The sequence below is a fragment of the Pseudalkalibacillus salsuginis genome (assembly GCF_021646685.1).
Classification (GTDB): domain Bacteria; phylum Bacillota; class Bacilli; order Bacillales; family Fictibacillaceae; genus Pseudalkalibacillus; species Pseudalkalibacillus salsuginis.
In genome coordinates this window covers 692059-807401 of the sequence record NZ_JAKJHW010000001.1, presented here as the reverse complement: position 1 = coordinate 807401, position 115343 = coordinate 692059, and the positions used below count along the sequence as shown (strand labels likewise).

General features: G+C 41.4%; 119 protein-coding genes, 4 pseudogenes, 3 riboswitches and 1 other annotated feature (2 of these 127 only partly in view). Of the genes and pseudogenes, 86 read left to right on the top strand and 37 right to left on the bottom strand.

Annotation, left to right across the window (positions count from 1 at the left end):
* Both L1611_RS04070 and L1611_RS04065 read left to right on the top strand, forming a co-directional pair.
* Positions 1–216, top strand: a pseudogene (locus L1611_RS04070) (GNAT family N-acetyltransferase); it begins 222 nt to the left of the window's first position.
* A 129-nt stretch (positions 217–345) separates the two neighbouring features.
* A complete protein-coding gene (locus tag L1611_RS04065) occupies positions 346–834 on the top strand; it encodes an HIT family protein (RefSeq protein WP_236311811.1) in 489 nt (162 codons plus the stop codon).
* A 97-nt stretch (positions 835–931) separates the two neighbouring features.
* Here the strand turns inward: L1611_RS04065 and L1611_RS04060 are convergent.
* The 7 genes and pseudogenes from L1611_RS04060 to L1611_RS04040 all read right to left on the bottom strand — a co-directional run.
* Positions 932–1045 (bottom strand): annotated as a pseudogene (locus tag L1611_RS04060) (CNNM domain-containing protein); the annotation flags it as partial.
* Between the two features lie 358 nt (positions 1046–1403).
* A complete protein-coding gene (locus tag L1611_RS04055; protein WP_236311810.1) occupies positions 1404–2180 on the bottom strand; it encodes a TerC family protein in 777 nt (258 codons plus the stop codon).
* 376 nt (positions 2181–2556) lie between these two features.
* Complete coding sequence (locus L1611_RS04050; RefSeq protein ID WP_236311809.1) at positions 2557–2943, bottom strand: sporulation protein; 387 nt, start codon at positions 2941–2943, stop codon at positions 2557–2559.
* A gap of 22 nt (positions 2944–2965) precedes the next feature.
* Positions 2966–3037: pseudogene (locus tag L1611_RS04045) on the bottom strand (FbpB family small basic protein); the annotation flags it as partial.
* 16 nt (positions 3038–3053) lie between these two features.
* Positions 3054–3116, bottom strand: coding sequence for a hypothetical protein (locus L1611_RS20895; protein ID WP_407681704.1), 63 nt, complete (start codon positions 3114–3116; stop codon positions 3054–3056).
* A complete protein-coding gene (locus L1611_RS20615) occupies positions 3088–3213 on the bottom strand; it encodes a hypothetical protein (protein WP_265738339.1) in 126 nt (41 codons plus the stop codon). The genes L1611_RS20895 and L1611_RS20615 overlap by 29 nt, the downstream gene beginning before the upstream one ends.
* A gap of 1040 nt (positions 3214–4253) precedes the next feature.
* On the bottom strand, positions 4254–4433 hold the full coding sequence (locus L1611_RS04040; RefSeq protein WP_236311808.1) for an H-type small acid-soluble spore protein: 180 nt from the start codon (positions 4431–4433) through the stop codon (positions 4254–4256).
* A 152-nt stretch (positions 4434–4585) separates the two neighbouring features.
* On the opposite strand from L1611_RS04040, the gene L1611_RS04035 reads away from it, so the two are divergent.
* The 4 genes from L1611_RS04035 to L1611_RS04020 all read left to right on the top strand — a co-directional run bounded on the left by L1611_RS04035 (position 4586) and on the right by L1611_RS04020 (position 9419).
* The gene (locus L1611_RS04035) at positions 4586–5608 is read left to right on the top strand and encodes a MoeB/ThiF family adenylyltransferase (protein WP_236311807.1); all 1023 of its coding nucleotides are present in this window, start codon (positions 4586–4588) and stop codon (positions 5606–5608) included.
* A 438-nt stretch (positions 5609–6046) separates the two neighbouring features.
* Positions 6047–7258 carry a S8 family peptidase gene (locus tag L1611_RS04030; protein ID WP_407681703.1) on the top strand — a complete coding sequence of 404 codons (1212 nt, stop codon included), beginning with the start codon at positions 6047–6049 and terminating at the stop codon, positions 7256–7258.
* Between the two features lie 119 nt (positions 7259–7377).
* Complete coding sequence (locus tag L1611_RS04025; protein WP_236311805.1) at positions 7378–8070, top strand: ABC transporter ATP-binding protein; 693 nt, start codon at positions 7378–7380, stop codon at positions 8068–8070.
* Positions 8067–9419, top strand: a complete 1353-nt coding sequence (locus tag L1611_RS04020; protein WP_236311804.1) for an ABC transporter permease — start codon at positions 8067–8069, stop codon at positions 9417–9419. Before L1611_RS04025 ends, L1611_RS04020 begins: the two co-directional genes overlap by 4 nt.
* A 126-nt stretch (positions 9420–9545) precedes the next feature.
* On the opposite strand, the gene L1611_RS04015 is transcribed toward L1611_RS04020, so the two are convergent.
* Together L1611_RS04015 and L1611_RS04010 are read right to left on the bottom strand one after the other, a co-directional pair.
* Complete coding sequence (locus L1611_RS04015; RefSeq protein WP_236311803.1) at positions 9546–9932, bottom strand: hotdog fold thioesterase; 387 nt, start codon at positions 9930–9932, stop codon at positions 9546–9548.
* Positions 9933–9971: 39 nt separating this feature from the next.
* Positions 9972–10922, bottom strand: a complete 951-nt coding sequence (locus L1611_RS04010; RefSeq protein WP_236311802.1) for a 1,4-dihydroxy-2-naphthoate polyprenyltransferase — start codon at positions 10920–10922, stop codon at positions 9972–9974.
* A gap of 291 nt (positions 10923–11213) precedes the next feature.
* Between L1611_RS04010 and L1611_RS04005 the strand changes: the two genes are divergently transcribed.
* From L1611_RS04005 to menC, 6 genes are all read left to right on the top strand, one after another.
* The gene (locus tag L1611_RS04005) at positions 11214–12614 is read left to right on the top strand and encodes an isochorismate synthase (RefSeq protein WP_236311801.1); all 1401 of its coding nucleotides are present in this window, start codon (positions 11214–11216) and stop codon (positions 12612–12614) included.
* Positions 12611–14359: a 2-succinyl-5-enolpyruvyl-6-hydroxy-3-cyclohexene-1-carboxylic-acid synthase gene (menD, locus tag L1611_RS04000; protein WP_236311800.1), complete on the top strand. Its 1749-nt coding sequence runs from the start codon at positions 12611–12613 to the stop codon at positions 14357–14359. Before L1611_RS04005 ends, menD begins: the two co-directional genes overlap by 4 nt.
* Entirely contained in the window at positions 14349–15170 is an 822-nt protein-coding gene (gene menH, locus L1611_RS03995; RefSeq protein ID WP_407681702.1) for a 2-succinyl-6-hydroxy-2,4-cyclohexadiene-1-carboxylate synthase, read from the top strand. The genes menD and menH overlap by 11 nt, the downstream gene beginning before the upstream one ends.
* Before the next feature lies 1 nt (position 15171).
* Entirely contained in the window at positions 15172–15993 is an 822-nt protein-coding gene (gene menB / locus L1611_RS03990) for a 1,4-dihydroxy-2-naphthoyl-CoA synthase (protein WP_236311798.1), read from the top strand.
* Between the two features lie 402 nt (positions 15994–16395).
* On the top strand, positions 16396–17877 hold the full coding sequence (locus L1611_RS03985) for an o-succinylbenzoate--CoA ligase (protein WP_236311797.1): 1482 nt from the start codon (positions 16396–16398) through the stop codon (positions 17875–17877).
* On the top strand, positions 17867–18976 hold the full coding sequence (menC, locus tag L1611_RS03980; RefSeq protein ID WP_322972508.1) for an o-succinylbenzoate synthase: 1110 nt from the start codon (positions 17867–17869) through the stop codon (positions 18974–18976). The genes L1611_RS03985 and menC overlap by 11 nt, the downstream gene beginning before the upstream one ends.
* Before the next feature lie 240 nt (positions 18977–19216).
* Here menC and L1611_RS03975 read toward each other — a convergent pair whose 3' ends face one another.
* Positions 19217–19816 (bottom strand): superoxide dismutase family protein, encoded by a 600-nt coding sequence (locus L1611_RS03975; protein ID WP_236311795.1) that lies wholly within the window; start codon positions 19814–19816, stop codon positions 19217–19219.
* A gap of 184 nt (positions 19817–20000) precedes the next feature.
* Here L1611_RS03975 and L1611_RS03970 point away from each other — a divergent pair, with 184 nt between their 5' ends.
* From L1611_RS03970 to L1611_RS03960, 3 genes are all read left to right on the top strand, one after another.
* Positions 20001–22937: a bifunctional diguanylate cyclase/phosphodiesterase gene (locus L1611_RS03970; protein ID WP_236311794.1), complete on the top strand. Its 2937-nt coding sequence runs from the start codon at positions 20001–20003 to the stop codon at positions 22935–22937.
* Positions 22938–23023: 86 nt separating this feature from the next.
* Complete coding sequence (locus tag L1611_RS03965) at positions 23024–23182, top strand: hypothetical protein (RefSeq protein WP_225064336.1); 159 nt, start codon at positions 23024–23026, stop codon at positions 23180–23182.
* A gap of 106 nt (positions 23183–23288) precedes the next feature.
* On the top strand, positions 23289–24038 hold the full coding sequence (locus L1611_RS03960; RefSeq protein WP_236311793.1) for a GDSL-type esterase/lipase family protein: 750 nt from the start codon (positions 23289–23291) through the stop codon (positions 24036–24038).
* Positions 24039–24383: 345 nt separating this feature from the next.
* Here the strand turns inward: L1611_RS03960 and L1611_RS03955 are convergent, their stop codons facing one another.
* Positions 24384–24581 (bottom strand): hypothetical protein, encoded by a 198-nt coding sequence (locus L1611_RS03955; protein ID WP_236311792.1) that lies wholly within the window; start codon positions 24579–24581, stop codon positions 24384–24386.
* A 180-nt stretch (positions 24582–24761) separates the two neighbouring features.
* Here L1611_RS03955 and L1611_RS03950 point away from each other — a divergent pair, with 180 nt between their 5' ends.
* Positions 24762–25436: a hypothetical protein gene (locus tag L1611_RS03950; RefSeq protein WP_236311791.1), complete on the top strand. Its 675-nt coding sequence runs from the start codon at positions 24762–24764 to the stop codon at positions 25434–25436.
* Positions 25437–25684: 248 nt separating this feature from the next.
* Here L1611_RS03950 and L1611_RS03945 read toward each other — a convergent pair whose 3' ends face one another.
* Both L1611_RS03945 and L1611_RS03940 read right to left on the bottom strand, forming a co-directional pair.
* Positions 25685–26503: an alpha/beta fold hydrolase gene (locus L1611_RS03945; RefSeq protein WP_236311790.1), complete on the bottom strand. Its 819-nt coding sequence runs from the start codon at positions 26501–26503 to the stop codon at positions 25685–25687.
* Between the two features lie 154 nt (positions 26504–26657).
* On the bottom strand, positions 26658–27260 hold the full coding sequence (locus L1611_RS03940; RefSeq protein ID WP_236311789.1) for a DNA-3-methyladenine glycosylase: 603 nt from the start codon (positions 27258–27260) through the stop codon (positions 26658–26660).
* A gap of 111 nt (positions 27261–27371) precedes the next feature.
* Here L1611_RS03940 and L1611_RS03935 point away from each other — a divergent pair, with 111 nt between their 5' ends.
* From L1611_RS03935 to abbA, 7 genes are all read left to right on the top strand, one after another.
* On the top strand, positions 27372–27938 hold the full coding sequence (locus L1611_RS03935; RefSeq protein ID WP_236311788.1) for a biotin transporter BioY: 567 nt from the start codon (positions 27372–27374) through the stop codon (positions 27936–27938).
* A 96-nt stretch (positions 27939–28034) separates the two neighbouring features.
* A complete protein-coding gene (locus L1611_RS03930; RefSeq protein ID WP_236311787.1) occupies positions 28035–29495 on the top strand; it encodes an AMP-binding protein in 1461 nt (486 codons plus the stop codon).
* Entirely contained in the window at positions 29488–30681 is a 1194-nt protein-coding gene (locus L1611_RS03925; RefSeq protein ID WP_236311786.1) for a thiolase family protein, read from the top strand. The genes L1611_RS03930 and L1611_RS03925 overlap by 8 nt, the downstream gene beginning before the upstream one ends.
* Positions 30647–31063 (top strand): FAS1-like dehydratase domain-containing protein, encoded by a 417-nt coding sequence (locus L1611_RS03920; RefSeq protein WP_236311785.1) that lies wholly within the window; start codon positions 30647–30649, stop codon positions 31061–31063. Before L1611_RS03925 ends, L1611_RS03920 begins: the two co-directional genes overlap by 35 nt.
* Positions 31060–31401: a MaoC/PaaZ C-terminal domain-containing protein gene (locus L1611_RS03915; protein WP_236311784.1), complete on the top strand. Its 342-nt coding sequence runs from the start codon at positions 31060–31062 to the stop codon at positions 31399–31401. Before L1611_RS03920 ends, L1611_RS03915 begins: the two co-directional genes overlap by 4 nt.
* A 415-nt stretch (positions 31402–31816) precedes the next feature.
* Entirely contained in the window at positions 31817–32665 is an 849-nt protein-coding gene (locus tag L1611_RS03910; RefSeq protein ID WP_236311783.1) for an SDR family NAD(P)-dependent oxidoreductase, read from the top strand.
* Between the two features lie 68 nt (positions 32666–32733).
* Positions 32734–32820: riboswitch (cyclic di-GMP riboswitch) on the top strand.
* 490 nt (positions 32821–33310) lie between these two features.
* Positions 33311–33508, top strand: a complete 198-nt coding sequence (gene abbA / locus L1611_RS03905; RefSeq protein ID WP_322972507.1) for an antirepressor AbbA — start codon at positions 33311–33313, stop codon at positions 33506–33508.
* Positions 33509–33603: 95 nt separating this feature from the next.
* Here abbA and L1611_RS03900 read toward each other — a convergent pair whose 3' ends face one another.
* Positions 33604–33816 (bottom strand): hypothetical protein, encoded by a 213-nt coding sequence (locus tag L1611_RS03900; protein ID WP_225064320.1) that lies wholly within the window; start codon positions 33814–33816, stop codon positions 33604–33606.
* 251 nt (positions 33817–34067) lie between these two features.
* Here L1611_RS03900 and L1611_RS03895 point away from each other — a divergent pair, with 251 nt between their 5' ends.
* From L1611_RS03895 to ytkD, 4 genes are all read left to right on the top strand, one after another.
* Positions 34068–34328: a holin gene (locus L1611_RS03895; protein WP_236312030.1), complete on the top strand. Its 261-nt coding sequence runs from the start codon at positions 34068–34070 to the stop codon at positions 34326–34328.
* A 149-nt stretch (positions 34329–34477) separates the two neighbouring features.
* Positions 34478–34963, top strand: a complete 486-nt coding sequence (locus L1611_RS03890; RefSeq protein ID WP_236311782.1) for a hypothetical protein — start codon at positions 34478–34480, stop codon at positions 34961–34963.
* 356 nt (positions 34964–35319) lie between these two features.
* Complete coding sequence (locus tag L1611_RS03885) at positions 35320–35949, top strand: hypothetical protein (protein ID WP_236311781.1); 630 nt, start codon at positions 35320–35322, stop codon at positions 35947–35949.
* A 292-nt stretch (positions 35950–36241) separates the two neighbouring features.
* Positions 36242–36727 (top strand): RNA deprotection pyrophosphohydrolase, encoded by a 486-nt coding sequence (gene ytkD / locus L1611_RS03880; protein WP_236311780.1) that lies wholly within the window; start codon positions 36242–36244, stop codon positions 36725–36727.
* Here the strand turns inward: ytkD and L1611_RS03875 are convergent.
* Genes L1611_RS03875 through L1611_RS03865 form a run of 3 tightly spaced genes read right to left on the bottom strand, consistent with a single transcriptional unit; the run spans position 36718 to position 39298 of the window.
* Entirely contained in the window at positions 36718–37527 is an 810-nt protein-coding gene (locus L1611_RS03875; protein WP_236311779.1) for an ABC transporter permease, read from the bottom strand. The two genes, ytkD and L1611_RS03875, sit on opposite strands and share 10 nt — an antisense overlap.
* A complete protein-coding gene (locus L1611_RS03870; protein WP_236311778.1) occupies positions 37505–38278 on the bottom strand; it encodes an ABC transporter ATP-binding protein in 774 nt (257 codons plus the stop codon). Before L1611_RS03870 ends, L1611_RS03875 begins: the two co-directional genes overlap by 23 nt.
* Positions 38279–38293: 15 nt before the next feature.
* Entirely contained in the window at positions 38294–39298 is a 1005-nt protein-coding gene (locus L1611_RS03865) for an ABC transporter substrate-binding protein (protein WP_236311777.1), read from the bottom strand.
* 85 nt (positions 39299–39383) lie between these two features.
* Here L1611_RS03865 and L1611_RS03860 point away from each other — a divergent pair, with 85 nt between their 5' ends.
* Positions 39384–40169, top strand: coding sequence for an alpha/beta hydrolase family protein (locus L1611_RS03860; protein ID WP_236311776.1), 786 nt, complete (start codon positions 39384–39386; stop codon positions 40167–40169).
* 214 nt (positions 40170–40383) lie between these two features.
* Here the strand turns inward: L1611_RS03860 and pckA are convergent, their stop codons facing one another.
* Positions 40384–41967: a phosphoenolpyruvate carboxykinase (ATP) gene (pckA, locus tag L1611_RS03855; protein ID WP_236311775.1), complete on the bottom strand. Its 1584-nt coding sequence runs from the start codon at positions 41965–41967 to the stop codon at positions 40384–40386.
* A 290-nt stretch (positions 41968–42257) separates the two neighbouring features.
* Positions 42258–42351, top strand: a riboswitch (SAM riboswitch).
* A 220-nt stretch (positions 42352–42571) separates the two neighbouring features.
* Between pckA and metK the strand changes: the two genes are divergently transcribed.
* Complete coding sequence (metK, locus tag L1611_RS03850; protein ID WP_236311774.1) at positions 42572–43765, top strand: methionine adenosyltransferase; 1194 nt, start codon at positions 42572–42574, stop codon at positions 43763–43765.
* A 378-nt stretch (positions 43766–44143) separates the two neighbouring features.
* On the opposite strand, the gene L1611_RS03845 is transcribed toward metK, so the two are convergent.
* Complete coding sequence (locus L1611_RS03845) at positions 44144–44677, bottom strand: phosphatase PAP2 family protein (RefSeq protein ID WP_236311773.1); 534 nt, start codon at positions 44675–44677, stop codon at positions 44144–44146.
* 184 nt (positions 44678–44861) lie between these two features.
* On the opposite strand from L1611_RS03845, the gene L1611_RS03840 reads away from it, so the two are divergent.
* The gene (locus L1611_RS03840) at positions 44862–45230 is read left to right on the top strand and encodes a VOC family protein (RefSeq protein ID WP_236311772.1); all 369 of its coding nucleotides are present in this window, start codon (positions 44862–44864) and stop codon (positions 45228–45230) included.
* On the opposite strand, the gene L1611_RS03835 is transcribed toward L1611_RS03840, so the two are convergent.
* Positions 45220–45744, bottom strand: coding sequence for a gamma carbonic anhydrase (locus L1611_RS03835; RefSeq protein WP_236311771.1), 525 nt, complete (start codon positions 45742–45744; stop codon positions 45220–45222). The genes L1611_RS03840 and L1611_RS03835 overlap by 11 nt on opposite strands.
* A 93-nt stretch (positions 45745–45837) precedes the next feature.
* Between L1611_RS03835 and L1611_RS03830 the strand changes: the two genes are divergently transcribed.
* Both L1611_RS03830 and L1611_RS03825 read left to right on the top strand, forming a co-directional pair.
* Entirely contained in the window at positions 45838–46641 is an 804-nt protein-coding gene (locus L1611_RS03830; protein WP_236311770.1) for an alpha/beta hydrolase, read from the top strand.
* 4 nt (positions 46642–46645) lie between these two features.
* Complete coding sequence (locus L1611_RS03825) at positions 46646–47713, top strand: tetraprenyl-beta-curcumene synthase family protein (RefSeq protein ID WP_236311768.1); 1068 nt, start codon at positions 46646–46648, stop codon at positions 47711–47713.
* Positions 47714–48008: 295 nt separating this feature from the next.
* Here L1611_RS03825 and mnmM read toward each other — a convergent pair whose 3' ends face one another.
* A complete protein-coding gene (gene mnmM / locus L1611_RS03820) occupies positions 48009–48584 on the bottom strand; it encodes a tRNA 5-(aminomethyl)-2-thiouridylate-methyltransferase MnmM (RefSeq protein WP_236311767.1) in 576 nt (191 codons plus the stop codon).
* Positions 48575–49546, bottom strand: coding sequence for a tRNA modification radical SAM protein MnmL/YtqA (gene mnmL, locus L1611_RS03815; protein WP_236311766.1), 972 nt, complete (start codon positions 49544–49546; stop codon positions 48575–48577). Before mnmL ends, mnmM begins: the two co-directional genes overlap by 10 nt.
* A gap of 269 nt (positions 49547–49815) precedes the next feature.
* Here mnmL and L1611_RS03810 point away from each other — a divergent pair, with 269 nt between their 5' ends.
* The 8 genes from L1611_RS03810 (at position 49816) to L1611_RS03775 (ending at position 57123) form a co-directional block, all read left to right on the top strand.
* Positions 49816–50478, top strand: coding sequence for a phosphatase PAP2 family protein (locus L1611_RS03810; RefSeq protein WP_236311765.1), 663 nt, complete (start codon positions 49816–49818; stop codon positions 50476–50478).
* 3 nt (positions 50479–50481) lie between these two features.
* A complete protein-coding gene (locus tag L1611_RS03805) occupies positions 50482–51027 on the top strand; it encodes an HD domain-containing protein (protein WP_236311764.1) in 546 nt (181 codons plus the stop codon).
* Positions 51028–51127: 100 nt separating this feature from the next.
* Positions 51128–51353, top strand: a binding site (T-box leader).
* A gap of 748 nt (positions 51354–52101) precedes the next feature.
* A complete protein-coding gene (gene leuS, locus L1611_RS03800; RefSeq protein WP_236311763.1) occupies positions 52102–54519 on the top strand; it encodes a leucine--tRNA ligase in 2418 nt (805 codons plus the stop codon).
* Between the two features lie 69 nt (positions 54520–54588).
* A riboswitch (cobalamin riboswitch) is annotated at positions 54589–54780 on the top strand.
* Positions 54781–54925: 145 nt separating this feature from the next.
* Positions 54926–55399 carry an acyl-CoA thioesterase gene (locus L1611_RS03795; protein WP_236311761.1) on the top strand — a complete coding sequence of 158 codons (474 nt, stop codon included), beginning with the start codon at positions 54926–54928 and terminating at the stop codon, positions 55397–55399.
* A gap of 251 nt (positions 55400–55650) precedes the next feature.
* Positions 55651–55959 (top strand): rhodanese-like domain-containing protein, encoded by a 309-nt coding sequence (locus L1611_RS03790; protein WP_236311760.1) that lies wholly within the window; start codon positions 55651–55653, stop codon positions 55957–55959.
* A gap of 27 nt (positions 55960–55986) precedes the next feature.
* Positions 55987–56322, top strand: coding sequence for a rhodanese-like domain-containing protein (locus L1611_RS03785; protein WP_236311759.1), 336 nt, complete (start codon positions 55987–55989; stop codon positions 56320–56322).
* An 84-nt stretch (positions 56323–56406) separates the two neighbouring features.
* The gene (locus L1611_RS03780) at positions 56407–56598 is read left to right on the top strand and encodes a sporulation protein Cse60 (RefSeq protein ID WP_236311758.1); all 192 of its coding nucleotides are present in this window, start codon (positions 56407–56409) and stop codon (positions 56596–56598) included.
* A 48-nt stretch (positions 56599–56646) separates the two neighbouring features.
* Positions 56647–57123 carry an NUDIX hydrolase gene (locus L1611_RS03775; RefSeq protein WP_236311757.1) on the top strand — a complete coding sequence of 159 codons (477 nt, stop codon included), beginning with the start codon at positions 56647–56649 and terminating at the stop codon, positions 57121–57123.
* 2 nt (positions 57124–57125) lie between these two features.
* Here L1611_RS03775 and L1611_RS03770 read toward each other — a convergent pair whose 3' ends face one another.
* Both L1611_RS03770 and L1611_RS03765 read right to left on the bottom strand, forming a co-directional pair.
* On the bottom strand, positions 57126–57578 hold the full coding sequence (locus tag L1611_RS03770) for a GNAT family N-acetyltransferase (RefSeq protein ID WP_236311756.1): 453 nt from the start codon (positions 57576–57578) through the stop codon (positions 57126–57128).
* An 18-nt stretch (positions 57579–57596) separates the two neighbouring features.
* Positions 57597–58853 carry a BaiN/RdsA family NAD(P)/FAD-dependent oxidoreductase gene (locus L1611_RS03765; protein ID WP_236311754.1) on the bottom strand — a complete coding sequence of 419 codons (1257 nt, stop codon included), beginning with the start codon at positions 58851–58853 and terminating at the stop codon, positions 57597–57599.
* 87 nt (positions 58854–58940) lie between these two features.
* On the opposite strand from L1611_RS03765, the gene L1611_RS03760 reads away from it, so the two are divergent.
* Both L1611_RS03760 and L1611_RS03755 read left to right on the top strand, forming a co-directional pair.
* Positions 58941–59327: a hypothetical protein gene (locus L1611_RS03760; protein ID WP_236311752.1), complete on the top strand. Its 387-nt coding sequence runs from the start codon at positions 58941–58943 to the stop codon at positions 59325–59327.
* Between the two features lie 375 nt (positions 59328–59702).
* The gene (locus L1611_RS03755; protein WP_236311751.1) at positions 59703–61343 is read left to right on the top strand and encodes a putative polysaccharide biosynthesis protein; all 1641 of its coding nucleotides are present in this window, start codon (positions 59703–59705) and stop codon (positions 61341–61343) included.
* Between the two features lie 47 nt (positions 61344–61390).
* On the opposite strand, the gene L1611_RS03750 is transcribed toward L1611_RS03755, so the two are convergent.
* Complete coding sequence (locus L1611_RS03750; protein ID WP_236311750.1) at positions 61391–61834, bottom strand: DUF6884 domain-containing protein; 444 nt, start codon at positions 61832–61834, stop codon at positions 61391–61393.
* 92 nt (positions 61835–61926) lie between these two features.
* On the opposite strand from L1611_RS03750, the gene L1611_RS03745 reads away from it, so the two are divergent.
* Both L1611_RS03745 and L1611_RS03740 read left to right on the top strand, forming a co-directional pair.
* Positions 61927–62649: a pseudouridine synthase gene (locus L1611_RS03745; protein WP_236311749.1), complete on the top strand. Its 723-nt coding sequence runs from the start codon at positions 61927–61929 to the stop codon at positions 62647–62649.
* A gap of 64 nt (positions 62650–62713) precedes the next feature.
* Positions 62714–63346, top strand: a complete 633-nt coding sequence (locus L1611_RS03740) for a PRC-barrel domain-containing protein (RefSeq protein WP_236311748.1) — start codon at positions 62714–62716, stop codon at positions 63344–63346.
* 253 nt (positions 63347–63599) lie between these two features.
* Here L1611_RS03740 and L1611_RS03735 read toward each other — a convergent pair whose 3' ends face one another.
* Positions 63600–63818, bottom strand: a complete 219-nt coding sequence (locus L1611_RS03735) for a DeoR family transcriptional regulator (protein ID WP_225064288.1) — start codon at positions 63816–63818, stop codon at positions 63600–63602.
* Between the two features lie 336 nt (positions 63819–64154).
* Here L1611_RS03735 and L1611_RS03730 point away from each other — a divergent pair, with 336 nt between their 5' ends.
* The 3 genes from L1611_RS03730 to L1611_RS03720 all read left to right on the top strand — a co-directional run bounded on the left by L1611_RS03730 (position 64155) and on the right by L1611_RS03720 (position 68004).
* A complete protein-coding gene (locus L1611_RS03730) occupies positions 64155–65168 on the top strand; it encodes a potassium channel family protein (protein ID WP_236311747.1) in 1014 nt (337 codons plus the stop codon).
* A gap of 19 nt (positions 65169–65187) precedes the next feature.
* Positions 65188–66591, top strand: a complete 1404-nt coding sequence (gene pepV / locus L1611_RS03725; protein ID WP_236311745.1) for a dipeptidase PepV — start codon at positions 65188–65190, stop codon at positions 66589–66591.
* Positions 66592–66837: 246 nt separating this feature from the next.
* The gene (locus L1611_RS03720; RefSeq protein ID WP_236311743.1) at positions 66838–68004 is read left to right on the top strand and encodes an MFS transporter; all 1167 of its coding nucleotides are present in this window, start codon (positions 66838–66840) and stop codon (positions 68002–68004) included.
* 155 nt (positions 68005–68159) lie between these two features.
* Here L1611_RS03720 and cysK read toward each other — a convergent pair whose 3' ends face one another.
* Positions 68160–69095, bottom strand: a complete 936-nt coding sequence (cysK, locus tag L1611_RS03715; protein ID WP_236311741.1) for a cysteine synthase A — start codon at positions 69093–69095, stop codon at positions 68160–68162.
* A gap of 155 nt (positions 69096–69250) precedes the next feature.
* Between cysK and thpR the strand changes: the two genes are divergently transcribed.
* The 6 genes from thpR to L1611_RS03685 all read left to right on the top strand — a co-directional run bounded on the left by thpR (position 69251) and on the right by L1611_RS03685 (position 74101).
* A complete protein-coding gene (thpR, locus tag L1611_RS03710; protein ID WP_236311739.1) occupies positions 69251–69808 on the top strand; it encodes an RNA 2',3'-cyclic phosphodiesterase in 558 nt (185 codons plus the stop codon).
* Between the two features lie 10 nt (positions 69809–69818).
* Entirely contained in the window at positions 69819–70193 is a 375-nt protein-coding gene (locus tag L1611_RS03705) for a CidA/LrgA family protein (RefSeq protein ID WP_236312029.1), read from the top strand.
* Positions 70183–70869: an LrgB family protein gene (locus L1611_RS03700; RefSeq protein ID WP_236311738.1), complete on the top strand. Its 687-nt coding sequence runs from the start codon at positions 70183–70185 to the stop codon at positions 70867–70869. The genes L1611_RS03705 and L1611_RS03700 overlap by 11 nt, the downstream gene beginning before the upstream one ends.
* 17 nt (positions 70870–70886) lie before the next feature.
* The gene (locus L1611_RS03695) at positions 70887–71801 is read left to right on the top strand and encodes an NERD domain-containing protein (RefSeq protein ID WP_236311736.1); all 915 of its coding nucleotides are present in this window, start codon (positions 70887–70889) and stop codon (positions 71799–71801) included.
* Between the two features lie 172 nt (positions 71802–71973).
* A complete protein-coding gene (locus tag L1611_RS03690) occupies positions 71974–72906 on the top strand; it encodes a diacylglycerol/lipid kinase family protein (protein WP_236311735.1) in 933 nt (310 codons plus the stop codon).
* A gap of 406 nt (positions 72907–73312) precedes the next feature.
* The gene (locus L1611_RS03685) at positions 73313–74101 is read left to right on the top strand and encodes a phosphotransferase family protein (protein WP_236311733.1); all 789 of its coding nucleotides are present in this window, start codon (positions 73313–73315) and stop codon (positions 74099–74101) included.
* Between the two features lie 344 nt (positions 74102–74445).
* Here L1611_RS03685 and L1611_RS03680 read toward each other — a convergent pair whose 3' ends face one another.
* From L1611_RS03680 to L1611_RS03675, 3 genes are all read right to left on the bottom strand, one after another.
* Complete coding sequence (locus L1611_RS03680) at positions 74446–74721, bottom strand: YtzH-like family protein (protein ID WP_236311732.1); 276 nt, start codon at positions 74719–74721, stop codon at positions 74446–74448.
* A gap of 64 nt (positions 74722–74785) precedes the next feature.
* Positions 74786–74872, bottom strand: a complete 87-nt coding sequence (gene cydS / locus L1611_RS20890) for a cytochrome bd oxidase small subunit CydS family protein (RefSeq protein ID WP_407681701.1) — start codon at positions 74870–74872, stop codon at positions 74786–74788.
* 268 nt (positions 74873–75140) lie between these two features.
* A complete protein-coding gene (locus L1611_RS03675) occupies positions 75141–75320 on the bottom strand; it encodes a hypothetical protein (protein ID WP_236311731.1) in 180 nt (59 codons plus the stop codon).
* 296 nt (positions 75321–75616) lie between these two features.
* On the opposite strand from L1611_RS03675, the gene trmB reads away from it, so the two are divergent.
* From trmB to L1611_RS03660, 3 genes are all read left to right on the top strand, one after another.
* On the top strand, positions 75617–76261 hold the full coding sequence (gene trmB, locus L1611_RS03670; protein ID WP_236311730.1) for a tRNA (guanosine(46)-N7)-methyltransferase TrmB: 645 nt from the start codon (positions 75617–75619) through the stop codon (positions 76259–76261).
* Between the two features lie 75 nt (positions 76262–76336).
* Positions 76337–77179: a YtnP family quorum-quenching lactonase gene (locus L1611_RS03665; protein WP_236311729.1), complete on the top strand. Its 843-nt coding sequence runs from the start codon at positions 76337–76339 to the stop codon at positions 77177–77179.
* Positions 77180–77338: 159 nt separating this feature from the next.
* A complete protein-coding gene (locus tag L1611_RS03660) occupies positions 77339–77908 on the top strand; it encodes a hypothetical protein (protein WP_236311728.1) in 570 nt (189 codons plus the stop codon).
* A 71-nt stretch (positions 77909–77979) separates the two neighbouring features.
* Here the strand turns inward: L1611_RS03660 and L1611_RS03655 are convergent, their stop codons facing one another.
* Positions 77980–78285 carry a PepSY domain-containing protein gene (locus tag L1611_RS03655; RefSeq protein WP_236311727.1) on the bottom strand — a complete coding sequence of 102 codons (306 nt, stop codon included), beginning with the start codon at positions 78283–78285 and terminating at the stop codon, positions 77980–77982.
* A gap of 487 nt (positions 78286–78772) precedes the next feature.
* Here L1611_RS03655 and queD point away from each other — a divergent pair, with 487 nt between their 5' ends.
* The 5 genes from queD (at position 78773) to L1611_RS03630 (ending at position 82552) form a co-directional block, all read left to right on the top strand.
* A complete protein-coding gene (queD, locus tag L1611_RS03650) occupies positions 78773–79246 on the top strand; it encodes a 6-carboxytetrahydropterin synthase QueD (protein WP_236311726.1) in 474 nt (157 codons plus the stop codon).
* Positions 79239–79970, top strand: a complete 732-nt coding sequence (locus tag L1611_RS03645; RefSeq protein WP_236311725.1) for a 7-carboxy-7-deazaguanine synthase QueE — start codon at positions 79239–79241, stop codon at positions 79968–79970. The genes queD and L1611_RS03645 overlap by 8 nt, the downstream gene beginning before the upstream one ends.
* A gap of 2 nt (positions 79971–79972) precedes the next feature.
* Positions 79973–80656 (top strand): 7-cyano-7-deazaguanine synthase QueC, encoded by a 684-nt coding sequence (queC, locus tag L1611_RS03640; RefSeq protein ID WP_236311724.1) that lies wholly within the window; start codon positions 79973–79975, stop codon positions 80654–80656.
* Between the two features lie 67 nt (positions 80657–80723).
* Entirely contained in the window at positions 80724–81794 is a 1071-nt protein-coding gene (locus tag L1611_RS03635) for a M42 family metallopeptidase (protein WP_236311722.1), read from the top strand.
* Between the two features lie 245 nt (positions 81795–82039).
* A complete protein-coding gene (locus L1611_RS03630) occupies positions 82040–82552 on the top strand; it encodes a DUF84 family protein (RefSeq protein WP_236311721.1) in 513 nt (170 codons plus the stop codon).
* A 121-nt stretch (positions 82553–82673) separates the two neighbouring features.
* On the opposite strand, the gene L1611_RS03625 is transcribed toward L1611_RS03630, so the two are convergent.
* On the bottom strand, positions 82674–83120 hold the full coding sequence (locus tag L1611_RS03625; protein WP_236311720.1) for a YtoQ family protein: 447 nt from the start codon (positions 83118–83120) through the stop codon (positions 82674–82676).
* Between the two features lie 130 nt (positions 83121–83250).
* Here L1611_RS03625 and mltG point away from each other — a divergent pair, with 130 nt between their 5' ends.
* Entirely contained in the window at positions 83251–84252 is a 1002-nt protein-coding gene (mltG, locus tag L1611_RS03620; RefSeq protein WP_236311719.1) for an endolytic transglycosylase MltG, read from the top strand.
* A gap of 140 nt (positions 84253–84392) precedes the next feature.
* Here mltG and L1611_RS03615 read toward each other — a convergent pair whose 3' ends face one another.
* Positions 84393–86525 (bottom strand): methyl-accepting chemotaxis protein, encoded by a 2133-nt coding sequence (locus L1611_RS03615; protein ID WP_236311718.1) that lies wholly within the window; start codon positions 86523–86525, stop codon positions 84393–84395.
* A 224-nt stretch (positions 86526–86749) separates the two neighbouring features.
* Here L1611_RS03615 and L1611_RS03610 point away from each other — a divergent pair, with 224 nt between their 5' ends.
* The 8 genes from L1611_RS03610 to murC all read left to right on the top strand — a co-directional run bounded on the left by L1611_RS03610 (position 86750) and on the right by murC (position 95980).
* Positions 86750–87760 (top strand): PTS sugar transporter subunit IIC, encoded by a 1011-nt coding sequence (locus L1611_RS03610; RefSeq protein ID WP_236311717.1) that lies wholly within the window; start codon positions 86750–86752, stop codon positions 87758–87760.
* 17 nt (positions 87761–87777) lie between these two features.
* On the top strand, positions 87778–88092 hold the full coding sequence (locus tag L1611_RS03605; protein WP_236311716.1) for a thioredoxin family protein: 315 nt from the start codon (positions 87778–87780) through the stop codon (positions 88090–88092).
* 83 nt (positions 88093–88175) lie between these two features.
* Positions 88176–88598, top strand: a complete 423-nt coding sequence (gene queF, locus L1611_RS03600; protein ID WP_236311714.1) for a preQ(1) synthase — start codon at positions 88176–88178, stop codon at positions 88596–88598.
* A 576-nt stretch (positions 88599–89174) separates the two neighbouring features.
* Positions 89175–89975: a DUF1444 domain-containing protein gene (locus L1611_RS03595; protein ID WP_236311713.1), complete on the top strand. Its 801-nt coding sequence runs from the start codon at positions 89175–89177 to the stop codon at positions 89973–89975.
* Positions 89976–90000: 25 nt separating this feature from the next.
* Positions 90001–90618: a YtpR family tRNA-binding protein gene (gene ytpR, locus L1611_RS03590; RefSeq protein ID WP_236311712.1), complete on the top strand. Its 618-nt coding sequence runs from the start codon at positions 90001–90003 to the stop codon at positions 90616–90618.
* 167 nt (positions 90619–90785) lie between these two features.
* The gene (locus tag L1611_RS03585; RefSeq protein ID WP_236311711.1) at positions 90786–93266 is read left to right on the top strand and encodes a DNA translocase FtsK; all 2481 of its coding nucleotides are present in this window, start codon (positions 90786–90788) and stop codon (positions 93264–93266) included.
* A gap of 156 nt (positions 93267–93422) precedes the next feature.
* Complete coding sequence (locus L1611_RS03580) at positions 93423–94520, top strand: nicotinate phosphoribosyltransferase (protein WP_236312028.1); 1098 nt, start codon at positions 93423–93425, stop codon at positions 94518–94520.
* Between the two features lie 158 nt (positions 94521–94678).
* The gene (murC, locus tag L1611_RS03575) at positions 94679–95980 is read left to right on the top strand and encodes a UDP-N-acetylmuramate--L-alanine ligase (protein ID WP_236311710.1); all 1302 of its coding nucleotides are present in this window, start codon (positions 94679–94681) and stop codon (positions 95978–95980) included.
* A 391-nt stretch (positions 95981–96371) separates the two neighbouring features.
* On the opposite strand, the gene L1611_RS03570 is transcribed toward murC, so the two are convergent.
* Positions 96372–97487, bottom strand: coding sequence for an aminopeptidase (locus tag L1611_RS03570; RefSeq protein WP_236311709.1), 1116 nt, complete (start codon positions 97485–97487; stop codon positions 96372–96374).
* A gap of 429 nt (positions 97488–97916) precedes the next feature.
* Here L1611_RS03570 and L1611_RS03565 point away from each other — a divergent pair, with 429 nt between their 5' ends.
* From L1611_RS03565 to ccpA, 5 genes are all read left to right on the top strand, one after another.
* On the top strand, positions 97917–98357 hold the full coding sequence (locus L1611_RS03565; protein ID WP_236311708.1) for a DUF948 domain-containing protein: 441 nt from the start codon (positions 97917–97919) through the stop codon (positions 98355–98357).
* Positions 98358–98373: 16 nt separating this feature from the next.
* The gene (locus L1611_RS03560) at positions 98374–98838 is read left to right on the top strand and encodes a YtxH domain-containing protein (protein ID WP_236311707.1); all 465 of its coding nucleotides are present in this window, start codon (positions 98374–98376) and stop codon (positions 98836–98838) included.
* A 90-nt stretch (positions 98839–98928) separates the two neighbouring features.
* On the top strand, positions 98929–99270 hold the full coding sequence (gene ytxJ / locus L1611_RS03555; RefSeq protein WP_236311706.1) for a bacillithiol system redox-active protein YtxJ: 342 nt from the start codon (positions 98929–98931) through the stop codon (positions 99268–99270).
* Between the two features lie 93 nt (positions 99271–99363).
* Complete coding sequence (locus tag L1611_RS03550) at positions 99364–100440, top strand: bifunctional 3-deoxy-7-phosphoheptulonate synthase/chorismate mutase (RefSeq protein WP_236311705.1); 1077 nt, start codon at positions 99364–99366, stop codon at positions 100438–100440.
* 115 nt (positions 100441–100555) lie between these two features.
* A complete protein-coding gene (gene ccpA, locus L1611_RS03545; protein ID WP_236311704.1) occupies positions 100556–101566 on the top strand; it encodes a catabolite control protein A in 1011 nt (336 codons plus the stop codon).
* Positions 101567–101630: 64 nt separating this feature from the next.
* Here the strand turns inward: ccpA and L1611_RS03540 are convergent, their stop codons facing one another.
* Complete coding sequence (locus L1611_RS03540) at positions 101631–103517, bottom strand: Xaa-Pro dipeptidyl-peptidase (protein WP_236311703.1); 1887 nt, start codon at positions 103515–103517, stop codon at positions 101631–101633.
* 299 nt (positions 103518–103816) lie between these two features.
* On the opposite strand from L1611_RS03540, the gene L1611_RS03535 reads away from it, so the two are divergent.
* The 7 genes and pseudogenes from L1611_RS03535 (at position 103817) to L1611_RS03510 (ending at position 110233) form a co-directional block, all read left to right on the top strand.
* A complete protein-coding gene (locus tag L1611_RS03535; protein WP_236311702.1) occupies positions 103817–106156 on the top strand; it encodes a WD40/YVTN/BNR-like repeat-containing protein in 2340 nt (779 codons plus the stop codon).
* A 104-nt stretch (positions 106157–106260) separates the two neighbouring features.
* Positions 106261–106413: pseudogene (locus L1611_RS03530) on the top strand (transposase); the annotation flags it as partial.
* A gap of 200 nt (positions 106414–106613) precedes the next feature.
* Positions 106614–107279, top strand: a complete 666-nt coding sequence (locus tag L1611_RS03525) for a ribonuclease H family protein (protein ID WP_236311701.1) — start codon at positions 106614–106616, stop codon at positions 107277–107279.
* 128 nt (positions 107280–107407) lie between these two features.
* Complete coding sequence (locus tag L1611_RS03520; protein ID WP_236311699.1) at positions 107408–107671, top strand: hypothetical protein; 264 nt, start codon at positions 107408–107410, stop codon at positions 107669–107671.
* A gap of 241 nt (positions 107672–107912) precedes the next feature.
* Positions 107913–108020 (top strand): hypothetical protein, encoded by a 108-nt coding sequence (locus L1611_RS20885; protein ID WP_407681700.1) that lies wholly within the window; start codon positions 107913–107915, stop codon positions 108018–108020.
* Positions 108017–109606: a sodium:solute symporter family protein gene (locus L1611_RS03515; protein ID WP_236311698.1), complete on the top strand. Its 1590-nt coding sequence runs from the start codon at positions 108017–108019 to the stop codon at positions 109604–109606. Before L1611_RS20885 ends, L1611_RS03515 begins: the two co-directional genes overlap by 4 nt.
* A gap of 180 nt (positions 109607–109786) precedes the next feature.
* Complete coding sequence (locus L1611_RS03510; protein ID WP_236311697.1) at positions 109787–110233, top strand: CHRD domain-containing protein; 447 nt, start codon at positions 109787–109789, stop codon at positions 110231–110233.
* Positions 110234–110585: 352 nt separating this feature from the next.
* Here the strand turns inward: L1611_RS03510 and L1611_RS03505 are convergent, their stop codons facing one another.
* Positions 110586–110759 (bottom strand): hypothetical protein, encoded by a 174-nt coding sequence (locus L1611_RS03505; protein WP_236311696.1) that lies wholly within the window; start codon positions 110757–110759, stop codon positions 110586–110588.
* 399 nt (positions 110760–111158) lie between these two features.
* On the opposite strand from L1611_RS03505, the gene L1611_RS03500 reads away from it, so the two are divergent.
* The 4 genes from L1611_RS03500 (at position 111159) to L1611_RS03485 (ending at position 114747) form a co-directional block, all read left to right on the top strand.
* Positions 111159–111824: a DUF421 domain-containing protein gene (locus L1611_RS03500; protein ID WP_236311695.1), complete on the top strand. Its 666-nt coding sequence runs from the start codon at positions 111159–111161 to the stop codon at positions 111822–111824.
* A gap of 225 nt (positions 111825–112049) precedes the next feature.
* Positions 112050–112379, top strand: a complete 330-nt coding sequence (locus tag L1611_RS03495) for a hypothetical protein (protein WP_236311694.1) — start codon at positions 112050–112052, stop codon at positions 112377–112379.
* 350 nt (positions 112380–112729) lie between these two features.
* Positions 112730–112942, top strand: coding sequence for a hypothetical protein (locus L1611_RS03490; RefSeq protein ID WP_236311693.1), 213 nt, complete (start codon positions 112730–112732; stop codon positions 112940–112942).
* Positions 112943–113394: 452 nt separating this feature from the next.
* A complete protein-coding gene (locus tag L1611_RS03485; RefSeq protein WP_236311692.1) occupies positions 113395–114747 on the top strand; it encodes a S8 family serine peptidase in 1353 nt (450 codons plus the stop codon).
* A 158-nt stretch (positions 114748–114905) separates the two neighbouring features.
* On the opposite strand, the gene L1611_RS03480 is transcribed toward L1611_RS03485, so the two are convergent.
* Positions 114906–115343, bottom strand: partial view of an acetoin utilization protein AcuC gene (locus tag L1611_RS03480; protein WP_236311691.1) — the 3' portion only. The gene runs 723 nt beyond the window's last position; 438 of the gene's 1161 nt are visible here — the last part of the coding sequence; the start codon falls outside the window, past its right edge — the gene reads right to left on this strand; the stop codon is at positions 114906–114908.

Sequence of the window (115343 nt, the reverse complement as noted above, 5' to 3'; positions counted from 1 at the left end):
GATAAATTGAATGGATTTATTTATGAACTATTTGTTATAGAAGAATTTAGGGGATATGGAATTTCTAAACGTTTAATGAAAACAGCGATTGACCATTTAAAGCAAGATGGATACTCTGAAGTGCGTTTAAGTGCTTTTGCGGGGAACAAAGCTATTAAGTTGTACGAAAAAATGGGCTTTAATGTAAGAACAGTTACTATGAGTTTGCCGTTGTAAAGAAAACCCTAATTTAATAATCTTCAGCTAAAGGGCTCAATTCAAGAATATTGGATTACGTCCTTTGTTCCGTAGTAGCAAAATACTGTCGAAAGCTTAACTAGCATATTACTTTAGGAGGGAAAATTAATGTATAAGCATATGCCTTTTGGTTATTCTTGTCCTTTTTGTCTGGTAGTTAAAGGTGTAGAGGACGAACAAAACAAATTAGTTCAAACGAAGCAGCAAGATATAATTTATAATGATGAACACGTAACTGCATTGATTGCAACTTTATGGTGGCCCAATAATAAAGGTCATGTGATTATCATACCGAATAATCACTATGAGAATATATTTGATTTACCATTAGAGATAGCCACAAGGATACATAAATTATCACAGCAGGTCTCTTTCGCACTCAAAGAGTGTTACGGATGTGATGGTATCTCAACAAGACAACACAATGAACCAGGTGGAAGTCAGGATGTTTGGCATTATCACCTGCACGTATATCCTAGATATTTCAATGATAATCTTTATCTGACTCATGGTAGTTTAAGTGATCCCTCTGAACGTTTAGTGTTTGCCGAAAAACTCAGAGCTTGGTTTCAAGCTAATATCATGGTAAACACCTAATAATAAGAAGCTGTATGTACGACAGCTTTCTTTCTTCCACAAACGGGTGCATTTCTTCAAGAAGGAGAAGTGAAATTTCTTAGGTCAGAAATACCTCCTCTGCCATCTTTTTCACTTTGTTATCATTTAACGAAATTAATGCAATTTCTGACGCTGCAAAAAAAGCATTTAGAATAATAAACACACCTAGTACTATTAATTCTATTGCCAACCAGACCTACCTCCGAAATATTTGAAAACTAAGAAGTTTATATAAATTCTCATTTATTTTTTGCATAAAAGGTTGTTTTATACAAGGATAGAATGGATTGTCTTGTAAACATCTGTATATATCAGCTGCTTCCTTTGCCAGATGACTAAATGGAGGGAAAAAGACTTTTAACACTTTATTCGTTGTTCAAACTTTTGCAAAAGCACTTCTTCCCTCACCAACAATTTCTAACGCCTTGTCTTTATGTTTTTAAATTATTTTCTCGCCATCATTACCATACTTCACACTTTGGACTAAATTACTGAAGGATTGCATAAACCCTCCTTTACTTGCTTACCTCTACATCACTACCGTTCGTTTATACTATAGTTGAATCTTCTTTCTTCTCCTTGCCTGAAAGGAACCATCCACCAAGAGCAATTAGTAGAAGAACAACATAGAACGTGACTTTCCATTCCGGTGATTTGGCAAAACCTTCTGGTAAAATACCTAATTCTGGATGAGATAACGTATAAACAGATAGCTTCACACCTACCCAGCCAACAATGATAAATGCTGCAATTTCTAAGCCTGGTCTCGTATTAAGTAGTTTTACAAAGAAATTAGCAGCAAATCGCATGATAATTAAACCAATTAATCCACCTGCAAAAATCACAAGGAACTTTCCACCATCTAATCCACCTATATTAGGAAGGTTTGTATTTGGAAGTGTAACAGCTAAAGCAACAGCTGCAAGGATTGAATCGACAGCAAAAGCTATATCAGCTAATTCGACCTTAAAAACTGTTCCCCAAAATCCAGATTTTTTCTTTTCCTTTGTTTCAATTAATTTCTCTTTTTCTTTCGAAACAATAAGCTTTCTGAAAATGTGATTTGCAGCTATAAACAAGAGATATAGGGCACCTATTGCTTGAACCTGCCAAACATTCACAAGGAAGGATATCGTAAATAAAGAACCAAATCGAAATATGAATGCTCCTGCAAGCCCATAAAACAAGGCTTTCTTACGTTGTTCTTCTGGAAGATGCTTAACCATAATAGCTAATACGAGCGCATTATCAGCTGCCAATAAACCTTCTATTGCAATTAAAAGTAATAATACCCATCCATACTCGAATAAAACTGAAAGCTCCATCTGATCGATTTACCTCCTAAAATACAATGTTCGTTTGCTTATATTTATCTTTTAAAGATTGAGGTGCCATTTTTAGTAACCTTTCCAATACAAAAGTTTCTATCCACCTTCTTTTCTATTTCATTTATGGTCTTAAAGAATTAATGGAATAACTTTGCATTGCTGCTACGATACTGTTATAAAATCGAGGTGGATTTTTCTTATCCTCATTCACTGCTGAAAGGAACTGAGTTTCTATAACTGTAACTAAAGTAATCGTTATAAATAAGTTCCTTATGTGTTTGTTCAACTAAATCGTTTCTCCCTATAATGTATTGCCATGTAAGAAATCGATTTATTTTTACACTCGTAATCTCCCTTTCTATCTGCTTTCGAATTAAACGATTTGAATAATATCTTGATCAATGCTTTCTACGCCTTGTGTAAAAGTCAATCTTGTTTTAAAACGATAGGAAATGTCTTTTGTTGAGAGTGGTAGTGATGTTGGAAGCTTGAATGAAAATGGTATTTTATTCGATTCTTCTGATTCAATCAATTGTGAAGTCAAAATCGTTGTTGAATCAATAATATTTTCTTTTCCTTTCTCACTATCAACTTTTACCAAATCACAATCAATTCTCTTTAACTGTTGATCAATGATACCGCCCTTTAGTAAAAAATATCCATTTATATGTTCACCAAGCGTATATGTTTCTTTAGGTAAAATAAGATCTATTTGTGCTGAACCTATTCCTACAAGAGACATGTATTTTCTTAGTAACACTGTTTACCCTCCAATGATTAAGTTATTTGTTACCTGTATGCTTTTCTTCAATACGTTTTTCAATTTTCTCAATTCGTTTTTTATCTTTTAAAAGCTTTTCTCATTATTGATCATCCTCTAAGATTTTTTTGTTGATATTTTAAATTAAGTTTGTCTAACTTCTGGCTTTGCACAATTGTTTCTTGATGGGTTAGACCATAGGAATTTACGTAAGTTGCTGATGCCTTGGATTCCTAAGATCGCTTTAAGTAAATACCTACTATCCTTCATGTACTTACCTCCTCTTGGTAAATGAAAAACAAAAAACCTCCACCACATGGCAAAGGTTTTTTTACATATAAAAAAGACCTCTACCTAACAGGTAAAGGTCTTGCTAACAACATAAAGGTTGCCAACAAAGCCGAGAGTAATAAAACTCTGTAATGACGACTTTGCTGTAAAAGCTACTCCCCTTTAGGAGAAAGCATATTAAATTTAAAATAATAATATGATATTTCAATAAAACTGTCAATAACTTTTTTTTTAGATAATTATGAGTCCGCTAACTAGGGCTCATTCAGGGTGAAGAGGCAGCCAAGATTGCTGAGTGGCTTGCTAACCGGGAATAATTAAATCTCACACCGACTCCGTAGATAATTCCAGTAACCACACCATCCGATAACTTCATACTGGGGGATGTGGATGAAATCACCATTAAAGTATATTTCATTTGGTTTGATAGTTATTTATTATTGGTATTATAGTGGTTGGTTTTTTCCAAGTTCTATTAGTTGAAGAAAATATTTTTGGACCAACAATATTTAGTGGTTATTTAAAAAGGGAAAACTCAAACACCTTGATATATCAACATTTTCATAAGAATTAAAAAGCGTTTGAAAGTGCTTTTTAATTATTTAAAGATAAGAAGGATCACTTCAGTCCTCCTGCGGCGGCCGACACATAGATTCAGGTCGAAGTGTTTAACCACGCAGAACCGAACTTTGTTTGGTTCATAAGACCATTATGGAGCACTTACAACGCGAAAAACCGATCTTAAGGTACTCATAAGACCATTATGAAGCACTTACAACGCGAAAAACCGATCTTAAGGTACTCATAAGACCATTATGGAGCACTTACAACGCGAAAAACCGATCTTAAGGTACTCATGTGACCATTATGGAGCACTTACAACGCGAAAAACCGATCTTAAGGTACTCATGTGACCATTATGGAGCACTTACAACGCGAAAAACCGATCTTTAGAGCCTCCTCGTCGGACTTCCAGTGACCTTCGTGGCTGATCAGGGCGTTTGCGCTTTTCTTGTCTTCTACATTTCCTCTAAGTTAGCTACGTTCACTGTCATTTCATCGTCTGGATTATCTCTTGTATATACCCGTGCTGTACTGCCCGCTTCATCGACTTGTTGGATCCAGACCGGATTACCGCGATAATGGACGGTGATTTCATTCGGTGATTCTAAGATTTGTTTTGCTCTGCCTGCATTCATGTTATCATTCCACACTCCTTTCAGGTAACTTATTCTAGTTTTGATTATTTTCACCATTTTATACGCCATGTAATCTTTGTGGTCGTTTGTCTCCTTATATTGTATGGTAAGATGGGAGTAAATCAGGTTTTCCAAAAGGCAGATGAAAAAGGATGCATGAACGATATTCTAGACAGATAAGATTTACTAAAATCGGTTCAGCAGGACAGGGAATGATCAGACGGAAACACGTGCTTTTAATCGGTGCCGGGGCCCTCGGGACAAGCTGTGCTGAAATGTTGGTCCGTGCAGGTATAGGCAAATTGACCATCATTGACCGGGATTATGTCGAGTGGAGTAATCTTCAGAGACAGCAATTATACACAGAAACGGATGCAGAAGATCAATTGCCGAAAGCAGTCGCAGCAAAAGCACGGCTTTCTGATCTTAATCGTGAAGTGAAGATTGATGCCCGAATAGAAGAGACGAACACGATGACGATTGAGGAACAAATACAGGATGCAGATCTGATCATAGATGCAACTGATAATTTTGAAACGCGCATGCTTATAAATGATGCGGCACAAAAGTGGAAAATCCCATGGATATACGGAGCCTGTACAGGAAGCCACGGATTGACCTATACGATTTTACCAGGAGATACACCATGTTTGGCCTGCTTACTAGGGAAGATTCCTTCAGGTAGTGAAACGTGTGACACTGTCGGCATCATTTCCCCGGCAGTACAGATGGTAACGGCTTATCAGGTAGCAGAGTCTTTCAAAATATTAGTAGAAGATTTCCAGGCGATCCGAAAACAGGTTATCTACTTTGATTTATGGAATAACCAGCATACCTCTTTGAAGGTTGATAATCTCAAAAATCCACAATGTGACAGCTGTTGCCCGGAAGCCGCCTTTCCATACCTCAATCACGAGTCGAGTACGAAAACCGCTGTTTTGTGCGGGAGAGATACTGTGCAAATAAGACCGATGCCGGGAATGGCTATCGATATGGATGCCCTTAAACAGAAGCTTTCCCAATTAACTTCAAACATTCGAAGCAATGATTACTTGCTGCAAGTAGAAATTGATGATACCCGAATGGTTGTTTTCAAAGATAACAGAGTCTTGATCCATGGTACAAAAGACATTAACAAAGCGAAAACATTATACAACCGATATATCACGGGATAGCCAAAACAAGAAGCGCTGAAAGGTGCTTTTTTTAATTTTGGGTTTTTATTAACGAATTCTCACCACTCCTGAGGGAAAGGGAGCCTGGCCCCACAGTGAACAGGCATCCGGGTCGACCTTCGGAAAAAGGCCATGTTGGGAAAATCATCTATTAAACTTTATGAATATTCAAGCTTTTTACCTCTCTATTTCCCAATACCACAACCCCCATCATTATGATATTGTTGAATTATTGATAGAAAATTCAAAAAATGACAGGAGGTGACATTACTGTTAATAGTTGTTGTTTATAATTTCAACTTAAAGTTTTTAACAACAACTATAAATTTGCCATCAATACATACACCCAGAATCCTTCATAAAAAGAGAAATGATGAAAAAACTAGGGAGAGATGGATTTTGAAACGATTATTTTCAGTATTGACAGCTGCTATTTTGATGGTCTCGATTTTCGCATCTGGTGTATTGGCGGGTGGGCAGAACGATAACCAATCAAATGAAAAGTTGAGAGTCTTGATTTCATCTACGAATGAAAACGCCCTGAAATCTGTAGAAAAAAACTACGGTAAGCGATGGGATTTCAATGAAAAAGGGTTTACGACGAATGTTACTGAAAAACAATATGAGGGACTTAAAAAGAACAAAAACCTAAAAGTCTCTCTTGTGAATAAAGTGTATTTGGATCAAGTAAGTCAAAAGGCTTCACGAACTACTACTCCTTCCGACCAAACTCCATGGGGAATGGAAGCGATGTATAACGACTCAAACCTGACTGCAACGAGTGGTGGAAACGGGGTCCGTGTAGCGGTATTGGATACTGGAACTTATACCGACCACGTCGATCTGGTTGAAAACGTCGAACAGTGTAAAGACTTCAGCTCTAACCGATCACCGGTAATAGATGGAAAATGTGATGATAAAAACGGTCATGGTACGCATGTGGCCGGTACGGTTTTAGCGAACGGAGGGGCTGATAGCCAAGGTGTCTATGGTGTTGCTCCAGAATCTAAGCTTTGGGCATACAAAGTGCTAGGAAACAGCGGATTTGGTTATTCCGATGATATTGCGAATGCAATCAAGCACGCGGCTGATCAAGGAAACAGTCTTGGTGTGAATGTAGTCATTTCAATGTCACTAGGTTCAAGCTCAAAGGATAGCCTCATTGCAGATGCAGTTACCTACGCTATGAATAATGGTGCGTTGGTCGTTGCTGCTGCTGGGAATGACGGACCAAACCCTGATACGATCGGTTACCCAGGTGGACTTGCAGATGCTGTAGCAGTTGCAGCCCTTGAAAATGTACAAGAAAACGGTACGTATCGCGTAGCTGATTTCTCTTCGCGTGGAAATCCTAATACAGATGGAGATTTTGTCATACAAGAAAGAGATGTTGAATTATCCGCACCTGGTCGTGCCATCGAATCGACTTGGAAAGATGGTGCATATAACACGATCAGTGGTACCTCAATGGCAACACCACATGTTTCTGGATTAGCGGCAAAGATCTGGGCTGAGAACCCTTCATTATCGAATGACGACCTAAGAAGTGAACTTCAAAACCGAGCAAAAGCGAATGATATTCTTGGCGGACAATATGCTGGAAGCGGAGATGACATCGCTTCTGGATTCGGTTTCCCGACAGTCCAATAATAAATAGTTTTAAATGTAGAAACTGGCCATAACTGGTCAGTTTCTTTTTTTTTGAACTATTTTTTAATTTTTGCGTCTTAAGTGTGTATAAGCGTCATGAAAAACAGGGGGGGAAATCAATGATTGAAGTCAAAGGACTCAGCCATCAATTTAAGATTGGAAAAAAAGGTAAAGAAACGATAATTCCTGTATTAGAAGGTATAAATTTAAAAGTGGACTATGGGGAAATTGTGACCGTTGTTGGGCGCAGCGGCTCAGGGAAATCGACATTGCTTAACTTGATCAGCGGTTACATCCAACCAACCGAAGGTGAAATCTTCATTGATGATCATAATGTGACGTCATTTAACGAAAGCAAGTGGGCCGATTTCCGTCTTCATAATCTAGGATTCATCTTTCAAAGCTTTCAGCTCATTCTCAGTATGACAGCCTTTGAGAATGTTGAACTGGCACTTACGTTAAAGGGAGTCCATGAAAAGGAAAGAAAAACGCAAACAGAAAAATTGTTCAAAAAGGTGGGCCTGGAAAAATTCATGGATCACTATCCTAGTGAATTATCAGGGGGCCAGCAGCAGCGTGTAAGCATTGCAAGAGCCTTAATTTTGAATCCGCCTATCATTCTTGCTGATGAGCCAACAGGGAGTTTAGACAGTGATACTGAAGATGAACTGCTAGATTTCATAAAGCAGCTTAATCATGAAATGGGTATTACCTTTTTAATCATCACTCATGATGAAAAGGTCGCGAAAATCGGAGATCGTATCATTGAAATTGTCGATGGGGCATTGGTTGAGGAGGAATATGCATCATGAGATTCAAAGATCAGTTTAAATTCGTACGTCAAAACATGAAAAAGAACAAGACTAGGATCTTTATGACGGTCCTTGCAACGGCCATGGGGTGTGCGTTCTTGATAGTCCTTGCATCAGTCGGCTTCGGTCTTCAAAAATCAATCGTTGAGGAGATTACACAAGATCGATTGATGACTGAGATACAAGTCCACGGAAAAGAAAACGAAGAGAACGCAGGAATCACCATGGATGATATTACCTATTTCGAGGGCCTGGACCATGTAAAAGCGGTGACGAGAAGACAAATGGTTGACCAGCAAGGTGAATTCCGTGTTGGAGAATTTCGAGCAGAAGGGAACGCTGTAGTCGTCGATTTTCCATCGGAAACGAAAGCTGGATTTGAGCTTTCAGAAGGTCGTTTACCTGAAGCGGATAACGAAGTCGTGATTGGTCATGATTTTGCTGAAAGTCTTGCAAAGTGGAACGGTAAAGAAACTGCTCCACTTAATGAAGATGGCACCGTAAAGGAAGAATTTAAATATAAAGGGAAATTAATTGGCGAAACACTTAACCTTGGCGTCAAACAATATGAAGGAGAAGAAGAAAAGTCCAAGACATTTGATGTCAAGATCGTCGGCATCGGAAAAAAACCGACCAAAGATTGGGAGTGGGACCCAAACATCTATATTTCCGAAAAGGTGTTGTCTGAAATTGAAGCGTTTACAGGCACACCAAACGGAACTGTCATCACTCCAAACTTACCAGCAGAGGAAAGAGATTTGATGGAACAGAGGAAGGATAGATTTTACAGCCAAGTATCCATTTACGCAGATGATGTCGAAAATGTCAAGACGATTTCAGAAACGATCAAGGATAAGAAGTATTTTGCCTATTCAGTCGTCGATGAAATGGAACAGATCAACACCGTGTTCTTGATTGTAAAGAGCGGGCTGATATTCATCGGAACGATTGCAATCATCATCGCTTCCATAGGTATTTATAATACAATGACCATGGCTGTCACTGAGAGGGCGCCGGATATTGGAATCATGAAAGCGATCGGGGCAAATCCTTCCACGATCAAGCGGATTTTCTTAATTGAAAGCAGTTATATCGGACTGCTTGGAGCCATTTTCGGGACGATTGTCGCTTATCTCATCACCTTAGGAGTCAATTGGCTGTTGCCGATCATTTTAAGTAATGCATTTGGTGAACCGATCCCAGGGGATTTCAAGTTTTCACATATCCCTTTAAGCTTGCCGTTGATCTGTATCGGCATCTGTTTAGTGGTGACCATCCTTTCTGGCCTAAGACCAGCTAGAAGAGCAACAAAAGTTGATGTGCTTAAGGCGATGCGAAGAGAAGTGTAAATTGAAAAAGGAACTGCTCACGTATGAGCAGTTCCCTCCTTATGATTATCTGCAATTTTTTAAGGTCTACCTACAGCAACCGGAAGTTATTTAAAACCGAAGTCTGAGGGTGTGTCGTTCAGGGATTTATGCCGTCTTTTCTACAACTCCGATTGTACATCTCGATAGACAGATCAAATCTTCGTTTTCATCGGTCACTTTAATTTCCCAGACCATTGTCGTTCGACCTTTATGGACAGGAAGTGCTGTACCGGTCACCATACCATCACGTTTGCTTTTAATGTGATTTGCATTGATTTCAATTCCGAAAACATTATATTTCTCTAAATCGACGTTCAATGCTCCACCGATACTGGCTGCCGTTTCTGCGAGAGCAACGGATGCGCCCCCATGCAAGAACCCCATCGGCTGCTTCGTCCGTTCATCGACGGGCATCGTCATTTTCACACAATCTTTATTTGCTTCGACAACTTCCATTCCTAGCGCATTTACAAGCGTTTTGGACAAGTCCATACAAGCACTCCCTCAAGTGGGACATCAAAGCCCCCCGTTTTAATATTGGATAAGATAGCTGACAATCAGACCGACAGTCAATGCAGAACCGAATACTGTGTTCGTTTGGGCAGTAGCAATCATCGCTGGCATCATTTTGGATGGTTCTCGTTGTCCTTTGAACAGTTTCACGGCATTGACAGCTTTTGGAATGCTGATGAGGACGATCAGCAGCCAAAAAGAAGCCTGTCCTATGAATATCATCGTAAGAATCCAAGCAAACGAAAAGGCGAACATCCCTCCAAGAAATTGAACCGCTCTTCTATGCCCAAGCAATATCGCCAATGTTTTACGTCCTCTTTCCTTATCTCCTTCTAAATCCCGAATATTGTTTGCCATCAGGATCGCACCGATTAAAATGGAAATCGGAATGGAAATGAGCATGCTATTTGTCGTCACAAAGCCAGTTTGAATATAAAATGAGATAAGGATGATCACAAATCCCATGAAAAACCCTGCAACTACTTCACCTAGTGGCGTATAGGCGATAGGATAGGGACCACCGGTATAAAAGTATCCAGCCGCCATGGAGACTGAACCGATGATGGCGATCCACCAGGAGGTCGTCGCGCTGATATAGATACCGAGCAATATAGCGAGCAGAAAGAAAGCAAGCCCGACATTCAGTACTGTTTTCGAGGATATACCATCACGTACTATGCCGCCGCCGATCCCTACAGAATCTGAAGTGTCGAGACCACGTTTAAAATCATAATACTCGTTGAATAGATTAGTAGCGGCCTGGATCAACATCGAAGCAACAAGCATGGCAATTAGCAACAACCAATTTAACGTTGTATAGAAATTAGCGAGAGCTGCACCGATGAATACAGGTATGAATGATGCTGTCAAAGTGTGAGGACGGAGCTGCCGATACCAGATTTTCCATTTGGATTCGATGATAGAAGATATTTCTTTTTGATTGGATGGGTCTGTAAAATATTGTTCCATAATGAATCTTTCACCTTTATTCTCAAGAATGCTTTAATGTGGCTGTTGGATGCCTTGTTAAAGCATTCTGACCGTATTTTAAACCATTTTAAGTGTATGCAATGAGAGTATAGGTGTCAACAACATTAGCTGGAAACAGTTGTGAATGACGCACAATGGAAAAACAAGCCTTTTTCCTTTATAATAGTATCGATATGAGAATGTCTTTTTTAGTGTAAGCATGTAAGAACTGAGCCTGTTTTCAGGTTATATATAGATATAGAACGTCGCAGGATGTTGGAGGGGATAGCAGTGGCAGTTGTTAAACAACATGAATTGCTTGTGAGATTAGAGTGTGCAAAGCAAAAAGCACAACTGACTCAAAAGGAAATTCTAGTCAGCCATAGGATTCAAGTTGATACGATTGACCCGCTCGTCGTTTTTAATAATGGGAGGTTTTTATATAATGGCCAACGTTCGTTTTGGTCGGATTCAAATAAATCAAGCTTTGTCGGTATCGGTGAAGCGTTTCGCTTTGATGTGGATGGAGAGGATCGTTTTTCGGAAATCAAAAGTCAATGGAAAGCGATTATCGACGATCAGCTTGAGGATTATGATGCAACATATATTTATGGTACAGGCCCCTTGCTTTTAGGTGGTTTTTCATTTGATACGAAAAAGGATAAGACGCCATTATGGACGAATTATTCGGACGCCAGCTTTGTTTTACCTGTTCATTTGTATTCAAAAATCCGTGACAAAGCGTATTTGACGACAAATTTGTTCGTAAGACCTGATTCGGATATCCATCTGCTTTTTGAAAAAGGAATTCGGGAAAGTGCAGGACTATTGAAGAAGGCTCCGTTAAATACAGCTGAGAAACGTTCTTTTTCGCTGACTGAAATCGACCCTGACCAATGGAAGGATATTGTGGTTAAAACGACTTCGATGATCAATAAAGGGCTACTGGATAAAGTTGTTTTAGCAAGGGAAGTCATTGCACAAGCAGATTCGAAAATCTCAGCATTCGAAACACTAGTCAATCTAAGAAATCAGCAGCCGAACAGCTTCATTTTCGCTTTTGAGCGGGGGCATAAGTGTTTTGTTGGAGCTTCACCTGAACGCCTGGTACGAAAACAGAATGATCGGCTGTTATCGACTTGTTTAGCAGGGTCGATCAAGAGAGGCGTCTATTATGAGGAGGATGAGCGCCTAGGCAGACTTCTCCTTGCAGACGAAAAAAATCGCGAAGAACATGATTACGTGGTACAGATGATCCGTGGTGCTTTGGAAGAAGTGGCGGGTTCAGTTGATGTTCCCGACCAACCTTCACTATATAAAGGCCGGGATATCCAACATCTTTATACACCTGTGGAAGTTAAAGAAGCGACGGAAGTTCCTCTTCTGGATGTTGTCGAGCGCCTTCATCCGACTCCAGCTTTAGGAGGGTTGCCACAGCTCCGTTCCGTAGAAATTATAAGAGAGTACGAAAAGATCGATCGAGGATGGTATTCTGCTCCTATCGGCTGGATCGACCATTTTGATCAAGGCGAGTTCGCTGTTGCGATCCGTTCGGGCCTGATTTCTGATAATTACGCATCTTTATTCGCAGGATGCGGGATTGTCGGAGATTCTGATCCTGAAAGTGAGTATGAAGAAACACTGATCAAACTGAAGCCGATGCTCTCCGCACTAGGAGGATCAATTGCATGACTCTAGATCCGTTGACAGCTTATGTTGGAGCTTTTGTAGATGAGTTGAGTAGAACAAAGGTACAGGATGTGGTCATAAGCCCGGGATCCCGTTCTACTCCGCTGGCACTTATGTTTGCACAGCACCCTGACATTAAAGTTTGGTTGAGTGTTGATGAACGCTCAGCGGCTTTTTTTGCCCTTGGGATCGCAAAGGCGGAAGAGAAGCCCGTCGCGCTTGTTTGCACGTCTGGGACGGCTGCTGCAAACTACTATCCTGCTATTATAGAAGCGTATGAATCACGTGTGCCGCTATTGGTTTTGACCGCAGATCGTCCGCATGAACTGAGAGATGTCGGAGCACCTCAAGCGATCGATCAGATCGGGATGTATGGAAAATACGTAAAATGGTTTCATGACATGGCACTCCCAGAAAATGATCCTGTATTGCTTAAGTATGCCCGGACCAATGCTTCCCGTTCTATTTCCATCGCTATGAATGCAAAACGCGGGCCAGTACACTTGAATTTTCCTTTCCGTGAACCTCTCCTCCCAAGTTACCAATTGGAGAATGCTTTTGAAGCAGGGCGGAAGGATGATTCCTATCTGTCGTTTATGGCGGGTGAACGAGACCTGAGGGAAGCTGAATATCAGATTTTGATCGATGAATTGGAGAAGTATGAAAAAGGTCTCGTCGTTTGTGGACCGGGCCAATATGACGATGCCGTGTCCGCAATAAAAGAACTGGGAGAAAAACTCGGGTTCCCTGTTTTGGCAGATCCGTTGTCTCCGTTACGGAGTGGCCATCATTCCAAAGAAAATATCATTGAGAATTATGATGCTTTCTTAAAGAGTGAAGTCGTGAGGGAATGGAAGCCAGATGTCATCATTCGATTTGGAGCGATGCCTGTTTCGAAAGCCTATTTGCAGTATGTTCAAAAACATAAGGACTGCACATACTGGACCATTGATGAAGGGGAAGGTTGGCGTGACCCGACGCATTCAGGAGGCAGGATGATTTATGCAGATCCAGGTATCTTTTCACGTCAACTGTCCTCAAGAATCGATGGGCGCAGCGGTACAAGATGGTTTGGAAAATGGCGGGAGGTAAATGAGATTGCTGTCCTGGAACAGGGATCATTTTTACGAACGGATGAACTGTTTGAAGGGAAGATTTTTGCACAGCTTAAACGTCTTTTACCTGATGAGACTGCCCTGTTTGTTGGAAACAGCATGCCAATCAGGGATTTTGACAGCTTTTTCGGTAAAACAGATAAAGAGATCATGGGACTGGCTAATCGAGGGGCAAACGGGATTGATGGGGTCATCTCAACGGCTTTCGGTGTCGCAGCTACAGGACGAAGAACGGTGCTTGTCATTGGAGACCTTTCGTTTTACCATGATATGAACGGTTTACTTGCCGCCAAGCTTCATGAACTCAATATGACGATCATACTGGTCAATAATAGTGGGGGAGGGATCTTTTCCTTCTTGCCACAAGCGGATTATCCAGACCATTTCGAGAACCTGTTTGGGACACCGATCGGTATTTCCTTCCGTGAAGCGACGACTACATATGGCGGGAACTACCACCTTGTTGGAACATGGGAAGCATTTGATGAAGCATGTAATGAAAGTTTTGATTCAGGTGGTCTGGATGTTATCGAGATTAAGACTGATCGTGAACAAAATGTGCAGCTCCATAAGGAATATTGGGAGAATGTGAATGATGCAATCAAAAAGTGGGCGGATGACAATGTTCATTGAGGTGAACGGAATTCATTATCATGTGGAAAAGTATGGGGAGGGCAAGCCTTTGCTCCTCCTTCATGGTTTTACCGGTTCTGGAGCTGATTGGGGTCCATTTAAACGAGATTGGTCGGACGACTTCCAACTCATCATGGTCGATTTGATTGGACACGGGAAAACGGAACATCCTGAAGAGGCAGAAAAATATACGAGGGAGCAAACGGCGGAATCTATAGCTTATATACTTGCAGAGTTGAAGATTGAAAGCGCCTACGTTTTAGGGTATTCTCTAGGTGGAAGGGTAGCACTGTCTTTCGGTATGATGTATCCGGAGCTTGTAAAACATCTGTTGTTGGAAAGCAGTTCACCGGGATTACGGACTTCGGAGGAAAGGGCAGACCGGAAGGAAAGCGATGAAAGACTTGCAGACCGGATTCAAAGGGAAGGCATAGAATCTTTCGTTGAATTCTGGGAATCGATTCCGTTATTCCACTCCCAGCAAAACTTCTTATCTGAGGAAACTCGGAAGGCTTTACATGAAAAAAGGCTCGACAATTCAGCGATCGGATTGGCGAACTGTTTGCGTGGGATGGGAACAGGGGTACAGCCGTCCTGGTGGGACAAGTTAGCTACATTTAAAATCCCAACTACACTTATCGTCGGGGCGCTTGATCATAAGTTCTGCAAGATAGCGGAAGACATGTTGCAGAAGCTTCCGAATGGCAAAATAGTGGTGGTAGAAGAAGCGGGCCATACCGTACACCTTGAGAAGCCGTCACAATTTGCTAAAATAGTAGTGGATGAACTACATAATGGAAAGGATGTCTAGAATGGCAGCAGTAGAATGGGTAGCTGAAAGAAAATACGATGACATTATCTATGAAACATACAATGGGATTGCAAAAATTACGATCAATCGGCCAGAAGTACACAATTCATTCCGGCCGAAAACGGTCCATGAATTGATCGATGCTTTCGCTTATGCACGTGATGATGCGAATATCGGTGTCATCGTCCTTGCAGGTGCGGGAGACAAAGCATTCTGTGCAGGAGGGGACCAGAAAGTACGCGGGCATGGTGGATACGTTGGCGATGATCAGATCCCACGATTGAATGTCCTTGATCTACAACGCTTGATCCGTGTCATTCCAAAGCCTGTAGTAGCAATGGTTTCAGGTTACGCAATCGGCGGTGGACATGTCCTTCATGTGGTGTGTGATTTGACGATCGCTGCAGACAACGCGATCTTTGGACAAACCGGACCGAAAGTAGGAAGCTTTGACGCTGGATATGGAGCAGGTTATCTTGCGCGTATCGTCGGTCATAAGAAGGCGCGTGAAATCTGGTACCTGTGTCGTCAGTATAATGCTGAAGAAGCGAAAGAGATGGGACTTGTCAATACGGTCGTACCTCTTGAAAAATTGGAAGAAGAAACGATCCAATGGTGTGAAGAAATGCTTGAGAAATCTCCAACAGCGCTTCGTTTCTTGAAAGCTTCATTCAATGCAGATACAGATGGACTTGCTGGTTTGCAGCAATTGGGTGGAGACGCTACATTACTCTATTACACGACTGATGAGGCGAAAGAAGGACGCGATTCGTTTAAAGAAAAGCGAAAGCCAGACTTTAAACAATTCCCTCGATTCCCATAAGAATATGCAATTGGAGGATGCTGTTGGACCAGCATCCTCTTTTTAAAAAGATGAGAAGGTATTTTGTTGCGATGAAGAAATCTCTAGCTCTAACGCCCAACCACTTTGGATCACTTCAGTCCTCCTGCGGCAGCGATATACATTTAGGGTCGAAGAGTTTACCCACGCAGAACCGGACTTTGTTTGGTTCAAGCCTCCTCGTCGGTCTTCCAATGATTCGTGATAAACCAGGGCGTTTGCGCTTTTCTTGATGTCTAGCTCCAACGCCCAACCACTTGGATCACTTCAGACCTCCTGCGGCGGCGACAGCCTCCTCGTCAACTTACAGTGACCTTCGTGGTTAACCAGGGCGTTTGCGCTTTTCTTATAGTATAGAGTTTTATTATGGAGTGAGTGGTACATATGGCAGAACTTGAAATGAAAAATTGGCTTAGTCAACGTGCCTTTTTAACCCCTGATCGGACAGCTCTTGTTTTTGAGAATCGGGATTGGACATATCGAGAGCTGAACGAGTCAGTTGAAAGCATAGCTCGAAAACTATTGAAGAGAGGGTTGGAGAAGGGCCAACACATAGGTTTCCTTATGGACAACCATCCAGATACAATCATTCTGCTTCATGCATTTCATCTGATACATGTTGTTGCCGTCCCTTTAAATAAACGGTTATCGGAGTCTGAATTGGACTATCAGTTGCACGATGCTGAAGTTGATTGGTTGATTGTAGATGTTGCTCATCTGGAGAAAGCACAAAGATTACGGTTTGGGAAAATCGTTACGATGATGGAGATAAAGGAGGTAAACGAGACGAATACCGAATTGGATAAGGTCATCTATTTGGGAAATCTCCATTCGATCATTTTCACTTCTGGGACAACAGGGTATCCGAAAGGTGTCATGTTGACGTTTGGCAACCATTGGTGGAGTGCTACAGGGTCTGCCCTCAATCTTGGTATCCGCAATGACGACTGTTGGTTATGCGCAGTTCCGCTTTTTCATGTCAGCGGTCTTTCAATTGTAATGCGGAGTGTCATATACGGTATTCCGATGGTCTTGCACCGAACCTTTGAGCCGGTTGCTTTCAATGAGTCCATCTATAAGGAAGGAGTCACGATCGCTTCTGTCGTAAGCGTCATGTTGAGTAAAGCGCTGGATTCGGATAACTTTCGGCCATATCCAGGCGGATTCCGTTGTATGCTTTTAGGAGGAGGACCTGCTCCTTTCCCACTGTTAAAAAGGTGTGAAGTCAATAATATTCCGGTTTTTCAAACGTACGGGTTATCAGAGTCAGCTTCACAGATAGTTACATTGGCGCCTGAAGACAGTTTTCGCAAACTTGGGTCAGCTGGTAAACCGCTATTTCCATCCCAGGTTAAGATTGTATCTGGTGAGGGTGATGGAACAAGCCTTGAGGGCGAGATTTTTGTGAAGGGACCGAACGTCACACAAGGCTATTTTAACAAGCATGACATTAATGCAGAAAAAATCCAGGACGGCTGGCTCGCTACCGGGGATGTTGGTTATCTTGATGATGATGGCTTCCTTTATGTTCTCGATCGCCGGAATGATATGTTCATATCTGGTGGTGAAAATGTATATCCTGCAGAAATCGAGGCATGTCTGCTTGGTCATGAGACGGTTGCAGAAGCAGGTGTGATCGGGATCGATGACGCTGTCTGGGGGAAGGTTCCAGCTGCTTTTGTTGTTTTGAAAGATCCGGATGTTTCTGAGGAAGCCTTGATCCAATACTGTAAAGAACATCTTGCCAGCTACAAAGTCCCGAAGATTGTCCGATTCATAAAGGTTTTGCCAAGGAACGCTTCCAATAAGATTTTACGGAAGGACTTGCACAGTTTGCTTGAAGAAGGCGATGAAAATGCGGATTGAACAAGTGAAAATCCATAAAATAGAGATGCCCTTGAAGCAACCGTTCGTGACAGCAGTCAGTACTGTTTTAAAGCGGTCACTATTGATTACGGAGATAGAATTTTCTGAAGGTATAACCGGCTGGGGAGAATGTTCAGCATTCGACATGCCGTGGTACACAGAGGAAACCACCGCTACAAGCCTTTATATGATAAAGGATTTTCTCATCCCAGACCTTTTAGAACTGAAAGAGATCAGTCATCCGGATGACTTGACAGCTATGTTTGACCGTTACAGAGGTCACCATATGGCGAAGGCCTCTCTTGAGACCGCGTTTTGGGATGCTTTTGCAAAATCTCTACGAAAACCTTTGGCTGATGTTTTGGGTGGCAGAAGACGTGAAATTGAGGTCGGAATCGCCATAGGGATGCAAAGGGAAATGGATGCACTCCTTTTTAAAGTAGATGAAGCGTTGAAGCTAGGGTATAAGAGGATCAAATTGAAGGTGAAGCCAGGTGAAGATGTTAGAGTCATGGCTGCTGTCCGATTACGATTTCCTGATGCGCCGTTGATGGCGGATGCAAATTCGAGTTATGGATTGGCCGATATCGAACGCTTAAAGGAGTTGGATCAGTTCGGATTGATGATGATCGAGCAGCCTCTAGGTGCAAGAGATTTTGTTGAACATGCAGAGCTGCAGAAGTCTCTTTCAACGCCAATCTGCCTGGATGAAAGCATTACATCATTTGAGGATGCGAAGACCGCAATCGCTCTCGGTAGTTGCAAAATCATTGCGATCAAGTACAGTCGAGTAGGCGGGTTGTCTCAAGCCCTGAAAATCCATGATTATTGTAAAAAACATCAGATGAAAGTTTGGGCAGGCGGGATGGTCGAATCGGGGATCGGAAAGGCACATAACATCGCCTTAACGACGCTTGATGGATTTGACATTCCGGGTGATATCACCGAATCCTCCAGGTATTGGGATAAAGACATCATCCGCCCCGAAATCGAACTTACCGGTGGAAAAGTCATCATTCCAGACAAGCCAGGGATCGGGTATGAAGTGAACCGTGCACAACTGGAAAGATACACGATTGAAACCTTCAAAATCACATGAAACCATCATAAAGGAAAAAAAGGAGCTGACCAAAGCTCCTTTTTTGATAACTTTTCAGGGTGTACCAGGCACCGATCGGGAACCTAGTTGTAGCAAGGTTTCTCAAACTGTACCAGGCACCGGTCAGGAACCTAGTTGTAGCAAGGTTTCTTAAACTGTACCAGGCACCGATTAAGAATCCAGTCATAGCAAGGCTTCTAAAACGGTGCCTGGTACACTAAAACGATACATTAAAACAAACTACTTGATTTCACCGCATGCGATGCGACCGCCTGCATTCCCTGCTGGGTCTGTCTTGTAGTCGTCCGCTCTTTCGTGGATCACAAGAGCACTGCCGTCTTTATCAAGAAGGGTGTTCGGTTTTCCTTTTTGAAGCGTAACGTTCTTCGAAACGACGCTAACAGATACGGTACCGTCTTTACGTACGTTGATGTTCGGCAAATCCCCTGCATGGAACCCTTTTGGATTTTCAAAGCCATGCTCTTTTCCCGTCGGGTTGTAATGTTCTCCTGCACTTTCAAAATCGGGGGCTACACATTTACCTATCTCATGAATGTGGAATGCATGCGGTCCTGGGGGCAATTTGGCCGCTTTCAATTTAATGGTCACACCTTCATTGGATTCAGCTAGTTGTGCTTGTCCAATTTTTTCCTTTTCCGAGTTATAAATATCAACCATTTTGAAAAGTCGTGAATCCTCGCTTTTGACCTTGGAGCTGTTCACTTCCACTGTTTCTGATTGTATTGCATTATATTCTTTTCCATTCTCCTGTACTCCGCAAGCAGTCAAACTTGCCACTGCTAAAAAGGATGCGAAGCTAGATAACAAGATCTTTTTCATTTTGTCACACTCCTCATGCATAACTTGGTCTACTCTATTTTTTCCAAAAACAAGGATAAATATGTAAAAATCATCTGAATTACCTATTTCCCTCGAAAATGTAAGTTATATTGCCGATAAATGATATAGAAAGAGAGAATCTGATCGTAAAAATGAGTAGAAGAGGTATAGGGGATCTGACATTATGTTTAATCGAATGAAAGAGGAGCATTTACGAGCAATTTTCAATGGTTTTTTAGAAATGGTATTTTTGATGGCTGTTGAAGATGGGCCGAAATTCAGATACGTAACAGCAAATGATTCTGCGATTAAGTATTCAGGTGTTGACGAGGGTTCATTCGGTAAACTGATGGATGAGGTTTTGCCGAAGGAGGTTTATGAAAAACTTAAAGAGCCATATGATGTGGCTTACAGGACGAAAGAGCCTTTATATTATGAACTGGCCACGGAAATCAACAGCACCATGATGGTAGGGGAAACCATTTTGACACCGATCCTGGATAAAACCGGTGAGTGCATTTATATTCTTGCAGCTGTGCGTGATGTCACCCAAAAAAAGAAAATCAAAGCAGAACTTAAATCCAGCAAGGAAAGGTATAAATATTTATACGAGAATACACCAGCGATGTATTTTACATTGAATCAAGCAGGAATGGTTGTTTCGTTCAACGTAACTGGGGCATCGAAGCTGGGTTATTGTAACCACCAACTTGTCGGGCAACCCTTTTCAAACTTTATCGATTCTCGTGATAAAGTCAATTTCCAAGCCCATATCCAGGATTTATTACAAGGAAAACAAACGGCGACAGGGATTGAAGTAAGGTTGTTGCATAAAGAAGGCAGTTCATTCTGGGTCGATCAACGGATGAATGTCATGTCACCAAGGCCAGGAGAAGCCGAAATCGTATGTGTCAGTTATGAAATCCAGGAACAAAAAGAGGCAGAGGCACAGTTGTTGGGACAAAAACGTATTTTTGAATTGATCGCTACTGACATCATGTTGGAGGAGATACTGGAAGTCACCGCTAAGACCGTTGAAAATCATATTGATGATGTGTTATGTACCATACACCTATATTCGCGTGAAAAAGAGGTGCTCCATCTAGTTTCGGCTCCAACGATTGATGAGCGTTATAAAATGCAGCTTTCTGAGCTCATGTTAGGGGAAAATGCCAGTGGTTGTGGCAGAGCAGCCAGTAGGAAAAAACCGGTCATTGTGGATGATATTGATAAGGATCCATTGGGTTTACAACTTAACCACTTATCTGAGCATAGAATACGGGCTTATTGGGTGATGCCGATCCTCTCAAGCAAGAACATCCTCCTTGGGATCATGACATTCTACAGCTTAAATAATAGAATTCCCTCAGAACGGGATGAACGACTCATCAAAATGTATTCAGATCTTGCCGTTCTGGCCATTGAGCAAAAAAATACCAAACAGGCTTTGAAAGAAAGCGAGGCCAGGTTGAGGCTCATGACAGAAAATATGTCTGACCTCATTGTCATGCTCGATCGAAAGGGTGAGGTAATATACATTTCTCCTTCTTATAAAAATATTTTCGGTAGAGAACCTCTGCTGGGGAATTCTTTCTTAACCTACATACATGAAGAAGATCGCAAATTGGTTATGCAAAAATTTGAAACTCTCTTTAAGACGAAGAAAAGGCAGGATGTTGAATGTCGTTACTTTCATGGTGATGGGGAATCCATCGTCCTTGAGGCAAGGGCAATGCCTGTACTGACTGAGAATAAAGAGGTTAAGCAGGTCGTTGTAGTAGCTCGGGACATCACAGAACGAAAAAAGACAGATGAAACAATCAAGCATATGGCTTATCATGATGCCCTAACGAACCTTCCAAATCGAAGAAAATTTCAACAGGATTTGGGAAAGTTCATTGAAAAGAGTAATGGTAACGACATTGCTGGGGTTTTATTTTTGGATATGGATCGTTTCAAAATCATCAATGATTCTTTAGGTCATGCATTTGGTGATCGGGTTCTTCTACTAGTCGGGGAAAAGCTTAAAAGTTTAATTGACAGAGATGGGTCCGTCTATCGGATGAGCGGGGACGAATTTACGATTTTGATGCCGAAAGTAAATCGTATCTCAGATCTCTGCCTATTAGCAAAAAGGATTTCCAAGCTGTTCGAAGAGCCTATTATCCTTGAGGGACACGAATTCAGAATATCCCTTAGCATCGGAGTTTCAATCTATCCTGACGATGGAGAGGATGTAGAGACTTTACTAGTCCATTCGGATATGGCAATGTATCGGGCGAAAGAACAAGGTAGGAACTCATACGAATTTTATAATCCGTCTATGAATGAGAACAACTATGAACGTCTTGTACTCGAAAACGATTTGCATAAAGCGGTTGAAAATGATGAGCTTCTATTACATTACCAGCCTCGTATTGATGTGAAAACAGCAGAAATCATCGGGGTGGAAGCGTTGGTTCGCTGGAATCATCCTCAATGGGGGCTCATTTCTCCAGCTGAGTTCATTCCTTTGGCTGAAGAGACAGGCTTAATTGTACAGATCGATAATTGGGTGTTGGAAGCAGCTTGTAAGCAAAATAAACGATGGCAGGAAAAAGGCTTCAGGCCGATCCGTATGGCGGTCAATTTTTCTGCAAAACAGTTTCTTCAACGAGATTTGACTGTTTCAATCCGCAATGTACTGACTAAATACGGTTTGGATGGGCGCTTCCTTGAAATCGAAATTACAGAAAGTACATTGATGAAGTATGAAGAGAGCATCATAAAAAGCCTTGAAGAGTTAGAAAGGATGGGGGTCAGAATAGCGATCGATGACTTTGGAACAGGCTATTCCTCTCTGAACTATCTGAAAAAGTTCCATGTCCACTCGCTGAAAATCGACCAATCCTTCATCATGGGAATTGAAAAAAATTCTGATGAAGCAGCGATTGCGAGAGCGGTGATCACCCTTGGACATAGTATGAAAATGTTTGTTATAGCTGAAGGAGTTGAAACTGAAGAACAATTCGCATTCTTAAGAAGCCAAAACTGTAATGAAGTTCAAGGATTTCATTTTTACCGCCCTATGGCAAGCAATTTAATAGAGGAACTGCTGCAAGAGAAACAGGGCACGCTTTAGATAAATCGAGGAGACAGTCATCCGGTTCTATCACACCTGTCTTATCAATAAACTTAGTAAAAAGGATAAGAAAGGGGCAGAGCAGGATGACTTATTTTTTGCTTTCTTTTATGGCGTTCTCACTTGGTACGGTAGGGGTTTGTGGTCTTTTACAACGTTTTATAAAGATTGACACGACTGATTATGACATCTATCATTTATGGGAAGAGTATGGACATACGAAAGAAGACTATCACATATTTTGAAAGCTCTGTTAAAAACAAATTTTTTCCGACAACAACCTTCATTCTATTTCGAGACCTTTCAGTAAGTTAACAGGGTAATTTTATACAGGAAATTGAGGAATTTCACGTGCAAGGGAAAATATTCAAAAACTTACTCTGGTTAACCCTGGTGATCGGTATTATCATTGCTATCAATTATATAGATGATCTTATTTCGCCACCGGTTGTCCAAGACAGAAATGCGATACAGATTGTAGCAATTGGCGACTCACTGACTTATGGCAGCGGCGATCCAAAGAAAGTCGGCTATATAGGACGAGTCTACCAACAAATGACAAACAGTTTCGGAAGCCAAGTTGTTTTACATCGGTATGGCGTAAGAGGATATCGGACGGATCAGATCATGATCCACATTCAAAATATCGAAATAAAACAGAAGATCAACCAAGCAAACTATATTTTCTTGTTCATAGGAACGAATGACTTCATTCAAGCAGCAAGACGGGATCTTAATTCCATCAATGCTGAGGAAATGGAGAGGAAGCGCCCTCTTTTTGAAGAAAATCTGGCCAAGCTTATCACACAGATCCGCACAGATAATCAATATGCTCCCTTAATTCTAATTGGGATGTATGATCCATATACGGACCTTGTCAACCATGACCAGCTGAATGAAATTTTGAGGGAGTGGAATCTCGTGACGAAGGGGATGGTCGACCAATATCCGAATATTCATTACATTTCAACCATCGATCTATTCCTTGATAAAGAGAAAACCCGCTACTTCAATGATATTATCCATCCAAACCCAAAAGGATACGAGCTTATTGCGAAGCGAGTGATGGATGAGATGAAGCGTAAAGGTTTGATCAATTAGGCATAGGTAGTCCCGCATACTCATGCAAATTGTAAAAACAGCCAGAATCCGCTTTAATGAATGGATCCGGCTGTTTTGTCACTAAAATAAAATTTATTAAATACTTCGATATTCGCAACACTCCTGCGGCGGTTCGACAAATTGAAATACTACTTAAGAAGTTACCCACGTAGAACCAAACTGTGTTTGGTTCGGGCCTCCTCGTCGGAGTTCCAGAGATCTTCGTGGCTGAACAGGAGGGCGATTCCGCTTTCTTGCTCCCGCGAAAGGGAATGAATTTCTTAATAATTACGAGCATAACAAAAGATGATCTGGTTTGGATCATCTTAGATTAATGGGTATTCTTTACTTCATCGGCATGTCAGAATTAAGCTTACCGTTCATGTCGATCATAAAGCCGATGTCACGTCCAAGTAACTGAGATAGTTCCTTGGATTTCTTTTCACTTTCTGACTTGATCTGCTCTATAGTCAGTTCTCCCTTAAGCTTTGAAGAACCTACGATAATCATTAACTCTCCCTTTTCAAAAAAGACAATCCTCATTTTCCAACCTCCAAAATTAGAACTTTTTTCTAACTATAGTTTTCGCCGCCCTGCTGCGAAGATAGGGGGTATTTTTATCGTCTTTTCAAGAGAAAATTTACGTTTTTTTGTAAAAGTTTGTCATGCTTCTCCGGAAAAAATGATATGATGAAGCTAACAGAAAAACAGGAGGCTTTACTTGTGGAAAACGTTACCGACCTCATATTGCTTGTCACTTCATTGTTCATAGCCAAGCTAAAAACACTCGTTATGGCAATCTGGGCTTTCATTGAGTTCTTCTCGGGAAATTTTTGGGTGCAATTTGTGCTTGTAACGGTCCTATTATATGTTGTCCTGCGTGTATCCGAAAAGGTTTACTTCTGGTATATGTGTCATAATTACATGCATCGCAAGGTCCAAAATAGTCTTACTAGCTTTGCGGATTTTGAATTGTTTTTTAAAGAATTGACCGATAGAAAACGTTCCAATGGGATCGTTCCAGATTTGAAATATATCAAGAATCGACTCCACCAGTATAATGACAAAGAATTGAAGCTTCTTTCATCGTTTATACATACACTCCATCGAGGCTACCGTGATTTAAGACCAAGCGTCTGGGTGGCTGCCTTCCTATTCGGGATTGCAGCAGCTTATATTCTCGATGTGATTGATTTTGAATCATTGACATGGAATTTTGAAGTGGTCTTGAAAACAACTACCATCATCGCATTTTGGTATTTGATTTCACTATACCGATATACGAACCGAAAGAAAAAAGTGGCACAACTGATTGGACTAATTGCAACCAGCAGTAAGGAAAAAGTACATCAATCAGAAGATGAACTTCAGGTGAAGGAACTGAATCCATCGCATTAACAAAAGTAATCTGCTCCATATATCGGATTCCAAGCGGAACCTCAAACAATTTACAAGACTAAGAGCTTGAATCCAAGCTCTTTTTTGAAGGATAAGAAAGGATTCCTGTAGGAAAGCAAAATGAGATTTGTACAAAAAAGTCCCCTTGGTATGATAAGTGGTGCCCTGAGCTGATCAGCACTAAAGGCCCCTTAAAGACCAAGGAGGACATCATGAATTATAACCAAAACTTAAAAGCTTGGTTACCCCTATTTTAATAGGAACTTTAAGATCTTAGATATTAAAATGCTAGGTTGATCTTCCTGCACCAAATGACCCGCATGGGGTATAGATACAAATTCTGATGACTTTATTTTTCCATGTAACTTATGGCCCGTTTTAATAGGTATCCACGTGTCCTCTTCTCCCCACATAATTAATACAGGCTTATTTATTGTACTGTACATAGGTTCTATTTCATCAGTATATTTTTGGTGTGCTTGTGCAATTTGACGATAAAAGGCTTCTTGTCCCGAAGAACCTAACCAAGGTTGCTTAATACCATTCAATGTCTCAGTATCCATGTCCTTGTACATTGCACCTTGGACATAGGTTGAAACGATTGCTTCATGAATATATTCAGGTATACCTTGAAAGGCTGCTTCAAATTTATTAACATGTGAAAAGAACGGAGAACCCCATGGTGATATTGCAACGGGATCAATAAGTATTATTTTCTCAAAGGCTTGTTCTTCCACTAGATGTGTTCTTAAAACAGTTGTTCCGCCAAAGTCATGTCCAATAACAAATGGATTATTTAGACACCAGAAATCAAGTAATTCTTTAAGAACTTTATTTTGGATTCCTAAAGAGACATCTCTATCCCCCTTCTCAGAATCACCATACCCAATCAAATCATAATAATATACAGTAAACCACTGGCTAAGCCCAGGAATTATATGTCTCCAATTAAACGAAGACCAGGGTGTACCATGTACGAGTACCAAGGGAGCCCCATTACCTTTTACGTCATAACTTACTTTTCCATATGTGGACGAGAAGCTTTTTGTTAAGGAATGAATGGTCATTAATTTTCTCCTTTATAAATGAGGATTTTGCATGTCAGAAACAAGATTTAAGGTACTCATAAAGGGGTTATGAAGCCCTCAAAATACCAAAAACAAGATTTAAGGTACTCATAAAGGTGTTCAAAACTTATCTGAATTAAAGGCTATTTTTCCTTTATGAGACATACGGATTACCACGGATTGAAAATCTCCAGGGCAGATTGACGTGCTCTTCCGCATAATCGATGTTGACCCTGGGCCCAACTGTAATGTCCGATTCTTTGATGTTTTCATAAGGGCGGAGCTGAATTTCCGATTGATTGATCGGGAGACCGTAATGGCCCATATTCAACCCTAGTGCTCGACAAAGCTTACCTGGACCATTGGTAAGGTTCTTATGGTGTGTTTTCGTATATTTCGGTTTCTCGCCATACCGATTTAGGAGCATTTGATCGATACCGCTGGTAGGTTCTAAGGCACGTACTAAGACCGCTTCAGGTTTTCCAATCGGACCACTCACTACATTGAAACAGTGATGCATTCCATAAATTAAGAACATATAGACATGGCCTGGTTCACCGTACATCACTTCTGTCCGGGTGGTCCTTCTGCCACCGAATGAGTGTGCGGCTTTATCTTCTGGTCCCTTGTAAGCTTCGACTTCTACGATTTTCCCTGCTATTTCACCGTATTCTGTATCATGTACGAGTTCCATACCAAGAAGATTGTTCGCCAATTCTAATGTTTCCTTGTTAAATAGCTGCTTTATGTTATTCAACTTGATTACCACTCTTTCGTAAACCTTATTAAATTTCAGGTTGACACATTTTATCTCTTCTTCCATAATAGTTATGAATATGATTAACAACATGAACGGAAGTGAAAGAGAATGAAGAAGACTTATAAGCTTGTATACGCGGCGATGTTTGCTGCTGTCATTGCTGCTCTAGGCTTAGTACCCCCAATCCCAGTACCAGGTTCACCTGTTCCTATTACAGCACAAACACTTGGTGTCATGCTAGCGGGAGGCCTTCTCGGAGCACGTCTGGGCGGTTTGAGCCTGCTCGTTTTAATCGCCCTCATCATCTCGGGAGCCCCTGTCCTTTCGGGAATGAGAGGGGGGATCGACGAGCTTGTCGGACCAAGTGCAGGATATATTTTAAGTTGGCCGCTCTCCGCTTTCATCATTGGTTATCTAGTTGAACGATCCTGGAGGAATCTGAAGATGTGGAAGGTCATTTTAATTAATATTTTCGGTGGAATCCTCCTGGTGTATACGGCTGGTATTCCTGTAACAGCCTTTGTGCTGGATCTTCCGCTTACGACAGCGATCATATCTGCACTTGCCTATGTTCCCGGAGATCTAGCGAAAGCGTTGATTGCGGCATTCATCGTAGTGAAAATGAAGAAGAGTAATCCCGTTCTCACAAATAAAAAGAAAAATCTTGCTGCATAAATTGGATATGATACGCTTATGAAAGAGGTTAGTCTATAGACGAAACCTCTTTCTTTCCGTTATGACCATTCAAAAATAGTTTAGGCGGGTAAAAAGATGATTATCAATTGCATTAGAGAACAAGTAAATTTACATGCAGAAAAAATTGCTGTTCAAACGGCATCAGCAACATTTACTTATAAACAAATGATAGAAGAAATAGACATAACAGCTTCCCGATTGTATGAAAAAAAACCGATTTCGAATGGTACGTTAGCCATCTATTTTCCGGAAAATAGAGTTGAATTCATCATTTATTTTCTCGCAGCATCCTCTATTGGATGGAAAACCGTACCGGTAGACCCTAAATTACCTGTGGAAAAAGTAAGAAAGATCCTTCAAGATAGTGAAACAGACATCCTCATCACCGATACTTATCAACAATGGTGGGATGGGGCAATGATCTTTCCTGATATTGATTGCTCCCCCACTACATTAATAAAAAACAACTTGCCGAAAGCGACATGGGAATCAATTTTTTACTTGGGATATACCTCCGGGACGTCAGGAGATCCAAAAGGTTTCGTCCGCACGCAAAGGTCGTGGACGGAAAGCTTCCGGAACACTGGATATGAATACAATATTCAAGCTGGGGATCAAGTGATCATCCCAGGTTCACTCGTCCATTCCCTATTCTTATATGGCACATTGCATACCTTATCAACTGGGGCAACAGTGGAACTATTGGGACATTTCTCTGCAGACTCCTTAGCCAGGCGTGTGGATCGCCATAAGAAAACAGTGCTTTATGTCGTTCCTACCATGATGGAAACGCTTTTGAACCAGCCGTATCCACAATGGGAAGACATCAACCTGATCATATCTTCAGGTTCGAAATGGAATATCGATCGAAGAAAAAGGGTTGAAGAAATGTTCACAAATGCTGAGTGTATTGAATTTTACGGTGCTTCCGAATTAAGTTTTGTTTCGATTCTACACCACAGAGTCGCGGCAGAGAAAATGGATTCTGTCGGCCGACCTTTTTCCGGAGTGGAGGTATCGATACAGGACAAGCATTTTCAAGAGGTGCCTTGTGGGGAAATTGGTACTTTATATGTAAAAAGTAAGATGGTCTTCAAGGAATACCATAAACTGCCTCAGGAAACAGCGGATGTTTTTCGAAATGGCTGGGTGACAGCTGGAGACTTGGCCCGTGTTGATGAAGAAAGCTTTATTTACCTTGTCGGAAGGGCGAATCAAATGATCATCAGTGGCGGGCTCAATATCTATCCAGATGAAGTTGAACAAGTTTTCCAAACTGTTCCTGAGGTAGAAGAGTGTGCGGTAATGGGAATGCCGGATCCGTATTGGGGCGAAAAGGTGGTAGCCTTCATCAAGTGGCGGCACGGCAAAGAGGATATAGAGCTATTGAAAAGAGTCTGTCTTGACCATTTGCCAAAATATAAGTGGCCGAAAGAATTCATTACGGTTGATGAGTTTCCACGCACCGTAAGTCAAAAAATTGCGCGAAATGAATTGATCCAACTTTTTCCGGAGGGCTTTAGGAATCATGAATGATGTTTATATCTTGGAAGCGAAACGTACCCCGATTGGAAAGTTAGGTGGACAGCTGAAGCACTATCCACCAGAAAAAATGGCTGCTGAACTGATCCGGACAATTGTGAAGGAACTGGGCATACCTCCTAAGGAAATCGACGATGTCATCTTAGGCAATGTGGTAGGACCTGGTGGGAATATTGCCAGGTTGGCCAGCCTGACTGCAGGTTTACCAGTCGAAGTGCCTGGTGTTACGGTCGATCGCCAATGTGGTTCAGGGTTGGAGGCAATCAATCAAGCCGCTAGATTGATCCAGTCTGGCGGTGCGGAGCTTGTACTGGCAGGCGGGGTAGAGAGTACCAGCCTTGCCCCATGGAAGATTGAAAAACCCCCTAGCCTTTACGATTTCACTGGTCCTTCATTTTATAACCGAGCAAGGTTCTCACCAGAGGAAATTGGTGATCCCGAAATGGGAGAAGCTGCGGAAAATGTGGCTGATCAATTTGGAATCTCAAGGGAGGACCAGGATCGTTACGCCTTGCAGAGTCATCAAAAAGCTGTTGAATCTCAGAAGGATGGGCGGTTTGACAATGAAATCATGCCTCTGAAAAATGGAGTTATTCGAACCGATGAATGCCCTCGTGAGAATACATCCTATGAAATGCTTAGCCGTTTGCAACCTGTATTCAAAAGCGGTGGTACTGTAACAGCGGGAAACACATGTCCGCTCAATGATGGTGCCTCGATTGTCGTATTGGCTACAGAAAAGAAATGCTTCCAACTTGGGCTCAAACCTTTTCTGCGCTTTGTCGATGCATGTGTAGCAGGGGTTGATCCGAATTTACTTGGCATTGGTCCGATACCAGCAATTAATAAATTATTGGCAAGGCAACACTTGTCCGTAAAAGATCTAGATTTGGTAGAATTCAACGAAGCCTTTGCCTCACAAGTTTTGGCCTCGATAAGGTCACTAGGGATTCCAGAGGAAATCGTTAATATAGGAGGGGGAGCGATTGCGCTTGGTCATCCTTATGGAGCGTCCGGTGCGATTTTAATGACGAGGATGTTTCATGAAATGCAAAATAGTATCGCGAGAAAAGGTCTGCTGACGCTCGGAATCGGTGGGGGGCTTGGCTTGGCGACACTAGTTGAAAAAAGTCGGAGGATTGAATATGATAAGGAGCGGTCAGCTAACAGGACTTTTTGAAATAAAGGTGAAGGTAAATGAAGCGGTAAAGTTCGCCGAAATCCTCAACGATTTACCACTCGCAAAATCAGCCAGGACCGGCCAACCCTTTGTTCCAACAACCTATCCGATTGTATTTTGGCAGAAGGCTGAAATACCCTGGTTAAAAGATATCGGTCATCTTGTACATGGAGAACAATCCTTTTCTTATAAAAAACCGATGCTTACTGAACACACCTATTATGTTGAAATCAAATTGGTTGATGTAAAAGAGAAGGAAGGAAAGGCTGGAAAGGTCGTTTGGCTGATGCATGAAATGTATGGTTATCAAGATCAAGATAAGGAGCATCTGGTTTTTATAGGGAAGACCAAAGCGATGTTCAGGACGGGGAGAGGATCATGAAAAAGTCACATCGACTTGTATTTTCAAAAAAAGATATTCAGGATTATGCTCTGGCAAGCGGTGATTACAACCCTATTCATTTATCAGAAAAAGAAGCCCAACAAATGGGCTTTAAAACATGTTTGGTGCATGGAATGCTCGTAATGGGGAGGGTTGGCGGGATAATACGATCCCATTATGGAAGCCAGACTCTTATAAAAGATTACAGTGTACGGTTTCAAGCACCGGTTTATCCAGACAGCATACATCAGCTTGAGGTTGAAATAACTGAACAGGAATCATCCTTTCACCTTTATTCTGAAGATGGTACCTCAGTAATGATCGGAAAGCTTTCTTAAATCGTAATGTTAATTTTTTCATAAAATGAGATTCGAGACACTATCGTGGGAAAAGCTAGCCAAGTAAAGCCACTTAGTGACCTGCAATTAAAAGACCTTCGACTAAAAACCACCACGTCCTGTGGTGAACATGGCCTATACGGACATTCGGGCGTAAAAAACCGGTGAAAGTGCTCTATAAACACTCTATACGGACATTTGAGCGTGAAAAAGCGGGTGAAAGTGCTCCATAAACACTCTATACGGACATTCGAGCGTGAAAAACCGGATGGAAGTGCTCCATAAATGCTCGATGCCACCACACCCTGTGCAAGTGAGGAGGCTTTTCGGTTCGAATGCGGTAAGGGAGTGAATTCAACAATGTAACAGAACCAACCGGAAAAGGCAGTACTTTCACCACAATTGGAGGCTGATAATGAACAATAAGGTGGCAGTAATAACTGGATCGACACAGGGGATAGGAAAAAGTATTGCACGACGATTGGCTCAAGAAGGGGCATCTATCGTCGTTAATGGAAGGGATTCAGATAAAGTAGATGGTGCAGTGCGGGAGCTGAAGCAAATACATGATCGTGTTTCTGGTGTTCCGGCTTCTGTCACGTCTGATGAAGACTGTAAACGAATCATTGAGAAAGCCATTGATTCATTTGGCCGGATCGATGTGCTGATCAATAATGCCGGAGTTACCAGGGACCGTATATCATATAAAATGACGATACAGGAGTGGGACGAGGTCATTGAAACGCATTTACGCGGAACATTCGCCTGTACAAAATATACCGTATGCACCATGAGAGAGTTAGGAATCAAAGGAACAATCATCAATATGACTTCCAAATCGGGGATGGAAGGTTTAGTCGGACAATTGAACTACAGTGCTGCAAAAGCCGGCATCAATGGGCTGACGAGAACATTAGCTAAAGAACTTGAGCGGATGGGAATTGATGTATATGCCATTGCACCAGTCGCTGAAACGAATATGACCCGCCCTGTTATTGAAATGTTGAAAAGGGAAGCGGATAAACAAGGAAAACCAATTCCTGATGAATGGAAAATGGGTTCTCCTGATGATGTTGCCCTATTGGTTTCGGTTATTTTGGAAAAGAGGCCTGAAACAGGATCGATCTTTTCAGTCAATGGTGATAAAATTGGCCGATGGAAGGCTCCTGTGCATGAGCCGATCCTATTCACCTCTGTAAATTCGACAGATAATGCGATATTTCATTCTTTTTCCCAAAAAAGAGGTATAAATACCCCTAAATAATGACATTTTTCGAGTGATGATGTATAATAGGCGTAAGATTCTGAAAAATAAGAGCATGTCTTATAAATCGTAGATAAAGGCAAACCCATTGAAAAGTGGGGACGCAAAACTAAAGGGGCTAAGTTGTTGGAACAATAGGTCAGCCAGTTGTCGGAACGATACATCATCGATTTATGAGATAGGTCCGATAAGGTGTGAAGGGTATGGCCTTTTATCAAATCTTACTGCCTATGTCATCATTCATTCTGGTTTACACATTTGTCTTATTCATCATTTCTACCGTTATCAAGGGAATGTCTGATCGCTGGATGAATGTCTTATTCAATACGGGGATCATTTTTGGTACAATACTTTGGGTGTACTTGCTAAGCAAATTTGATATGTTATAGATTTATCGATTATTTTAAGTAAGCAGCATATTATCGATTCTTTATTTTCTTAAAATAATATTAAACCGATAGGGATTTATTGTATTAAATTTTTTTTGCAAAATTCTTACCACCGTAAATTGGGATGAACCTTTATATATCAACAACTTCGCAAGTTTCCATATTTTAGATGCGCAACGAATTTTGCTAAACCCCTTTCCGCGTTATTTTTATGCGGTTATAATGATTAGTAACAACTTAAAAGGGGGATGGTTATATGGCGACATTAACCATGTTAAGGTTATCAGAAGAGGAGCAAGCTTTGTTATTGGATGTGATGTTGCAACAACGATATGCATCTGAACTAGTCAGCAGCGAGATAACAGATATAGAGACAGGACAGAAAAAATGCGAGGAAACTCGGATCAAGCAATTGAATAACTTACTAGTGAGATTACATAAAGCTGGTGTTTAGTTATTGAACATAAATAGGACTGACCTGGAGTGTTTTAACACTTTCCTTCCAGGGCAGTCCTTTTTTTACTTTATTCGTCCCATTCAAAAGCCGGCCTAATTATCCAATAAACCTTTTCGTCGCGCTTCCATCCGCCACTCAGCTTCTTTAATATACCTTTTTGAAGCCGTGTTGCGGGTTCGCAAATACGACCAATAATTTGTGTAGTTAGGAGGACGAAATTCAGTAGGAACCCTGCGAGCATAGCCCCACCAATTCATTTCTTGGTTTTCTAAGAGGATTAGATAGTGATCGTATTCTCTTTTCATTTTTGTCTTACACTCCTATAAATTCTTCTTTAAATACATTCTGTCTTTTATGGGTGATTCATATTCATGAAAATGAAAAATACAATGAGCTACAAGTACATCTATATGGTATTAAACTCATAAAGTGTACAAATGATGGATTCTTTAAATAACTGCTCCTTAAAGCCTATTTATCGTTTGGAAAAAGGCGTTGTTCAACTTCTTATGGAATTAATTACTATGACAATATTGTTAGGAGGAGTAAGCCTATGATGGAACAAGTATTGATATTTGCCTCTGTCTTAGCTCCGATTGTCACTGGTTTGACTGAAGTCGCAAAACATACGTTTAAAATTTCAAAAAGGTTCATATCACTTATCAGCCTGATCATTGGTCTTTTGATCGGAATGGCAGCTTTTCCACTGACTGATCTGGACTGGACTTTAAGAGTATGGGCTGGAGGCATGGCTGGTCTTGCTGCCACAGGATTGTATGAGGTCGGAAAATACCGTGTGCGCCACCGTCGAAGATAAGTGATCGTAGAGATGACGTGAGGATACACGTAAAACTAGCTTCACTAGTTTCCCTTAAAATGGGCACATTAATGATGGATTAGTTGAGTTCCTTCAGCTGCTGTTTCATATAATATTCTAGGGGGAGTACAAGCTGGAGGTATTTTTGAATGAGTTGGACATATTTTACCGTCTCCATGGTGGTCAGTGTCCTAACGACCCTAGCTGCCGTATATTTGAGACAGAAAATCAAAATCAAGCTAGAAAAAAAGCAGAACCAGGAAACTGCCAAGGAACTAGCAAAAACGGTCCTGTTACAAGAGTTACAAGGTAATTTGAAATTGTATTTACGGAAAGAGTCTCGGAACGGAGGAAGCCTTCAGGACTTTTTAGAGCTAGGAAATTTAGAAATCCAGGGCAGTGAGAAGATTTGGAAAGACGTCTATCGATTCAAACTGGAAGATTGGGATAAAGTGAAATACGAAATAGCGAAATTGGATCCCACATTGGCAGACGAATTATTTAAAGTTTATCAGCAAATTGAAATCATTGATGCGCATGCTCAGCTGGAATCCCCGATATTCAGAGTGGATCGCCTTGGCTTTAATAAATTCACTGAAAAATACGAAACGATCATAAACGAACTAAAGACGTAAAAAAATCATTACCTGTTACCGGGGGTAATGATTTTTACATAACCGAAAATTGAGGTTAGAAGTAAACATGGAGATAACAATAATCGGGTCTTTTCGGCACAACCATTCATTATTTTTTAAAAATGATTATTATTCAACAAAACATTCATGTTGGTGAAAAAAATGCCGAACGTTTCTTCTAGTCATATTGGCATAATTTAGAAAAGCGGAAGAGGGTTATTGAATTTTCATATGGAAGGTTATAAGACAATTACATAATGTTTTATCACGTTCTGGAAAAGGTATAGTAATAATGAAACTAGTTCAGAATAGTGAAGATGAGCATTATGACTATAAACAAAAAGGGGAGTTAGGAAATGAAGAAGAGTATAGCCCCATTGATCATTGGCATGTTTATCGCATTTGCTCTTTTTTGGGTAGGTCATCCAGCAAGTTCTACATCCTTCCAAATCGGTGGTGGATCTGAGCTTCCTAAAAAAACATTCTCAAAAAGCCAAATTGAAGTTCAAAATGAACCATTAGCTATGAACGCCAATTTAGAATATGCAAATGAGGAAGAAAAGGTCAAAACAACATCTACTGGATCGAATATAAATGTTGAGGCACCAAATAAAAGCGATTTCGTACAGATTGCAGAAACATTCATGCAAGAGGTTGTCCAACCAACGGATGTAAATTATAAGGTTTCGGATTTTGATACGAAACAAGGGTTGGTCAGATACTTAAACCAGTATGTGTCAGAAAAAGTCGCGAAATATTATGTGGATGGACTCTACCAAGAGGAACAGGACGGGCTTTATATCATCCCCACTGAATTGCCGCCTTGGATTGAAAAAGGTAATCCGTCCACTTTGAAAAAAGTAGACGAAAACCATTACCAATTGGAACAGAATAATAGCAGTGACTTATATGGAGATTATTTTATACAATTGAACTTTAAGAAGAATGGTGACAACTGGATCATTGAATCTGTAAATGTCCAGTAATGTTGACCGCATACACATCAAGGACTGATCTGGAGGGAGAAATGACTACTCCTTCATTAGATCAGTCTTTTGTTTCCACTTAAAGAAAGTATAACAACATTCTTCAGTATAAGGGTAACTAGGGCTTAGCCATAGGCTTGGCTTTGCCAAGTTTTCTTTAGTTATTGATGGATAAGAAAAATGTTTTTTTCTCCGAGATACGGTAAAATAATCATACGACTTCCATAAAGTATGGATAAACCCAGAATATTACGGCAGAGTCGACGGCTAAGAATAAATTGGAGTTTTGTAAATGAGTTACTATACTTTTGAAGATTTTTATAAAAATACAGTGGAACTATCCTTCACGGATCATCCATACTCCTTAACACCTAAACATGTATGGGTCATTTGCAGATTCAAGGGTCAATGGCTTTTGACTGAACATCCACGCCGAGGTATTGAATTTCCGGGCGGCAAGGTAGAAAAGGGAGAATCCGCTGAAAAAGCCGCTGTCCGTGAAGTTTTTGAAGAGACAGGCGCCACAGTGGATGCATTGACTTATCTTGCCCAATATCGTGTCAAAGGTAAAGGTGGTACGATCATCAAGAATGTTTACTTTGCAACTATCGAAAAAATAAAAATAAAGGCCCATTATTATGAAACTAATGGACCTATCCTTATGAAACAACTTCCTGAATCGATAAAAAACAATGATAAATTTAGTTTCATGATGAAAGACGAAGTACTCCAGCGAAGTATGGAATACATTTTTAAAAACAAAATTCTTCAGCTCTGACGTTTACGAAGAAGGTTTTCAAGCATGCCGACCCCTGTGTACATAATGGTCGCCATTACGGCAATGACGAGCAGGCTAAGTAAAACCAATGTGAAGTTGAATACTTGGAATCCATATATGATGAGATAGCCTAAGCCTTGTTTTGAAACAAGGAATTCACCAACGATGATACCTACCCATGATAAACCGACATTCACTTTCAAAGTTGAAATAATCGTTGGGATGGCGGACGGGAAAACGACTTCGTTAAATACCTGTTTCTTATTTCCGCCAAAAGTTTGAATAACTTTTATATAATTGTCATTCGTTTCATGGAATGCACTGTAAACGACTAAGGTTGTTATGATGACAGAGATCAGTACACCCATCGCGATGATGGATAGATACCCTGGCCCAAGTGCGACGATAAGAATGGGACCCAGGGCCACTTTCGGCATGGCATTAAGGACGACAAGATAAGGATCTGACACTTTTGATACAAATGGAGTCCACCAAAGAACAGCAGCCACAACCGTTCCAAGAATCGTGGCAATGACGAAACTGGCTATGGTTTCACCAAACGTCACCACGCTGTGCGTTATCAAGCTTCCATCCATGATTTTCACATAAAAAAGGTTTAAAATTTTGCTTGGTGAACTAAATAATAATGGATCGATCAACGTTTTATTCGAGGCGATTTCCCATAGTCCGAGGAAGGTGAATAACATGAACAGCTGTGTGATGAACACCTGTTTTTTTGTTTTCCGTTCACGTTGCTTGAATTCTTCATATGCCAAGTCAATCTTCGTCTTCAAGCTCATTCAACTCCTCCCAGATCATCTGGAAGATGTCTTTAAAATCCTCATGATTTCTTACATCAAAAGGCTCCATCTTTGCTAAATGTTCCGGTATAGTATATTCTGACTTGATCCTGCCAGGGTTTGCTGAAAAGACAATGACACGATCGGACATGGCGATTGCTTCTCCGATATCATGCGTGACAAGTAAAGCTGTTTTCTGATGTTCCTTTAAAGTCGTGAAAACGAGATTTTCAAGCTTTAGTTTCGTTTGATGGTCCAATGCTGAGAAGGGTTCATCCAGCAAAAGCAGCTGGGGATTGGTCGCCAATGTCCTTACCAGCGCAATACGCTGCCTCATCCCGCCGGATAGCTCGTGAGGATACTTTTTATTTGTATCTCCCAGATTCATATGATCAAGCAATTCGAATGTCATAGCCTTGCTCATATCATTCAAGTTACCTTGGATTTTTAATCCGAGCAGGATATTTGCCTCAATCGTTTTCCATGGTAATAAATAATCCTGCTGGAACATGTACCCTATTTGATCATAGGCTTGCTTGACTGGCTCATTACGTATGCTGATCGTTCCAATTACCGGTTGGAACAGGCCGGCGATCAATGATAATAGGGTCGTTTTTCCACACCCGCTTGGTCCTAGGAAGGAGACGAATTCACCTTCCTGGACTTCAAGAGAGATATCTTGTAGGGCCATAGTTGCTGAGTCCGTTGAAAAGTAAGCGTGGGTGAGTTGATCTACTGTTAAAAATGCCAAACCCATCTCCTCCCGCTATTTTGCTACACTTTCGGCAATTTGTGTGTTGACCAGGATGCCATGCTCGACCTGTTTAGGAAGCTCGCCAGCTTCATCCATAATATTTTGCAAGTTGTTCCATTCCTCAACATCAAGGATCGGATTCGTTGCAAAACTGTGTTGTTTTTTGTAGCGTTCGGTTGACGATTCAATCAAATCGATCGGTGTATCCTCGAAGTAAGGTTCAATCACAGCAGCGATTTCTTTGGAACTATGACTATCGACCCATTGCTGTGCTTTGTATAAAGCCTTCGTGAATCTCTCCACAATATCTTTGTTGTTTTTGATGTAACTTTCTTTGGACATGAAAGTCGTGTACGGAAGTTTGCCGGATTCGGTTCCGAACGAAGCTACGACATAACCGATTCCTTCCTTTTCAAACAAGCTGGCAGTTGGTTCGAATAATTGTACATAATTCCCAGTGCCAGAGGCGAAGGCGTTCGGAATGTTACCAAAATCCACATTTTGGATCAGATTCATATCCTTATGTGGTTCGATCCCGTGTTTTTTCAAACCAAATTCCCCAGCCATCTGTGGCATCCCGCCTTTCCGCTGTCCAAGGAAAGTGCTGCCCTTCAGCTGTTCCCAATTAAAGGTTTCAGGTTTTTCTCGGGCTACAAGGAACGTCCCATCCGTTTGCGTCAATTGCGCAAAATTGATGACTGGATCCGTTGTACCTTGAGCATATACGTAAATCGACGTTTCTGAACCGACCAGGGCGACATCAGCCCCGTTAGATAAGAGAGTTGTCATCGTTTTATCTCCGCCCCAAGTTGTGGTAAGTTCAATATCAATCCCTTCATCTTCAAAAAATCCTTTTTCTATGGCAACATATTGTGGAGCATAAAAAACCGAGCGTGTAACTTCAGCGACTCGTACTTTATCATTAGTCGATCCATTGGAACAGCCAGCTGCTAGCAGGCTGGAAGCAATGAGTACGGATGCGGCTCCTATGATGTATTGTTTGAACCCTTTAAGCATTTGTATCCCTCCACAGACTTAGATGCAATAGTGTATGAAGCGTGTTGGCAATATGTGTTGGTCAAAATCGTATAGAGGTGACATGATGAATCTCTCCAATCGAATTGTAAAAATACAGCGGTTCCCATCACCAAATCCGAATATCAAGTTGTCTATCGTGGCTTACTGGAGTCAAGGTTTACGTGTCAAAGGATTGTTGGCAGAACCTAAAGTCGGTATACCCCTGCCGGGTGTCTTGTATTTACGTGGAGGTATTAAACAAGTAGGCAAAGTCAGAATTGCCCGCATCATTCAGTTTGCCTATCAAGGTTTTGTCGTTTTCGCCCCTTTTTACAGAGGGAATGAAGGTGGTGAAGGAGAAGAGGACTTTTGTGGTGATGATCGGTACGACGCCTTTGAAGCGTTGAAAGTATTAGAGATCCTTCCTTCAACGGATGCCGGATCGCTCCATCTATTCGGTTTTTCCAGAGGGGGAGCGATGGCTTTGTTTACGGCTGCTTATCATCGGAAGTTGGTCAGATCGGTCGTCGTATGGGGCGGTGTAACGGACATGAGGCTGACGTATGAGGAGAGGAGAAGGCTTCGCAAAATGATGAAACGAGCCATCGGAGGCTCCGTTTATAAATATCCCGAGCGATACGAAGAGAGGACGCCGCTTTCTATCGTCGAAGACATTGCAGCTCCTCTATTGATAATCCATGGCGTTCATGATGACAATGTTTCGATTGAACATGCTCGTCGTCTTGAAAGAAAATTGATCGGACATTCGAAGCCCTATAAAACATGGTATTTCGATGACGATCACCACTTCTCTCCTGAAAAAAAGCGCAAAGTGACCCATGCCCTTCTTGAATGGATGAAAATGCAATGATTGATATGTAAAATTTCATCATTTTTGATGAGTTTTTCAATTTGAGGGATGAAGTTTCCGGACTGACTTTCAGAACATTACTCGAAGTTTACTTATCTGAAAATAGAAGGGGAAAACTACAAAAATTTAGATTTAACTACAAAACGAAAAGTATATTAGAAATAATCCCTAAATAAAAAGGAGTGCCCTGAAATAAGGTCACTCCAATTGAGTATTATACGATCGGTCCTGCAGCTTTTATTTCTTCGCTTGCATTTTCAAACTTAGTGAAGTTCTCTTTGAATTTCATTGCAAGTTCTTTAGCTTTTTGATCATATGTTTCTGGATTATCCCATGTTTTCTTTGGTTGCAATACTTCCCCTGGAACGCCAGGACAGCTTGTTGGAATGTGAAGTCCGAAGATTGGGTCAGTTACCGTTTCGGTAGAACGCAATTCACCTTCTAAGGCGGCTTGGACCATTGCCCTTGTGTGAATCAGATCCATTCTCTTCCCTACACCATATTCACCGCCGGACCAGCCGGTATTGACCAAATACACATTCACATCATGTTGAGCGATCTTTTCGCCAAGCATTTGTGCATATCTTTCAGCATGCAATGGAAGGAATGGAGAACCAAAGCATGTGGAGAATGTTGCTTGTGGCGAAGTGACGCCGCGTTCTGTACCTGCAAGTTTACTCGTGTATCCTGATAAGAAATGGTACATCGCTTGTTCTTTTGTCAGTTTACTGATTGGAGGCAATACGCCGAATGCATCTGCTGTTAAGAAAATGATCGTGTTCGGATTCCCGGCAATACTCGGGGTGATGATATTCGGGATTGCATCAATCGGATAAGCCGCACGAGTATTTTCAGTCAATGTCGTATTGTTGTAGTCGACCTTACGTGATTCCTCATCAGAGACAACATTTTCGAGTACTGTTCCGAAACGAATGGCATTCCAGATTTGCGGCTCCTTTTCTCGGGATAGGTTCACACATTTAGCGTAGCAACCTCCCTCGATATTGAAAATCCCATTGTTTGCCCAGCCGTGTTCATCATCACCGATCAGCCGGCGGTTAGGATCAGCGGATAAAGTCGTCTTTCCCGTCCCGCTCAGACCGAAGAATAATGCGACATCGCCTTCTACACCAACGTTTGCTGAACAGTGCATAGAGAGAATATCTTTTTCAGGAAGCATGTAGTTCATGACTGAAAAGATGGATTTTTTGATTTCACCAGCGTATTCTGTCCCTCCGATCAGGACGATCCGCTTTTCAAATGAAATGATGATGAATGTTTCCGAATTTGTGCCGTCCACTTCTGGATCTGCAAGGAACCCAGGTGCTGAGATAACCTGAAATTCCGGGTTGAAGTCATTTAAATCGTTTTCATTTGGTCTGATGAAAAGCTGGCGGGCAAATAAATTATGCCATGCGTATTCATTGATGACTTGAAGAGGGAGCTGGAATGCTTTATCCGCACCAGCAAATCCTTGGAATACGAATGTTTCGTCTTTGTTAGTTAAGTATTCGATTACTTTCTTATATAAGTTATTGAATTTCTCTTCATCAATCGGTTGGTTGACGGATCCCCAATCAATTTTATCTTTCACAGATGGCTCCATGACAATGAACTTATCTTTAGGGGAACGTCCTGTGTATTTACCGGTTTCAACCTGAAGAGCACCTGTCGAGCTAAGTACACCCTCGTGTCTCGCAATTGCCCTTTCTACTAATCTTGGTGTCGATAAATTTTTGTGTGTAGATTCTTTACTTAACAATTCATCTGTTAGAGAGGTAAATTGTGCTGTATTCATATTAACCCATCCTTTTTCACATAAAGTTTAAACCCGTTACTTGCTTAACTCGGAAATAGTATAACATATTTATTTTAATAATGTATACTATTTTTCTGTTTTTGTGACATGATAAACCTATATAAGGATATAAATAGGCCTTAGTACCACTATTGGAATATTCTGTTCCTTTATAGTATTTGTCCAAACCAGAACCTAATACTCTTATGGGGTTTGAAAGTTCATCTTTTGAATTTGGAATTTCGTTGACATAGCACAGGTACTGCGATATGATATTGCGAGAACGGCTACTCTTATTCCGAGTAGGTGGAGGGACAGGCCCAATGAAACCCAGCAACCGACACCGTAGCAGAGGTGAAAAGGTGCTAACCTGAAAAATAAGAGGGTGAAAGGTATACAACGATTCACCTTTCCTCTGAAAAGGAAAGGTTTTTTTTCGTTCAATAGGGAGAATCTATCCTTTCTTATAAAAAAGATTGAGAATAAATAAGATGTTCATACATCACTTTCAGATGTTATAAACTATTGTTGCACTTTCTCATAAGGATATGAGTACCGTATCAATTAAAAGCGATACTTTGAAGATCGTCGAGGAGGTTCCGTAATGGCAAAAAGCAGACGTCTTTTTACATCAGAATCGGTCACAGAAGGTCATCCGGATAAGATTTGTGATCAGATTTCCGATGCAATTTTAGACGAAATTTTAGCAAGTGACCCAAATGCACGTGTAGCGTGTGAAACTTCTGTAAACACTGGGCTTGTCCTTGTTGCAGGGGAAATTACGACTTCTACTTATGTAGATATACCAAAAATCGTGCGTGAAACGGTGAAGGGCATCGGCTATACACGTGCAAAGTACGGTTTCGATTATGAAACTTGTGCGGTTCTCACTTCTATTGATGAGCAATCTGCTGATATCGCTCAAGGTGTCAACCAGGCCCTTGAAGCTAGAGAAGGATTGATGACAGAAGAAGAAATCGAGGCGATTGGGGCTGGTGACCAAGGTTTGATGTTCGGGTTTGCGTGTAATGAAACCAAAGAACTGATGCCGCTGCCGATCTCATTATCCCACAAGCTTAGTCGTCGTTTGGCTGAAGTTCGTAAAAATGAGGTTGTACCATATCTACGACCAGATGGAAAAACCCAGGTGACTGTTGAATATGATGAAAATGACAAGCCTGTACGGGTGGACACCATCGTCATCTCCACTCAACATCACCCTGACGTTACACTTGAACAAATCAAGCGTGACTTGAAAGAGCATGTCATCAATCCTGTGGTGCCTTTGGAGTTGATAGATGAGAAAACGAAATACTTCATCAACCCGACTGGACGGTTTGTCATTGGTGGTCCTCAAGGGGATGCTGGATTGACAGGACGGAAGATCATTGTCGATACGTATGGTGGTTATGCTCGTCATGGCGGTGGGGCGTTCTCCGGTAAGGACCCGACAAAAGTTGACCGTTCTGCAGCATATGCTGCGCGTTATGTAGCAAAGAATATCGTGGCAGCTGGACTAGCTGAAAAATGTGAGGTTCAACTAGCCTATGCAATCGGTGTCGCACAACCAGTATCGATTTCCATCGATACATTTGGTACTGGTACTGTATCTGAAGAGAAGCTTGTTGAGCTGGTTTGGGACAACTTCGATCTTCGCCCGGCAGGAATCATCAAGATGCTGGATCTTCGCCGTCCGATCTATAAACAGACAGCAGCATATGGCCACTTCGGTCGTACGGATATCCAATTGCCATGGGAACAAACGGATAAAGCAAAAACACTTAGAAACAACGCCTAAGATCATAGTCGAAAACCCTAAGCGGCATATTACCGCTTAGGGTTTTTTAGGGTGAAGAAAGTATAGTTTATGATGCAGGATGAATCTTTTGCTTACTTTCTATTGTTCGTAAGTTTAGAGAGTTATACTTTTCAAGTTTGGTTTTTTGCATCTGACTGGATAGCCAAAAGCTTTAGTGTGATTACGTTGTAAGGGAAGGGTAGCAGGTGAGTATAAGGGAAAAAAAGGTTGTTTTGATCCGTTTTTGTAGCAATGGCCTTCCACTGTACTCCGTTTGTTTCCCAATAATTGACCAATTGTTGGAGTGTTCGCTACTCTATAAATCTGGCGATGTTAAGTATACGAAAAAGTGAGCAAATCTTCACCGAATCATTCCTCCTAAAATGGGATCGAAAAGGAATATAGAAGCAAACCTGTCCCCACTCCGATAATTATGCCACCGATTACATCAGTAGGATAATGCATACCAAGATACATTCTTGAAATGGCCACCGAAAGGGAGATCGGTAATAATGCTAACGCTAGCGGTGGATTCCATAGAACGATAGGGGTAATGACAGAAAAGGTTGCTGTCGTATGGCCGGATGGAAACGAATGATCCTTCAACAACCTTGAAATCGTGATCGTATCAGGCAGAACCATGTAAGGGCGTTTCCGTGGGTATAGTTTTTTACTGATTTGAACAGGGATATGGCTGATTGCAAGTGATGATAGGCTTTGTAAAGCTACGATACGTAACTCACCGGAAGCCAAAGCAAAAAGCAAAATACAAATGCTGATCGATCCTGTTGCCCCGCCTAAATGTGTTACAGTCATGAAATACCTGCTTAAAGCTGATTGTTGACATTTGCTGTTCACCCATTGGAAGACAGTGCACTCCCTCTCATGAAGCCAATCAATGACTTTTGTCAACTACGATCTCCCCTTTTAGAAGGATTTCGTTCATTATACCGTTCCAATATGAGTTCAATATCAATAAAGTGTTAAATTTTTGTAGAGATATAGCTCAAATCAGACATTATACTTTCATTTCAGGGGATGATAAAATTGTGAAAGTGGGTATAGATAAGTAGTTGAAGGGATGGAGGGATATGGTATGTATAATGGAATTCATCATGTTTCACTAGAAGTGAAGAAGCTGAAGAAAGCAAGGGCATTCTATGAAAAAGTGGTCGGATTTCAGGTCAGTCCGGATCGGCCGGATTTCGATTTTGATGGTATATGGTACCAAATCGGCAATACCCAGCTTCATCTGATTGTGAATGAAGGGTTGGATGAAGGAAAAAAACCGCCATTAAATAGCCGCGCCCGTCATTTTGCAGTCAGGGTGGATTCAATCGACGACATTCTCGCCCGTCTTGAAAAAGCAGGTTATTGTTATCTGAATAAGCCAACCAGTAAAACTGGCTGGCATCAAGTGTTTGTACAGGATCCAGACGGTAATATCATTGAATTCAACGCTTAGGTTTTTCTTCCATCTGTTTATAGTACTGTCCCCGCTCCACATATTCAGTGCGGATCCGTTCCATATCTTTTAAATCTGCTTCATTCAATTCCCTTACTACTTTCGCAGGACGCCCGAACGCGAGTGAGTTTGGCGGGATTTTTTTACCTGGAGGGACAAGGCTGCCAGCCCCGACAAAGGCACCTTCACCGATTTCTGCTCCATCAAGTACGAGGGAACCCATTCCAATCAATGCATTCTTTCGGATGGTACAGCTATGTAACGTCACTTGATGACCGACTGTGACATCATCCTCTAGGACCAATGGATTGTTTGGACTTTGGTGAAGCATAGAAAGGTCTTGGACATTGACACGTTTTCCGATGAAAGTTGGAGCTACATCCCCACGTATGACTGTATTGAACCAGATGGAGGACTGTTCCTGTATCGTCACATCACCTGAAATGACAACACCGTCTCCAATGAATACTGTTGGATCGATTTTTGGGTCCGTTCCTTTATATCGGTAAATCAAGGTATCATCCTCTTTCTTTTATGAATACATATTTTGTATGAAATCACTTGCAGTTTAGCAAATTATAGAGTAGAAGAAAAGGGGGAGTTGTCTTTGTGGATCTGGGAAGCTGAACATGCAAAAGCAGTAATCGTGATGGTCCATGGCGCTGGAGAACATCATGGAAGATACAAGTGGCTTTGTTCACAATGGGTTGCAAATGGTTTTCATGTGGTCATGGGTGACCTCCCTGGGCAGGGAGCTACCCGCAGGAACAGAGGACATATCTATTCGTTTAACGAATATATAGATACGATTGAAAAATGGGTGGAATCTGCAAGTCAATTCGAGCTGCCTGTTTTTTTATTCGGGCATAGTATGGGCGGTCTTGCAGTCATTCGTGCACTTACAGAAAAAGAATTGCCTGTAAACGCTGTGATTCTCTCATCACCTTGTCTTGGAATTGTCTACCAACCCCCGAAACCTGTTGATGCCTTATCGAGGGTGATCAATCGTGTATATCCTACTTTACGGTTAACCTCGCATAGAGGATTCGGGAAAGCGACAAGATCAAAAGAACGGATTGAAAAAGATATAGAGGATGTTTTCTATGTAAAGAAAGTGTCCATACGCTGGTACAGGGAGTTGATGAATTCAATCAAAATCGCCCATCGGTCAGTCGGTCAATTTCCAGACGTCCCCCTTTTGGTCCTGCAAGCAGGAAATGACTTGATCGTCGACAAAGAAAGTGTAAGGAGCTGGTTCAATAAATTGAATTTGATGGAAAAGTCCTATAAAGAGTGGCCAGAGCTTTACCATGAGATCCTCAATGATCCGGAACGAGATCAAGTATTCCAATATGTCTCGCAATTTGTCAATTTATTATTAACCTTCGAAGAGAATCTTCAAAAGGAGTGAAAGTATGAACGACGTCCCTTCACAGCCATGGTCGTTGATGATGCGGATTTATAAAGAAATCATCCCGAATGTCCATCGGGAGTTGGATTTATGGCGGAAAAAAGCTGAATATATCCCGAATGAAGAGTTAAGGACTCAGGCGATCGCAAGTATCGATTCGAAGACGTTCCATTGTGAGGGCGGTTCGATCTATGCCTTGCTCGCGCTGTATCCAGACCGGCGGAAAGAAGTGATCCGATTCATTGTCGCCTATCAGACGATCAGTGATTACCTGGATAACTTGTGTGACCGGAGTACGTCACTTGATCCCGAGGATTTCAGGATGCTTCACAAATCGATGAGGCATGCCTTAACACCAGGTGTGGCACTTGAGAATTATTATAGACTCCGTGAGGACCAGGATGATGGTGGATATCTGCATGATCTTGTGCTTACCTGTCAGAAAGTACTTGATCAACTGCCTGGTTTCACACAGATCCATTCTGGGTTGATCGAGTTGGCGGAGCACTATTGCAATTTGCAGATACATAAACATGTCATCCATGAAGAAAGAGTCCCCCGTCTTAAGCGGTGGTTTTCTGAGAACGAAAGGAAGCTTCCAGCCATGAGCTGGTATGAATTTTCTGCTTGTGCAGGTTCGACACTAGGGATTTTTTGTCTTGTTTCATATGCCTCTAATGGTGAAGTGGACCCTGAAGTAGTCCATAAAGTAAAAGAAGGATATTTTCCTTGGATCCAGGGGCTTCATATCATGATGGATTATTTGATCGATCAAGAGGAAGACAAGAATGGGGGCGATCTCAATTTCTGTTTCTATTATGAAAGCCAGGATCGGATGATTGACCGTCTATTGCACTTTTTCAAGATGGCCGACCGGTCCGCAAAAGACCTTCCTCATTCTAAATTCCATGCCTTGATTACAAGAGGACTGCTGGGAATCTATTCGACAGATGCTAAGGTGAAAAGACAACGGGATGTCCAAGATGTCTTGAAAAAACTGATGCGAGCAGGGGGAATGTCAGCCTACTACTTTTATTGGAACAGCTGGATCTACCGAAAAGTGAAAGCATGAGAAGGTTGAGTGCCACATCAGGAATCACTGGTGTGGTTTTTTGTGGAATTCAGAAGTCAAAAGGAGTTTTAGAGATAAATCCTGAGTTGTCGGGATAATTTCCGAGTTGTTAAGATAATTTTAAAATTGTAGTGTTAGATACCCGAGTTGTAGGGATAATCCTTTCAGTCAAAAATCTTCGGGCACTATAAGAAAGGGTTTCTGCATTTTAATTTAGTCTTTTAGAAGGTGCTTTCCTATAAAAACGGAACAAAACGAGGCCGGAAAAATAGATTCAGCCTCATTTTTCACAAAATCACTTCTTCTTTTCAACTGCTAACACAAATGGTGGATTGTTTTTTTGATTAAGGAATTGATATTGAATCACATGTGCCTTGGACTGGTCCATACCTTGTAAATAATTCATCAATTCATCTTTTTCCTCTTGTCCGCCGACATGTCCATAATAAACAACAAGGACAATGAGCCCCCCTTGCATCAAAATGTCCAGCAACCCCTCGATTGCAGTAATAGTTGAACCAGGCTTTGTAATGACTGATTTATCACTTCCTGGCAAGTAGCCGAGGTTGAAAACAGCTGCCTGGACAGTACCATGGTGAGTTAGATCGACGTATTCTTTGATATGAGCATGGCTTTCCTGAAATAAGCGGACACGGGTATCCAAACCCTCTTCCTGCAACCTTTTCCTTGTCGCGTCAATCGCATCCTTCTGGATATCGAATCCATAGACGAAACCGTTTTCTCCGACCCGTTCAGCTAAAAATTGTGTGTCATGTCCGTTACCGACAGTGGCATCTACTGCAATCCCTCCAGATTCAACCACTTTTTCCAACAATTCTTTTGCGAATGGCAATACCCGGCTCAAATCCATCGTGTTGACACCTCGGAACCCTGATAATACTTCCCTTGATAGCTGTCACGCCGTTCCAGTTCCGCTTCGATCGAGTTGAGGACGTTCCATTTGTTCATGCTCCACATTGGTCCAATCAAAAGCTCGGCTGGACCGTCGCCAGTCAGCCGATGGACCATTGTATCAGGAGGAAGGACTTCCAATTGATCACAGACGAGATTGACATACGTATCAAAATCCAGGAATTCTACCAAACCCTTCTCGTACTGCTTTACCATTGGTGTCTTTTTTAACAAGTGTAAGAGATGAATCTTGATGCCCTGTACATCCAGTTTTGCCACCTCTCGTGCAGTTCCCATCATCATTTCAGGCGTTTCTTGGGGGAGTCCGTTAATGATGTGGCAGCATACCCGAATTCCGTGCTTTCGAAGTTTATTCACACCGTCTACATAACACTGGTAATCGTGTGCACGGTTGATAAGCTCAGCCGTTTTTTCATGAACCGTTTGAAGGCCGAGCTCCACCCAGAGATAGGTCCGTTCATTCAGCTCTGCCAAATATTCTACGACATCATCCGGCAGGCAATCTGGCCTCGTCGCGATTGCAAGACCGACAACACCCTCTTGTGATAAAATGATTTCGAATTTATCGCGTAGTTCCTCTACAGGGGCATACGTATTTGAAAAGGCCTGGAAATAGCCGAGGTATTTACCCTTCTTCCACTTTTTATGCATACGTTCCTTAACCGTGTTGAACTGTTTAAGGAGATCGTCCCTACGGTTTCCGGCAAAATCACCTGAACCGCTTTGCGAACAGAATGTACACCCGCCAGAAGCGACTTTACCATCACGATTCGGACAGTCGAAACCACCGTCGATCGGAATTTTGATGATTTTTTCACCAAAATATTCTTTAAGGTGTTTATTCCAAGTATAGTATCGTTTATCCCCGAAATGAGGAGGAACAGTTGTTTTTGCAGACATGATTGTCCCTTTCCTGATTCATATTTATACTCAGCATTTTAGCATGTTGGATACGTAGCCGCCAAATGGGAATGAGAACATGGTCCACATCGAGGAAAAACAATTATTCGTAAAAAGAAATACAATTTTTTTGGAAATCTATCTGGAAAATAAAGTATCAATTGTGGTGGGTGCCGTCTTTCTTCTTAGGATGGCCTTTCCTTTTTTTTATGCATAATATTTGTCCTAAACGTGAAATACAATAAGAAGCGGAGAGGAGTGAGCCTGTATTGGAAAAAAGCTCGATCGTTCATACGTTTAGTTTGAACAGATACGCCTTATGGACTGGACTTTTGCTCATTCTTTTTATTACGTTGGGATTTTTTCATGATACTTTGACGCGTTTTGATTTTATGGTCATGAAACAAGTATGGTTACTTCGATCAGACTTATTGAATAACTTCTTCATTTTTATGACGTATGTAGGCTCTGCTTTCGTATCCATTCCGCTTCTGATTGTCTTAGGTACGTATTTTCTAGTCAATAAGAAGATCAAACTTTCGCTGGTCCTCGTCTTTAACTTGATTGGGGTACGGGCAATGAACCGGTTTTTGAAAAAAGGATATAACCGGGCACGACCGGATGAAAATCCGCTACTTGATGTTAGCGGTCTAAGCTTTCCAAGCGGACATGCGATGAACTCCGCTGCATTCATCGGTTTTTTAGGTTACTTACTCTGGACTTACTTAAGGAAGAAAGGGAAGCAGGCAGGATATGCACTTATGGCTACATGGACACTTGTTTTCCTGATCGGTTTCAGTCGTGTATACTTAGGTGTCCACTTCCCGAGTGATGTGATAGCAGGCTTTGCCGCTGGGGGTATTTGGCTTATCCTTACAATTGTATTCTTGAAAGGTTTGACGGATAAGCGAGAGAACGATACAGGGGGATGAGAGATGAAAAGGATTGAGATGGCTGAACAACTTGCTTTAAAAGCCCATGAAGGACAGGTTCGCAAGTTATCCGGAGAACCGTACATTGTCCATCCGATCGCAGTAGCGAATATATTAAAGGAGGCAGGTTTTCCGGAAGACGTTATCATTGCAGGTTATCTGCATGACACGATAGAAGATACAGACTTGGATTTTATAGATATCGAAAAAGCCTTCGGGAAAAATGTTACAGATCTAGTTAGAGAAAATACGGAAGATAAGTCGAAAACATGGCCCGAACGAAAGCAGCATACCGTCGAGGCCATCCGTACAGCCCCTCTGGAAGTGAAAGCATTGATCATTGCTGATAAACTCGATAATTTTGAAAGCCTGAAGGAATCTTTTGAGCAAGATGGGGATGATATATGGAACAAATTCAAGGGTGATAAACAGAAGCAAAGCTGGTATTATCGAAGTGTCGCGGCCAATGCATTAGAGGGCCTGGATCAGGAAGAAATACCCGAATTCTTTTACACCTACAAAAAGATGGTGGATCGATTTTTCGTATAAAAATCGGGAAAAAAGTCCATCATGATATCAACCTAATTTCACAAAACAGCTTGACAATTTATGAAAATCTGAATACAATACAAATTAAATTCTTCACAAATTCAAGGCGAAGAAGAGGAATAGTAAAATAGTACACGGACCAAGAGAGTTGGCGGCAGGTGAAAAGCCAACCCGGAAGTTATTTGAACTCGCCTCAGAGCCATAAACGTGAACCCAAGTAGCGTTTGTCGTCCCTCCGCGATAAGGAGCTAGAGTGAGTGCGATTGTTGCACTAATGCGGGTGGTACCGCGGGAAGGTTATGTGTATCCAACCTCTCGTCCCTGATGTTATACAAAATCAGTGGCGGGAGGTTTTAATATTTCTGGTGATTCATTAACGGCGAATTTCTTCGTTAACTCGTTACTCCGGTTCTCACGTAGGATTAACTACGCTGCGATCCTCGTAACATCGTTGCCTTGAACTTCTTGTTTCTAAACCACCAGTTTATTTGGGAGATTAGCTTTTGATCTCAGCGTTGTCTTGTTCCTCCGGTCCTCATTTAGCTTGACTAAACTCTGGTCCTCGGAACTGCGACTCCTTGACCTCATCGCTACTCTTTCCTAAAGATTCTGGCGACAAACAAGAATCTTCGTTAACTCGTAACTCCGGTTCTCACGTAGGATTAACTACGCTGCGATCCTCGTAACATCGTTGCATTGAACTTCTTGTTACTAAACCACCAGTTTATTTGGGAGATTAGTTTCTGATCTCAGCGTTGTCTTGTTCCTCTTTCTTTAAATTGAAAGTGGAGCTAGGAGATGCTGTGAAAATGAGCAGTGGTTCAGGATAGTAAGATCGTCCTGTTTGGCGTGAATAATGACAGATTTAGCGTGTTTATTTGAAAAACGGCGTGATTATCCTGTCTAAGAAACAGGCGTTACAAAACCTTCTCGATTCAAACTTAGATTCTATTCATGCTTTATTCTTAAACCATAAAGGATGAAATGTTTTAATCAGGTGCTCGGCGCTTTCAAATATTCAGAACTACAGAGAAATTTATACTTAAATTTGAAGAAGGAATGGGAGTGGCAGTCATGGCTTTTGACCACACACAAATTGAACGTAAATGGCAATCCTATTGGGAAGAAAACAAAACGTTCAAAACTGAATTTGAACCTGGGAAGAAGAAGTTTTACGCGTTGGATATGTTTCCGTATCCATCCGGGGCAGGCCTGCACGTAGGGCATCCGGAGGGTTACACGGCGACTGATATCGTCGCTCGTATGAAACGGATGCAAGGATACAATGTCCTCCATCCGATTGGTTGGGATGCATTCGGTCTTCCAGCAGAGCAATATGCGTTGGATACAGGAAATGATCCGGCTGAATTCACGGAACAGAACATCAATACGTTTCGCAGGCAGATCAAAGAGCTTGGATTTTCTTATGATTGGGATCGTGAAGTAAATACGACCGATCCGAATTACTACAAGTGGACGCAATGGATCTTTTTACAGCTTTATAAAAAAGGGCTTGCATACGTTGATGAGGTGCCTGTCAACTGGTGTCCTGCATTGGGGACGGTTCTTGCGAACGAGGAAGTTATTGATGGTAAAAGTGAGCGAGGTGGGCACCCAGTCATCCGTAAGCCGATGAAACAGTGGATGTTGAAGATCACAGCGTATGCCGATCGTTTATTGGAGGATCTTAAGGGCCTTGATTGGCCTGAGAGCCTGAAGGAGATGCAACGCAACTGGATCGGCCGTTCTGAAGGTGCGGAAATCACGTTTATCTTTGACGGCCATGATAAAGCGGTAACAGTCTTTACGACCCGCCCTGACACATTGTTCGGTGCAACCTATATGGTTTTGGCGCCAGAACATACCTATGTTGACGAAATCACGACAACTGGGCAAAGGAATGCGGTTGAAGTTTATAAAAAAGAAATCGAAACGAAGAGTGACCTGGAACGTACTGAGCTTGCCAAGGAAAAGACAGGAGTCTTTACAGGCGCTTATGCGATCAATCCAGTGAATGGTGAAAAGATCCCGGTCTGGATTGCAGATTACGTATTAGCAAGCTATGGAACAGGGGCGATCATGGCGGTACCGGCCCACGACGAACGGGACTACGAGTTCGCTAAAAAATTCGAACTTCCGATCGTTGAAGTCGTCAAAGGTGGAGATGTTACGAAAGAAGCTTATACCGAAGACGGAGAGCTTGTGAACTCAGACTTTTTAAATGGATTGGGTAAAGAAGAAGCCATCACAAAAATGCTCCAATGGCTTGAAGAAAAGGGTAAAGGCGAGAAGAAAATCACCTATCGTCTTCGTGACTGGTTGTTCAGTCGTCAGCGTTATTGGGGTGAACCGATCCCAATCATCCATTGGGAAGACGGCACAAGCAGTGCGGTCCCAGAGGCAGAACTTCCATTGACACTACCGAAAACAGACAATATCAAGCCTTCCGGAACAGGTGAGTCACCACTTGCGAACATTCAAGAGTGGGTGAATGTCATCGATCCTGAAACAGGTAAAAAAGGTCGCCGTGAAACGAACACAATGCCGCAATGGGCGGGAAGCTGTTGGTATTATCTTCGTTACATCGATCCTGATAACAACGAACAGCTTGCTTCAGAAGAGAAGTTGAAGCACTGGCTCCCAGTCGACCTTTATATCGGTGGTGCTGAGCACGCCGTCCTTCACTTGTTGTATGCTCGCTTCTGGCATAAGGTTTTGTACGATGTTGGTGTCGTTCCGACGAAAGAGCCGTTCCAACGTCTTTACAACCAAGGAATGATTCTTGGGGAAAATAATGAGAAGATGAGCAAGTCAAAAGGAAATGTTGTCAATCCGGATGAAGTTGTGAAGACACATGGGGGCGACACGTTACGCCTATACGAGATGTTCATGGGACCGCTTGATGCAAGTATCGCCTGGTCGGAAAATGGATTAGATGGCTCCCGTCGTTTCTTGGACCGTATCTGGCGTCTATTTGTCGAAGATGATGGCTCACTTACAGGAAAAATCCAGGACGTTGAGCCGAATGAAAATTTTGAACGTGTCTATCATCAGACCGTGAAAAAAGTTTCTGAAGACTTCGCGGAATTACGCTTCAATGTCGGTATCTCACAAATGATGGTTTTCATCAATGAAGCATATAAACAAGATGTATTGCCGAAACCGCTGATGGAAGGATTCATCCAGTTATTGGCCCCGGTAGCGCCACACATTGCTGAGGAGATTTGGGAGAAGCTTGGCCATACAGAGACAATCACGTATTCTAGCTGGCCAGCGTTCGATGAGGCGAAATTGACGGAAAATGAAGTTGAGATCGTCGTTCAAATCAATGGTAAAGTCAGGGCGAAACTGATGGTTCCGACGGAGGCGGATAAAGACCAATTGGAAGAAATTGCATTGGCAGACAGTAAAGTAAAAGAAAACATCGATGGGAAAACAGTACGTAAAGTCATTGCAGTACCAGGAAAATTAGTTAATATCGTCGCAAACTAATCTAAATGAAAAGGATTGACTTCACTTAGAGGTCGATCCTTTTTTATATGCTATAATGATGGGGTATAATTTCATATGTTGCTTTATGGTGGGCTGATGTTTCTGATCAGTCCTTAAAAGGGAAGCCGGTGAGAGTCCGGTGCGGTCCCGCCACTGTGAGGTTGAGGTTCTAGAACATGCCACTGTTTCATGAAGAAATGGGAAGGGGTTATAGAATTGATGAAGCCGAGCCAGGAGACCTGCCATAAGGAAGGACACAGGAATTCCTACGGGTGATAGGAGGGTGTTACATGCAAAAACGATCGGAAACTCATAACGTATTCGGTTATGGACCGCTTCGATTTTAGCCTGGGCATCTTCATATTGAGGATGTTTTTTATTTTTTAATAAATCGGAGGGGAAAAATATGGAACAAGCATATCCAGTAGGGCGTTCACGAATTATCCAAACCAAGCTGGTTTTACCACCAGACACAAACCATTTGCAAACGATCTTCGGTGGTATCGTTTTATCGTATATTGATGAAATCGCCGCACTGTCAGCGATGAAGCATTCGAACAGTGTAGTTGTAACAGCCTCGATTGATTCAGTAGATTTCTTGTCATCAGCTAAAGTTGGCAATGCTTTAGGGCTTGAAGCCTTTGTCACGGCTACCGGAAGGACATCTATGGAAGTTTACGTGAAAGTGTTCTCTTCCAACCTATTGACTGATGAAAAAACGTTGACGACTGAATCTTTTCTGACGATGGTCGCTATGGACTCCTCAGGGAAGCCGGTCCCTGTTCCAAAGGTCATCCCTGAAACCCCAGAAGAAAAAAGGTTATTCGACACAGCACCCGCACGGAAAGAAAATCGCAAAAAGCGCTCGATGATCCGTTGAATTTTAAAGGACCGATGCCATACATAATGGCTGGTCCTTTTTTGGCAGTTCGTCGTTACTGCCACATTTCGTCGTTAAACCTCGTGACTTCGTCGTTAAACGGCTCCATTTCGTCGTTAACCCTCGTAACTTCATCGTTAAACCGCTACTAAATCAATTTCTTTACTTTTGTTAGTGAACTTCGTAAAATAAATGACGGAAACAATTAAAAAGGAACATGATTGACTATAGATAATGAAAGGGTGTCGACCATGGAGAATGAACTTAAAACAATCACGCCTGCTGAAGTTGAAAAGCTGTTGAAAGAAGGCAAGAACATTTCCATTATAGATGTTCGTGAAAATGAAGAGGTAGAAGCCGGGAAAATTCCAGAGGCAAAGCATATTCGTTTGATGGAAATCCCAGATCGATTGAATGAGATTGAAAAAGACGAAGAACATATCATGGTTTGCCGTTCAGGAAGACGTAGTGAAAATGCCGGATATTTTTTACAAGAGCAAGGCTATATAGTCAAAAATATGGTCGGCGGAATGCTTGAATGGGATGGCCAAACAAAATAATATAAGAAAGAAAGGGGAAACCGAGAGATGATTTGGGGAATCATCCTGTTTGTGCTCGTTGTTTACATCTTCTTCTCCTATCTACTGCCTTATCTGAAATTGAAAGCATTTCACCAGGAGGCTGCAGACCAGAGTGAATATTGCATGATTGATGTACGTGATTACCAATCCTCCCATCGTAATCCATTTCCGTTCATGACGAAGAACATTCCTTTATCCTATTTGTCCAGGACGACGAAAGAAGGAGAAATTTGCGACCGGGATATAGTGGTAATCGCGGAATCAAAATACGTAGCGGCAATGGCTGCTCGGATTCTAAAGCGGAAAACGGATAAATTCATTTATTATGTAACGGTTTCCTGACAAAAATAGAAGTCTTTCGTCAAAGGATTTCCAGCACTCCCAGGTGAATTTACGTGATAAACGTACGATTTAGGGGGTGTTTTTTTGTTGCAGATCAAACTCTTTGAAGCTCAACATGAACTAGATCTTGAAGAGGAGGTCAATAATTTCCTATCACATCTGCATGAATCCCAATTCATCGATATCAAATACCAGGTCTCTGTAGCAATTGATGAAGATACGGATGACTTCGAATCTCTCTATAGCTTTTCAGCGATGATCCTTTACCGGGCGTGATTATGGAAATAATGATAGACTAGGAGAAAAGTATTTAGGTGTGAGGAAATGATTCGATATTGCATTTGTTTTATGATAAAAGGCCAGGAAGTACTGATGCTTAACCGGAATAAATCACCGAACAAAGGCTTGTGGAATGGGGTAGGCGGAAAGCTGGAGCCTGGCGAGTCTCCTGAACAAAGCGTTATACGTGAGGTTGAAGAGGAGACAGGATATTGTATTGCCTCCCCAAGATATGGAGGAATTGTCAGATGGGAAGTTAACGGTAAGGAAGTCGGCGGAATGCATGTTTTCTTCATATATCTGACAGAAAAAAACGGTAATCCGACCCCTGTAAAAATGGATGAAGGAATTCTGGATTGGAAAGAATTAGCCTGGGTGCTGGACGAGGACAATCAAGGAGCCGTCAGCAATATCCGATACTTTCTTCCGGAAATGCTTGAAAATGAGGATCCTTGTGACTTCCTTTGTATTTACCGTGATGGGCGTTTGGAACGTGTGAAAGAAATGGGGCTGACTCGATAAAGTCAACCCCTGTTGTACATTTCTTCAGCCTTTCGCCGGATTCCCATCAACTTCTTGTCATTGTTGTCGTATACTTCGAAACCGAACTTCTTATATAAACCATGTGCATCATCCGTGGCCAGCATAATCCTCCTTAACCTTTGGAAATCGGGAAGAGCCATGATTTCTGTCAACATCCATTTGGAAAGGCCTTTACCCCGATGGCGTTCATCTACGAAAACGTCAGCCAAATAACCGAATGTTGCGTAGTCGGTTATTACTCTTGCAAAGCCGATTTGGCTTCTTTTATAAAACAGACCGACGCAAAGCGAGTTTCGGATTGACTTTTCCACTGTGTCATAATCGATCCCTTTCGCCCAATAAGAATCTTCGCATAAATACTTATGGATGTACGGAATATCCAACTCATTCCGATCCATGGCAAGAGTGTAATCGTCTTTGTACTTGTACCCCATTTTATCGTCTCCTCTTGGTTAATCTTTTGCTGCATTTGTACCAGCTAGATGGCCAGTTACAAATGCACAAGTAATATTGTAACCTCCTGTGTATCCGTGAATATCAAGGATTTCTCCACAGAAATATAGATTAGGAACGCATTTGGAACGCATTGTTTTTGGTTCAACTTCTTTCGTAGAAATCCCGCCACCTGTGACGAAGGCTTTTTCAATCGGAAGAGTGCCATTTACGTTAAAGGTGAATCCTTTGACAAGGTTGGCAAAATCACGTAACGATGCGTGTGACAGTTGGGTATAGACCGTATCTAAACTGATATCTGACTGCTCAAGTAAAAAGTGAAGGTACCGCTCTGGGATCCATCCTTTCAACGAATTCTTAATCGCTTTTTTCGGATCATTCTTCAATATTGCCAATAATTCTTGGAAAATTTCTTCTGTATTCTTGTCTGGCATTAGGTCGATTTTCATTGTTACATAGCCTTCATTGCTTTTCTTCATTGCTTTGACGACAAACTGACTACAGCGGAGCGCTGCAGGGCCCGAGATCCCGAGGTGTGTGAAAATCATATCCATCCGATGGGTGATGATCGGCTTACCATTCGGTTTCAGAACACTTAGGGCGACATCGCGCAGGGACAACCCCTGGAGTGTTTTCTCTTTTATGAATGTTTCGTCAGAGGTAAGGGGGACTTCTGTAGGGTAAAGCTGAGTAATCGTATGTCCGGCATCCTTTGCCCATGCATAACCATCTCCAGTTGAACCGGTATGAGGAACGGATTTTCCCCCGACTGCAATGATCACGGCCCTTGAATATAATTTTTCGCCGTTTTTCAATTGGATTCCTTTTGCTTGCTGGTCTTCATAAATCACTTTTTTGACTTCCGTGTTCGTACGGATCTCGACTCCAAGCTCATTGATTTTCTTAAGCATAGCATCAACGACAGACTGTGCTTTATCGTTAACAGGAAACATCCGGCCGTGGTCTTCCTCTTTCAAACGGATGCCCAGCCCTTCAAAAAAGGCTATGATATCTTCATTGTTGAAAATATGGAAGGCACTATAGAGAAATTTTCCGTTTCCAGGAACATGCTTGATGATTTCTTCGATTGGCAGACGGTTCGTTACGTTACAGCGGCCACCTCCGGAAATGGCAAGCTTTCTACCTAATTTATTCCCTTTATCGACCAGTAAAACGGAAGCACCGTTAGAAGCGCTCGCAACAGCTGCCATCAAGCCTGACGGGCCACCGCCGATGATCAAGACATCATATTCCATATGTACACCTACTTTTCTTTACTTACACTGTAAGATACCATGATTATATTCCGTGTTCAAAATCTTGATTAATAAGGAAGGGGCTTATTGGAAGTGGAAAACCAATTCAAACCATCTGTCACAGAAGCATACATCCCAGAAGATGGTGGATGGACTTCTTTCAAGGGGACAAATGTATTATTGCTATTCATTCCACAAATTGATCAACTCGTTCGAATACAAAATAAAGGCTACTCTTATATTTGGTTATACGATAAGGAGATGGATGGTCATATTTTCTGTTTTAAACTGAATAGCGGTGAAGAACGAGCCGTCCTTTTCAAGAATGAAAATGCTGGGAGGCTCCTTCTAAAGGAAGAAGCAAAAGACCTGTTCCATATTGTAGTGTCTTCAACGAAACTGGAGGAAGTTGACGACGGCACATTTCTATTATGGCTTCCAAACGTCGAGTTCACTCCAATACCGCTTACTTGAGAAAAGCGCAAACGCCCTGATCAACCACGAAGGTCACTGGAAGTCCGACGTGGAGGCTCGAACCAAACCAAGTTCGGTTCTGCGTGGGTAACACTTCGACCCTAAATGTATATCGCCACCGCAGGAGATCTGAAGTGATCCAAAGTGGTCGGGGTAGGAGCTAGACATTTCTTCATTGAAAAAATTTTATACAATCTGTTAAAGAAAAAGATGGTTCTGCCAAGTCTTTGGTGAGTATGAGCCTTAGTTGCACTCTTACTGAAGAAAGTGCTTTATCGCTTCCTTCAAGGAAAGGAAAAGCTTTAGCGAAAGCTATCATACTATGGTAAAATACATGGGATTATACGAAATGGCATTTGGGAGTTGGAACGTTATATGTCAAAGTTGATACGTGGCACGTTGATTCTTACAGCGGCTACTTTCTTTTCTAAATTTCTAGGACTGATTTTTGTCATCCCGTTTGAATGGTTAGTCGAAACGGAAGAAGTATCCGGAGGGGCGCTATATAGTTATGCTTACACGCCTTATACCGTCTTCTTGAGCATTTCGACATTAGGGCTGCCGCTAGCTGTCTCGAAATTCGTATCGAAATACAACGCTTTAGGGGATTATGTAACCGGAAGACGCCTTTTAAGGTCTGGTCTTATCGTTATGTCAATCAGTGGATTCTTTGCTTTTCTCCTATTGTTCTCCTTGGCCGAATGGATTGCGGGCATATTGGTGAGCAAAGGAGCAGGCAGGGGAAACTCGTTGGAAGACGTGACCATGGTGATTCGGCTAGTTTCTACGGCGCTCATCATCGTTCCGATCATGAGCTTGATCAGAGGATATTTCCAGGGATTCCAGTCAATGGGCCCTACAGGACTTTCGCAGGTGATCGAGCAGGTCGTGAGGATCGGGTTCATCCTGATCAGTGCATTTTTAGTCATGGTCGTATTCAGAGGGGAAGTAAGTACAGCAGTAGGTTTTGCTACTTTCGCTGCATTCATCGGGGCACTGGCGTCATTAATCGTTCTGGTATGGTATTGGAAAAAACGGAAGCCCCATTTGGATAAATTGTTGAAAAATAGTGTGGACCACAAAATTTCGTTACCGAAAATGTATAAGGAATTGATCCGGTATGCGATTCCATTCGTTGCGGTTGGATTGGCGATACCCCTCTACCAAGTGATCGATATGGTTACGGTCAATAAGGCCCTACAAAGGGGATTTGGCTATGATCTGGCGACTGCGGAATCGTTTTATGCAGTGTTGCAGACCTATTCCCAGAAATTGATCATGATTCCGGTCTCCATAGCGACTGGGCTGGCGTTGACAGTCATTCCATTGATCACGACACTGTATACAAAAAAAGACTTTCCTGTGTTGCAAAGTCAAATCACGAAAATATTCGAGATGGTTTTATTCTTGACTGTTCCAGCAGGTGTTGGACTGGCTTTGCTCGGATTGCCAGCTTACTCGTTATTGTTTTCAAAAAACATTGAGATCGGCGGCATGGTCCTTTCGTGGTATGCACCAACAGCAATCGTGTTTGCACTGTTCACGGTGACGGCTGCAATCCTCCAGGGAATCAACAAACAGCGTTTTGCAGTCTATAGTTTACTGATGGGCATATTTGTGAAGTTGAGTTTGAACTATATATTGATTGCAAACTTCGGTATTGTTGGGGCGATCATAGGGACAAACTTAGGCTATCTACTTTCGATTGTGATCAATGCATTAATTATCAAGCGATATGCAAAATATCAATTCAGACCAGTATATAAACGCTCGATTTTGATTGGAATGTTCATCGGACTGATGGTCATTGCAGTCATACTTGTCAAATGGGGAGTAGAAGCGATCGTAGGTACAAATTATAACAGTACGTTCACTTCCTTATCCGTATTGATGATAAGTGTTTTAGCAGGAGCAGGAGTTTATTTGTATATGAGTTACTTCTCTGGGCTGTTCCAGCACATATTCGGGGATCGGGTCGATCGTTTGTTCAAACGTAAAAAAGCACGCTCAAATTAGGCCTACTTTCAAGGCCTTCTTCTTTTTGTCTTGAAACTATCGGATATTCATTTATCCGGATCCGAACTGCCCAGCTGTTCATCAAACCATGCAAGCTGTTGGCCGATTCCCAGTCCCTTCATTGGAATGGTATATTCATACCCTTTCTGCTCAAGCTGCGGTTCAAGATGGTCACGATATACTTTTCCTCCATGAAGATAGACGAGCACATCCTCTTGTGATTCATACTGCATGAACGTTTCGATCACCTTCCGGGCCCAGACTTTTTTCTCCATAATTGAAAATGTCTTGATGGATAAGTCATAAGGTTCTAATTTTTGATCAGGTACTAGAAGCCCGTCTTTTGCATTATAAAAGTAAAAACGATCGTAATGTTCTTTTGCATATTGTACAGATTTTTGGAACAATGGACTTGTATAAAATTCAAGCACAGGTGCTGGATGGTCCAATTTTTTTCTTCCTGTAGCGAGCAACCCGATTGATTGTTTCAAAGGTACCCCTCCTTTTGGACTATTTTTACCTTATTATACACTTATATAGAAAAAATAAGCTACATTTTTACAGTTGTTAGGAGGGTTTTTTCGTGAGAATTGATAAATTATTAGCAAATATGAACTATGGGAGTCGAAAAGACGTCAAAAAACTCCTGAAGAAGGGTCTTGTTAAAGTGAATGGTACAATGGTGAAGGATGGAAAATCTCACGTTGAACCTGAGTTGGATGCGATTACTGTCAGCGGTGATGTCGTACATTATGTAAAACATGTGTATCTCATGATGAATAAACCGGCCGGAGTCATTTCGGCTACTGAGGACAAGGTTCATAAGACGGTCGTTGATCTTCTGGGGGATGAATTTGTTTCCCATAAACCATTTCCTGTAGGGAGACTGGATAGAGATACTGAAGGTTTGTTGATTTTGACGAACGATGGCCAGCTTTCCCACCGGCTGCTTGCTCCGAAAAAACATGTGCCGAAAACGTATTATGCCAAAATCGATGGAAGGGTAACGGAAAAGGATCGTAGGAGGTTTGAAAAAGGGGTAGAGCTTGATGATGGATATATAACAAAGCCTGCAGAACTGGCCATACTATCAAGCGGCACCCATTCTGAAATTGAATTAGTCATTACAGAAGGAAAATTCCACCAGGTAAAAAGGATGTTCGAGGCTGTTGGTAAAAGAGTCCTTTATTTAAAAAGACTGCAAATGGGATCAGTGAAATTGGACCCGTCTCTTTTACCAGGACAATCACGCTCGTTGACCCAACAAGAGATTGAAATGCTTGAAAAAGATTCTCCAAGTCATTGAGAGTTTTATTCCCGTTATAGAAGGGTATTAACCTGAACATACTTGTAAAAAAGGAGAAATTAACATGCTTATATTCGGTAAAGATATTCTGAATCATAAAATCATTACGGCTGATAATGAAGAGTCAAAAACAAAAGTGGACGATTTGCTCCTTAACAAGAAAACGTACAATTTAGATTACCTTCTCTTTATCGAGAAGAACCCTGAAAACTACGATGGCCAGAACAGGATCGATACATCAATGGATAATGTCATCAATAGTGCAGGTGGGCAGACTGCTGCGAATACCCCTCCCATTACAGGAGAAGATTCCATATTAAAAAGTTACGACAAAGAAACACGGTATGTCTCTTTCAACAATGTCATAGAGGTGACGGAGCATTATGTGAAAGTAGGTGGGGTTGATCAACAGCTGCATGATCCTGTCGATTCAATCGCCACTTCAGCGATCATCGGAAAAAAGGTCAAAACAAATAACGATGAGGCACTAGGTAAAGTGATCGATATCGTGATTGATTGGGAAACACGCAGAGTCGTAGGGTTAGCGCTTGCAGATGGGTTTTGGGCTAAGCTTGTATCTGAGGAAAACAGGTTTCTCCGCCTTAAAGAAACGATGGATTGGGGACCAGAAGAAATTATTGTACCGAACCACTTCAAAGATTATCTTGTAGATAGTGTGAATGAAATCATTGGCTGACCCATAAGTGTCTGAATCACACCGTTCTGGAAAACAAACGTGGTTTTGATCCAAATTGTTGTTTTCTCCTTGTTTTTATAAAGCTCTGTTAGATTTCTAGGAAATTCACTCTCTTTCCGTAGGTGATCCGCACCCTAACCGTTCCTGGCTGTGGAATCCCGTCTGGGTCTTTTTTCTGCAAGCGTGTCGTGATTTCGTATAAAAAAATAAAGGAAAAACGGGTCTCAACTGATGGGGACCCGTTCTATTACAATTATGCCAATTTCACTTTTTTAGATGTTGTTTTCCATTTTCCTCTTGTAGGGCTTGACACCAGGTTATTATACGTTAGTACGTTTAAATCTCGCTGAATCGTTCTTTGCGTCGTACCGAATTCGTCGACAAGCTGTTGTGTTGTGACCGTACCACTTTCGTGAATAAACATATAAATTGCTTTTACACGGTTCAACATACGTTCAGTCGAAGGACTCAAACAACCACTCCTTACCTTTTTTACACTTACATATACAGTGTATAGGCTGATTATTAAATGAATATTAAGGTTCTGTTGAAATATTCAAAAAATTAACCGTTCAAATACACATGACAATACCACTTACCAAGGAAACTGAAGATTAAGAGATGTGACTGACTGTCCTTCCAAACCAGACCTTCGTCTAATTCCACTGTACTTCTTATTTTCGAGTGGATATCGGATAATCGCCTTCCCCCACCTCCTAGTTAGAAATATTGTATAATAATTCTGTGAATAATTCAAAGTGTTCATGTGAAATTTGTATGTTATTGTCGAAAAGGAAGGAGGAAGCCGGTGTATTTAATAAAACGATTTTGGGTGAAGGTAATCAAACTGAATACATGGTTCATATTTTTATCAAGCCTTATCTTGATCCTAGGAAGCACATTGATGATGGGGTTGATCGAGCCTGAAACGTTTTCCAATCCATTTGATGCCTTTTGGTGGGTGATGACCACTGTAACGACTGTGGGGTATGGTGATTTCTATCCAAGTTCAGTCGGTGGCAGGGTTTATGCGGTATTTCTTTACATAGTCGGAATCGGATTGATCGGGGTAGTCATCGGAAAAGTGGTAGATGGCTTCGGAATGATCAGACGCAGGAAGGAGGAAGGGTTGTTGGCCTATAAAGAAGAGGGACATATTGTTATTATTGGTTGGTCGCAAAAGGCACGCTTTGCGATAGAAGAGATCTTACAGTCAGAAGCGATCAAGGAGGTTGTCATTATTGATCAATTACCTAAGACACCTTATTTGCATGAAAACGTCCATTACATACAAGGGGATGCAACCAGGGAAGAAGTGCTACTGCAAGCAAACCTACCAGGTGCCAGGTCAGTATTGCTTTTTGCAGACGAGACCATCAAGGATCCTCTGCTAACAGATGGAAAAACACTGTTGATTGTAACAACGATCGAAAGACTTTCACCAGAAATTCACAGCACAGTAGAAATTTTAAATGAAAGCCATATTCAAAATTTCAGACATGTGAAAGTAGACGAGTTCATCTTATCGAACGAAACGATTTCTCGACTCGCTGTCCGGGCGGCGCTCACGAATGGCATCTCCAAAATATACAGCCAGCTGATGAGTCGAGGCATTGGAGATAATTTGTATGAAATTGACAAAAAACCGCATTGGGAGACATATAAACAAGCTTTTGATGATTTGATAAAGGAGGGGGCAACCTTGATTGCTGATGGGGATAAAATGGATATCAACCGCAGGATGGATGATGCCCTTCCCAATCATGCCAGGTTGTTCGTCATCTGTGACAGAGAAACGTATGAAAGAATACAGACTTCATAAGGAGTGGAGGGGCTGACGCATGATTGATTGGAAAAATGAAGTTGAACAACGAAAAGAAGAATTTATAAAAGACTTGCAAACCTTACTGCATTTTGAAAGTATACTTGACCCTGACACAGCTAAAGAAGGAGCGCCGTTCGGGGAAGGCATCCATCATACCTTGACACACTTATTGGAAAAAGGGGAATCCGATGGTTTTACGAGTAAAAATCTCGACGGTTATGCTGGTCATCTAGAGTTTGGAAAAGGAAAAGAGTTAATCGGAGTCCTTTGCCATATTGATGTTGTTCCGGCAGGAGATGGATGGAGCTCGGATCCTTTTGCAGCAGAAATAAGAGACGGGAAAATATTTGCAAGAGGGGCGATTGATGATAAAGGCCCAACAATGGCAGCCTACTATGCGATGAAAATCATCAAAGATTTAGGCATTGATTTGAACAGAAGGGTACGGTTGATCATCGGAACAGATGAAGAAAGTAATTGGCGTTGTGTAAAGCATTATTTCAAACACGAGGAAATGCCGACAATGGGGTTTGCACCTGATGCCAGTTTTCCGATCATCTATGCAGAAAAAGGACTGTTCGATTGTGAGTGGAAACGAAAAGAACAAGGTTCGTCTGAAGGCGGGGACGTCCATCTTGTTTCCTTTGAATCCGGCAGACGATTGAACATGGTTCCGGATTTTGCCGAAGCCGTTTTAGAAGGACAGCGGTTAGCTTCAATTGCAGAAGAGTTCCATTCATTTATAAAAGACAAAGAATTGAATGGCAGCGTAAGTGAAGAAAATGGACAATACAAGCTGAATGTTGAGGGACTATCGTACCATGGAAGTAAGCCTGAAAAAGGGAAAAATGCAGGCTTGTATTTAGCATCCTTTTTATCAAAATACTCTATGGATGAAGAGGCTAATGATTTCATACGTTTAGCCAATGATTATCTCACCGATGATACAGAAGGTGTAAAATTGGGCATCAAGGACTCTGATGATATCACAGGTCCATTGACATTGAATACAGGAATCATGAACTATACTTCTGATAAAGGTGGCCGATTCGGATTGAATCTTCGCTACCCAGTTTCCCATGAATTTAAACGAACGAATTCGATTTTAAAAGAAGTTGGCGCTAAATTCGGTTATGAATTGCATGAAATCGAACATCTTACTCCTCATCACGTACCAAAGGACCATGAATTGATCAAGAAGTTGATGAGTGTGTACGAACAACATACAGGTGATGAAGGGTACTTGATTTCCATCGGGGGAGGGACTTATGCACGCTCTCTAGATGCGGGTGTTGCATTTGGTGCTCAATTTCCAGGTGACCCGGAAATTGCCCATCAAAAGGATGAGCACGCCGATATTAAAAGTCTACTGAGAGCAACAGCCATCTATGCCCAAGCAATCTACGAATTGGCCAAGTGAACGAATAATACGATAAAGACAAGCTGTCATTGTTCTGTTTGACTCTTCCAGGGTCGCATTATGGTTGAAAAATCTAAATTAGCAATGTAAGTCGAAATAATCATGAAAAGTCTTAAAGATTTCTTTTAGGAAAAGTGCTGATCCTCTCTGATTGGATTTAGCAAGTTTCCTGATTGATTTTTTTATTAGTTGCGATACAATCGACAGAGGTTGATACATTATGAATAATTAGTCAGGAGAGCTATAATGCAACATCATTTTGAAAAGGCATCTGTGAATTTCAGCTTGTTTTATTTCTTCATGTTTTTCGGTTTTGGAACCTTCTTTCCTCTGTTAAGTGTTTATTTGAAGCAAGAAGTCCAGTTGACGGGCACCCAGATCGGAGCGATCATGTCGGTCAGCCCAGTTGTCATGATCATTGCTCAGCCGGTATGGGGCATCGTATGTGATTATACTCGAAAACCTAGGGCTGTCCTCATTTTTACTTTGGCGATGAGTGGTTTGATCGCAATACCATTCGTGCTAATGGAGAGCTATATTAGTCTTATTGTGATATCCATCATGCTTGCCACATTCCAGAGTGCAATCGTACCTGTTTCTGACAGTATCACTCTGAACTATGTGATGGCCAAAAATAAAGATTATGGAAACTTACGTCTATGGGGGGCTCTCGGATTTGCCATTGCTGTCTACGTTATGGGTAATCTTGCAGAAACCTTAGGACTGGGTTTGATTTTTTACTGTTTTGCAGCGGCCTTATTTATTTGTATCATCTTTGTGTCAGCGATGCCGAAAGAGAGCAATCCTTTAAAGGTTGATTTACGTACCGGAATCGTAACACTTTTCAAATTACCAAAGTTCGTTTTGTTTATGTTGACCACATTCTGTGTTTTTGGTCCCATTCAATCGAACAATTTTTATTTCGGACTGTACATTCAAGAGATCGGCGGAACGTTAGCAGGAGTAGGAATTGCATTTTTGCTTGCTGCAGGCAGTGAGGCTCCGTTCATGAAGTTCTCGGGCAGTTGGATCCGCAAGGTCGGGATTGAGAAGATCTTGATAGCTGCATCACTTATTTCAGCAATTAGATGGTTTTATTATTTTATTGAACCTAGTCTTCTTGCAGTATATGCAACGACCATCGCCCAGGGCTTTTCAATTGGGTTATTCATCCCTGCTGCACTTCAATATGTCCGTGAAATAGCGCCAAGTGATGTGAAAGCGACAGCAGTGGCTTTATATAGCTCGATGGGGAATGGACTCGGCAGCTGGTTCAGTACGTTCCTCGGTGGAATAATTTATGATGCGTATTCATTATTTGCGATGTATCTTTTCTTCGGTACAATGACCACGATTGGTTTATTGCTTCTCATCGTTAACTTGAAACTTTTGCCACATAAAGTAGCCTATTGACAAAAAAAGATGTAATAAGAGGCAGTTCCATAAGTGTGGATCGCCTCTTTTCGTTTACATTTAAAGCAAGTATAAAATACTTTCTTCAATGTAAGCGCAACTAAGGCTCAGCCTGTACTAAAGCTTGGCAAAGCCCGAGTTTTCTTTAGCGTATCTTATTTACTGAAATCAAAAATATCGCTTGATAAGTAGCGTTCACCCGAGTCACAAGTAATGGCGATGACGACTTCCTCGGGACTGAGCTTCTTGGCAGCTTGAAGCCCAGCATATACCGAAGCACCTGAGGAGGGTCCGACAAGGATTCCTTCTTCGCTTGCCAGTTTTCGAGTGGTTTCAATTGCCTCTTCATCTTTAATGCGTATAATTTCATCGTATACGTTTTGGTTCAAGATCGGCGGAATGAAGCCGGGGCTTGTGCCGACTAGTTTATGCTTGCCTGGCTTACCGCCCGATAGTACGGGGGAGCCTTCTGGTTCTACGACTCTGATTTCGAGATCAGGTATATGTTCTTTCAGCGTTTCGCCCGTCCCTGTTATCGTCCCACCTGTTCCCGCCGGTGCCACGAAGGTAGAGAATTTCTTCCCGATCTGCTTGACTGCTTCAAGGATTTCAATTGCTGTGGTCGTGCGATGGGCATCCGGGTTCGCAGGGTTCTCGAATTGCATCGGCATATAATTGTTCGGAATCTCATCTGCAAGTTCTTTTGCTTTGGCAATCGCGCCTGGCATTTTATCATCACCTGGGGTAAGAACAACTTCTGCTCCATAGGCTTTTAAAAGGTTGATTCGTTCATGGGTCATGGTATCCGGCATTACAATGATCGCTTTATAGCCCTTTGCCGCTGCGTTCATCGCAAGCCCGATTCCGGTATTTCCAGAGGTCGGTTCGATGATCGTTGAACCTTCTTTCAAAAGGTTCTTGTCTTCTGCTTCCGTAAGCATGTTATAGGCTGCACGATCCTTAATACTGCCGCTTGGATTGAATGCTTCCAATTTAACATAAACATCTGCCCCGTTCGGATCAGGCAGACGATTCAATTTGACCAAAGGTGTATCTCCTATTAAATCAGCTATACTATTAACAACACGCAATCATAACACGTCCTTTGTACTTGAAGATTCTAGCTTATTATAACAAATCCAAGTAAACCACTCTAATTTAATGTTTTTAAAGGTAAATCCATTAATATTCCAGTCATGACCTGTTTTTGTTAGACTGATGATAACTTCAATATGGAGGTTACAAAATGTCTAGGCACACTTTCTTGGCAGTACCGATTCCAGAAGAAATCCAAACGAAAATCCACAGCTATGCAGAAGAAGTCAAGCCACTTCTTCCGTTTAAGAAATGGACAGTTTTGGGTGATTACCATATTACGCTTCAATTTCTAGGAGCATCTCCTGATGAAAGGTTAGGCCAATTGATTGAAGAAATGGATAAGATCAATACACCTTCTTTTCGATTAGCCTTAAATAATGTCGGTTATTTTGGGAATCCGAAGACCCCCCGTGTGTTTTGGTTAGGGATCGACCATTCTGAACAGCTGAACCAGCTGCAAGAACGGACGAAACAGAGGTGCTTCTCAGCCGGTTTCGAGGTGGAATCAAGGCCTTATCGGCCCCATATTACGCTTGGAAAACGGTGGGGGGGTGACTCCCAGCGTGTTTCGAATGAATGCTGCATCTTGCCAACAGAATTGACTGGGTGCAGCTGGGAAGTCAATGAAATCATCTTATATGAAATACACCCAGGTAAGGAACCGATGTACGTTCCATACCGACGCTTCAAGATCGGAGACTTGTAGAGTGATACGAATGGTAGCTATTGTCATCATACAAGTTCTGGTTCTTTATTCTATGTATTTAGCGGGAACCTGGATTCAAAATGCTTTGGATCTTATGATTCCGGGAAGTATCATTGGAATGGTCCTTCTTTTTTGTCTGCTCGTGACAAAGATCCTCCCATTAAGATGGATACAGGAAGGAAGTCGATACCTGCTTGCTCATCTAACGCTCTTTTTCATTCCTGTGACGGTTGGGGTCATGGAATTCAGTCATGTTTTCAAAGGAAAAGGATTGCTTCTTATCCCGGCAGTCCTTGTCAGTACAATTCTCGTGATGCTCATCTCCGGGAAATTGTTGGACTTTTTTATGTCAAAACGCCTGAGGAAGAGGTCAAATGAAACATAGTTTGATAGAAATTTCATTTCCAGCATTAACAATCGGCTTATACCTATTGAGCCTCCAACTCTATAGAAAATGGAGACATCCTCTTCTGACACCTATTTTGACGGCTGTAACTGTTATCATTTGTTTTTTGGTCATTCTCGATTTTTCTTATGAAACATACATGACAGGTGCAGTGTGGATCGATAAGCTATTAGGACCAGCAGTTGTCGCTCTTGCTTATCCGCTTTATATCCACCGTAGCTTGTTGATGCAATATACGTTTCCGCTCCTTTTATGTATTGTTACAGGAGTTTGTGTAGGTGTGTTTTCAGGGTTATTTTTCGCCCAGATGATTGGAACATCTCAAAATGTTATTTTGTCTCTGTTGCCAAAATCGGTTACGACTCCTGTGGCAATGGAGATAACAAGAGTTTCAGGCGGTATGCCTTCAATAGTCGTCGTATTCGCCATGATTGCTGGAATAGGCGGTGTAATCACAGCACCCTACTTATTCAAATGGTTTAAAATAAAGAGTGATATGTCGCGAGGATTGGGTTTGGGGGCTGCTTCACATGCAATCGGGACTTCAAAAGCCCTGGAATATGGCAGCCAAGCAGCAGCGACAAGCTCAGTAGCGATGACCATTTCAGCACTTGTGGCATCCATCATCATCCCAATCATTGCTTCATGGGTTTAAAAGGCAGGTGATAAAGATTGGCACAACTGATCAAATTGGAGGATTGCGTTTCAAGGTATGAACAGGATGTTTTTCGTTATACAGGACAATATACGCGATTGAAACGCGATCGTTGGAATAGGGTAAAAGTGAATTGGGAAATCGATCAGATGAAGGAAGATTTGTATTCCCCTGAACAAGAGCATCCTACTAAGAGTAAATGGTGGAAAAGGAAACGGGACAATCCAGAAAATGAAATAATCGAGTCCGGAAAGGTGAGGATCGATCCCCGAAGTTTATCTGAAGTGAAAGAAGATTTCCGGGAAGAGCTGTTCCAATTTCAATTGAAGTGGGCGAGTTCCACAATAAGAGAAACATCCGTAATCAGTTCAACGATTAAACAGGACAAATTCCTTCGCTTCCTTGTCCAAGAATTGCCGGATAACTATCTGGTGCTCTACAAACCTATCATTCAATTGAAAAAAGCCCAGACCCAATTGGATGTGCTTTTGATTGGTCCTGATTCGATCAAAGCGATTGTTCTATTAGAGACAAGTAAAGGTGAGGTTGTCCATACATCACGGAATCGATTCTGGGAATGTGAAAGGCATGAAGAGAAACGGAAAATCATCAATCCAATCTCTGCTGTCCAGCGGATGAATTATTTTATAGAATCAGTCACCGATATCAAAACGACCGAACTGAAAATTTCTTATATCATACTTGCACAAAATGCATATATGAATCGCGACAATATACCATCTTATATCCAAATTGTTGATCAGACTAATTATAGTGAGTGGAAAAAAGCGTTGAAAAGGCAGCTGAGTCCAATCAAATTCAAGCAACTGAAAGCTGCTAAAATCGTATTGGCACATTGTGCAACCTCGGCTTACAGAAGGCCGGAATGGGATCGTGATAAGCATCAGTGGGATGAGTCAAGTTCCGATTGAATGATGGACTAAATGTCCGTATGAGCGCTTCGTAGGATAAGAACAGTACGAAAATCATGTGTACTATCCAAACAAACAGTTATCATTGACGACATTTATATACGGATAAAGAGGAATTTCAGAACATTTTGTTGAAAAAAGAATAAGACCATCGAAAGAGAGTGGCTTATAAATGGAAAAGTTCTACATCTTCATCATCAATCCTAAAGCTGGGAACGGTAGAGGGGAAAAGGTTTGGGAGAAAGTAAAACGTAATTTACAAGAACAAAATATACCCTACCGAAGCTTTTTTACCCAAAGACCAGGGCATGGAAAAGACATTGCTCAACAAATGGCCCATATTCATCATGAACATATGAAGGGGATTGTCACTGTTGGTGGCGACGGTACGATGCATGAGGTGATCAATGGATTAAGCCATCATCCGGCTATACCAGTCTCTTTTATTTCTGCCGGATCCGGTAACGATTTTGCAAGAGGTTTTAAAATTCCCAGGGCAACAGCACAAGCTCTTCTTCATATCACTTCAAAGAAGAGCCGAATTAGAAGATTTGATATAGGTGAGTATCGGCTTCGTAAGCGGAAACATAAACCCAGTTTTTTTACAAGCTCACTCGGAATCGGTTTTGACGGAGAAGTAGCGAGGCGTACGAACGAATCAAAATATAAAGGGATATTAAATAAAATAGGGATGGGATCTTTATCTTACATCATTACTGTTATGAAATTAGCAATGACATACCAGCCATTCCAGTTGAAAATAAAGGTGGATGGGAAGGAACATGAATTCAGTGATGTCTGGTTGATTGCTACGACCAATATTAAATATTATGGTGGTGGAATGAAGATCAGTCCGGATGCGATACCCAACGATGGACTATTGAACGTATGTATTGTCCATAACCTTTCCAGAAGAAAACTGCTGATTCTATTCGGGACTGTTTTTTTAGGATTACATACCAAATTGAAAGAAGTTACGTTATTGGTAGGGAAGGAGATCGAAGTTGATACAAATAGACCAGCAACGATGCACGCAGATGGTGAGTTGATCGGTTCAACTCCGGTCAATATCAAGATTCATTCCAAACGTTTGTTAGTCAAGTGATCTGGTTGGGGGTAGCTGACTTAAAAAGACATTTAAACGGCACATGTCTGACGCACAGGACGTACTAGTACCGGTGTTGTCACAGGACGTGACGCAGTTAACCGGTGATGTTTCTAATTCGTGTCTTTTTGAACAGGCATTTAATAAGAAGTTCAAAAGAGCCATCAAATGATAAACAGCGCATCTCGGCGTTACTCGGTTTTTCCGGTCCTCATGTATTAAAAGATACACTTCAGTCCTCAAAACCGTCGTGCCTTGAACTGCTTGTTTCTAATTCGTGTCTTTTTGAACGGGCATTTATGTGTTAAAATATTATATCTGTACAGATTTATCGTGTTTGTATACTTTGAAATGATTTAATTTAGCCGATAATAAAGATAGAATGATGAAATCGAAGGTGAACGTATTGAAACACATATTAGGAAGCGGCTGGCAGGTCAAGCCTGCGGGTGGTGCAACCGGTGAAGCCTATATCGCACAATATGGAGAAGAGAAAATCTTCTTAAAAAGAAACTCGTCACCATTCCTTGCTGTATTATCGGCAGAGGGGATCGTTCCAAAGCTTTTATGGACCAAGCGATTAGAAAATGGAGACGTCATAACTGCCCAGCACTGGTTGAATGGTAGAGAGCTTAAAGCTGCAGAGATGAATCAACAGTTAGTTGCTAAACTGCTTTCCAAAATTCATCGTTCACAAGAATTGCTTTCGATGCTACGCAGAATTGGGAAACAACCGTTAACCCCTGAAGCAGTGTTAGATGAATTATCACATCAAACAAATAAAAATCATCAATACCAGGAAGAGCTTCAGCCTTATCTGGATTACTTATCTTCGCATTTACACGAGGTCCAAACAGACCAATATGTTGTTTGTCATGGTGATGTAAATCATAATAATTGGCTTATCTCTGAAGAGAACAGATTGTTCCTGATCGACTGGGATGGAGCGATGATCGCAGATCCAGCGTTGGATCTGGCTATGCTGCTCTATTGGTATGTCCCTGATGAGGAATGGGACCAATGGTTACGTTCCTATGGCATTCCGCTGACACATTCATTAAAAATAAGAATGCATTGGTATATAGTAGCTCAAACAATAGAATCGATTTTTTGGCACTTCGAACGCGGTCAAGAAGAACAAGCGAAATATTGGATGAATTACCTTGTTCAATTAGATAAACAAATATATCACTGAAAAGAAGATGAGTCCTTTAGAAAGGGCTCATCTTTTTTGCGCGATAAGAAAGTATAATTTCAACTTAGGCTCAGCCGTCGCCACAGGCTCGGCAAAGCCCGAGTTTTCTTTAAAAGATTAGAAAAACTTTTTATTCCGATGAAGGAATGTCTAGCTCCAACGCCCAACCACTTGGATCACTTCAGACCTTCAGCGGCGGCCGACACATTGATTTAGGTCGAAGTGTTACCCACGCAGAACCGAACTTTGTTTGGTTCGAGCCTCCTCGTCGGACTTCCAGTGCCCTTCGTGGCCGACCGGGGTGTTTGCGCTTTTCTTTATTTCTATAAGTAATCTGAACCAAGCTACATCTGATCGATCACGCTCATCCATTGGTTTAAATCACCATTTGATTGGATGATATGGTGTTCAAGTGACTTTGCTTGCCCGCCGTTTTGTCCGTATGTCTGGATAGCTATCAAGGTGTCCCGCAGTTCTAAAGGGGTCTGGGGATTTTGGAGCAGGGAATTCGTCAACCTCTCCAACTGTTGGCATTCTGAATCTGAACCACACTGATCCAACTGATGACTTCTTAAAATATCCGCAAGCAATGAAATTTGATCATTAACTTGTAATGGCATGATTACGCATCCTTTCAAGTCGGTTTGCTTTTAGGATGTGTCAATGTGGATGCTTTTTATCCGGTTATTTTTTCGCTCCCCAAATGAAAAGACTGATGATTGCAATGATCAAGACAAGCGGTGGAGCCCAAAAAATTAAAAAATCCTGCATGTAATCCTCACCTTTTTTCTTTCATTGTACTTAGTATCACCGTTTTTTTCATCTTATTAGCGATAATGTTTTGATTTCATTCCTTCAAAACAATCCTTTACCTTAAAACTGGTATATACGGATTAGCGATTGGATAGATGTAATTTGTCCCTAAGAAAAAAGATCCTGCATCAGACCAGCATGTTAGCCTGAGCAAGATCTTTCTTTCAATTGGCTTCTAAAACAATATTCATAAAAATGAACATTAAAATTGGACGAAGCCTTACATTTATGATGAGTACTGAGAAGAAGCGTACTTGATTTTAACTTTTTGTGCACGGATCGTTTGTTTTTGTGCGATAAGTTCAAATGGATAAACAGCTAATGCATAACCTGCAAATAATCCACTGAACATCGTCAATACTGTTACTTCTGCTGTCTTCGACAAGGTCTTTTTTAAAATAGACATGAATTCGTTAAACCACTCCTGTAGTGTTTTTTTACGTTCCAATAATATAACGTTTATAATGTTACCTTTGAAAGCGTTTACTTCCCTAATGGCTATAATTGGTATATGGAAGGATATGATACGCTCTCACTATGTCGTTGTCATTTACGTCTACGATGATAAAAATTACTCCAAAATACTCACCGATTCTCCTTTATATAAAATACACGTTACATTTAATCATACGAATTTCATTTTTTGACGCCTTTCATGGTAAAATATCCGAGGATAAACGTAATCAGAAAGGGTTTGAACGTATGCGTCTAAGAAATAAACCATGGGCACAATATAAAATGGACGACAATCCACAAATCGTCGTGCCTGATCCGGAAAATTGGAAAGGGAAATGGAATGAACTTTTCAACAACGATCATCCGATCTGTATTGAAGTTGGGACTGGAAAAGGACAATTCATTACCGAAATGGCTAAACGCCACGAGAGCGCAAATTTTATCGGGATAGAAAGACAGAAAAGCATCGTCGTATCGGCGATTGATAAAATAAAAGAATCAGGGCAGAAAAATGCCCGTATGATGAATGTAAATGCTATGGACCTTATTCATTATTTTGACGCTGGGGAAGTCCATCGTATCTATTTGAACTTTTCAGATCCATGGCCGAAAAACCGCCATGAAAAACGGCGATTGACGTATGAATCATTTTTGAAAGCATATGAGAAAGTTCTGATTCCTGGCGGAGAAATCCATCTGAAAACCGATAACCAAGAATTGTTCGAATACTCTCTTCATAGCTTTTCCAAATATGGAATGATCTTAAACAATATGAGTCTGGATTTACATCAAAGTGAATTTGAGGGAAATGTGATGACTGAGTATGAAGAGAAATTTTCTGCAATGGGTAACCGGATTTATCGATGTGAAGCTGTTTATCGTACGAAATAGCGATTTTAAACGACTTCTTCTAAAGCGTTGGTATGCTACAATGAATAGTAGATTGAGTAAGAGGAGTGAACAAACATGGAAACGCTGCAATTTGGGGAAGTAAACTTACACTGGTTGAATGGCGGTGTAACAAATATGGATGGCGGAGCAATGTTTGGTGTTGTTCCGAAATCGTTATGGAGCAAGAGGTATCCGGTTAATGAAAAGAATCAGGTTGAGCTTCGGACAGACCCGATTTTCTTTCAATATGAGGGGAAAAATATCTTGATCGAATCTGGGCTGGGGAACGACAAACTTTCTGATAAACAGAAAAGAAATTATGGCGTCAATGAAGAATCGAACATTGATAGGGAGTTAGCAGAGCTTAATCTTACCACAGATGATATTGATTTTGTTCTCATGACGCATATGCATTTCGATCATGCCTGTGGTCTGACAAAAGCAGAAGGTGACCGACTTGTTTCTACTTTTAAAAACGCAACGATCTATACTTCAGAGACAGAGTGGAATGAAATGAGGAACCCGAATATCCGCTCAAAAAATACATATTGGGAAATGAACTGGAAGGGAATTAAGGATCAGGTCAAGTCTTATAAAGACCGGTTCGAGGTCCTGCCTGGCCTCCATATGATCCATACAGGAGGCCATAGTGACGGACACTCCATACTATACTTTGAACAAGGAAAAGATAAGCTATTTCACATGGCGGACTTAATGCCGACCCATGCCCATAAGAATCCTCTTTGGGTTTTAGCCTATGATGACTACCCGATGACCTCTATCGGCCAAAAACAGGAATGGATCGGTAAAGGGATGTCAGAGAATGCATGGTTCACATTTTATCATGATGCCATATATCGTGCGGTGAAGTTCAATGATGAAGGTGAAATCGTGGACTCTGTTAAACGAAACAAATAATCAATAAATTGTCACATTTACAAGGTTTGTAAGAAAATGGTTGTTGAAAAACGTCACATTTTTTACAGAAACCTGTTACAATTAACATAGATTTTTGAAGTAATGATAGTGTAATATATTAATTGGCTTATAACAGACGTTTAGGAGGGAATGATAGATATGCTTAAGCAACTTACGGCCGCTATGATGGCTTTAACGCTTTTAGTATTTGGGGGAACTGGCGTATTAGCTGCTGAAAACGGAGCAAAAGCACCAGAAGAAATGCAGAAGGCTACGAAAGACTTTTTGCAGGATGAATATTATGATTTCAATAACGGTAGTCTTAAAGAGTTATCTCATGTTACTAAGGTAGAAGTGAATCCTGAAGCTGCAGAAGGAGAAGAAGCTCAAGGTCCGATTACGGTGTATGCGGCTCTTGCTGAATTCCAAACTGTGCGTGACAACATCTTCACTTTTGATCGAAAAGAAACTGTCTACTTCGATGCAACAAATGGGAAAATGTTGACCGCTACTGAAATTGGTGCGTTCCAAAATGACACATTGACAAATTACAAAGAGCAATTCGATCACCTTGGCAAGAAGATGAACTTAGGATGGATCATGTCATTACATGCACTTATCCTGCTTATTCCGGTATATTTGATGTTCGTATGGGGGAACCAGGTGTATTCATCTTCACGTTTCATGGTTGAAAACAACCTATACGGGCAAAAGCACACATTCAATTAATCTAAAAATGGGGCTGACTCCACGTTTGAGTCGCCCCTTTTGAATGTCCATGTATATGTTGATCTTGTTGATTATATATTTGTATTAGCGATTTCTAATACTGACCCGGTATCCGCATCTACGGTAAACAAGTAATGTTCTTCACCAGAGGAAGTCGATTGGGTGAACCCGCCTTTGTATACATTATAGGACAGCCCGTTCATTTCTACGGATTCTTTAATGGTATAAATCCAGGATCCGCTCATCTTCGACGGCACTTTCTGTTTGAGCGTTTTCAATGCTAATTCAGGTGTAATCGGACGGGAGCTTAATTGTTTTGTAAGCAAAACACCAGCGGCAAACCCAATAATCGTGCCCAGGATGGTAGATGTTTTCAAAAGAGATACCCCTTTCCAACAATGTTAATTTCATTTATTCTTTAGTATAACAGACTTTAACTGATTCATTATACATTTCATGTTGAGGGTTCGTAATTCCCACCCCTCATTAAACAAAACTAGGGAGCGTGAACTTATTTGCTGTTCATTCACACTCCACTTGTTTTGAAGTGGAGTTTTTTAATTTGGCTGTTTTCGAATGATTTGGAAATATACGCGCTGTTCCTGGGCAAAAGAAAAGTGGAAGCGACTCGTTTAGGCACGTAGGTCACTGGAAAACTGACGAGGAGGCTCGAACCAAACAAAGTTCGGTTCTTCGACTGGCTCCCACATGCATGTAAATCAATGTGTCGACCGCCGCAGGAAGTGGCTCGCGAAAGTAGGCTAATCGTGTAAAATTTGATGACTCAAACAATCAACAGCGTTTTAGTTTAAGAGGAATAACATTGATCATAAAACTACAACTCAGAAAAGGAGGCTTGATGTTATGGATTTTCAGATTCCGAAGAAAGTGGAACAAATTGATGTCGATATACAACGTCATGAACTGAGGTACCATAATAAGCGTGTTGCAGTCACGAAGGAATTCACGTTCGATGCAGCTCACCACTTGCATTGTTATGAAGGGAAATGCAAGAGTCTTCATGGGCATACGTATCAATTAGTCATCACGATCAGCGGGTTTGTTGATGATATCGGGCTGACAATCGACTTTGGAGAAATCAAGCAAATTTTTAAAGAAGAAATCGATGCAAAACTAGACCATCGTTATTTGAACGAGGTTTTACCGAATATGAATACCACGGCTGAAAATATGATCGTGTGGATCTGGGAGCGTTTGGAGAACCGTCTCAAGACTTCACACTATAAGGAACGTGGAACAAGGATCGAGGAGTTGAAGTTATATGAAACTCCGACAAGTTATGCAACGTTGAAACGAGAGTGGATGGAAAATGACTAAACAAATGGTATTGCCGGGAAAAACAGAATATATGCAGTGGGATCTTCCGATGGTTGAGATATTCGAGACGGTTGAGGGTGAAGGGGGGATGGCTGGCTTCCCTACGATCTTTGTCCGCGTCTTCCATTGTAATCTTCGTTGCACTTGGTGTGATACAACGTACAGCTATGCACCTGCAAAAGAAGAGTACAAAGCGACAATCGAGGAAATCGTGGAAAAGATCAAAAGTTTTTCCAGCCACCGGATTTGTTTTACAGGTGGAGAACCTTTGATCCATGGAAAAAAATCGGCAGCACTTCTGCAGGCAATGTGTGAGTTGGACCAAATTGTTGACGTTCATATTGAAACAAACGGAGCAATTGATCTGGCGCCTTTTGAAAAACTGCGGAGTGAGAATGAAGCAGTCGGTAAAAAAGCGCGGTTTATCATGGACTTCAAGCTTCCTGATTCAGGTGAAATGGAGCGAATGATTTACACCAATTTTGAACTTTTGAAACCGCAGGATGAAGTCAAATTCGTCATCGGAAATGAAGAGGATTTCGAGGTTGCAACATCCGTAGTCAAAAAACACCATCATGCTGGGCAAGTTTTATACAGTCCTGTTTGGGAAACGATGCCCCCGCAAAAACTTGTTGAAAAAATACTTGCAGAGCCGCTTCCAGAAGTGAAGTTGAGCCTACAGATGCACAAGGTCATCTGGCATCCGGATCAGAGAGGAGTTTAACGATGAAGAAAGCAGTGGTTGTTTTAAGTGGAGGATTGGACAGTACGACCTGCATGGGAATGGCAAAAGAGAAGGGCTGTGAGCTGTATCCGATTACATTCCATTACGGGCAGCGTCATAACCGGGAGGTCGAGCAGGCGGAAAAAGTGGCTGCTCACTTCGGATCGCCCGAACATCGGATTGTCGATGTGAGTTTTTTACAACAGATTGGCGGTAGTGCATTGACGGATGAAACGATTGAGGTAAGGCAAGGCGGGGTAGAAGAAGATATCCCGTCAACATACGTCCCTGCCCGGAATATGATTTTCCTTTCGCTTGCGAGTGCTTATGCAGAAGTGATCGGAGCTGAAGCAATTTATATCGGCGTTTCGGCAGTCGATTATAGCGGATATCCTGATTGCCGTCCTGAATTCATATCAAGTATGAATGATACGGTGAACCTAGCGACAAAGGCAGGTGCAACGGGGGGTCAGTTCAAGATCGAAGCCCCATTGATCCAGCTAACCAAGAAGGAAACGATCGAGGAAGGCCTTCGCTTAGGTGTCCCATATGAATTGACCACTTCTTGCTATTTGGGAGAAGAAGTTGCTTGCGGAGAATGTGACAGCTGTTTATTACGCTTGAAAGGTTTTGAGGAAGTAGGAGCGGAAGACCCTATCCCATATGCTAAAAGGCCTCGTGAATAGCGGTCCATTTGATGTTACGTTACAATAAGGTTGTTGATCATTTTTCTGGAAATGGAAGGGAGAAATCATGAAGGAAGAAACCTTGCGATTATTTCAAACTTTAACAGAATTACAAGGTGCTCCAGGATTCGAGCATGATGTAAGGAAGTTTGTTCGAAGTCAGCTTGAGCCTGTTTCGGATGAAATCATCCAGGACAAGCTTGGAAGTATCTTTGGTGTGAAAAAAGGAAAAGAAGGCGGACCAAAGATCATGGTAGCAGGCCACATGGATGAAGTCGGTTTCATGGTGACGAAGATTACCAAAAATGGAATGCTGAAATTCGAGACGTTAGGCGGCTGGTGGAGCCAGGTCTTATTGGCTCAACGGATGCAGGTCATGACCGATAATGGGCCGGTAATCGGGGTTGTCGGCTCGATACCGCCACATTTACTTGAAGAATCCCAGAGATCCAAACCGATGCCATTGAAGCATATGTATATCGATATTGGCGCAGAAGACAGGGAAGACGCAGAAGCGATCGGTGTTCGGCCGGGACAACAAATTGTTCCGATCTGTCCCTTCACACCGATGGAGAATAAGAAAAAGATTTTGGCGAAAGCATGGGATAACCGATATGGAGTGGGTCTTGCCATTGAGCTGATGAAGGAGCTACAGGGGGAAGAACTACCGAATACGCTATACTCAGGCGCTACAGTCCAGGAAGAGGTAGGGTTACGTGGATCAAAGACAGCAGCCAACCTGATCCAACCGGACATTTTCTACGCATTGGATGCAAGCCCGGCGAATGATGCCAATGGGGATAAGGAAGCATTCGGGCAATTAGGTAAGGGAGCATTGCTGCGGATTCTGGACCGTACGATGGTGACACATAAAGGCATTCGTGATTTCATCCTTGATACAGCCGAATCAAACGATATCCCATATCAGTACTTTATTTCCCAGGGTGGAACAGATGCAGGGAGTGTACATATTTCGAATGAAGGTGTACCATCTGCTGTTGTCGGAATCTGCTCCCGGTATATTCATACCTCAGCATCGATCATCCACATAGATGATTATGCGGCAGCCAAAGAATTGATCGTCAAATTGGTCAAGAACTCTGACAAATCAACCGTCGACCAAATCATCTATAATTAATCGTCACTGGCACCGATGCACAATCGGTGCCTTTACTCGGTTCTTGATTTGTACCAGGCACCGATTGGAAACCGTTGCGGCACAAGGGATTGAATTTTGTACCAGGCACCGATTGGAAACCGTTGCGGCACAAGGGATTGAATTTTGTACCAGGCACCGTTCGGAAACCGTTGCGGCACAAGGGATTAGTTTTTGTACCAGGCACCGTCAGCATTTAAACATATAGGAATGGAGTGTGTTATTAAGTGATTGTAGCGGTTGGGTCAAAGAATCCGGCGAAAGTCCAAGCCGTCCGATTGATCGTCGAAACTCTCGATTGGCAGGTTGAAGGGATGGATGCTCCGTCGCTTGTCTCACCACAGCCTTTTTCAGATCCAGAAACGAGAAAAGGGGCCATCAACCGGGCCAAAGCTTGTGTTAATTCAGGATACAAAATCGGTATAGGACTTGAGGGCGGGGTAGTGGATTCTGAAGCAGGCCTCTTTTTGTGTAATTGGGGAGCGCTTGTAACAGAAAAGCTGGATACCTATGTGGTTAGTGGGGCGAAGATTCTTCTTCCTAAGGAAATCGGTGACCTGGTTCGCTCTGGCAGGGAATTAGGTGATGTAATGGCTGATTACACGAATCAAAAGAATATTCGGAAGAAGGAAGGTGCCATCGGGATTTTTACAGATGGCTGGATCACTCGTGAAGAAATGTTCGCTCATATTGTCCGCCTGTTGATCGGTCAGTATCAGTTTTATAAGAAGCGAACATAAAAAAGGACTGGCCCATTAGTGCCTGAGGTCACCGACTTAACAACATTGTGAGAAAAATCTATTTGTACAAAATGTTGTGTCGGAGGTTACGGTCACTTTCTTTTGGGTCAGCCTTTTCCTTTTATTCCTCTTCAAATACATACGATAGTGCTTGTAACGCTTGATCAAAGTTTTCTACCGTTGCAGTTGCTTTATTGGATAATTCTTTTAATGCATGGTGGAGAGACGCATCTCTGACAAGAACCAATGGTTTATTCAATGCAAGAGCAGTAGAAGCATCCATCGCCGTATTCCATTGCTTATAACTCTCTCCGAAAAACGCGAGAACCACATCTGATTTGGATAGTAAGATCTCAGTTCTTAAATTATTGAAGTCAGAGGCTTTATCATCTTTAAAGATTTTATTTGGTTGTTCCCCCAAGATTTCTTCGCCGATGTCGTCTGAACGACCGTGGTTAGTCATCGGATTGACAAAAGTGATCGGAAGATTCATCTTTTCAGCTTTCTGTTTTACTTCATCTCGCCAATTATCATGGATTTGTCCTGCTAGGTAGACTGTTAAATTCACTTTATCACTCCTTTTTTGTTCTTCATCTATAGTAACATGAGCATTCCGAAAAATTCCTGTAAACCGTCTTGAATGAGGATAAGAGATTAAGGAAAAGCTGATGGCTGAGATTAGAAAATGGGGTATTTTTATGAAAAAGCGTTATGGAATATTGTTATCGATTCTAATCGTATCTGTAATTTGTGTCTGGGTAGTTTATGAAGCTACTCCATTTTGGCATGAAAAGCAAAAGGTGATCACTGTCAAGGAAGGCCAATCACTTCAGGAGGTAGCTGAACAACTTGAATCGGAAAAGATGATCAAAAACAAATTGTTTTTCTTGTTGTATGGAAAACTCAATAACATCGACGGGCAGGTCAAGACAGGGAAACATCAGGTTTCGAGTACACAAACCATCCCATCTATCTATAACGAGCTCTTGAAATCGCCGATTGATAAAGGAATAGAAGTTACTATACCTGAAGGGTTTACAATTGATCAAATAGCAGCCCGGCTTGAAGGAAAGGGTCTTGCCACCAAAGCGGAATTTTTAAAACTAGCAAAAACCGGTGAAGAAATCAACCACCCACTCGTACAAAAGCTTAAGGATGATAAAGATGTCCGATACAAATTAGAAGGCTATTTGTTCCCGGATACCTATTCCTTTCAAAAAGGTATTACCGTAACAGAAATCATCGAGAAGATGCTGGACCGTTTTGAACAAGTACGTCAAGAGCTTGACCCTGATTCAAAGCAAAAATTAGAAAAATGGGTGACGCTTGCTTCCATCGTAGAAAAAGAAGCGGTCGTCGATAAAGAGAGAGAGCTGATTGCCGGAGTATTCCAGAACCGGATGGAGGATGACTGGAAATTGCAATCATGTGCCACGGTCCAATATGTCCTTGATAAACCGAAAGAACGTCTTCTGTATAAAGACCTTGAAGTGAAGAGTCCTTATAATACTTACATTAATGAAGGGCTGCCACCAGGACCAATCGGGAACCCCGGGAAAAAGTCACTAGAAGCCAGTTTGAATTCGAAAGAGCATGATTATTTCTTTTTTGTTGTCAAAGGTGATGGATCCGGTGAACATCATTTTTCGAAGACATTCAAGGAACACCAGCAGTATACCGATCACCAAGGGAACTGGTAGAAGAGCTCATGGTCCATGGAGATAATTCCTTACTTTTGTAGATAAATTTCGTTTTTTGCGTTTGTATCCCCTTTTTAATAGAAAAGCATTGTAAAGAAAAAACTCACCTTTGCTAAGTGAGTTTTTTCCAGATGTGCTCTTTATTTATCTTCCTTTTCGCTGTTGAAGTTGTCCTCGTCTGAACCTTCTTCTGGATCTGTTTCTTCCAACGAAAGCTCTTCTGTAACAGCAGCTTCATCTTTATAATCAGTCGTCCAGTCCGATTCTTCGTCTGTATTTGGGTCTTCTAGGTTTTCACTGATCAAGTTGAACTGTCCAACCTCCTCTTGAAGAAGCATTGCGATGTTTTGGAGTTCGTTTGCAGCATTGTTGACTTCATTGATCGCTTCTTTCTGATGGATACTTGATGCACTTACTTGTTCAGAGGCTGCAACAGATTCCTGTGAAATTGCACTCACTTCCTGAAGTTTTTCCGATAACGCTGTATTTGAGCCTTGGACTTCACTGATCGCTCCACGAACCTGTTGGATTCGGGCATTGATACCTGTTACATTTTCAACGATTTTCGTGAACGCTTGCTTTGTACGATCAACTGAAGACTGCTGCTCTGTACGATAGTAGTCGAATTGCTCAGCCTCGTTTGAAAGCTTTTCCATTTGCTCGGACATCAGAGTAATAAGCTTATATATGTTTTGTGCTTCTGATTTTGAACGTTCTGCAAGCTTCCGGACCTCTTGGGCAACCACTGCGAATCCTCTCCCCGCATCTCCAGCTCTTGCTGATTCGATCGCTGCATTCAGGGCAAGCAGGTCGGTGCTGCCAGCAATACTTTTAATTGTATCGACAATCGATCCGATTTGTTGGGAATGCTGGTTTGCCTCTTGAACCTGGTGAATCAAATGGTTGGCAAGCCCAAGGAATTCATCGGAGCTTTTACCAAGATTTTCAACAATTTTAAGACCTTCTTTACCTTCTTCTTCAGTAGCTTGCGAATCCTGGCTGATTTGAAGACTGTATTCTGCTGTTTCATCGATAGAAGAGGTCACATGCGAAATCAACTCCGTGCTCTCATGTAAATGGTCTGCCTGGACTTGGGCACCAGCAGAAACCTGTTGGATTGCTTCATTAACTTCCTCTGTCTGGGCGGTTGTTTCTTCAGAAATAGCAGCTAGATGCTGAGATGAAGAAGAAAGTTGTTCTGATGCAGTGTTGACCTCTTGCATCGCTTTTTGCATCTTTTCGGCCATCATGTTGAATGTAAGTGCAAGCTCTCCCATCTCATCCTTCTGTTCAACGAAGACACGATGACCAAGATGACCTTCACCAATGACTGTCGCGCCTTCTTTTAAGCTGGTGATCGAAGAAGTGATCGTCCAGGTCAGCCAGAATCCTAATGAACCGATTGCACCTAAAATAATCAAGCTTAAGATGATCAGGATCCATAAAAGGACTGTCCCCAATCGATTCTGATCTGCACTTAAGCTCTTGTTTTCAGCGTTGACCTCTTTTTCAACATTCTCAATCGTTTTTTGCAGGTTCATACCAATCTCTTCAAAAGCAACGACAGTTTGTTGAATTTGCCCCTCGTAACCTTTTACGGTGTCCATTGCACTCTTATAAGCCAATAGATTAGAATTGAAACCCGAGGTTTGATTTGGTTCTAAGCTAGCCGAACGGACTACTTTTTCCAAAGCTTCAAGTTGATCGTTATACCGGTTTTCATCCGTAGAAGTCCCTGTTAAAAAGTATTGTTTTTCTAAAACACGAAGCTCATAGAATTCATTCAATAATGCCGGGTTGATGGATCCAAGCAGCTTACTCATTGCATCTGCTTTTTCATTGAGAATGGCCTGCATACTGTCGACATCAGAAACAAGCTTTGAGGTATCAACGAAGGAAGACTCATATGTACCCACTTCATCAGCAATTTTTTTGAAAGAGGCTGAAAATTGGTTGTTATCTTCTTGAATCGTTTTGATATGGTTTTGAAGCTCAGAGAGTTTGACAGTGATCTCTTGTGCTGAGGCTTCATAAGTGGTCCTTAAAAATTCTTGTTCAAGTTTCCTGATAGACGAAAATTCACTATGGACTTCGATAGTTTCCCTCGAAAGGTGTTGTAGACGTTGTTGCTTTTCATTCATGCTCTGTGTCATAAATACGTAAAACATTGAAAAGGCAAATAAAATGAGAATTCCTACTACGGCCATAATTAACATGAGCCGCACTTTATTCTTGATTGACAGCTGAAGGTTATCCTTGAGCAATTGAAGCATGCTTTCTCCCCCTTGGTTCCTCTGCAAAAGCTATTCACCACTCTACTTTATCGATTGAAACGACTATGTATATAATAGAGATAGAGTTTCGAATAGCTCATATATTTTCCTTACTTTTATTATCGTAGAATGTTGAAAAATCTTAATACTTTTTCCGATAGAATTTTGTAAATACAAGCATTAAAAAAACTAAGCCAGGTTTCAAGGAAACGGAGGTAAGTGTATTGAAATCATTTTTTAGGAAAAAAGGGGTCTCCCTTTCATTACATACTTATTTTGTGACAGCGCTGAGTTATATGGCATTAGGACTCTTCTCTTCTCTCATCATTGGACTTATTTTGCAGACAGCGGGTGAGTTGTCTGGGTCTGCATTCTTTATGGAAATGGGAAGTTTGACGATGAGTTTGATGGGGCCAGCGATCGGGGTTGCAATTGCATATGGTTTGAATGCTCCTCCACTTGTTTTATTTTCTGCAGTCATTGCAGGGGCTGCCGGAAGTGCCTTAGGGGGAGGGCCAGCAGGAAGTTATGTGGCCACCCTGTTTGCAGTGGAGTTTGGAAAAATGATCTCGAAGGAAACGAAAGTGGATATTATCGCAACACCATTTGTGACTGTAACGATCGGTTTTCTCGTAGCCAAGTTCATCGGTCCGCAAATATCCGGTGCCATGCAGAACTTCGGTGAGCTCATCATGTGGGCAACAGAACAAAGGCCACTTGTTATGGGAATCCTTGTTGCCAGCTTAATGGGTTTAGCCTTGACAGCCCCGATTTCAAGTGCAGCGATTGCCATCATGCTTGGGCTCGATGGACTGGCAGCAGGTGCAGCGACAATCGGTTGTGCTGCTCAAATGATCGGGTTTGCAACGGCAAGCTTCCGGGAGAATGGATGGGGAGGTTGGATCGCTCAAGGTATCGGAACCTCTATGCTGCAGGTTGCAAACATTGTTAAAAAGCCAGCCATACTTATTCCGCCAACCATTGCAGGAATGGTCCTGGCACCGTTTGGAACGGTAGTCTGGGTAACATCCAATATTGCTGAAGGTGCGGGTATGGGGACAAGTGGATTCGTCGGACAAATCATGACCTTTCGCACGATGGGCTTTACTTTTGAAACTTTACTAATTGTTCTGGTCCTCCATTTTATTGGACCTGCTTTAATCTCTCTTGTAATATCAGAATGGATGAGAAAAAAAGGAATCATCCAACCTGGGGATATGAAAATCGATTACTAACATTGGAGGTTATGGAATTGAAAACAATCACAACAAATGATGACTGGAATGCGGCCATACAATCAGATCATGCAATCATCATGTTTTCTGCTGTCTGGTGTCCTGATTGTGTGATCGTCCAACCGATCATGCGGGAGATAGAGGAAGAGTACGATGAGTTTGATTATTTTTATGTAGACCGTGATGAACATATTGAATTATGCCAGGAACTCGGTATTTTCGGTATTCCGAGTTTTCTTGCTTATCGAAATGGAAAAGAAGTAGGACGCTATGTGGACAAGCAGCGTAAAACCAAAGAACAAATTGAGGATTTCCTTCAATCTATCGGATAAAAAAGTGACTTTTCCCCTTTCTGGTGTTACAATTTACTATTAGAGATTCATGTCTTAATTGTTATTTAGAAAGGGTGAATATTGTGGCAAAAGTAGATGTTGACCACAGTAAATACGCTGGTATTCGCTTCGATATAGAAAATGAGGATGTCATCCTTGTCGATATCCTGGAAACCATTCCATATGAATATGTGGGGAAAGATACTTTAGTGACGATCCCGACGACAGAATTCACATCTGTTTGTCCGTGGTCTGGACTTCCGGATTTCGCTGAATTCCATATCAGCTATATACCGAATGAGAAACTCGTAGAAATGAAATCCTTGAAGTATTACCTTACTTCTTACCGAAATGTCGGAATCTATCAAGAGCATGCGACAAATCGTATCCTTGATGATCTTGTACAATTACTCGATCCAAAAGAAATGAAAGTCACTGCAATCTGGAATGCACGTGGTGGATTGGGAACTGAAGTTGTAGCCGAGTATAAAAAAGATAACAAATAACTCTGGGGTCGGACCCTAAGTGTTGCCCAGGGGGTTGATCCATAAGTGCCTGACACTTTACTTTTGGTCAACCCCTTCTTCTGTTTATCAAAAAAACTATGTTATAGTTTTTGGTTTATTAGAAAACTTTCTTAAGCGAAGATCCCGACATTCCTACGGGAAAAGCGAGCCAGGGGAGACCTCGCATTTTGGATGCAGAGAGGTGATATCCAGCTCAGCGACCAGTCACTTGGGTCACTTCAGACTGCCTGTGACGGTCGACACAATGATTTATATCTTATGTGTGAGCTCACGCAGAACCGAACTTTGTTTGGTTCGAGCCTCCTCGTCAGTCTTCCAGTGACTTACGTGACTAAGCGGGTCGCTTCCGCTTTTCTTTATGTCCAGCTCAGCGACCAGTCACTTGGATCACTTCAGACTTCCTGTGGCGGCGACAGCCTCCTCGTCAGTCTTCCAGTGACCTACGTGACTAAGCGGGTCGCTTCCGCTTTTCTTACCCGCGGAAAGGGAGTGAATTTCGCAAGATTAACTAATATTAAAAAGAGCGAGGATTCAACCTAGAAAGGGGGATGACAGATGGAACCAATTGAATTGAAACGTATACTAGAAAGTAAACTAGGGACCGATGACCGTTCTCTCATTTTCAATACGAAAGAAAAAACATTAAGGATTGAAGAAAAGGAAACAGGCAAAGGGATTACACTGTCACTTCCAGGATTGACTGCAAAATATGAAGAGCGTAAAGATGATGCGATCGACGAAATCATCTATCATGTCGAAGAACTGTTTACCGTCATGAATCGGAACCAATCGTTGGATGGGAATCAGAAAGCGATATTTCCAGTGATCCGATCGACTTCTTTTCCTACTGAACATAATGGAGAGCCGCTGGTATTTGAAGAACACACAGCTGAGACCCGTATCTTTTATGCCCAAGACCTTGGGAATTCTTATCGCCTGTTGACAGAAAAAATGCTTGAAGATGAAGGATGGAACATGCAACAGCTGAAAGAAATCGGAAGGTTCAACCTACGGTCGCTTGATTGTTCAATGAAGGAAGATCAAGTAGCAGGAAATACATTCTACTTCATCAACCACAATGATGGGTATGACGCAAGCCGTATCTTGAATCAACAACTCCTTGACAGTATGGAGAAAAAAGTAGATGGAACGCTTGCTGTTGCTGTTCCGCACCAAGATGTGCTGATTTTTGCCGATATTAAAAATGAACAGGGATACGATATTCTTGGTCAAATGTCCATGCATTTCTTTTCGAATGGAAGAATCCCTGTTACTGCATTGCCTTTCCTCTATGAAAAAGGAGATCTCGATCCAATATTCATACTTGCAAAAACGAAGCCGGAAAAATCTGAATAGATGTTGACGAAAGGGGAAAGCCCGAATGGTGAATATATATTATAATCAAAAAGGAGTAGGGGATGTTTTGCTCGTTTCTGTAGATGCAGGAACAGTTAGTGAACGTGCCTTTCATAAAAAAGGAGAAGTCGTAAGATTATTTGATAAAAAAGACAGCCGTACACTAGGCTATAATATTTTTAATGCCTCCCATCACTTTGACCTTTCTGGAAATGGGAAAATCGAGGTCGCAGAAACACTGGTCAAGAAAATAAACCAGTTTTTACAAAAGAATGGTTTAGAGGAAGCGATTGAAAATGATACGCGTCCCGGTTTCATTGTCGGACACGTTGATTCAAAAGAAAAACATCCTGATGCAGATAAACTGAGCATTTGTAAAGTGGATATCGGTAATGAAGTCTTACAAATCGTTTGCGGAGCACCAAACGTCGATAAGGGTCAGAAGGTAGTTGTAGCACGTGTCGGTGCAGTGATGCCAAGTGGTATGCTGATTAAAGAAGCTGCACTTCGCGGTGTACAATCCTCTGGTATGATTTGTTCCGCTAAAGAATTGGATCTTCCAGACGCACCTCGAGAAAAAGGGATACTCGTATTAAACGAGAATTATCGAGTTGGCGAAGATTTCTTTAGCAGAACCCTTTAATTAAAGCAGAAAGCAACCAGAATTCCTCCCTGGTTGTTTTCTTCCTTTTCTAATGAAGAGGATAGGAATAAGCTATTACTCTTGTCGATTCCCTTTCAATAGTGAGGGTATAATCTCATAGTACTAGGAACATAAAAGAATTTTTTTAAAAAGGTGAATGGATAAAAATGTCTAAATGGTTGAAAAAAATGATAGATTTAATATTCGATGATGAAGAAGAAATAGAGGGTGAGAAACCGAACAACAAAAGAGCATCCAGGACAACTTCTGAATATGAAAGAAAAGGGAAATCGGTCGGCCGAATCACAACAGCTAAGGGCTCGTTTGAACCTAAAATGAAATACCAATACCCCAAAGATGGGAATTTCCGTTTTCCTGTCATACCTGACGACAAAGATAGGGACGATTCCTTTGAGACACCGGACAGAAACAAAAGAGCCAAGAAGCAATTGCATGAAAATGAGCCCGAACAAAAACACACGGATAAAGGGCAGCTTAGCCGTAGTCGGAGGGAGAGCCGGGTCAATCAAGCAGGAGAGAGACCGAAATTCACTGGGAAAAATTTTAAACCTGCGGAAATCCCTTCTCCAATCTATGGATTTAGGAGTCGCCCTGAAGTGTTCCCACCGGAAATCGGCCCTGAAAGTGCTGGCATCATTTCTAGTAAAAAACATGAAACAGAACCATCACATGAACCAGGATACGAAGCATTTCAAGCGGTTTCTGGAATGAGACAAGATCAATTCTCAAATGAAACGGATCCTATTGAATCAGAAAAACCAGAATCACCAATCCTTGGTTGGGATTTCAAGGAAGAATCAAAAATGGACAATGAACAGGCAGAAGATTCAATATCGAAGTCAAAAAGCACAGAGGAATCCCCCAATCATGAACCAGAAGAAGGAATAGAACTAATTCCCTGGACAGATATGGATCAAGAAAGGGATGAAGAAACACACGTAGAACCAGAAGAAGGATCAATCGGGAGAGATACATATTACAATAAAACGAGTAGTATTCAAGAAACGTCTGAACCACTCAAACCGGAAAACAATGAAAAAGCATCTCAAGATCAAAATGTCCAGGTCGATCGATCGGAGATACCTGAAAAAAAGAAGAGCCCGATTCCATTCAATGTGATGATGCTGCAACGGGATAGACAATCAAGGAGCACTCCAGATAAAAAGGATTCTGGCTCTGTTTCGTCAAAACCTGCCCAAGCCATAAATAGTGGATATATATTTCCATCTGAGAGTTTATTGGATCGGGAAATCCAGGAGATCAATGATGATGATACATGGTTAGATGATCAGATCGAATTGTTGCAGTCCACTTTACATGATTTCAATGTGAAGGCGACTGTCATTGGAGCAACGAAAGGACCTTCTGTAACAAGGATTGAAGTTCAGCCTGCACCGGGCGTAAAAGTGAATAAGATTACGAATCTTTCTGATGATATCAAATTAAGCCTCGCAGCGAAGGATATACGGATGGAGGCACCGATTCCTGGCAGGAATGCAATTGGAATCGAAGTGCCGAATAAAGTCAGTAAATCGGTGACCCTCCGTGAAATCATTACTCACCCGAATTTCGCCAAAAGCCCATCGCCGCTTTCTGTAGCATTAGGACTTGATATATCAGGGAATCCGGTCGTGACGGACCTCCAGAAGATGCCGCATGGGTTAATTGCTGGTGCTACGGGCTCTGGGAAAAGTGTATGTATCAATTCGCTGCTGATCAGTATTTTATACAAGGCGCATCCCGACGATGTAAGATTGATGCTGATCGATCCAAAAATGGTAGAGCTTGCACCTTACAATCATCTGCCTCACCTGGTAACTCCGGTCATAACGGATGCGAAGGAAGCGACTCTAGGTCTGAAGTGGGCTGTGGATGAAATGGAACGTCGATATGAATTGTTTGCGAAGACCGGTGTGAGAGATATGGAACGTTTCAACAAACTGGTAAAAGAAAAAGGGGAGCCTGATCAAAAGCTCCCATATGTGGTTGTCATTATTGATGAGTTGGCAGACCTGATGATGGTATCTCCACAGGAAGTAGAGGATTCTATTTGCAGGATCGCACAAAAAGCCCGCGCTTGTGGCATCCATCTACTATTAGCAACTCAGCGGCCTTCCGTTGATGTCATAACCGGATTGATCAAAGCGAACATTCCTACACGGATCGCCTTCTCTGTATCTTCAGCTGTGGACTCCAGAACGATCATCGATACAAATGGTGCGGATAAGCTGCTTGGAAAGGGAGATATGCTCTTTCTTGGCCATGGAGTATCCAAACCTGTCCGAATCCAGGGGAATTTTGTATCTGATGAGGAAATCGAGCGGATTACCGTGCATGTCAAAGGACAACGGGAGCCGGATTATTTATTTGAAAAAGAAGAACTGATACAAAATACAATGGCTTTTGAACAAAATGATGAGTTGTTTGATGAGGCATGCGAATTTGTGTTTGAGCAAGGTGCTGCTTCTTCTTCCGCCTTACAGAGAAGGTTTCGTATCGGTTATAATCGAGCAGCCAGGTTAGTCGATATGATGGAAGCGCGTGGCATCGTTTCAGAAGCGATGGGAAGTAAACCCCGTAATGTACTGGTATCGAAGCAAGAATTTTATGATCAAGTTAGTGAATGATATTCTGAACCAACTTGACTACCGGTAATACGATGATCAGCAATCTTTTTGGATTCATGATAGTCTTGAATTATCGGTAGTCGATTTATATGATAAACTTATGGTTATCTTATAGGTAATGGAAGTACATAAAGGAATAGGTGCAATCGTATGGATATGAAAGAAATCGAATTAAAAATGCAAGGAAAAATCAAAAGACTGACGAACAACACCTTTAAGTTCGATGAACGTGTTTCAGAGGGTTGGTTTTCAGCTGTATACTTCTTGAAAACATGCGAAATCGCAGAAGCACAGCGGCCGGACAATATCGTGAAGATGCAGTTCTTCCAGAAGGAACATGCGGTACTTTGCGGAACAGATGAAGCAATTGCATTGATCAAGACATTTGCAAAAAATCCGGAAGAATTAGAAATCTACTCACTTAAAGATGGGGATAAAATCGAACCTTATGAAACGGTCTTGACAATAGAAGGCCCTTACCAAAATTTTGGATACCTGGAAGGCATTATTGACGGAATGCTTGCCAGAAGAACTTCCGTTTCAACGAATGTGTATAACGTGGTTAAAGCGAGCAGTACATCAGGGGTCCAAAAGCCGGTCATTTTCATGGGTGATAGAGATGATCATTTTACACAGCAAGCTGGTGATGGTTATGCTGCTTACATAGGAGGTTCAACAGCGCAAGCGACTCATGCCATGAATGAATGGTGGGGGAAACGTGGAATGGGTACAATGCCGCATGCGCTCATCCAGTTGTTCGAAGGAGATGTTGTAGCAGCTTCGCATGCTTATCATGAACAGTTCCCGGAGGACGACTTGATTACACTGGTCGATTACAATAATGATGTCATAACGGATTCTTTAAAAGTGGCAAGGGAATTCGGCAGCCTGTTGAAGGGGGTACGCATCGATACTTCCCGGACATTAGTAGATCAATATTTCTGGAGAAATCAAGATGAGCTCGGTACATTCGATCCAAGAGGTGTCAATCCTGAATTGATTTTTGCACTAAGAAAAGCCTTGGATAAAGAAGGATACCAGCATGTCAAAATCGTTGTAAGCGGTGGATTCACGGAGGACCGTATACGAGAATTCGAAAATCGAAAAGTACCGGTGGACATTTACGGTGTCGGAAGTTCTTTATTGAAGATCCACATTGGTTTTACTGGGGACAATGTTTTATTAAACGGAAAAAGAGAAGCAAAGAAAGGACGTAAGCACCGTCCGAATCCAAGACTTGAAAAAGTAGAATAGGCTAAAGTGGTGATATATTGGTCTAAAGACTATGTTTTTGATATAATGTTAAAATGGGTTTTATGCCTAAGGGAGGAACTGGCCCCATTCAACAGGTTTAGGCATATAATAACGATAGAAAATTAGTAACGATTCCAGATTAGTTGGAGGTTCGTTTTATGACAACTTATCATTTTGTTGGGATTAAAGGAACTGGTATGAGTCCATTGGCACAGATCCTTCATGACATGAAGTATGACATCCAAGGGTCTGACATTGAGCAATACATCTTTACCCAACAAGCATTAGAAGAACGAAATATTCCGGTTTTACCATTTGGTGCGAATAACGTAAAATCCGACCAAGTAGTTATTGCAGGTAATGCATTTCCGAATGACCACGAAGAAGTAGCGAAAGCAACCGAATTGGGAGTGCCTGTTTACCGATATCACCACTTTCTAGGTGAGTTCATCAAGAAATTCATCAGTGTGGCGGTCACCGGTTCACATGGTAAAACTTCTACGACCGGGTTGCTGGCACATGTTTTAGGGGCAGCCAAACCTACGTCCTATTTGATCGGGGATGGATCTGGAAAGGGTAAAGAAGACAGCGAGTACTTTGTTTTCGAAGCGTGTGAATATCGACGACACTTTCTGTCATATGAGCCATCTTATGCGATCATGACCAATATAGATTTTGATCATCCGGACTATTTTAAAGATGTGAATGATGTATTCGATGCATTCCAATCGATGGCACTGCAGGTTCAGAAAGGAATCATAGCTTGTGGGGATGATCCATACTTACAACAAATGCAAGCTAAAGTCCCTGTCATGTTCTATGGCTTGAATGATAACAACGATTTCCAAGCAAGGAATATCCAGGTAAACGAGAAAGGAACAACATTTGATGTGTTTGTGAGGAATTCCTTTCATGAAACTTTCTCGATTCCAGGATTTGGGACACATCATGTACTTAATGCCCTGTCTGTGATCGCCCTCTGCCACTATGAGCAAGTGGACGTCAACATTTTGAAAGAGCAGCTCGCTACTTTTAAAGGTGTGAAGAGACGGTTTACAGAAAAGAAAATCGGTCAACAGATTCTGATTGACGATTATGCACATCATCCAACGGAAATCAAAGCTACGATCGAATCTGCACAACAAAAATATCCTGACAAAGAAGTAGTTGCAATCTTCCAGCCACACACGTATACAAGGACACAGACGTTCTTGGCTGAATTTGCGGATAGCTTGAACCAGGCAGATGCAGTTTATCTATGTGATATATTCGGTTCTGCAAGGGAAAACTCAGGGAATTTGAAGATTGAAAACCTACAAGAACGTATACCGAATTCGAATATCATAGGGGAAGATACAATCGATCTCCTATCAAAGCATACCAATAGTGTACTCCTTTTCATGGGTGCAGGTGACATCCAAAAATATCAAAGAGCGTATGAAAGTCAATTAGCTTCGTAAAGGAAGCGACCTGAGAGACGAGCGATCCAGTCTTTTAAGGTCGCTTTTTTGATTTGTAGATCAGTTTGGAGTTGTCAGGATAATATCCAAGTTGTTGAGATAATTTCAGTATTGTCGGGATAATTCTAAAGTTGTGAGTTTCACCCTCAAGTTGTATAGATAACCATTCAGATAAATTGATTTTTGCGGAATTCACTTCCTTTCCACGGGCCAAGAAAAGCGGAAGCGGCCTGCATAGTACGCAGGTCACTGGAAGACTGACGAGGAGGCTGTCGCTGCAGGGTTTTGCCTGGCTCGATTCTCCCGCTGGAGTGTTGTGAATTTCGCATAAACCGGGTTTAAAGTGAAAGTGAAAAAGCCGAACCCAACTTTGGGTTTCAGCTTTTAAAAGTTATTTTAAATTCTCTGGATTTAGAGGTTCAAGTTCTGATAATACAAAGCGACCGTCTTTTCTGACAAGGACCCCATCGAAATAGATTTCCCCACCACCATAATCAGGACGTTGGATGTTTACCAGATCCCAGTGTATATTGGAGTCATTTCCGTTGAACGCTTCCTTATAGCATTGTCCTGGTGTGAAGTGGAAGCTTCCATCAATTTTCTCATCAAAGAGTATATCCTGCATTGGGGTTTGGATATAAGGGTTCACTCCGATTGCGAACTCACCAATATAACGTGCACCCTCGTCTGTATCAAGAACCTTGTTCAATCGTTCCGTATCATTCGAACTAGCTTCGATAATCTTCCCGTCTTTGAATGTGAAACTGACATTGTGGAAAACGAAGCCCTGATAGGGGGACGGAGAGTTGAATGTAATCGTTCCATTCACAGAGTCACGGACTGGTGCCGTGTATACTTCTCCATCTGGCAAGTTTTTATGACCTGCTGATGTAACAGACGGGATATCTTTGATGGAAAAAGTCAGGTCTGTTCCTGGTCCCTTGATATGTACCTGGTCAGTACTGTTCATAAGCTCTTCAAGCGGTCCCATCGCTTCGAGCATTTTGCTGTAGTCAAGGTTACATACATTGAAGAACAAGTTTTCAAACGCATAGGTACTCATATCAGCAAGCTGGGACATGGATGGTGTCGGGTAACGGAGTACACACCATTTGGTTTTCGGGATTCTGAGTCCATGGTGGACAGACTTGTAAACTTTCTTCTGGTACAGCGCCATTTTTTCAGAAGATACATCAGAGAGTTCTGAAATGTTATAGCCAGAGCGGATGGCCACATAAGCATCCATTTCCTTCATGATGGTTTCTTCAAATTTGCCTTGTAATTCTAACTGCTCTTCTTTTGCTTCCATAAGTAAAGCGCGTTGGGTTGTTTCGTCCTTGATGGTTACAAAAGGGAAGCCTCCCGCTTTATATGCTTCTTCTACAAGGGCGTTGACGAGCTCTTGTTGATAACCTGTATTTTCAATCAATACCTTTTCGCCTGGCTGAAGATCTACCGAGTATGTAATGATGTTGTTCGCCAAGATTTGTATTCTCTGATCTCTCATCTGAAATACCTCTCCTTTTTAAAGAATTTGTTATTTCCCACCTACTATTGTACTTTATTTTAAGTTTAGAAAAAAGATAGGAGGATTGTTGATTCTGGACAGCGAATTTGATAAAAAGGGTTTAAGTCTAGGGACTGTTATATTTCATTGTTGATTCTTGCGAAACCCACTCCCTTTCCGTGTGTGATCGAGGAGCTTCTCACTTTCACAGGATGCTGGGTTCGACGTTCACTACAGGATATGGTGGTTTTTAGTCGAAAATCTTTAAATTGCAGGTCACTGCGCGGTTTCACCCGATTTTCGCTTTCCCGCAGGAGTGTCGTGGCTTACAGCATTTTTCTAAGGAAGTCAGCCTAAATTAAACAAGGATAAAGTTTAATGAAAAGGTGTATTGGGAAATATAATACTATACAGGAGGTGGTATGCGATATGGAAATAATCTTATATTTAAGTGTAGCTTTGATTGCAGTAGCGTTTACAGTGCTAGTCGTTTTTATCTCTAAGACACTGAAATCTCTTCAACAAACTTTGACGAATGTTGCAAAAACGTTGGATGGATTAGAAAATCAATTAGATGGAGTATCGAGGGAAACGACGGATTTGTTACATAAAACCAACCGTTTAGCAGACGATATCCAGCATAAGTCTGAATCTCTCAACTCTGTATTCCAGGGTGTACGTGAAATTGGAGATAGCTTATCAAATGTAAGTCATTCTGTTAAAAACGTGTCTACTCGTATTGCAAGAGAAGGGGAACGAAGATCAGATACAGTTTCCCAGGTAGTGCAATGGAGTAATGCGGCTTTAGATATTTGGGACAAATGGCAATTGAGAACCAAAAAATATGGTAGAACGACAGAACCAAAATAGAGGAGGATGTTTTTATATGCAAACGACTGACAAAAATGTTCAAAACCAATCTTCATCAATTGACACGAAGGATTTTCTCATCGGATCTTTGATCGGTGGAATCGTGGGTGCCACTACTGCCCTTCTGCTCGCTCCTAAGTCTGGTAAAGAATTACGTACGGACCTCAATGATCAAGCTACTCAATTGAAGGATAAAAGTACTGAAGTTGCTACAATGGCCAGGGATAAGTCTTCTACTTTGGCACAGAACGTAAGCAATCAAACCTCTCAGGCTGCAAACAAAGTAAGGGAATTCTCGACTTCTGCCCGTGATAACATCAACAAGTGGAGAACGAAAGATAATGAGATTAACCAGCTAGAAGAGGAATACAATGAAGGTAAAGCAGATGCAATTGAAGATGCCATGCAAACGCCGAACAGCCAATTGAATGACATTGAAACAAATTATGAAGAAAAACACCCAAGCTCTACAAATAAATAATTTGATTACGGAGAGGGGTTGACCCGACAACAAAGTGTCAGACACTTGTGGGTCAGCCCCTCGATTTATAGATTAAAGAGAGGTATTACTATGAAAAAAATCAATTCATGGGAAGAATTCAAATCAATAGATACTACAACTCCATTCTACTTCTTAAAAAACAGTACGACGTGCCCAATTAGTCAATCTGCTTATGAAGAAGCAGAGAAGTTTGCCGAAGATCATCCAGACATGCCTTTTTCCTATCTCAATGTACAGGAATCAAGGTCCCTGTCCAACAAGATCGCAGATGAATTCGATGTTAAACATGAATCACCGCAAATCTTTTTATTTTCTAATCATACAGTCCTTTACAATGACTCTCATTGGAACATTACTTATAGTGCTTTAGTAGATCAAGTAAAGAAACATGTACCAAAAATCAGGAAATAAGATGCTCTTAGTACACCTTGCTAGACGGCAACATTTCATTAGACTACACTAATAGAAGGAATGATACATTTTATTGCAATAGGAAGTGAAATGATGAGCAATCAAGAATTGGACCATTTAAGAGAACAAATTGATCATATCAATCAACAGTTGGTAGAGTTAATGAATAAACGAGCTGAAATTGCCCAAGAAATTGGACATGTTAAAAAGAAACAAGGCATTAATCGATTTGACCCTGTACGAGAGAGAAAGATGTTAGATAAAATCGCCGAACATAACCATGGACCATTTGAAACGTCGACATTACAACATATTTTCAAACAAATTTTCAAAGCGGCTCTTGAACTTCAAGAAGATGATCATAGCCAAACTCTTTTGGTTTCAAGAAAAAATCAACCTGAAAATTCAATCGTAGATGTTCTTGGTGAACAAGTTGGGGACGGACAGCAGAGGATTGTTGCCGGACCGTGTGCCGTTGAATCCTACGAACAAGTGAATACTGTAGCCAAAGCCGTCAAAAAACATGGAATCAAACTTCTGAGAGGCGGAGCGTTCAAGCCGCGTACTTCCCCTTACGACTTCCAGGGCCTTGGAATGGAAGGGCTCATAATTTTGAACAAGGTTGCAAGGAAGCATAATCTTGCAGTAGTCAGTGAAATCGTGAACCCTGCGGATCTTGATGAGGCTCTTAAATATATCGATGTTATTCAAATCGGGGCTCGGAATATGCACAATTTTGAGTTGTTGAAAGAAGCCGGAAGGGCCTCCAAGCCTGTTTTATTGAAACGCGGATTTGCAGCAACAATATCTGAATTCATGAATGCAGCAGAGTACATCATGTCAAAAGGGAATAGCAATATTATTCTATGTGAACGGGGCATTCGGACTTATGAAAGAGCAACAAGAAACACACTTGATATTTCTGCTGTACCGATTTTGAAACAGGAAACCCACTTACCAGTCCTCGTCGATGTGACCCATTCAACCGGCAGAAGGGACATTCTGCTTCCTGTAGCAAAAGCAGCCTTAGCGATCGGGGCAGATGGTGTCATGGCTGAAGTCCATCCAGATCCTGCAGTGGCATTGTCTGATTCTGCACAGCAAATGGATCTCGATCAGTTCGACGAGTTTACAACCGCTTTAAAAGAAACGAATCCAAAATTAGTTTGACCGTTTAGTGTATTAATGTTGTACAATATTATCTAATAGAGTAAAAAGGATTATTATTAGGAAGAATAGGACTAACCATTCGTTTGGAAACAATAACGTGCAAAAGGAGGCCGTTATGAATAACAGTAATATTACCATTTATGATGTCGCAAGAGAAGCAGGAGTATCAATGGCAACCGTTTCACGTGTTGTCAACGGGAATCCAAACGTTAAACCTGCAACTCGTAAAAAAGTACTGGATGCAATTGAAAATTTAGGATATCGTCCAAATGCAGTGGCACGGGGTTTAGCAAGTAAAAAAACGACTACTGTCGGGGTCATCATCCCGGATATCGCCAGCATCTTCTTTGCAGAGTTGGCAAGAGGAATCGAAGATATTGCTACAATGTACAATTACAATATCATTCTTTGTAACTCAGATCAAAACAAGGAAAAAGAAATACATTTACTCAACACCTTATTAGGAAAACAGGTTGATGGCATTGTCTTCATGGGGGGCACGATTACAGAGGAACATGTCGATGAGTTTAAACGTTCGCCGGTCCCGATCGTACTGGCTGCTACAGTCTGTCCGGATGATGAGATTCCAACTGTCAATATCCATTACCAGGAAGCGGTTTATGATGCAATCAAGCTATTGGTTGAAAGAGGAAATGAAAAGATCGCATTGGTATCTGGACCACTTGAAGATCCGATCAATGGCGAATATAAATTTAAAGGATATAGAAGAGCGTTGGAGGAGTCCGGTCTTTCACTTAATGAGGACTATGTCCACGTTGGTGATTATACCTATGATTCAGGATTAGAAGCAGCTGAAAAATTCCTCAGTCTGGAAGACAAACCGAGTGCAGTCTTTGTCGGTACTGATGAAATGGCTCTAGGCGTCATTCACGGTGCCCAAGATAATGGATTGAACATTCCAAAAGACATGGAAGTGATCGGCTTTGACAATACACGTCTGGCCGCGATGGTCCGTCCAACCCTGACTACGGTAGTCCAGCCGATGTACGATATCGGGGCAGTCGCAATGAGATTATTGACAAAATTCATGAACAACGAAAAGGTGGAAGACCGAACCGTTATTCTCCCCCATAGAATCCAACTGAGAGATTCAACATTAGAATAGAAAAAAAAGCATGTGATTCTAATGAACCGCATGCTTTTTTATTGTGATGAGACAGACTTTTCAATTAAAATTCAATCGATTTCTTCCCGCCTACAACGGGTAGTACCATATGGCTTTGCCCTAGTGAAATCTCTATTTCAGCATTATTTTCTTCAGGAATCGTCCAGCGGTCATCACTTCCAGCAATGATGATCCCTATACGATGACCTGGCTTGAATACATAATCTTCAGGAAGAGCATCCCACTTGAATCGATAGCTCTTTCCAGGTTTCAATAGATCAGTACTGTCAAGGGACTTCCAGTTCTGAGCATCAAGCCATCCTTGAGTGACGATTTCATAGGATGCTTCGTGGGTTGTTTTTTCAGTAATTTTATAACATGCATCATCAACATCAGAGCTTTGTCCCCAGCAATTTTCCTGGTCAAGCGTCCGTATGCCTTCCCCCCTGCTTCGATGATCGACACGTGTATCTGTTCCGTAGTCGACGATCAATGCTGTAAGGTTCGTATTCTCTTTATCAATCTTTGCGCTGATATCCATTTGAGGAACTCCGCTGATGCGTATGTTATTGGTGAGTTCAGGGGATAAGAAAATCAAACGGTTCTCTTTATTCGTAAACTCATCTTCCACCATCTCATCATTACCTTGATCCAGGTCGTCTGTGAAAGATTGTGAATAATTGCCTTGTACTGGACCTGTAGTCAAAGCCCCGGGCAACTCTTCGTTTCCAGGTCTAAATCTAATTTTCACGGGTTCAGAATCTGCATCTGGCCATGAAGAGTAAGTTTCCCATGCGTCTGCGGCACGTTCGATGTCAACCAGCGGTTCATCCATGATACCATTGTTTATATCGAGTAACCAATAATCGAACCATCGATGAAGTGTATTCACCCATTCTTTCCGTCTGAAGTCAAACGGGTCGACATGACCAGTTTGTGTCAACCATAGCTTTCTTGGCACATTATAACGGGATAGCTCTTCCCACCAATTGGAGAAGTGATTGGCTTTCACATTATAATCATTCAATCCATGAACAACGAATACACTGGCCTTTACATTCTTTGCATCCTTTACAAAATTACGTTCGTTCCAGAAAGAGTTATAGTCCCCGGATTCATCATCGGCTCCCTCTGCCAACTCTTCTCGGATTGGAGCACACTTTTCGACACTTCCACGAGCTGTCACGACTCTTGACAGATACGATGGCCCGCCATTATAAAATGTGATACCTCCATAACGGTAGTAATCGTACCAGCTGCTGATCGCGGCAATCGGTACAATTGTCTCCAGGCCCTCTACCCCGGTGGCAGCCACACCATTGGCTAAAGTACCATCATACGACTTTCCGATCATACCGACTTTTCCAGTCGACCAATCAGCAACAACCTCTTGCCCGTCATTATTCCGAGCACTTGTTCTTCCGTTCAACCAGTCGATGACGGCTTTTATACCCTCGGTTTCTTCATAGCCACCTGTTGTCGGGCAGCCTTCTGAATGGTTTGTTCCCACCATATCGACTTGTACGATAGCATAGCCTCTTGGAATAAAATAATTATCATAAAAGAGTGGGAATTTTTCATTGGTGCCATCCCCATCAGGATCTTTTATTTCGGATTCGTTTCCACGACCAAGTCGTTCATAATAGGGGCTTGCATCCATTATGACTGGTACACGCAAACTTTCCTGTGTTTCTTTTGGCCGAATGATATCTGCCGCGATAAGATCAGTTTCCCCATCTCGGTCACTGTCTAATGCCGTTTCAACATATACGGTTTCCTTGATTGAATCTTCATAATTGTAGATCGGCTGCGAACTCTCTTCAGAAAACAGCTGTTGATTTACAGATTTTTCAGTAGTGGTTGCATATGTAGCAGTCCCCAAGGCAAAAGAAGAGGCTAAAACAAAGGATAAGGCCAGAGCTATTTTTGAACTTGATTTTCCCCTGAACATAGGAAACCTCCTAAACTATTATAGTTATATTTGAAAACTAGATTTACCATCAACCTTATAGGAATCTGTCAAATTATAGAAGGTAATTTAGGCTGAATTATTTCGTGTCTCTAAATAGTTCTTCAGGTGGAGCAATATGAATTGTAGTAGGAACAAAATATCAAAATATTCCAATAATATTGACAATTTTCCCTTCCGTCATTAGTATACTTGTATCTTGAAAACAATTTTAGGAAGGGAGGAAAAAAATAAATCAGTCCAAAAGTCACTTTATGAAAATGAAAGGATGAGTCCCGTTGATGAAAAAAAGAATCTACTTATTCTCTACTGTTCTGGTAGCCTTGATTTTAGTAGCTTCAATCATTTTCTTTCAAACTTCAGAACCAACCTCAAATATAGAAGAATCAATTGGAGTGCAAGAAGGTAAAGTTGAGGAAAAAGTTGAAGAGGATTTTGCTGAAAAAGGACCTGGGAAACGTGATGATTGGTTTATGACACAGAAAGGCTTTGAGGAGGAAGATATCCCTCGCAATGCCTTCCAAAAAGCGTTTGAACAAACCAAGCAAATCCGTGCATCGACTGCAAAAGAAGCTCCAGGGGCTTTAAATCAGAATTGGAAATTCAATGCACCAAGCAACATTGGTGGACGGGTTGTGGATCTTGTGGTTGATCCTAACAATGAAGATACAATCTACATAGGAGCTGCCTCTGGAGGCGTTTGGAAAAGTACGGACGCTGGGAAAACTTTCGAATCAGTATGGGAAGATGATCTTGTTCAATCCATTGGTGCGATCGGCATCACACCAGATGGAACGCTCTATGTAGGGACAGGTGAAGCGAATCCTGGTGGTGGAAGTCTTGTATATGGAGGTACCGGAGTCTATAAATCCTCGAATGGAGGAGAAGATTGGGAATACATCGGGTTAAAAGACAGTAATGCAATCGGTCGGATCATTGTTGATCCTTCTAATCCGGATAAAGTATGGGTAGCGGCATCAGGTCCATTATTCCACGATGGCGGAGAACGTGGTTTATATGTAACCGACGATGGCGGTGAGACTTGGAAACTTTCTCTTGAAGGCTTTAATAAAACAACCGGTGCAGTCGACATAGCGATTGATCCGGAGAATTCCAACCGTGTATTTGTCGCCATGTGGGACCGGATCCGTTATCCGAATGAACGTAAATACGGGGGAGAAGGATCCGGAGTTTATCGTTCTGAAGATGGGGGAGCAACATGGACACAGCTTAAAGAGGGGCTTCCATCAGGAGAAGAGGTTGGTCGGATCGGCCTTTCGATATCTTCTACTGATACGGAAAAGGTTTATGCAACTGTGATTCAAACAGATGGTTATTTTGAAGGGTTTTATATTTCAAGTGATGGAGGAGATTCATGGGAAAAACAACCGCGTAATGACCAGCTTGCAAACTCCCAATCTTCATTCGGCTGGTGGTTTGGACGTAATTATGTAGATCCGAATGACGGTGATCACATTTTTGTCTCAGGAGTACAGTTGGTGGAATCAACAGATGGCGGTAAGACCTGGAGCCGATCCAGGGGAAGTATACATGCTGATCAGCATACGATGGCATGGGATCCGAAGTCACTTGGACGAGTCTATCTTGGAAACGATGGAGGAGTATACCGGTCAGAGGATAATGGATCCGTATCTTCAGAGTGGATTAAAGCAGAATATGAGCCTTTCACGCAATTTTATACACTAGATGTAAGCCGTCAGGATCGTACCCGATTATCCGGTGGAACCCAGGATAACGGTTCAATCCGTTCTTGGGGAGAGTCAGCAGATGGATGGAACAACTATTACTATGGTGACGGTTTGGTCAACCTGATCAATTATGAAGATCAAGACATTGTCTATGCTTGTTACCAATATGGAAATTGTGCCCGTTCTGAAGACGGCGGTGAAACGATGACCTATTTTACGGATAAAACCGTATCGGAGCGCAGAAACTGGATGACACCAGTCGTATTCGATCCTAACAATCCATCAATCATGTATTACGGCGGAAATATCGTCAATCGTTCGACAGATGGCGGGAAGACTTGGGAAGCGATCAGTCCTAGTCTTTCGAATGCTGAAAGTCGAGACCAATATCCGTTTGGAACAATCACAACGCTTGCGGTAGCAAAATCAAATGCTGGCGTCTTATATGCTGGCACAGATGATGGAAAAGTGTGGACTACAAAGGATTCAGGTGAGAACTGGGAAGAAATCAAGGATCCTCAATTACCGCACCGTTGGGTGACGCGTATAGCGGTTGATCCGAAAGATGAAGAAATCGTTTATGCCACTTTTTCCGGTTTCCGATCTGGCGATGATGAAGCCCATATCTTCAAAAGCCAGGACGGGGGTAAAAGCTGGAGTGCTATAAGTGGAAATCTTCCTGATGTCCCACTGAATGATCTGGTGGTACATCCCCAAAAACGAAATATACTCTATGCAGCTAGTGATGTTGGTGTTTTCGTGTCACCAAACAGCGGGAAAAAATGGTACAGTTTCGGAAATGGAATCCCTGTCGTACCGGTTACTGACTTGAAATATCATGAGCCATCCGGTATCCTCTACGCAGCAACATTCGGCAGAGGTGTATATGAATTGAAACCAAAAGGTTGGTAGAATTATAACAGGACGTATCTGGTATTATCCCCTTCAGGTAGACAGGAAAAAAAGAGAGCATTTGATATGATGTTCTTAAGAGTCTACCTGGGAGGGGATTTTCTATGGCTAAAAAGGGGCAGCGTTTTACAAAATATACAGAAGAATTGTAACGGGAAGTTGTACGTTTAAAGCTTGAGGAGGGCTGGTCCTACCGACAGTTACGTGAACGATTTGGAATCAAGAGTGATGCGCAAATTGCCAATTGGGTGAAGAAAGTTCACGTTTCAAATTACCCGATTCTATTTAATAAATAGTTTTTTGTGCAGAATAGGGAAAGAGTAACTATGCTCTTTCCCTATCTTCACTTTAGAAGATGAAGATCTTAAGTTGGACATGATTAAGAAACTTGTATGGTTTTATTGTTAAGATACGATATATAAAAAGTCTTCAATACGAATGAAGGATGGTATCAATTATGAAAATCAGAATTGAAACTACATATAAAACGCCAAAAGGTTTAACGACGCGTCTATGTTCAGAGGTTATGGATGCTGAGAAAGGGATGACGATTGCTGAGGATCTGGAGAGGACGGGACGATCAAAAAATTTAAAGTTTATTGATAACAATGAAAATTCGTGGTCATTGAAGGAACTAAAAGAATTTATGAAGGGGATTGAAACTGAACCCCACAATGTGGTGGTTTATTTTGATGGTGGTTTCGATCTTGAAACAAGAAAATCAGGCCTAGGGTGTGCGGTTTATTATGATCAGAATGGGAAATCATTTCGTTTTAGAAAAAATGCCGTAGTAGGAGAACTTAATACAAATAATGAGGCAGAATATGCAGCTTTGCACCTTAGCCTCATGGAATTAGAGCAATTGGAGGTACACCACTTGCCCGTCACATTCATTGGAGATTCTCAAGTTGTTATCAATCAACTGAATGGTGAATGGTCTTGTACGGAAGAAGAATTATCAAAATGGGCTGATCGGATTGAACATAAACTCAAACAATTAGGGATCCAACCAGAATATGAATTAATTTCCAGGAAGAAGAACAAGGAAGCGGATCAACTGGCCACCCAAGCGTTAAAAGAAGTAGAAATTGAGAGTACAATCGAAACGAAACCCCGAAAATAAGGAAGGTTCAAAAATAGGTAAAAGCAGATCCATCCGAAAAGTAGTATCTGATTTTATAAGCATTATTAAAATATTGAGCCAACATAGGACAAGCTATAAAATAGATTTTAGATTATAGGAGTGTAGGTATGAAACTAAATGGAAGCATCATAACAGGAGATTTCGATCAATCAAATAATGAGTTCATGTTGGAAAAAGTCAAACACTTCTCCACAGAATCAACCCTTAAAGAAACCCAATTGAATAATTTATATGATTTTCTGTACAAAAATAAGGATGACTCTGATGGCTTAGTGCTCACGTTATACGACAAAATGCTGATCCGTTTGAACCAAGAAGAAATCAATCAGTTTATACAAGATTTAAACAATATTAGAACTTTCTATCAATAATGTGAAGGGTTTTTCTACATAGTTAGAAGTACCCTTCATCTTTAGCTGGATAAAGTTCATAAAATTTCGAAAAATCATATATCATTGGAAGGAATTTGTCAATTTAAGAGGAAAAGTATATCGAGAACCCTTTCAAGATTGCAATGTTCGCTGTTTTACCCGAAAATGAATACGCTTACAATTCGTTTATCGCTGAAAGGGATGTAAAACATATACATAGGAGGCGGTAAAGGTGTTAGGTATGGAAGATTTCGGAGTTGCTTTTGTATGGATCGCGACTGTACTGGCAACAATCGGATGTATTGTTTTTGGAGCAGTAATGTGGAATCGTGGGGGAGATGAGCAATGAATTTAGCAGTATTGATACCGATCATCATTGTCTATATCGGGATAATGTCTGGGCTTGCCTACTATGGTTATAAAAAGACGACCACAGAAGCGGATTACCTCGTAGGTGGAAGGAACATCCACCCGGCTGTCATGGCTCTTTCTTACGGAGCGACCTTCATTAGCACCTCTGCGATTGTCGGCTTTGGTGGAGCTGCTGGTGTATTCGGTATGGGATTGTTATGGTTGGCATTTTTAAATATCGTTCTTGGAATTTTCGTCGCATTTGCGATATTCGGGACCAGAATTAGAAGGTTGTCACTCAAGCTTGATGCATCAACTTTCCCAACACTTTTGGGTAGGCGATATGAGTCGAATTTCATTACTGTTTTTGCTGGGGCAATGATTTTTGTTCTGATGCCAGCATACACGAGTATTGTATTGATTGGAGGCGCGCGTTTCTTACAAGAATCACTTGCAATGAACTTTAATATTGCTTTATTGATCCTCGCATTGATCATTGCACTTTACGTAGTCAGTGGAGGCATCAAGGCTGTCATGTATACGGACGCTTTCGGGGCAGTTATCATGCTTGTCGGTATGGCGATATTCCTTTTCGTCACCTATCAAGCTGTCGGAGGTTTGATTGAAGGGCATAGCGGACTGACAGCAATGAAAGACCTAGTTCCACCACCCTTAGTCGAGGGAGGGCATCTAGGCTGGACCAGTATGCCTGCACTCGGGTCTCCATTATGGTGGACGGTAGTAAGTACGATAATCATGGGTGTTGGAATCGGTGTTCTTGCCCAGCCACAGCTAGCAATGAGATGTATGACGGTCAAGGATGATCGTGCGCTCTATCGCTCTGTGCTTGTTGGCGGGGTTTTCATTTTCTTTATGACAGGTGCTGCTTTTGTAATCGGTCCATTAAGTAACTTGTACTTCTTTAATAATTCTGGTGAAATTGCATTGACAGTGGCTGGTGGGAATGCTGATTTGATCATTCCGAAGTTCATCAATGCACTCATGCCAGATTGGTTCATTTACTTATTTACATTAACGCTTTTATCGGCTACGATTTCAACAGTTTCTTCTTTAATCCATGTTCAAGCAACAGCTTTTGGCCAGGATATTTTGAAAACACTTGGTGTGAACAGTTTCTTCGGAATGAAAATGGATTTATCACGTATCGGGGTTATCCTTGGAGTCATTGCAGCGGTCATTCTCGGTTATATCATGCCAGCAGGAGTCATAGCAACAGCAACAGCATTTTGGTTCGGGATATGCGGGGCAGCGTTCTTGCCTGCCTTGATGGGGGCTTTGTTTTGGAAAGGTGCGACAAGAGCGGGTGCGACCTATAGTATTATTACAGGATTTGCAGTCAGTATTCTAGGATTTATCTTTTTACACCAGAAAGAGGCAGCAGCTTTTGGAATCTCAAAAGCAATGTTTGGAAAAGAAACCTTGCTGGCGTTTCCTTGGACACATGTCGATCCGCTCTTTTATGCCCTGCCTTTGTCGACCATCGTGTTCGTCGTGTTAAGTTTTCTTGGAAAAAGTTCAAAAGTGAAAAGCAAATACAGAGAACAACACAAGACAGCTCTTTAACAGCAAAAGTCCTTCTTTCTTTTGAAGGGCTTTTTCTTATCTTGGTAAGAATAAAATTAGACAATAATATAATAAAGTGTACGCCAAACCCATTCTATCAAAATCGGGACTTCCATCTATACACCGAATCTATCGCCCAAGAATACAATACTATAGCTTCTTTTATAAGGAGGTGATAGAATGGGTGAATTCATTGCTAGATTAAAAGGTGAAAACGAGGTTCCTCCAGTCAATACCGAGGCTTTCGGTATTGCGAAATTCGTTACAAATACAAGACGTGGCCAGATCAGGTTCTTTCTGCAAGTGAAGGATATACGGAATCTTGTACAAGCTCATATCCACTTTGGTGCTCGTGGTCAGAACGGTCCAGTACTCGTTTTCTTATTCGGGGCAGACCTTGCCACACTTGAAGAACAGAATGGCCTCACAACTAAACGAGGGACTGTCACAGGTATCATTACCAACGAGGATATCGTAAGTAATGATATTGGTGTGAGAAATGTGAATGATTTGATTGAACTCATGTGTGAGGGACTCACTTATGTCAATGTCCATACGGAACAAAATCCCGAAGGCGAAATCCGGGGGCAAATCAAACGTGTTCGAAAAAATCCCTTTTTGTCCTGATTCGGACAAGCTGTTTCTTCCAATTTAAATTTAACTCTCTTCTTGATAAGAAAATACAACCTTGCTAAATAAAATGATTCTGTTTTTCGGTTGCATAATGAATAAATGACATTAAAAAACGGCTCGAATGTGACCACGGGTCGTTTTCACTTTATAGCACGTATGTTAATGCTTTACGGTAAGTGACCTGGTAAGAACAATGCAGGAATGCCAAAACAGAATATAGTACTATAAGAATAAAGGCAAAACAGATTGCTTCGCTATTATGTTATTTTAACAATACTTGTAACAATGAAACGGCAAATGAAATATATAGGAAACCCCCGCCTGCAGGGAGATGGGGGTTTTTTGGTTACTGATTTTGTAGATCGTCAGTTCCTGTAGTACGTTGCATTTGATTTAAAGCAGGAATATTTTGTGCCATGCTTTTTACATTACCACCTTGACCTCTCATTAGCCCTGTTGCAACTGCACCAATCCCAATCCCTGCAATAAGAGGCATCCACATGTTTTGCCTTCTAGTCATTTAATAAACCTCCTACTTTATTAATCGCTAAATGCAATTTTATTCTTTGGTTTTTAGTTAAAGTAAATGTATTGAAATATTTTCTAGTATATAAAATGGTTTTGTAGTTCCCATCCTCAGCCAAAATACATTTTAAAGTTAAATGAGCTATTTATTTTAGGTCTTTCACTTTCTGGTATAAATTTTAGCTTTTTCTCAACAATAACAATGTATTCAAAAGGAAAATCTACGGCAGGAAAAACGGGATTAAACACTAACGTAATACCTTAACAGACGTTAAAGTGGTCAACTCCAAAGAGGATATGCTTGTAGCGGTAAAACCTAAGCATTTAGAGAGGTTTCAATTAAAAAGCCTTAAGAAGAAAATACAGAAACAATAATTTAGTTGGTGATATTAGTATGATTTCATTCATAGGCGAACTGGTATTGTTATTTGTCGTTGTAACATTTGCAATACGGTTAATGGGGAAAACTGCATTAGCCCAATTAAGTCCTATTGATTTAGCTGCTCTTGTATTCCTTGTTACATTAGCTGTGACCCCGATAAAAATTGATGGAAAGATTCAGGCAATCATTGGTATCATGGTGGTAGTTACAATTTATATTCTTTTCTCTAAAATAAGTTTGTTGCAAGCAATGAACCGTTTATTTATAGGTCAGCCTTCTATCTTAGTAAAGCATGGGAAAATTTCAAAAAGAGAATTGGATAAATCTCGATTCAGCTTGGTCGAACTCTTGTCCGCGATCCGTATTGCTGGATATCCCGATATAGAAGATATTGAATATGTCATATTAGAGCCTAATGGAGAACTAAGTATCCTCCCGAATCATAGCGTTGTAAATATAACACCTAAACATCTTAATATTGAAACAGAGTATAAAGGTATTCCTATAGCAGTTGTTATAGAAGGTAAAATACAAATTCATAATTTAAAAAAGATAAGTAGGGATGAAACATGGTTATATCATGAAATTAAAAGAAGAGGGATTGATTTAAAGGAAATTTTTTATGCCTCAGTTAATGATAAAGATTACTCGCTATATATTGATAAGGGTAAACCTTAAAAGAATTTACAAAGGAGCTTATGTGTACTAAAAGTAAGGCTTCTTTTTTGTGAAATTAATCATTGTGTTAAAACCAATATTTTGAAATAATTGGTATTAAGCAAGAGGGAAAAGGGATGAGGAGGAGAGATCTAAGAAAGTTTGTAACCTATTTTTCTTGAATACATAGAAATTGAGCAGTTTCTGACTAACTTTGAAAATTTTGATAAGAAGGGGAGGGGTTCTATGAGAGTTATTACTTTATGTGGTTCCACCAAATTCAAGAAACAGTTTAGAGAAATGGAGGCATCCCTGACTCTACAAGGTCACATTGTAATTAGCCTTGGTTTTTTTGAACAAAGTGAAGGAATAAAAATTACTGAAGAGCAAGAAAGATTATTCCAGGAAATTCATTTTAAAAAGATTGATATGGCTGACGAAATTTTTGTTATCGATGTTAACGGTTATATAGGCAATAGTACCAATAAGGAAATCGAATATGCTTTAAAAATGAATAAAGATGTCCTTTATTATTCTAAGGGGAATAATATAAATAAGCAGATTTCCTTTCAATAAAAGAGTACAGACCAACGTAATGGAAGTGCTCCACTTCAAAATAGGAGGAGGCATTTATTTGAGCCATTTAATTTCTGCAATTTATATATCAACTTCACTAATACTTTTTTTCGCTGTCCGAGTGATTATAATGAACGCAGAGAAAACTTATCCTGAAAAACCAATGGCATTTATGAAAATGTCTGTTTATTACTTTCCGTACATTCCCCTGGCTATTGGATTACTATACTTATATATTCATATCGCTTCTACTTTTGAAAAGAAAAGCAATAGTTAAAGATTTTTAACATTATTGAAAAAAGTCACCAGATACCGGTCAATGAAAGTTATTAAAGAGAGAAGTGTTCAGTTTGAAAAATGTAAATGTTGCAGGAATTATTTTACTTGTTGCAGGCGTTATAGCTATAGGTTTTGGAGTATTTGTACAAGAAACATTGGATATGAAGAATGGGACTATTATTTTATCATCCATAGCGAGCATTTTTATTGGTTTATTGATGTTAGGGATAGCAGAAATCATTAGGCTTTTATTTAAAATCAGCCGGCAATTAGACCAAAAGTAAAACGTTTAAAAAATCGTTCTTTAAACAAATAGGGTAAGCCTCCTTGATTAAAAGGCGGTGTTTGAATGACAATCAATATCCATCAAAAGCGGCATTTGAGTGTCCAATCCTGATGTATCTATCTTATTTCCTATCTTTTCACCACGATTCAACAAAGTGTTTATCAGTTTTTATAATTTTCATAAACTCACTGCTTCTATTGAACTAATTGTGCCAATAAATGTCGAAAAATATAAACTTGTAGAGAAGGAAGTCCTTTCCGATAAGTTGAATAGATATCGTGGAACAGAAAAATAAAACCTGGAAAGGATGAAGTACATGAAGAAAGGTTTTTTCCTATTTTTAGGTGTTTTACTTGCTTTTTCATCATTTAGTTTCAGCGCATTGGCACCCCACAAGAAAAATCAAGCTCTAAGCAGGCATTTTTAGTTGTTTTTAAATCTGAAAACAGCTTGCCTGCAAATTACAAGTCAATCATTGAGAAGGCTGGAGGAGAAGTAACGTATGAGGTAGCTAAGATTGGAACAGTTGAGGCTACAACTTCTAATCCTACTGCATTTATTAAATCGTTAGTAAAAAACACAAATGTTTCGAGCCTTGCTCCTTCATTGGAAGTATCTATAGATTTACCTGAAGTTGAGGTAACTGCTGCTGACGTTGAGCAAAGTGGATTACAACCTGTTCCAGAGAATGAAAGCATTTGGGAAGCTGGATGGCAATGGGATATTGAGCGGGTAACTAATAAGGGTGCGAGCCATGACCTTTCAAGTGGCAGTAAAGATGTTGTAGTCGGTATTATCGACTCTGGCATTGATTTCGACCACCCTGATTTAAAGGATAATATTGTTTCTAATTCAAAAACATTTGTTCCTGGAACAAATGATGCACAAGATTTCAACAGCCATGGTACCCACGTTGCTGGAACAATCGGTGCAAATGGCCGTATTAAAGGTATTGCACCTGAGGTGGGACTACGTTCATACCGAGTATTCGGTGCTACAGGTGGTGCACAGCAAATTTGGATTACGGATGCTATTATTGCTGCTGCGGATGATGGTGTGGATGTAATCAATATGAGTTTAGGTGGTACAAGAGTAATTGGACAGTGGTATTACACAGATCCTGGTACAAGCGAGAAGATCCGTTTAGGTAATGACGCTGCTGATATGGTGGCTTACAATCGTGCTATTCGTTATGCTGCTAATAAAAATGTAACAGTTGTGGCTTCTGCAGGGAACGACCGTCAAGATTTAAGCAACCCCGCAAAGCTAGCTGATTGGTATAATGCTACTTTAGATGCGAATCCGGCAACAGCTGCTTATGATGTTCAAGGTGCTGCATTTAAAGTTCCTGCTCAAATCCCTGGTCTAATTACTGTTTCTGCTCTAGGCGGAGGCTTTGGTACAGAGGACCGGCTTGCATTCTATTCCAACTATGGAAACGGAAATATTAATCTATCTGCTCCAGGTGGAGATTTAGGTCCTGATTATAATGGAACACGCGTACCTGGTGATTACAAATGGTTAGTATTAAGTACTGTTCCGACTTATTTAAATTCTCCAACTGGAGTTGCACAATTCGGTTCGCAAGGCTATGGCTGGAAGGGCGGAACTTCAATGGCTTCACCACAAGTTGCTGGAGTGGCTGCTGCATATATCGCTAAAGTTTATAAAGATGCAGGAAAGAAGCCATCTCCAAGCCAAGTACAAACACATTTACAACAAACTGCGGATGATGCAGGAAAAAACGGTTATGATCCAATCTTTGGTCATGGTGTAGTAAATGCATATAATGCAGTAAAGTAATATATTAAAGCTGCTTTTTTGGTACAGATGTAATTAAAAAAAACGGCGTGCCAACTGACAACAGTTTTGGTACGCCGTTTTTTAAATTTTAATCTCAAAAAACTCAGGATATGTTATAGAAGTACCTATCTAGATACTTATATTCTATCCGGCTTTCACTACACAGATTTTTTTTCATTCCGGATATGCTGTAAGGTTCTTTGCAGCATGACGTGGTTTTTGTCACAAATTTCTTGCTTTCTCGGAATGCTTGGATAGAGGTCTGCTCCATCATCCCAGCTCGACGGAAGATCCACAGGCGCTTTTTCCTGCCATTTTGTCAGCCATGCTTCAGGTAGTGTACCTTGAAGTTCAATTCCATTCATTTCTGCCCAAATCATAGACCATGCCCTCGGTACAACTCTCCAAATATCATAGCCTCCACCCCCAACGGCAATCCAACGTCCTTCTGTGTAACGATCCGCTGCACGATTGACCAATTCCGGAATTTTACGATAGGACTTCATCGTCAGGGAAAGATGGGTCAATGGGTCCCAATAGTGAGCATCTACACCATTTTGGCTGATGATGATATCGGGTTTGAAGAACTTGACAAT

What these genes read in the sequence shown, in the direction of transcription:
- L1611_RS04065 (WP_236311811.1), top strand. Translation starts at nt 346, where the DNA reads ATGTATAAGCATATGCCTTTTGGTTATTCTTGTCCTTTTTGTCTGGTA.
- L1611_RS04055 (WP_236311810.1), bottom strand. Translation starts at nt 2,180, where the DNA reads ATGGAGCTTTCAGTTTTATTCGAGTATGGATGGGTATTATTACTTTTA.
- L1611_RS20615 (WP_265738339.1), bottom strand. Translation starts at nt 3,213, where the DNA reads ATGAAGGATAGTAGGTATTTACTTAAAGCGATCTTAGGAATCCAAGGC.
- L1611_RS04040 (WP_236311808.1), bottom strand. Translation starts at nt 4,433, where the DNA reads ATGAATGCAGGCAGAGCAAAACAAATCTTAGAATCACCGAATGAAATC.
- L1611_RS04035 (WP_236311807.1), top strand. Translation starts at nt 4,586, where the DNA reads ATGCATGAACGATATTCTAGACAGATAAGATTTACTAAAATCGGTTCA.
- L1611_RS04030 (WP_407681703.1), top strand. Translation starts at nt 6,047, where the DNA reads ATGGTCTCGATTTTCGCATCTGGTGTATTGGCGGGTGGGCAGAACGAT.
- L1611_RS04025 (WP_236311805.1), top strand. Translation starts at nt 7,378, where the DNA reads ATGATTGAAGTCAAAGGACTCAGCCATCAATTTAAGATTGGAAAAAAA.
- L1611_RS04020 (WP_236311804.1), top strand. Translation starts at nt 8,067, where the DNA reads ATGAGATTCAAAGATCAGTTTAAATTCGTACGTCAAAACATGAAAAAG.
- L1611_RS04015 (WP_236311803.1), bottom strand. Translation starts at nt 9,932, where the DNA reads ATGGACTTGTCCAAAACGCTTGTAAATGCGCTAGGAATGGAAGTTGTC.
- L1611_RS04010 (WP_236311802.1), bottom strand. Translation starts at nt 10,922, where the DNA reads ATGGAACAATATTTTACAGACCCATCCAATCAAAAAGAAATATCTTCT.
- menD (WP_236311800.1), top strand. Translation starts at nt 12,611, where the DNA reads ATGACTCTAGATCCGTTGACAGCTTATGTTGGAGCTTTTGTAGATGAG.
- menH (WP_407681702.1), top strand. Translation starts at nt 14,349, where the DNA reads ATGTTCATTGAGGTGAACGGAATTCATTATCATGTGGAAAAGTATGGG.
- menB (WP_236311798.1), top strand. Translation starts at nt 15,172, where the DNA reads ATGGCAGCAGTAGAATGGGTAGCTGAAAGAAAATACGATGACATTATC.
- L1611_RS03985 (WP_236311797.1), top strand. Translation starts at nt 16,396, where the DNA reads ATGGCAGAACTTGAAATGAAAAATTGGCTTAGTCAACGTGCCTTTTTA.
- menC (WP_322972508.1), top strand. Translation starts at nt 17,867, where the DNA reads ATGCGGATTGAACAAGTGAAAATCCATAAAATAGAGATGCCCTTGAAG.
- L1611_RS03975 (WP_236311795.1), bottom strand. Translation starts at nt 19,816, where the DNA reads ATGAAAAAGATCTTGTTATCTAGCTTCGCATCCTTTTTAGCAGTGGCA.
- L1611_RS03970 (WP_236311794.1), top strand. Translation starts at nt 20,001, where the DNA reads ATGTTTAATCGAATGAAAGAGGAGCATTTACGAGCAATTTTCAATGGT.
- L1611_RS03965 (WP_225064336.1), top strand. Translation starts at nt 23,024, where the DNA reads ATGACTTATTTTTTGCTTTCTTTTATGGCGTTCTCACTTGGTACGGTA.
- L1611_RS03955 (WP_236311792.1), bottom strand. Translation starts at nt 24,581, where the DNA reads ATGAGGATTGTCTTTTTTGAAAAGGGAGAGTTAATGATTATCGTAGGT.
- L1611_RS03945 (WP_236311790.1), bottom strand. Translation starts at nt 26,503, where the DNA reads ATGACCATTCATTCCTTAACAAAAAGCTTCTCGTCCACATATGGAAAA.
- L1611_RS03935 (WP_236311788.1), top strand. Translation starts at nt 27,372, where the DNA reads ATGAAGAAGACTTATAAGCTTGTATACGCGGCGATGTTTGCTGCTGTC.
- L1611_RS03930 (WP_236311787.1), top strand. Translation starts at nt 28,035, where the DNA reads ATGATTATCAATTGCATTAGAGAACAAGTAAATTTACATGCAGAAAAA.
- L1611_RS03925 (WP_236311786.1), top strand. Translation starts at nt 29,488, where the DNA reads ATGAATGATGTTTATATCTTGGAAGCGAAACGTACCCCGATTGGAAAG.
- L1611_RS03920 (WP_236311785.1), top strand. Translation starts at nt 30,647, where the DNA reads ATGATAAGGAGCGGTCAGCTAACAGGACTTTTTGAAATAAAGGTGAAG.
- L1611_RS03915 (WP_236311784.1), top strand. Translation starts at nt 31,060, where the DNA reads ATGAAAAAGTCACATCGACTTGTATTTTCAAAAAAAGATATTCAGGAT.
- L1611_RS03910 (WP_236311783.1), top strand. Translation starts at nt 31,817, where the DNA reads ATGAACAATAAGGTGGCAGTAATAACTGGATCGACACAGGGGATAGGA.
- abbA (WP_322972507.1), top strand. Translation starts at nt 33,311, where the DNA reads ATGGCGACATTAACCATGTTAAGGTTATCAGAAGAGGAGCAAGCTTTG.
- L1611_RS03900 (WP_225064320.1), bottom strand. Translation starts at nt 33,816, where the DNA reads ATGAAAAGAGAATACGATCACTATCTAATCCTCTTAGAAAACCAAGAA.
- L1611_RS03895 (WP_236312030.1), top strand. Translation starts at nt 34,068, where the DNA reads ATGGAACAAGTATTGATATTTGCCTCTGTCTTAGCTCCGATTGTCACT.
- L1611_RS03890 (WP_236311782.1), top strand. Translation starts at nt 34,478, where the DNA reads ATGAGTTGGACATATTTTACCGTCTCCATGGTGGTCAGTGTCCTAACG.
- L1611_RS03885 (WP_236311781.1), top strand. Translation starts at nt 35,320, where the DNA reads ATGAAGAAGAGTATAGCCCCATTGATCATTGGCATGTTTATCGCATTT.
- ytkD (WP_236311780.1), top strand. Translation starts at nt 36,242, where the DNA reads ATGAGTTACTATACTTTTGAAGATTTTTATAAAAATACAGTGGAACTA.
- L1611_RS03875 (WP_236311779.1), bottom strand. Translation starts at nt 37,527, where the DNA reads ATGAGCTTGAAGACGAAGATTGACTTGGCATATGAAGAATTCAAGCAA.
- L1611_RS03865 (WP_236311777.1), bottom strand. Translation starts at nt 39,298, where the DNA reads ATGCTTAAAGGGTTCAAACAATACATCATAGGAGCCGCATCCGTACTC.
- L1611_RS03860 (WP_236311776.1), top strand. Translation starts at nt 39,384, where the DNA reads ATGAATCTCTCCAATCGAATTGTAAAAATACAGCGGTTCCCATCACCA.
- pckA (WP_236311775.1), bottom strand. Translation starts at nt 41,967, where the DNA reads ATGAATACAGCACAATTTACCTCTCTAACAGATGAATTGTTAAGTAAA.
- metK (WP_236311774.1), top strand. Translation starts at nt 42,572, where the DNA reads ATGGCAAAAAGCAGACGTCTTTTTACATCAGAATCGGTCACAGAAGGT.
- L1611_RS03840 (WP_236311772.1), top strand. Translation starts at nt 44,862, where the DNA reads ATGTATAATGGAATTCATCATGTTTCACTAGAAGTGAAGAAGCTGAAG.
- L1611_RS03825 (WP_236311768.1), top strand. Translation starts at nt 46,646, where the DNA reads ATGAACGACGTCCCTTCACAGCCATGGTCGTTGATGATGCGGATTTAT.
- mnmM (WP_236311767.1), bottom strand. Translation starts at nt 48,584, where the DNA reads ATGGATTTGAGCCGGGTATTGCCATTCGCAAAAGAATTGTTGGAAAAA.
- mnmL (WP_236311766.1), bottom strand. Translation starts at nt 49,546, where the DNA reads ATGTCTGCAAAAACAACTGTTCCTCCTCATTTCGGGGATAAACGATAC.
- L1611_RS03805 (WP_236311764.1), top strand. Translation starts at nt 50,482, where the DNA reads ATGAAAAGGATTGAGATGGCTGAACAACTTGCTTTAAAAGCCCATGAA.
- leuS (WP_236311763.1), top strand. Translation starts at nt 52,102, where the DNA reads ATGGCTTTTGACCACACACAAATTGAACGTAAATGGCAATCCTATTGG.
- L1611_RS03795 (WP_236311761.1), top strand. Translation starts at nt 54,926, where the DNA reads ATGGAACAAGCATATCCAGTAGGGCGTTCACGAATTATCCAAACCAAG.
- L1611_RS03790 (WP_236311760.1), top strand. Translation starts at nt 55,651, where the DNA reads ATGGAGAATGAACTTAAAACAATCACGCCTGCTGAAGTTGAAAAGCTG.
- L1611_RS03785 (WP_236311759.1), top strand. Translation starts at nt 55,987, where the DNA reads ATGATTTGGGGAATCATCCTGTTTGTGCTCGTTGTTTACATCTTCTTC.
- L1611_RS03775 (WP_236311757.1), top strand. Translation starts at nt 56,647, where the DNA reads ATGATTCGATATTGCATTTGTTTTATGATAAAAGGCCAGGAAGTACTG.
- L1611_RS03770 (WP_236311756.1), bottom strand. Translation starts at nt 57,578, where the DNA reads ATGGGGTACAAGTACAAAGACGATTACACTCTTGCCATGGATCGGAAT.
- L1611_RS03765 (WP_236311754.1), bottom strand. Translation starts at nt 58,853, where the DNA reads ATGGAATATGATGTCTTGATCATCGGCGGTGGCCCGTCAGGCTTGATG.
- L1611_RS03755 (WP_236311751.1), top strand. Translation starts at nt 59,703, where the DNA reads ATGTCAAAGTTGATACGTGGCACGTTGATTCTTACAGCGGCTACTTTC.
- L1611_RS03740 (WP_236311748.1), top strand. Translation starts at nt 62,714, where the DNA reads ATGCTTATATTCGGTAAAGATATTCTGAATCATAAAATCATTACGGCT.
- pepV (WP_236311745.1), top strand. Translation starts at nt 65,188, where the DNA reads ATGATTGATTGGAAAAATGAAGTTGAACAACGAAAAGAAGAATTTATA.
- L1611_RS03720 (WP_236311743.1), top strand. Translation starts at nt 66,838, where the DNA reads ATGCAACATCATTTTGAAAAGGCATCTGTGAATTTCAGCTTGTTTTAT.
- thpR (WP_236311739.1), top strand. Translation starts at nt 69,251, where the DNA reads ATGTCTAGGCACACTTTCTTGGCAGTACCGATTCCAGAAGAAATCCAA.
- L1611_RS03705 (WP_236312029.1), top strand. Translation starts at nt 69,819, where the DNA reads ATGGTAGCTATTGTCATCATACAAGTTCTGGTTCTTTATTCTATGTAT.
- L1611_RS03700 (WP_236311738.1), top strand. Translation starts at nt 70,183, where the DNA reads ATGAAACATAGTTTGATAGAAATTTCATTTCCAGCATTAACAATCGGC.
- L1611_RS03690 (WP_236311735.1), top strand. Translation starts at nt 71,974, where the DNA reads ATGGAAAAGTTCTACATCTTCATCATCAATCCTAAAGCTGGGAACGGT.
- L1611_RS03680 (WP_236311732.1), bottom strand. Translation starts at nt 74,721, where the DNA reads ATGCCATTACAAGTTAATGATCAAATTTCATTGCTTGCGGATATTTTA.
- cydS (WP_407681701.1), bottom strand. Translation starts at nt 74,872, where the DNA reads ATGCAGGATTTTTTAATTTTTTGGGCTCCACCGCTTGTCTTGATCATT.
- L1611_RS03675 (WP_236311731.1), bottom strand. Translation starts at nt 75,320, where the DNA reads ATGTCTATTTTAAAAAAGACCTTGTCGAAGACAGCAGAAGTAACAGTA.
- trmB (WP_236311730.1), top strand. Translation starts at nt 75,617, where the DNA reads ATGCGTCTAAGAAATAAACCATGGGCACAATATAAAATGGACGACAAT.
- L1611_RS03665 (WP_236311729.1), top strand. Translation starts at nt 76,337, where the DNA reads ATGGAAACGCTGCAATTTGGGGAAGTAAACTTACACTGGTTGAATGGC.
- L1611_RS03660 (WP_236311728.1), top strand. Translation starts at nt 77,339, where the DNA reads ATGCTTAAGCAACTTACGGCCGCTATGATGGCTTTAACGCTTTTAGTA.
- queD (WP_236311726.1), top strand. Translation starts at nt 78,773, where the DNA reads ATGGATTTTCAGATTCCGAAGAAAGTGGAACAAATTGATGTCGATATA.
- L1611_RS03645 (WP_236311725.1), top strand. Translation starts at nt 79,239, where the DNA reads ATGACTAAACAAATGGTATTGCCGGGAAAAACAGAATATATGCAGTGG.
- queC (WP_236311724.1), top strand. Translation starts at nt 79,973, where the DNA reads ATGAAGAAAGCAGTGGTTGTTTTAAGTGGAGGATTGGACAGTACGACC.
- L1611_RS03635 (WP_236311722.1), top strand. Translation starts at nt 80,724, where the DNA reads ATGAAGGAAGAAACCTTGCGATTATTTCAAACTTTAACAGAATTACAA.
- mltG (WP_236311719.1), top strand. Translation starts at nt 83,251, where the DNA reads ATGAAAAAGCGTTATGGAATATTGTTATCGATTCTAATCGTATCTGTA.
- L1611_RS03615 (WP_236311718.1), bottom strand. Translation starts at nt 86,525, where the DNA reads ATGCTTCAATTGCTCAAGGATAACCTTCAGCTGTCAATCAAGAATAAA.
- L1611_RS03595 (WP_236311713.1), top strand. Translation starts at nt 89,175, where the DNA reads ATGGAACCAATTGAATTGAAACGTATACTAGAAAGTAAACTAGGGACC.
- ytpR (WP_236311712.1), top strand. Translation starts at nt 90,001, where the DNA reads ATGGTGAATATATATTATAATCAAAAAGGAGTAGGGGATGTTTTGCTC.
- L1611_RS03585 (WP_236311711.1), top strand. Translation starts at nt 90,786, where the DNA reads ATGTCTAAATGGTTGAAAAAAATGATAGATTTAATATTCGATGATGAA.
- L1611_RS03580 (WP_236312028.1), top strand. Translation starts at nt 93,423, where the DNA reads ATGAAAGAAATCGAATTAAAAATGCAAGGAAAAATCAAAAGACTGACG.
- murC (WP_236311710.1), top strand. Translation starts at nt 94,679, where the DNA reads ATGACAACTTATCATTTTGTTGGGATTAAAGGAACTGGTATGAGTCCA.
- L1611_RS03570 (WP_236311709.1), bottom strand. Translation starts at nt 97,487, where the DNA reads ATGAGAGATCAGAGAATACAAATCTTGGCGAACAACATCATTACATAC.
- L1611_RS03565 (WP_236311708.1), top strand. Translation starts at nt 97,917, where the DNA reads ATGGAAATAATCTTATATTTAAGTGTAGCTTTGATTGCAGTAGCGTTT.
- L1611_RS03560 (WP_236311707.1), top strand. Translation starts at nt 98,374, where the DNA reads ATGCAAACGACTGACAAAAATGTTCAAAACCAATCTTCATCAATTGAC.
- ytxJ (WP_236311706.1), top strand. Translation starts at nt 98,929, where the DNA reads ATGAAAAAAATCAATTCATGGGAAGAATTCAAATCAATAGATACTACA.
- L1611_RS03550 (WP_236311705.1), top strand. Translation starts at nt 99,364, where the DNA reads ATGAGCAATCAAGAATTGGACCATTTAAGAGAACAAATTGATCATATC.
- ccpA (WP_236311704.1), top strand. Translation starts at nt 100,556, where the DNA reads ATGAATAACAGTAATATTACCATTTATGATGTCGCAAGAGAAGCAGGA.
- L1611_RS03540 (WP_236311703.1), bottom strand. Translation starts at nt 103,517, where the DNA reads ATGTTCAGGGGAAAATCAAGTTCAAAAATAGCTCTGGCCTTATCCTTT.
- L1611_RS03535 (WP_236311702.1), top strand. Translation starts at nt 103,817, where the DNA reads ATGAAAAAAAGAATCTACTTATTCTCTACTGTTCTGGTAGCCTTGATT.
- L1611_RS03525 (WP_236311701.1), top strand. Translation starts at nt 106,614, where the DNA reads ATGAAAATCAGAATTGAAACTACATATAAAACGCCAAAAGGTTTAACG.
- L1611_RS03520 (WP_236311699.1), top strand. Translation starts at nt 107,408, where the DNA reads ATGAAACTAAATGGAAGCATCATAACAGGAGATTTCGATCAATCAAAT.
- L1611_RS20885 (WP_407681700.1), top strand. Translation starts at nt 107,913, where the DNA reads ATGGAAGATTTCGGAGTTGCTTTTGTATGGATCGCGACTGTACTGGCA.
- L1611_RS03515 (WP_236311698.1), top strand. Translation starts at nt 108,017, where the DNA reads ATGAATTTAGCAGTATTGATACCGATCATCATTGTCTATATCGGGATA.
- L1611_RS03510 (WP_236311697.1), top strand. Translation starts at nt 109,787, where the DNA reads ATGGGTGAATTCATTGCTAGATTAAAAGGTGAAAACGAGGTTCCTCCA.
- L1611_RS03505 (WP_236311696.1), bottom strand. Translation starts at nt 110,759, where the DNA reads ATGACTAGAAGGCAAAACATGTGGATGCCTCTTATTGCAGGGATTGGG.
- L1611_RS03500 (WP_236311695.1), top strand. Translation starts at nt 111,159, where the DNA reads ATGATTTCATTCATAGGCGAACTGGTATTGTTATTTGTCGTTGTAACA.
- L1611_RS03495 (WP_236311694.1), top strand. Translation starts at nt 112,050, where the DNA reads ATGAGAGTTATTACTTTATGTGGTTCCACCAAATTCAAGAAACAGTTT.